Below are 110,649 nucleotides of genomic sequence, written 5' to 3' on the forward strand. Positions count from 1 at the left end.
AATGATGAGCAGTTAGCGTATGCCATCGCAGATTCATCTATTCCGGTGGTGAGTGGTGTTGGACATGAAACCGATTTCACCATTGCAGACTTTGTTGCAGATTTGCGTGCGCCAACACCAACTGGTGCTGCAGAGCTGGCGGCACCTCGAAGAGATCAAATGCTGCAAGAGCTCGATGCCATCATGCAAGCATTGCTCCAACGCATCAATCAACGTATTGAGCGCGAGGCGCAAACCCTAGATCAATTGGCGCTCAGACTGAGCCATGCTTTACCCAATCCCGATCGTATGCGTGAGCAAATAAGCGGCTGGCAGAAGCGATTAAATCAAGCCTGGTCAGTGCGTGTGGAGAATTGGAAGCGCAATCAATCTCATTACCAATCGCAGCTAGAGATGCTTAATCCGCAAAGAACGTTAGAGCGTGGATATGCGGTGATTTTAAGTAAAGAAAATGAAGCGTTGCATGCGGTCCGAAAACCATCCGAGTTGAATGTAAGTAATGACTTTCAAATACGATTGGCCGAGGGGCAAGTGGAGGTGCAATTCGCGAATGTGAGTCAAACGGAAAGTAAGTAAGACCAAGCATTGCTCGAGTCATGCATATGGCAAATATCGACTCCCACTTAAAAAATGTTGGGCTCGATTTGTAAGCTCACTCCAAACTCTGCACGCACTTTATCCTGAATGCATTTTGCGAGCCCAAGAACATCTTGAGCTGTTCCACCACCATGATTGACGAGAACAAGTGCCTGGTTTTGGTAAACACCAACGTCACCCATGCGTTGGCCTTTAAAACCGCATTGATCAACGAGCCAAGCGGCCGCCAATTTGCGTTTACCGGTTGCATCTGGATATGAGACTAGGTCAGTATGCGTTTTGAGCAAAGTTTCAAATTGCTCTTGGGGAACAATGGGGTTCTGAAAGAAGCTACCAGCATTACCAATGACGGTTGGGTCTGGCAGTTTGCGAGTGCGGATCTTACATGCCGCTAAAAAGATCTCTTCTGGACTTGGATTAGAGCCCTCGAAAAATTGCGTTGCTAAATCCGCGTAATGAATGCGGGCTTGCCAAATTTTAGGCAGTTTAAAAACGACCTGTGTCACGATAAAGCGGTGGGGGTTTTGCTTGAAGTAGCTATCGCGATAAGCAAAGTGGCAGGCTTCTTTTCTCAGAGTGACAAAGGCTTGTTCTTTTGCGTCAAATGCTTCGATGCTATCAATGTAATCTGCAACCTCAACGCCATAAGCACCAATATTTTGAATGGGTGCGGCTCCTACTGTACCGGGAATAAGCGCTAAATTTTCTAAGCCCGGTAAGTCATTCTCTAAAGTCCAGATCACGAGTTCATGCCAATTTACGCCACCACCAACCGCTAAATAAGTAGCCACCTCGTCGGAGGCAATCATTTCTTGCCCAGTGATATTCATGAGCAGAGTTGCCCCTGAAAGGCTCTCAGGAAGAATGACGTTGCTGCCACCTCCCAAAACCCGCCATGTCAGTTTTTGCTTGGCAATATCTGAAATCACCGCCGGAATTTGCTCTGGTGAAGTGATTTCGTAGGCCAGTTCGGCGCTAGCGTCAAAGCCAAAGGTATTGCGGTGCTTTAACCCGAGATTTGGGATCAATTTTGCTGGTAGGGGCCCATTTTGAGCACGGTTCATGTCACAATCTTATTCGTAAAAGAATCTAGGGCGTATTTTTTGGCGGTAAAGTCGAGCATAAGCCAGCAGGTAACCAAATAAGCAACTAAGTAAGGAGTAAAATGTCATCATTTGACGTTGTATGTGAGCCCGATATGGTTGAGCTCAAAAATGCGATTGAGCAATCCAATAAAGAAATCAGCAACCGCTTTGACTTCAAAGGGTCAGATAGTCGCGTAGAGCAAAAAGATGAAGCGCTCATTTTGTTTGGTGACGATGACTTTAAGTTAGGTCAAGTTCGCGATGTGCTGATTAATAAGATGGCCAAACGTAATGTGGATATGCGTTATCTCAAGGATGACAAAACTGAAACCATTGGTGGTGATAAGCGCAAGCAGACCATGAAGATTCAAAAAGGTATTACTTCTGAGTTGGCAAAAAAAGTCGTACGCATCATTAAAGACAGCAAGATCAAAGTGCAGGCCAGTATTCAGGGTGATGCGGTGCGTGTCACTGGCGGTAAGCGTGATGACTTGCAAGAGACAATGGCCCTCCTTAAAAAAGAAGTGACAGAGGCGCCGCTAGGCTTTAATAATTTCCGTGACTAATGTTGCGCCAGCAATAGCCACAGCAAGCCAAGAAGCCATTGAGCGCTTCTGCGATGCTTGCTGGCTGGAAGATGGCTGTGCTCAAAACAGTCTGGTCGCATACCGCAGAGACTTATTGTTATTAGCCCAGTGGCTTTATAAGGAATCTGGAGGCGATCTCTACGGAGTCACTGAAAAAGATCTGACTGCGTATATTGCCCATCGCAGGGCTGATAAGGCAACCACTGCCAATCGTCGCTTGACTGTTTTCAAGCGCTTTTACCGGCATGCACTACGTATGAACTTGGTAAAAAGTGATCCCTGTATGGGTTTGCGTGCCGCAAAGCAAGCGCTGCGTTTTCCAAAGACGCTGAGCGAAGATCAGGTAACGACATTGCTGAATGCACCCGATATTGAAACGCCTTTAGGTTTGCGCGATCGCACGATGTTGGAGTTGATGTATGCCAGTGGTTTGCGTGTATCAGAAATTGTTTCCTTGAAAACAGTCGCACTGGGTTTGAATGAAGGTGTAGTGAGAGTCATCAACGGCAAAGGCGGAAAAGAGCGCTTGGTGCCGTTTGGTGGTGAAGCGGGACAGTGGCTTAGAAAGTATTTGGCCGAAGCGCGTACCCCTTTGTTGGAAGGCAAAACATCGGATGCGGTATTTATTGGGCGGCATACCGGTACTGGTTTAACTAGGCAGGCGTTTTGGGCGCTCATAAAGCGTTATGCCACGGTAGCCAATATTCCGGTTGCGTTATCACCGCATACGCTGAGACATGCATTTGCCACCCATTTACTTAATCATGGGGCGGATTTAAGGGTGGTACAGCTGCTTTTAGGGCATGCGGATATCTCTACTACCCAAATTTATACCAACGTGGCCAGAGAAAGACTTAAATCGATCCATCAACAGCACCATCCCCGTGGCTCATAAGTGTTTAAGATAGCGATATGAAATTGACTCTCGATCTCTTGCTCATCCCGATTGCCTACATCGTAGGGTCTATCTCTTTTGCGGTAGTGGTGAGTAAGTGCATACGCTTGCCCGATCCTCACTCTTATGGTTCTGGTAATCCGGGCGCAACCAATGTGCTGCGGACTGGTAATAAGTTGGCTGCTGTGCTGACTTTGATCGGCGATGCGCTCAAGGGTTACTTTGCAGTAATGCTCGCACGCGTTATCTTGGGTGATGCATCCTTAACCTCGACATTAAATTCTTGGTTACTTTGTGGGGTGGTATTGGCTGTTTTTTTTGGACATCTCTTTCCCGTATTCCATGGCTTTAAGGGTGGCAAAGGTGTTGCTACCGCATGCGGGATTTTGTTTGGCATTAATTGGATATTGGGATTGGCGACATTGAGTACATGGATTATTGTGGCAATGTTTATGCGCTATTCATCGTTAGCCGCATTAGCTGCTGCCATCGTTGGCCCCATCTATTTTGTATTCTTATTTGGCTTTCAGCCAATGGGCATAGCACTCTTGGTGGTGTGCCTTCTTTTAATATGGCGCCATCGCAGCAATATTCAGAATTTACTCAATGGCACTGAGAGTCGTATTGGCTCTAAAAAATCGCCCAAATAAATAATGAAAATAAACAGCCAAATAAGCAACATCAATACCGAAAGTAAAAACACACGATGACTATTGCCTACGCTTGTGTACTTTTTATGGGTCTTTTGCCTTATGTGGCAGCAGGCATGGCTAAAAAAGGTTTTGAGGGTTACGACAATGCGATGCCAAGACAATGGCTGGCCAAACAAACTGGCTTTAGGGTGCGAGACAACGCGGCTCAAGCCAATCTATTCGAGTCATTACCCCTTTTCTTTTCTGCTGTAATCATTGCGCAAATTGCCAATGCCCCACAAGACAGAATTGACTGGTTTGCAATGGGGTTTGTACTTGCGCGCATTGCTTGCCTTGTTTGCTATATCGCCAATTGGCCCACCACTAGATCAATTGTTTGGTTATTTGGGATGATTTTTGCAGTAAGTTTGTTGTTTCAGATCTAAGCATCTTAAGAAGTAAGTCAACTAAAGCAAGACGATTCCTCAAACATTAGAACTATTAAAATTGAGAAAAATTATTTTTTATGGCATCTAAAAAACCAGTGGTAACAAAAAAGACGATAACAGTAAAAAAACTGCCAGCTAAGACGGCAGCTAAAAAAGTAACTGCCTTCAAAAAAGAATCCGCAAAAGATGAGTCTGGACTGCCGTTGTCGGTAGTGATTCGTCGCCGTATTGAGGCACAAAAGGCCCGCTTTCATGCAAATGACAATATTTCCGCATTTATTAAACCTGGTGAACTCGATGGCTTAGTGGATGAGGTGGCGGAAAAGATGCAGGTGGTATTAGAAAGTCTCGTCATCGATACTGAAAATGATCACAACACCAAAAATACTAGCCGTCGCGTAGCAAAGATGTATGTGCAAGAGGTCTTTAATGGGCGCTATGTAGAACAACCCACCTTAACTAAATTTCCTAATGTCAGCCGTCTAAATGAGCTCATGATTATTGGGCCAATTACTGTGCGCAGCGTCTGTTCACACCACTTGTGCCCTATCATGGGCCGCATTTGGATTGGCGTATTGCCAAGTAAAGAGTCTGCCCTGATTGGCCTATCCAAATACTCTCGCCTTACTGAGTGGGTGATGGGTCGACCACAAATTCAGGAAGAGGCTGTAGTGGAATTGGCGGACATGCTTGAGAAAAAGATTAAGCCGATTGGTGTGGCGGTAGTTATGGATGCTGATCACTTCTGTATGCAATGGCGCGGTGTAAAAGACCGAGACTCAAAGATGATTAATAGCGTTATGCGTGGAGTCTTTCTAAAAGACTCTAACTTACGTCGTGAGTTTTTGGCTTTGATTGATCGTAAGTAAGCTCAATTCAGAGTCTCAATAGAAGCAATGAAAAATCGATTTCTGTTACCCATCTTTTTGTTGATTGTTGTTAGTGTGTTTTCTTGTGCAAGCTTCCCTTCCGAAAATCAGGATCCTGCTAAAAACAATAAGGCTGCCTACAACCAAGATTTACAAGATTGTAAAGAGGACTATCCCGAAACAGGTTCGGGGGTGCATATTCGTCAGTGGATTAATTGCATGAAACTGAAGGGTTGGAAGTAGCGCTTAACAGGCTCAGGGCGACCCCAGTTTCATCCACATATTTTGCTGAGAACAATTCTCATCTATATTCCCATATAAATCATAGACTTGCGTGGTAACTAGCTGCGCCATTTCTTCTCCACTATGATCTTCTCTAGCTTTAAATGAGCATCAATTTTTTTTATGTACTTTTAAAGTATTTGCTGTTTTATTTTTTTGGAGAATTCATGAAAAATAGTCGTCGCCAATTTATGATTTTGTCTGCTGCTGGTGCTTGTACATTGGCATTGAACGGTAAAGTTCAAGCTCAAGCCATGGTTGCTGAAACCGATCCGCAAGCTGCTGCATTGGGTTACAAGGCTGATGCCTCTAAAGTAGATAAAGCGAAATACGCTAAATACGCAGCTGGTCAACAGTGCGACAACTGTTCCCTCTACCAAGGCAAGCCTGGTTCTGCCGCTGGCGGTTGCTCATTGTTTGCTGGCAAGCAAGTTGCTGGTAAAGGTTGGTGCTCTGCTTACGCTAAAAAGGCTTAATTCACAGGAGTGAGTTGCTCAATTTTAGAGTATTGCTGCACGACAAAAAAGACCGCCAAATGCATTTGGCGGTCTTTTTTGCTTGGACTCCCAGCATGACCTCTGCCTCTATTTGACCGATAATCCAAAAGATAGCAACCAAATAAATAAGACAAAGAGCGGCTGCGAAGATAAATGAAACATTCATTTAAATAGTGGATAAAGCATGATTCCTTCTATTTTGGGGGTGATCAGCCGTCGGTAGCTTGGGCCGAGCGAATTAGGTCAGTTTTTGGGGCTTTTATTGGCCTTATGAATTGCTACCGCTAAATATCTTGGTGAGCTTGGCGGCATGGATGAGTGGATAATGGCTTCCTTTGGTGCTAGCGCTTTGCTTGTTTTTGCGTTGCCTGGAAGTCCCATGGCTCAGCCTTTGGCGGTTATCGCCGGCAATACCTTATCAGCCCTAGTGGGGATTTCGGTGCTGCATCTGGTTGGTGAGCCGCTTTTGGCTTTGCCTTTGGCTGCCACCCTATCTATCTTGGGGATGTTTATATTGCGCTGCTTGCACCCACCTGCAGCCGCAGTTTCTTTAATAGTGGTGCTGAGCCATGCAATGCACTATCGGTATGCCTTTTTTCCAGTAATGATTGATTCAGTATTGCTGATTTTGGCTGGGGCAGCCTATAGCAATTTAACGGGCAAAATCTACCCCAATAGACCATCTAGATAGAAAACAAAGGATTGGCTTATTTGATCTTTCCAGAAGTAATTGAGGCTTTGCAGTCTGTAATGCTGTAGTTTTGAAATTTACCCGCATTTTCTTTGCGAACCGACTGACTACATTCGGTCAGTGAGTTACGTAAATTGATTTTAGGGATGGTGCCTGTTGCCATGTTGTCTCCTTATTTTTATGGTTTTAAAAATCCACGCTATTTTGCGCTTTTTTGATTTGAGTAAATTCTTTCACTTTTCGAAAGTCAGACCCTAAAAGCCTTAAAATGAGCCATTAATTACTTATAAAGAGCATAAAAGCTTCATTGATTATTTATGACCCTAGTGTTCCCAATTATTCTTTGCGGTGGTTCGGGTGCGCGACTTTGGCCTTTATCTCGCTCAGGCTTTCCGAAGCAATTTTTGGGGTTATCTGTGGATGGCTCATCCCAAAGTCTTTTTCAGCAGGCGGTAGGGCGCATTAACTCCGTTGCGACCCCAGATATTCAAATTGGCAACACACTAGTAGTAACGAATGAAGATCACCGATTCTTAATTCTGGATCAATTGCGAGAATTGACATCAATTCATGCAACTTTATTGCTTGAACCAGTTGGGCGCAATACAGCGCCTGCTTTAAGTATGGCGGCGCTATGTGCACAGCAATTATCAAATGGTGTAGATCCTATTTTGGTTATTACCCCTGCAGATCAAACTATTCACAATCAAAGTGCTTTTACTAAGGCGCTGCAAGACTGTATTCATTCCGTAGAAGACGCACCGAATGCAATCGCTATCTTAGGCATCACGCCAACTGCACCAGAAACTGGCTATGGATATATTCAGCGCAACGATCACAAAGATGCAAATAATGCCTACGAGGTGAAGCGTTTCGTAGAGAAGCCAGATGGGAAGATGGCGCAGACTTATTTGTCTGAAGGTTTCTATCTTTGGAATAGCGGTATGTTTGTTTTAAAAGCAAGCACTTGGTTATCCAGCCTTAAAGAATTTCGTCCAGATATTGCAGACGCTTCGGAAAAAGCATGGCAAACAAAATCAGAAGATTCTTCCGGTGGAGCAAGCTTTATTCGCCCAGGAAAAGCTGAGTTCGAAGCCATTCTAAGTGAATCAATTGACTATGCGGTCATTGAGAAGTGCCCGCAATCCCGTTTCCCAGTCAAGATGGTTGAATTGAACGCTGGTTGGAGTGATCTTGGTGCATGGGATGCGGTCTGGCAGGTTGGTAATCAAGATATCAATGGCAATGTCACTAGTGGCGATACCTTGCTTGCTAATACTAAAAATTCATTGGTGTATGCTAACAGCCGTTTAGTGAGTGCTGTTGGCGTTGAAAATTTAGTCATTGTAGAAACTGCTGACGCTGTACTTATTGCGAACCGTAACAATAGCCAAGATGTTAAAAATATCGTTAGTCAACTAGAAGCCCAGGGGCGTGAAGAGAAGAATTTACATCGCAAAGTAGCAAGACCTTGGGGGTGGTATGACAGCTTGGATGAAGGCGAGCGCTTTAAGGTCAAGCGAATTCAGGTAAAACCAGGTGCGAGCCTCTCGTTGCAAATGCATCATCACCGCGCAGAGCATTGGATTGTTGTTAAGGGTGTTGCAGAAATTACTAACGGTGATCAAGTGATTACCCTCAAAGAAAATCAAAGCACCTATATCCCTCAAGGGCAATCTCACCGTCTGGCAAATCGGGGTACAGAGCCCCTAGAAATTATTGAGGTGCAATCTGGTAGCTACTTGGGCGAAGACGATATAGTTCGTTTTGAAGATAGCTACGGCAGAAATTAAGGAAAACAGTATGAATCTAAAAACAGTTGCTCTAATCACAGGAGTTACCGGGCAAGACGGCTCTTATTTGGCGGAGTTTTTACGTGAGAAAGGCTATTCTGTTCATGGGGTCAAGCGCAGAACCTCTCTTTTTAATACAGATCGTATTGATCATTTATTTCATGACCCCCATGAGCACGGAAGAGACTTTACTTTGCACCATGGCGATATGACGAATTCGAGTGCATTAACTAGCATTATTCAACAAGTTCAGCCTGATGAAATTTACAACCTTGCAGCACAAAGTCATGTAGCTGTAAGTTTTGAGGAACCAGAATATACCGCTAATAGCGATGGTTTTTGGGCCTGGCGAATTCTCGAGGCAATTCGAATGTTAGGCCTAGAAAAGAAAACTCGTTTTTATCAGGCCTCTACATCTGAGCTCTATGGTTGAGTACAAGAAATTCCCCAAAAGGAAACCACGCCTTTTTATCCAAGCAGTCCTTATGCGGTAGCAAAGTTGTATGCATATTGGATCACCGTCAACTATCGAAAAGCATACGGCATATATGCGTGCAATGGAATTTTGTTTAATCACGAAAGCCCAAATCGGGGCGAGACTTTTGTTACACGCAAAATTACTAGGGCTTTAGCTCGAATTAAGCTCGGTATTCAAGAATGTCTTTTCTTGGGAAATCTTGATGCAAAGCGGGATTGGGGGCATGCAAAAGATTACATCGAAATGCAATGGCTAATGCTGCAACAAGACACTCCTGATGATTATGTTATTGCTACCGGTGTCCAGTATAGTGTGCGTGAATTTGTAGATGCGGCCGCAAAAGAGTTGCAAATGACCGTTCGCTGGGAGGGTTCGGGGGTTAATGAAAAAGGTTATGCCTCTCAAGGCAAGTGCGTGATTGCAGTAGAGCAGAGATACTTTAGACCCACCGAAGTTGAAACTTTATTGGGCGATGCATCAAAGGCTCATCACAGGTTAGGTTGGAAACCCCGGATTACTTTTGAACAGTTGGTTTCTGAGATGGCCGCTGCATATATGATTGAGGCAGAGTTTGACCTGCAGGTAAAAAAGCAGTCATAAAGCTTTGAGAAATCAAGGTTGATAATGAGTAATAAGCCGTTGGTCTTGCTTACTGGTGGTCGTGGAATGGTTGGCCGGAATATTCTTGAGCATCCAATGGCGCAGCATTACTCTTTTGTTTCACCGACAAGCAACGAGTTAGATCTCCGCGACTTTTTGAGTGTTAAAAGCTTTTTTGATAAAACAGCCCCTGAGTTTGTGATACATGCTGCTGGTCGTGTTGGGGGCATTCAGGCCAATGTGGCACACCCCGTGGATTTTTTTGGTTGAAAATATTGATATCGGAAGAAACGTTATTTTGGCATCTCGCGATGCTGGAGTAAAAAAAGTATTGAATCTTTCAAGTTCATGCATGTACCCACGTAATGCGGCAAACCCATTAACGGAAGATCTAATCTTGAAGGGTGAGCTTGAGCCTACCAATGAAGGGTATGCGCTAGCAAAGATATTTGCGATGCGTCTTTGTGAATATATCCAAAAAGAAGATAGCTCATTTCAATATAAAACCTTGATTTCTTGTAATTTGTTTGGCCGCTTTGATAAGTTTGATCCAAGACACTCACATTTAATCCCTGCCATTATTCATAAGATTCACTTGGCTAAGGTGAATAATGAAAATACTGTTGAAATTTGGGGGGATGGAAACGCTCGTCGAGAATTTATGTATGCGGGTGATTTGGCTGATGCTATCTTCAAGGCAATTACTTCTTTTGATATGCTCCCTAGCCTCATGAATGTGGGTTTAGGGGGTGATTATCAATCAATGACTACTATCAGGCTGTAGCGCATGTGATTGGCTGGAAGTGTGAATTTATTCATGACTTATCTAAACCGGTGGGGATGAAGCAAAAGCTAGTATCAACTGAGTTGCAAAATACTTGTGGTTGGCAATCAATGACCAGCCTTGAGAAAGGCATTCAACTAACCTACGATTTTTATTTAAAGAACATCCAATGAAGATGAAATACCCTTTAGCAACTGCAACCTGGGATTCAGCGGAGTATCAGGCTTTACAAGATGTCATTTCTGGCGGCATGTTTACCATGGGTCCTAAGGTCGCTCAATTTGAGAAAGATGTTGCAAGTTATATTGGCAGTAAATATGCGGTGATGGTTAACTCTGGATCATCGGCAAATTTGCTGATGGTGGCTGCGTTAATTTATACAAAAAATTCAAAACTGCAGCTCAAGCCGGGTGATGAGGTCATTGTGCCCGCCGTTTCCTGGAGCACCACTTACTATCCTTTGTATCAGTATGGGCTAAAGCTAAAGTTTGTTGATATCGACTTGCATACCCTCAATTACGATCTTGATCAATTAAGTGCTGCAGTGAGCTCTAATACAAAAGCAATCATGGCGGTAAATTTACTTGGTAATCCAAATGATTTCTCGAAAATTTATCAAATTATTGGCAATCGTCAAATTGTTTTAATTGAAGATAATTGCGAATCCTTGGGAGCTCAGTTTGAAGGCAAGATGGCTGGCACTTTTGGTGTGATGGGGGCATTTAGTAGTTTTTTCTCTCATCATATTTCCACCATGGAGGGTGGATTAATTGTCACGGATAATGAAGAGCTGTACCACGTACTTGTATCCCTGCGTGCACATGGTTGGACGCGTAATTTACCTAAAGAAAACCACGTCTGTGGCACCAAAAGTGATGATCCTTTTGAAGCATCATTTAGATTTGTATTGCCTGGGTATAACGTGCGCCCTCTAGAGATGTCGGGGCTCTTGGAATTGAGCAGGTTAAAAAGCGCCCTAAGTTAATTGAAGAGCGTCGCAAGAATGGTGTCTTATTGCAGAAAACGCTAAAGAACCATCCGGATCTTTTGATTCAAAACAAGATTGGCTAAAGTAGTTGGTTTGGATTTAGCTTAGTTATTAAGCCGGGATCAACATTCACTAGAAAAGAGTTGGTAAGAAAATTAACAGAGCTAGGCTTCGAATGCAGGCCGATTGTTGCTGGTAATTTTTCAAAAAATGAAGTGGTTAAAGATTGCAACTCCGAGATTCATGGAGACCTAAAAAATGCTGAACATATAGACCGAAATGGCTTATTTATTGGCAATCACCATTATTCAGTTGCTGATGCAATTGATGATCTAGCGCGGATTCAAAAACGAAGGCACTAGCAATACATTATGAGCACAACTGTACAGTCGGGCTATCGGTTAATGGAAAGATTATTTATTTGTCTGCTGAATGAAGAGAGAATCTCTCGCATTAAAAATGCAACAGGATTCCCCATTCAGGCTTTAGATTACGTTGTAAATACTTTTTTAAATGGAGATATTGAAAATGCGGACAGCATCGCATTTATCGATGGAACTGGCATGGTCGCAGCTTACCTACTAAAAAATGGCATTCAACCAAGAAGATACCTGGATTACTATTGGCTTAATAAAAAGAAAAAGTTTGTTTATTGGGTCCTTGCCTATAGCCATTCAGAATTTTAGTCGTTGAGTACAAAATACCCTTTCTAAAGTTAAGATCCATTTCGCCGTGAGTGATGCAATGGGTCTCCTGCTTGAGAAAATTCAACTTAAGCGAGCGACCGTAGAATTTCTTGACCATCACCAATGCCATGCTGCAACAGCCGCCTACTTCTCTCAATTTGAGAGTCAAAAGATTGGCTTGTCTTAATTCTTGACGGTGAGCGTGACGGTTTGTCGTCGACTGTATCGACCTATTCCAATGAAGTATTAAGCGTGCTCTCAAAAAATGATCGCACGGTTTCTTTGGGCTACTTATTTTCAGAAACTACAGCCTATCTTTGCATGAAGCCAAATGAGCATGAGTTTAAATTGATGGGGATGGCGCCGTATGCCGATTCAGATCAACTTGATAGACTGGTGAAAGAGTTGAAGTTGCTTCTTTGGATTGATGGAGGTGGACAATTTGCAAGCAGTGTAAATGCGCACAATTTACTTCCGCAATTGATGCGAATTTATGCATTTGAGCGATTTGATGTTATTTCAGGGGCAATCCAAAAAGTCGCAGAAAGCCTGATTTGCGAGTGGGCTGCCTATTGGTCAAATAAGACGGGTACATCTAGCATCGCCGTATCGGGTGGAGTATTTATGAACGTTAAGGCGGTTAAGCGACTTGCTGGAAGTTCATTTATTCATGATCTTTTTGTTGTGCCAAGCGCATCAGATGAATCTTTGCTAATTAGTGCATTCGCCATATTAAACAGAAGTCGCCAAGTAAAGCTACAGCCCATTTCCGATTTGTATTTGGGGCAAAGTTTTTCGGATGACTATGTAGAGAAAATGATTTCTAGAGAGGGCTTGGCTAAAGAATTTGAAATCATAAGATTCTCTTCGGATGATGTGGCAGAATTTGTAGGGGATTTGCTTGCGAAAAATGAAATTGTTGCTAGATGTGCTGGAGTTGAGGAGTGGGGTGCTAGAGTTCTTGGGAATCGCTCAATTTTATGCAATCCCTCTAATTTTCAAAATATTGAGCGTTTAAATAGCAAAATTAAGTGTCGAGATTTTTGGATACCATTTATCCCAAGTATTTTATCTGAGCACCTGCATCGTTATGCGGTTAATCCAAAAAAGATCAATGCTACATATAATGGCTATCACGTTTGAATCAACACCATTAGCTAGAGAGCATTTATCGGCTGCGGTTCACCCTCGAGACTTTACAATGCGGCCACAAGCGGTGCTGAAAGATTGGAATCCGGGGTGCTACAAGGTAATTGAGTCTTTTTCTAAAAAGACTGGTATTGCTGGCATTCTAAATACTTCATTTAATTTGCATGGCGAGCCAAATGTAAGTACTCCAGAAGATGCTATAAGAGAACGTTGCGGGAGTCTGGGTTGGATTGGTTGCTTGTTAATAACATTCTCTTTCATAAGGTTTGACGATGACCTCGGCTGGAATGATTGGAAGTTTGATTGCTCCGTGGATAAAAAACAATGAGATTTTCGACGCTACTAGCGTTAAAAATCGAGATAATACTTTTGGCCCATATCTTGCGCTTAAGAATGCCTTCGAGAAAAAAAGTATTACGCTTAATACTTCTGAGCTTAATCTATCCTTCAATCCGCAATTTGAGTTGCATCAAGATATTCAAAAACTTGGGAACGCGAACTTTAGTTATTTGCTGATGTTCGAAACACCAATGATAAGGGCTAAAAGTGCAAGCCGAAAATTACTGGCTCCATACCGCAGAGTATTTACTTGGGATGATGGTTTAGTGGATGGAGACCGCTATCTAAAGATTAACTTCCCTAATGTGCTTGCTATTCCTTCAGGAGATGGCTTTCAGGATAGGGATAGATTTTGCTGCCTTATGGCTGGTAATAAAGGTATTACAAAGAGCGATCCAAGAAATTTATATCCAGAGCGCATTTCCGCTATTCGTTGGTTTGAGGTTAATGCTAAGAACGACTTTGATTTGTATGGGCCCGGATGGAAATTGCCTGCCAAAAGAAGTGGGTTCTTAGGCAGAATTATCAACTTGCTTTCTAGGCTTATTTACCCTCATCTTAAATTGACCGCATTTCCAAGTTACCGTGGGATGCTTAAAAATAAAAGCGACGCATTGCTCCATACTAGATTTGCAATTTGCTATGAAAATGTCAGAGATCTACCTGGGTACATCACGGAAAAAATATTTGACGGCTTTCTGTCTGGTTGTGTGCCAGTTTATTGGTGGGGCTAGCAATATAGAGCGATATATCCCATCTGGGTGTTTTATTGATAGAAGAAAGTTTCGCAATACTGATGCAGTGTATCGATACCTAAAAAATATTAATGAAGATGAATTTAGAGGGTATCAAAAAATATTGCTTCCTTTCTTGGGGGGTGAGGCTGCCATTCAATTCGGCGCCGATTGCTTTGCTGAAACCATTGTTAATGCAGTAGTGGAAGAGCTTGCGTCATAAGTCTGATTTCTTTCTAGTGGCCTTGGAGCGACTATTGGTCGCTTTTATTATTTTGGAATCGGTTAGGGTGGCTACTACTTACCTATCCTCAGATGATGATGGGCAACTCTCTTTTCTAATCGCAATTCAAACATTTTGCGCCTTATTACTTAGAAACCCAATTGGACAATATATTAATTTGCACACCCATGAGTGGTGGCGTGATAACTCTTTTTTATTGCAGCTTAGGCTATATCCGGTTTACCTAGTTTTAGTTTCCATGGTTGGGACTGCGATCGCTGTTTTTATGGGTGAGTATTTTTTGGTAAATACCTTGTATGCAGTGTCTGCTGTGTTTTTAATGACGCTAATGGCGTCCTGGAACGCAACCTTACTTCCAATGTTAAATAGTTTAGGTTTTAGGGCTGCATCAATTTTGATGACTGTGATTTCTATTGCGATTGGTTTGGTTGTATCAATATTGATTATTTTGGTAGAGTCTCCCTCTGCTTCTGGATGGTACCTTGGGCAGGGGGTGGGTATGTTTATAGGCGTTATTTTTGCGCTGATTTTCTTTAGACGTATTGCGCCCATGCCTCCCACTTCAATTTCGCGATTAGCATTAATCAATAAGTCATCGGTTATGACTTATTGTCTTCCGCTGGGAGTTGCAACCAGCTTAATGTGGTGCCAAATGAGTGGCTATAGATTTTTGGTGGAGGGTTACTGTGGTATTGCAGCATTAGGTTTACTTGTAATTGGATTGCAGGTTCCCGCTCAAATTTCTGCGTTACTAGAATCTTTGGCAATGCAATTTTTGTACCCATATTTTTATAGTCGCATAAGCGGAGTATCCAGCAAGGAGGTAATTGAATCCTTAACCTCAGACCTTTTAAATGTGATATTACCTTTGTACATTATTTTTGTAGGCGTCGCTATTCTTGGCGCACCATACTGAATAATCTTATTGCTGGTTCCCAATTTTCAGTGTCAGTCCCGCTTCCTTGTTATTGGTGTATTTGTGGAGTTATTTAGAATGCTAGGAAATACGCTGGGGAATGCTGCCCATGCTAAGCGCGAAACCAAGTTGCTGGCTATTCCTTATGGTTTTGGTGCTGTTGTTACGATTTGCCTTTTTTGCTTAGCCGGGATCTTGGAATTGCCTATTAATGTAGCCGCCTTATCGATGGTTGCCGGCGGGGTATTTGTATTCGTCTCGATGTGGTTCGGAATCCGCAAAAGTATTAAGTTAACTATTGAGATTCGCCAGACCTTGTTTGCCTGTTGTTTTTTACTCTTATCAGTATTTCTGGGTCGCTATATGCCAGACCCAAGTGGTCTGGGTATGGCAATATGTATGCTTTTGGTTCTTGGGGTACTCGCTTTTATTGGGGTCTTTTTATTCTTGCGGAGAAACATGGCCCTTAAGCGATTACTATCGGTTCCATTAAGAGCTCAGTAACATGATCATTACGCATCTTATTGGAAGTCTTGGCAATCAAATGTTTCAATATGCCGCCGGTCGATCCATTGCGATTAAGCGGAAGTGCGAACTTAAAGTTGATATATCTGATTTTTGTGGGGTACTGGCTGCACCAGGGTTTTGAGTTGGAGAAGGTATTCAACTGCCAAATTAATTTGGCTACCAATAAAGATTTGATAAATATGCTTGGATTTCAGGGTTATCAAAATATTAGAACACTTCTATCTCGAGCATCGTTTTCCTGGCTCAGGGTTAATGAGTTTATTGTTGAGCCTCATTTTGAATATTGGCCAGAGTTAAGCTCCTCCCCTAAAAATAGTTACATCAGGGGTTACTGGCAAAGCGACAAATATTTTCTGGATGTTGCGAATGAATTGCGTGCGGATTTTGCTTTTAAGAACCCAATGACATCAGTAAATCTTGAATTGGCCAAGAAGATTGAAGGTGAAAATTCAGTGAGCCTGCATATTAGGCGCGGAGACTATGTTCAAAACCCAAAAGCAAACGCTGTGCATGGTACATGTACTTTGAACTATTACTCTGAAGCGATACGGCTGATGATGGACGAAGTGGGTAAACCACATATTTTTATATTTTCCGATGAGATTGATTTGGTAAGGAAAAATTTGAGTATTCCAACCCCCCATACTTTTGTATACCAAAATATTGGCGCTGATAGTGACCGGGATATGCAGTTGATGAGCATATGCAAACACAACATCATTGCAAATAGCTCCTTTAGTTGGTGTGGTACTTGGTTAAATGCTCATTCTAATAAAGTTGTAATATCACCAAAACAATGGTTTCACAATGGAAATGATATTAAAGATTTAATACCGTCGCAGTGGAGAAGTATCTAGTCATGCCAAATCCATCTCCACTCATTACCGTTGCCATGCCGGTTTATAACGGAGAGAAGTATTTATCAGATGCAGTGCAGTCTATTCTTAGTAAAACTATTACAGACTTTGAGTTCTTAATTATTGATGATGGATCAATAGATGGATCGCGCGAGATGCTAAGGGTGTTCGCAGCCAGGGACTCTAGCATTAAATTAATTGAAAGAAATAATCGAGGATTTTCAGATACCGTCAATGAAATTGCCACTCTCGCAATGGGCCGTTGGTTTGCAAGAATGGATCAAGATGACATAGCCTTGCTCAATCGATTTGAGCGTCAAATACATTGGCTTACCCAGGAATCTGCTGATATTTGTGGCACGTAGATTGAGTGTTTTGGCTCTGGACCAACAGAAGTGCGGAAGCATCCTATTGGCGATCAAGAAATAAAATACGGTCTTTTGTTTGGGTCCCTCCTCGCGCACCCTACTGTGATGATGAAAACGGACTTAATCAAAAGATTAAAGTACAACCCAGACTGGGATAAAGCGGAAGATTATGAGTTATGGACTCGATCTGACTTGCTCTGGGTGAAGCTTGCCAATATTCCAGAGGTGCCTCTAAAGTACAGAGTGCATCCTGCGCAAATTTCATCTGCCACTAACATTCAACAACAGAAACTTTTGAAATTAGTTAGGCGTTCCTACTGGAAATATTCAGGTCTGGTGCGGCATTTAGACAATGATTTTGCAGAAGAGCTTCTAAAACTTTATGAGCTTGCACTATCGAAAATTAATATGGACAAGGTGGACTTCTTGGTTTTCAGGATTTTGAGTGAAGCATCAAGAGAGTCGCAGCTTGTTATTTGAAGATTTATCGAGATTCTGTATTTGAAGGCTTGCCACGTTGACCGGTCGGCATCAAAAAGATGGCAGCGCATCTGTGTAACTCATAATTACCCTTATGCCCTGGGTGTACGTATGATGATGTTTGCATCTAGTAAATTTAAGATGCTTGAAAATCCCCGACTCCTAGGATGGGCTAAATCACTCATGCCTGGGTAAATAAACCAAATGTTAGATAAAAAAATTATTCCAATTGTATTGCTGCACCATGATCAAGCGGATGTTCTTTTGCGCGCAGTTAAGTTGATTCATGAGAGAACGATTTACCCGTTTTGCATATTTATTATTGATAACAACTCCCCAGATTCTGAGGATCTAAGATATACATTCCAAATTCTGGAGGCAGAATTTCAAGCACAGATTATTCGTAATTCGAAAAATACTGGATTTATGGATTTAATTTGGCCCTTGATCATCCTGCGTGGCCACAATCTCAACTTTATGCTTTCTCTGATGCAGATATTTATGTGCCCTTATCCATCCATGGTGTCTGCTGGTTAACTCATTTGGTTCAAGAGATGAACTCATACTGCGCAATCGGAAAATTGGGATTGGCTTTAGATCATGATAATTTAAAGAGCAATCCCAGCTTGGCGAGATCCCTGAGTATTGAAGAGTCTTATCTGAAGTGGCCGAAGGTGGGTTCTAATATCGTTGCGCCTGTAGATACCATCATGGCCTTATATAGAAGTGACTATTTCATCACAAAGTTTAAATTTCAGATTGGACATGCTTCGCTTGCTAAGCCTCAATATTTCACTTGCAGAACCGGCGATCAGTATAAGGCGGTGCATGTTGGCTGGGATTACTATCCAAATAATTGGGTGAAGTCCTATTCACCTATTAAGCAATGGAATCAATCACTAGCAATGGTAAGGGCTGGAGCATATGTTACTCGTGAGTTAATGGGGGAGTTCAGACCCCTTCAAAGAATTTTCTTGCTAGTCATCCAATTTGGCATCCGTTCACTGCATGCCTTTAAAGTACGTGCACTAACGTTTTGGTATTTAGTGATGCATTTCCCTAGGCGGGTAAACGAAATTCAGGCGGGTGTCCGTAAGTAAAGCTCTCATTATGAAACAAATTAGCGCCTCTCTTATTTTGTACAACACTCCAGTTGATCAGATTAAGCGGGTCTTGGATTCTCTTGGGGTATCTGAGTTAATAGAGATTTGATATGTTGTTGATAATTCGCCAGAGGATAGTTTGAGGGATTTATTCGGCGCGAACTGGATTCAATATTCCTTGACTGGCTCCAATCTAGGCTATGGTGCTGCTCACAATGTTGCAATGAGCTAGGCGATAGATCATTTTGATTACCACCTTGTTTTAAATCCAGATATATATTTTGATTCCGGAGAGTTCAGAAAAGCAATTGAGCGCACGAATCAAGGGGAGCAAGTTGGCCATCTCATGCCAAAGATACTGAGTGTGGATGGCAGCATCCAGTATCTCTGTAGGCTGCTACCAACACCTCTAGATTTAATTATTAGACGTTTCTCGTTTTGGCCCTTAGCCAGCTTTTTTATAAAACGAGAGGCTCGATATGAGCCGAGATCCTCTGGGTATGAAAATGAAATGAATGTACCAAATCTATCTGGAGGCTTCATGTTGCTCAGAACCAGTGCACTGAAGGTGGCGGGCTTATTCGATGAGCGTTTTTCATGTACGGAGAAGATGTAGCTCTTACTCGCAGGATTAATGAAAAATTCATCATTCTTTACTATCCTGGAGCTACAGTAACCCATCATCATGCGAGAGACTCTTATCAATCCCTGAAAATGCTATGGATTCATTGCGTTAATGTATCCAGATACTTTAATAAATGGGGTTGGTTTTTTGATCAACAGCGCACCCAGATAAATTATTAAACCTGCCTGAGTCTTAACGTATAAACGATTTTATTGGGACTTTCATGTGCATTTATGGGGCTCCCCATTTGCATATTCTTGCGTACATTTGTTTCACAAAACCATAAGATGGTTAAATTGATAACCGCATGGCAAATTACGGACATCACTAATGATCTGATTTCTATATTGGTAGTTTGTGGTCTTTTCATTCGTAGATTTGCGCTGATTTTTGGCGCCCTGCCTGGTGGTACTTCAAGCTATGCCGAAGAAGGCAGACTTAATTTATTGGCGCCAAAGAGGAGTGATCTGTATTCGACTAAATACTGGCCAACAAATGAGATTAATGCTACTTAGAGTTGGCGTGCTCCTCCCGCCTATATCAATGGTTTTATAATGACCCATCGGTTTTCTGCGCTCTTTTTATCGTAATGACCATCAAACATTCTTTCTCGGGTCATCCAAGCTTCCCATATAATTCTACAACTGCGACCATTTGGATAATTGACCAATGAAAGTATTAATTGGACCTTTGCAATCAAAAAATAAATCACGAACATGGGATTAATTAGACTTTTACTCGCTTTATCGGTTGTTGCTTGGCACGCCGATTCACACAATATTTTTAAAATGGTTGGTTGTGAAGTTGCCGTCGAAACTTTTTTATAATTTCAGGATTTTTCATGGCGATGTGCTATTGAACTTATAAAACTAAAGTTTTATTTTGGAAAAGTCGTTATCTTAGGCTTTACCCAACTTATGCACTTTGCTCTATATTGATGCTTTATCTTGTTCTAGGTGGTGGCTCATTCTGGCATCAGATTGCAAATGTGCCTTCGCCTCTTAATATTTTTTAAGGATGTCGCTCTATTTTGGTATAGATGGCGCACATTTTCACCTTGCTGTGTTTTTGCAATATTCACCACCAATATGGTCATTTTTACTCCTTCCGCCAGCCTGGTCGCTGGAAATGGAGTTAAGATTCTACCTGCTTGTGCGATTTCTTTTTAGTCGCTCATTGAAATTTATGGGCGTCTGTATGCTCGGCTCATTCTTGCTTAAAGCCACCTTGTATTTCAATGGATTCTCGTTAGACCATTGGTCGTATCGATTTTTCTCTTCCGAGACGGGGTACTTTCTTCTTGAAAGTCTAACTTACTTTAATAGAGAGCGCATTAAAGTAATTTATTCGGGTGCATTTGTAACGGTGGGGTTTATCGCCGTTATCCTGTTTTATTCTAATTTTTAATCTTATTGACTTTAATATTGAAGTTAAGAAAATTTTCTTCATTGTTCTTATGGTTTTCTCAATAAATGGCATTTTTGATGCAACAAAAAATAATAAATTTGATATTTTCGCTGGAAGTCTATCCTATCCAATTTACCTTTCTCATATTTTTGTGATTGCATACGTACTTCTAAAATTACCGTTTTATATAAAAAATAGTAACTTAATTTCCTCTTGTTACTTTTTTGTGATTCTAGTGTCTAATATCATCTATTACGCTATTGAAAAGGAAAAGCCAATTGATGTATACAGAAAGAGGTTTAAGAGCGCTTCTAATTAGAATCATTTGATTTTCGCTCAATAGCCATTGTCTATAGATAGTTCATTGCCTACTTAAGATGCGACAAGATTTACAAGTGCATAGAGTGAGAAAATATTTGAAAAAAAGTGTGGTTTTGTTGGCGCCGGGTTGTGGAAGGGATGATAAACGGTATTAGCGATCCCACCTATATTAAAAGTCAGAAGTTTCGCATTCCTTGTGAAAGTTTACTCGGTTGCGTTTTGCTACTTCGATATATGCTAGGCTCAGTGGAGCTCATCGGGTTCAAAGGCGTTGCATAAAGCCATAGACAATAAAAATTAGGTTTTCAATATTAATTGCACATAAAGTGCTTTTAAGAAAGGGCGCTTTTATCTTGAATGATAAAAATCACTTATCATGATTACATGGATTATTTAAATCAATTCATATCTTTATTTCAGGTGGCGAATATAAGGTGGATGGTTCTTATATTCGCACCTGCAACCTTAATGGCTATTGTTGTTGAGTGGATTTTTCTTAAAAAATCCTCGACACTCTATGCAATTTATACAAAAAACTTTTCATGGGATTTAAGAAAAGATTTTTTTATTTGGGTAATGGAAATCATAATGATTTGGCCTTTTATTGGCCGATTATTAACATTATCTGTCGGCGTATATGTTGGATCAATATTAAACGATTGGTTTTTTAAATTATCCTCAGTTAAGTTAATTTTGTTGGTGCCTTATTTTTGGCTTCAGGTTATTCTAGCCCTAGCTGCAGGAGATCTTCTGTTCTATTGGCTGCATCGATTTTTTCACATTTCTGAGAGTTTCTGGCAACTTCACAAATATCACCATTCAACCACTTCAATGACGGTTTTTAGTGGGTCTAGGGATAATCCAGTAGTTGGGTCAATCTGGGCTCTTGCGACTGGCATCCCATCGGCTATTTTTGGGTCTCCAGCAGGTATTCCTGATGCGGTTATCTTTCTATCAATCTTTCATACTCAAATTATTCATAGCAAGATTAACCATAATTGGGGATTTGTTGGTAAGTGGATAGTTGTATCACCCCATTCGCACCTTATACATCATTCAGCTCATGAATCACATCGAGATAAGAATTTTTCATTCCTTTTCCCGATTTGGGATCATCTGTTTGGAACATGGTACTCCGGAAAGAATCATGATACTTCGATGCTGGGGATACCCAATGATCCTCAAAATCACTTCCCATGTAAGCAAATTCTCATTAATTGGAAAATTTTCATCAAAATGCAAATTTGTCTTTTAATGAAATTATTTATTAGGTAATTCGAAAATATTCTAAGGGTCTATTTTTATTTAAAATGGTATCGCGTATAAATCATTGCTAAATTTTATCTAGTGTTAAAATTTTATTAAAAATATTGAGAGAATATGAAGATATTAGTCTTAGGTGCATCTGGAATGCTTGGAAATGCCATGCTACGTTTTTTGAGTTCAGATAAGAATTTGAAGGTTTTTGGAACTGTGCGGTCTGTTGGCATCGCTCTCGTTGACTCTGAAAACCATGCCTACAAAATAGTAGACGGCGTTAATGTAGAGAATCATGATGCATTAGTGAAAATTATGGCTGACATACGGCCGACCATTGTTATTAACTGTATTGGCCTGGTGAAACAGTTGCCGGATTCGGCCGATCCATTGCAGGCGATTCCGATCAACTCTATTTTGCCGCATAGGCTTGCTGCATTATGTGGCATTATTAATGCGAGGCTTATTCACTTTAGTACGGATTGTGTTTTTTCCGGTGAGGTTGGGGGGTATTTAGAGAGTGATGCACCCAATCCAACGGATTTATATGGGCGCTCAAAATTACTAGGAGAGGTTGATTACCCTAATGCAATTACTCTACGGACATCAATTATTGGTCATGAGTTAAGCGGTTCTCGAAGTTTGGTGAGCTGGTTTTTGTCTCAATCTGGTCGGGTTAATGGGTTTAGAAAAGCTATATATACTGGCCTTCCTACAGTAGAGCTTGCACGCATAGTTAGAGACTTTATTTTTCCTAGGCCAGAGCTTAGAGGTGTTTATCATATAGCCTCTCAGCCTATTAGTAAATTTGAGTTATTAAATTTAATAGCGAAAATTTATTGCAAAGAAATTCATATTGATCCATCTGACGATTTTTCAATAGACCGCTCCCTTAATGCATCCCGTTTTTATAATGCCACTGGTTATTCTGCGCCACCTTGGCCTGAGTTGATTGAGCGCATGCATCAGTTTTATTGAACCATCTTTTTTTTGGAATGCACTATGTTTACGGATCAAGTTCTTTTAATTACTGGCGGCACAGGATCTTTTGGTAATGCCGTCGTAAACCGTTTTCTAAATACGAAATTTAAAGAAATTCGTATTTTTAGTCGCGATGAAAAGAAGCAAGAGGATATGCGCTTAAGACTCAATCATCCTAAGCTCAAATTTTATATTGGAGATGTGCGCCAGTATGAAAGTATTTATGATGCAATGAAGGGCGTAACACACGTATTTCATGCTGCCGCTTTAAAGCAAGTTCCATCTTGCGAGTTCTATCCTCTTGAGGCTGTAAAAACAAATATTTTAGGCGCAGAAAATGTCATGAATGCGGCTATAGCAAGAGGGGTGAAGCGAGTAGTTTTGCTAAGTACCGATAAGGCGGTATACCCCATTAATGCTATGGGAATATCAAAGGCTATGATGGAAAAGCTAATGATGGCTAAGGCAAGAATGCAGGAAGAGGGTGAGACTGTGTTTTGTGCCACTAGGTATGGCAATGTAATGGCTTCAAGAGGTTCGGTGATCCCTTTATTTGTCGATCAAATTCTTGATGGAAATGAGATGACCATTACCGATCCAAAAATGACGCGATTTCTGATGTCCTTAGAGGACTCAGTTGACTTAGTTTTATACGCATTTCAGCATGCTAAGCAAGGGGATATTTTTGTTCAAAAAGCTCCAGCATCTACGGTTGCTGTTCTTGCAGAAGCACTACAGCAGATATTTAGTCGAGAAATTCCAATAAAATTTATTGGAACAAGGCATGGTGAAAAATTATATGAGACCTTGGTGTCCCGGGAGGAAATGGTTAAGGCTATAGATAATGATCGGTATTTCCAGATTCCTGCGGATAATCGAGATCTCAACTATTCTCAGTACTTTGTTGAGGGGGATATTAAAGTCTCTAGCATTGAAGATTTCACTTCGCACAATGCACATCTTTTGGATGTAGAGGGCGTAAAAAAACTTCTATCAAGCTTGGACTTTATAAGGAAAATCCAGGAGCCAAAGCAAAAACAAAAGGTGGATGCATGAACTCTCTACAGAATTTTATGTTTAATAATGGAGAGCGGTTAATCCCATATATATCACATGATGAAAGTGAGCTAATAAGACACCGCAGTTCTTATGCTTTTTTTCATGCAGTCATACTTGCTGATCTACAAAGAATCAGAGGGATTAATGCGGCGGATAAACCTATAACAATTGTTGATTTGGGGTTTGGCACTGGGTACGGATGTTCGTTGTTATCCAGTCTACCGTTTAGCAAAATTACTGGTGTAGATGTTGAGCATGATTGTCAAACTTTTGCGCAGCAGTACTATCGAAGAGCAAATGTAGATTATGTCATTGAAGATTTGGCAAAATTTATTCCGAAAATGAAGTTTTACGACTATGCCGTTTCGCGTGGCGTGCTCGAGCATGTTTCGGATGGCTTAAATTTGATCGGTGATATTAAATTTAATCGACGCGCGTTAATTGATGTGCCTTTTGATGAGCCTTTGGGTAATGAGCACCATGTAATTACTGGAATTAAAGCGGCCGATTTTGCACATCTCGAAAATTGCGAAATTTTTTATGAAGATATTGAGGGCAACATTTACGACTCAAGCTCTCTCCCAAGCAATGTGAATATGATTATGGTGGTTCTTAGTGCCCCATCAGAGCCAAAAATAAGCTCATTTATAAATTTCCCCATTAATGCAATAAAATCAAATGAATTAGAGTATTTGAATGCTGAGGGTTTGGTCGGTGGTTTAGTGAATTATTACCCTAATGCAGATGCATTGAATCAGGCTATCGTAAATTACATTAGGTACGTGGATGTAGTTTTGGATGTGGGTTGCGGCATTGTGCCAATGGCCTATTTTCGACCAAAAATTCATTTAATGGTTGAGCCATGGCAAGAGTACGTTGATATTCTTGTACAGAGGTATTCGAAAGATAAGAGTGTTTTCATTCTTCGACAAAATGCTCTTGAGGCTTTACGTGGGCTGGCTGATAATTCCGTTGACTCAATTTTTTTGCTTGATGTCATTGAGCATATGGAAAAGGACGAAGGTTTGTCCCTGATTGAAGAAATGGAGCGGGTAGCAAGAGAGCAAATTATTGTTTTTACTCCCCTTGGATTTATGCCGCAACACATAGAGCAAGGCGGAAAGGATGCATGGGGTCTTTCGGGTGCGAGCGTTCAGGAGCATCGCTCGGGCTGGTTTCCGAGTGATTTTCCTGTCGCCTGGAATTTTTTTGTCTGTAATGAATACCACTTAACAGATTCAGATGGACGTGCCTTTGCTGAACCTTACGGCGCATTCTTTGCAGTTCGAAACTACGAGCATAAGACATTTGTAACTGCGGTAGATATGGTGGATATTCGCAGGCCACTTCCATCAGAAATTGAATCAGAGCGGTTATCTGTGGAATTAAATGAGACTCGAGTAAGGGGTCTGCAAATTGAGGCTGAAAAAAAACATCTGATTAGCACAATTGAGGCTGAAAAAAAACATCTGATTAGCACTCTAGATGATTTGTATGCTCAGCTAAAAGTATCGAATAGTGATTTTCAGTCTCTATATGAGACTTACGAAAATATTATTAAATATAGGCTGGTTCGGGCGGCTCTAAAGGTGTCTAAATTAATACATAAAGCTTAATGGCAAATTTAAATATTTTTAACATTAATGGCTATGAATCACCAGGTAGAAGATTCAATGGGATTTCAATTACCGAGTTATTGTCAAGATATGGGATTAACGCTTCACATTTTGTTTGGGAAAAGGATACAAATGATGACATGATTCTCACATGTGAGGGTAAGTACGTAAGACGCGTAAATGAATTTATTAGAAGAGTAGAGGATAGGTTATCCCTTCAGTCGGTATTATACCCCAACGCACGAAAAATCATGAAGATGCCTGCATTTGAAAATGCTGATGTACTGCATTTGCATATAATTCATTCGGGGTATTTGAGTTTTGGCGACCTTCCGGTACTCACCAATGCAAAGCCCACTGTTTGGACTTTGCATGATCCTTGGGCGATGACTGGGCATTGTGTCTATCCAATCTCCTGCAATAGATGGCTTAACGAGTGTGGTCAATGCCCCGATCTAAACGCGCATTTTCCACTACGTTTTGATACAACTAATTTCTTATTTCACTACAAAAGAAAAGCGTATAAAAAATCTAACTTCGATCTTATTGTTGCCTCTAGTTGGATGGAGGACATGGTTTCTCGCTCACCAATGTTTGAGCATGCAAGGGTCCACAAGATTCCATTTGGGATAGATCTCGATTTCTTTTCTGATAAAGCCGCACCGGATGCAAGGGCCCGGTTTGGAATTCCGGATGATGCCTTGGTGATTTGTTTTAGAGCAGTTAATAATTCATTTAAAGGTTTGCCATTTATACTTGAGGCATTAAGAAGAATAAAATCTTCAAAACGAATATGCCTTCTAACTTTTAACACTGCGGGACTTTTAGAGGAGTTTCGCAACACATTCCAGATAGTTGAATTAGGATGGACAAACGATGAGCAGCTGACACGAGATGCATTTGTAGCATCTGATATTTTTTTAATGCCTTCTACTGCAGAGGCTTTTGGAGTAATGGCGATAGAAGCTTTGGCGTGTTCAAAACCATTGATTGTATTTGAGGGGACAGCCCTCCCAGAAGTGGTATTTTCTCCTGATGTTGGTATTGCAGTCCCAATGAGGGATGCAGTTAGTCTATTTGATTCGCTGCAAAGATTAATTGAGAATTCTGAGGAAAGAGCTTTTCGTGGGAAGCTGGGCAGGAAAGTCGCTGAAAAATATTACGGCCAAGATTTGTTTGCTGCTAGATTAAGTGAGGTATATAAGATGGTAGCTCAATCATGAAGATCCTTTTGGTGACAGATATACCCCCCTGCAAAAATTTTACCGCAGGTTTGGTGTTAGACAGGCTTGTAAGTTTCCTGCCCAAGAAAAAAATTGCAATTTGTGCAGTCATAAATTCAACTCTACATCCAGAAATTCCGATTGAATTAAATGATATTCCTAAACTCATTTTAGTAAAACCTAAGGAGAGTGGTTTTTCTGGCTTAGCATTTGGGCTTCATAGACCATTGAATATTTTGAATGAGGTTTTAAGGGGGGTTAGGGTTAGATTTCTTATTCTCCCAAAAATTATTGCATTTGCTCGAGCCCAGAAAATTGAAGCAATTTGGATCGTGCTGCAAGGGCAAACAATGGTTCGTATCGCCAATCCGCTGGCAAATAAACTTTCTTTACCTATGTTTACTCAGGTATGGGATCCACTGGGATGGTGGTTGAGAGAAAATTTTGTGACGGGCTTAATGGAGCGACATTTTCTCTCTCTCTACGCAAAGGCCATAAGGTCTAGCAGATGCTGTGCCACTGCTTCATTGGCCATGTCTGAATTATATTCATCGGAGTATCTGGTTGGAACTCAAGCAGTGATAGCGGGCCTTCCCGCGCGATATTCTCAGGGCTCACAATTTACATTAAATGGTAATGCTAAGTTTCTTATAGGTATGGCAGGCCAATTCTATTCAACTGAAGAGTGGAATAGTCTGATAGCAGCGCTAGACGCTGCGAATTGGGTAATTTCAGGGAAAGAGATATGGGTAAGGGTGCTTGGGCCTGGTTTTCAGTCTTTTACGCAATCCCCTAAAAATATTGAATATTTGGGTTGGAGATCACAGATTGAGACGGTTAAATCCCTAAGAGACTGCGATTTGCTTTATATCCCCTATTGGTTTTCGGATAAATTTAAGGAGGAGGCTAAGAATAGCTTCCCATCAAAATTAGTTACTTACCTTTGTGCAGGAAGGGCTGTTTTTTGCCATGCCCCTATTTATGCTTCGCCCTCTATTTACCTTTCGGAAAATGAGGCCGGTTACTTATGCCATTCTCTGGACCCAAAAGAAATAATAAGAAAAATTGCGGGGGTTATTGAGGATCCAGATCGTTATGCAAAAATCTCTGAGAATGGATCTACTTGTTTTCATAGAGACTTTACATTGGAGAGCATGAAAAAATCTTTCAATGATTTTTTAGGTATCAAGGAATTAAATTAAATGGGCAAATATTACCCAAGGCCACTTTGGATTGGAGGAAATTATTTTGACCTTATTTGTCAATTAATTAAAAGAGATATTGAAGCCAAATACCGAGGGAGCTTATTTGGTATTTTGTGGTCCCTCCTGAACCCATTCCTATATCTTGGGGTATATTTTTTAATATTTAAATATTTTTTACCATCGAGATCGTCAAATCAAGAAAGTAATGCCACCTTTATATTATCTCTATTTTTAGGTTTGATCATATTTAATTTTTTCTCAGACTGCATAAATCGCTCGCCTAGCTTAATAACTTCTAATCCAAATTATGTGAAAAAAGTAGTATTCCCATTGGAGTTATTGGTTTTTGTCTCTATTGGCTCGGCATTTTATAATTTGATTATTGGTTTTATTGCTTGGTTTGTAATGTATTTTTATATTTATGGCCAATTTAACTGGGTAATGGTATTGGCACCGATATTTGTATTGCCCCTCGGCCTTTTTGTACTCGGATTTTCATGGTTTTTGAGTGCGCTAGGGGTATATATACGGGATATTATTCAACTAATGCCTCCACTAACCCAATTACTCATGTTTTTATCCCCCATTTTCTACGACCTTAGTCAAGCGCCAAAATGGGCAAGACAGTTGATTCTATTCAATCCTTTGTCGTTTGTAATAGAGCAAGAAAGGTTGGTGTTAATTGGAGGCATTTCGCCAGATATTTTGGGCTTCACACTCTATATTTTTATAGGCTTAATTATTGCTTCAGTAGGGCTGTGGTTTTTTAAAGTTTCCAGGCCTGGATTTGCGGATGTTTTATGACAGAATTAGACAGCTCATTAGGCGCGCCTATGGCGGCAATTACGGTCTCAAATTTGGGAAAGGCTTACCAAATTTACGATGATTCCAAAGATAGATTAAAGCAAATATTATTGGGGTGGAGGAAATCGTATTCTCGCGAATTTTGGGCGCTGCAGAATATAACATTTGAGGTAAAAAAAGGTGGCTCGCTTGGTATTATTGGTAAGAATGGAGCAGGCAAAAGTACTTTGTTGCAGCTGCTTACGGGGACTTTGAGGCCCACATCTGGTTCAGTAATTACCGCTGGAAGGGTTGCTGCAGTTCTTGAACTTGGCGCAGGATTTAATCCTGAGTTTACTGGTAGTGAGAATATATATTTATATGCTAGTTTATTTGGACTCAAGAAGATTGAGATTGATTCCAAATTTAAAGAGATTTTAGATTTTTCAGAATTGCATGAATTTATTAACCAGCCTGTGAGAGTTTATTCAAGTGGAATGCAGGCAAGACTAGCGTTTTCAGTTATAGCTCATGTTGATGCAGACATTCTTATAGTTGACGAGGCGCTTTCTGTTGGGGATGCATTTTTTGCTCAAAAATGCATGAGATTTTTGCGAAACTTTAAGAAGGTTGGTACTGTAATATTTGTTAGTCATGATATTGCGGCTATTACATCTTATTGTGATGAGGTAATTTGGTTGGATGGTGGCAGGAAATATAAATCTGGGCCGGCTAAAGAGGTGTGTGAGGAATATTTTTCATCCTTGTATATGCAGGATGAAGATTCTTTTCGTGATGAACAAGCTCTAATTTTTTCTACTAAAGATGATGAAATAGCAGATGAAGGGCCTCGGAAGAATTTATCCCATGCTAAATTATCGGATCCTGGACTGCAGAATATTGAGTCATTTGGATTCAATTTTGATGCAATGTCTTTTGGCAGGGGTGATGCAAAAATAACTCAAGTTGACTGGGTGGGTAGCGACGAACTCCCTTTATTAACATGTGAGGGCGGAAAAGAAATTATCGTCAGAATAAATGCGACGATGATAAGAGATGTTGTATCGCCAATTATTGGCTTCACTATTAAGGATAGATTAGGGCAGCACCTTATAGGTGGAAATACCTACCATAGCTATAAAAATACCCCTCTATATTTTGAAGCCGGAGCGCTTTTGGAGGCTGAATTCCATTTTAAATTACCAATATTAGCAATAGGTGAGTATTCATTATCAGCGGCAATAGCAAGTGGAACTTTGGCTGATCATACCCAATTGGATTGGATTCACGATGCAATTATCTTTCACGTTAATGCATCTTCAATAGAGGGGGTATTGGTCGGAATGCCAATAGATAGAATTGGGCTTCGTCGAATATTATCGAGTGAAGGTGCCACTCTTTTGGAAGGCTGATTCATTAATTTTAATTTATAAAATATACTAGCATTTATTTGAATTTAAACAATTAAAAAGAATGTGACGAAAATGTCTAATAAAGATGGTGAACACAAATATAAATGTGCATTTTGTAGTAGCAAATCCCTTACAGAGGTTCTGGATCTTGGGGAGGTTGCTCTGGCGGGTGGATTTTTGAGTTTAGACCAATTTGCAGGGGAGCCAAAGTTTCCGTTGAGAGTCTATTTTTGTAATGATTGCCTAGCTGTTCAAGTCATTGATATTATCGACCCGCAATTAATGTTTGGAAATTACTTTTATTTTTCCTCTCAAATTAAGACCTTGCGAAATCATTTTGAAGATTATGCTACAGAGGTAGTTTCTCGATTTCTTGAGCCTAGGAAGTCGACTGTATTGGAATTTGGGTGCAATGATGGGGTCTTGTTACGACCACTTGCCGATCAAGGCATTCGCACTTTGATAGGGGTAGACCCCGCATCTAATATCATTTCAACTATCAATGATGAGCGCATAAATGTCGTTAATGATTATTTTACCGAGGCAACATCTAATTCGGTGATAGAGCGTTTTGGCAAGGTAGATATGGTTGTTGCTAATAATGTTTATGCACATATTCCGGATATTTGTGGCGTAACTAGAGCTGTTAAGAATGTTTTATCGGACGACGGGGTATTTATATTTGAGGTGCATTATTTAGGTAAGATCATTCAAGGGATGCAATATGACATGATTTACCATGAACATCTGTACTACTATTCCCTTATTGCCTTGGAAAATCATTTTAAAAAACATGGAATGGTAGTATTCGACATTAAAGCTGTTCCCATACATGGCGGGTCTATGCGCTACTATGTATGTAAAAAGGATGCTACCCATGCAAACAATATTTCTACGCGTGTTGATCTGTTGAGAAATGAAGAGCTCCAGCTTGGATATGACAAGCCAGAAACGTATAGAGATTTTGCAAGTAAGGTGAGAGATAGTCGAGAGAGGTTGATGAATGTTCTCGTTGCCCTGAAGGCTAAAGGGCGTACTGTAGCCGGTTACGGCGCGTCTGGAAGGGCCAATACTATCATCCAGTATTGTGGAATTGATAATAGTCATGTGGAATACATGATTGACGATGCTCCAGCGAAAACTGGCTTTTATACTCCGGGCTCTCACCTTGAGATTTACTCAAATGAAGTGTTGAAGGTAAGGCAGCCAGACTATCTTCTTATTTTTGCATGGAGCTTTATCAATGAAATTGCTGCGAAATGTGAGGGCTATATGGATAACGGTGGAAAGCTGTTAATTCCATTGCCTGAGGTCAGGATTATGATGACCCCGTATAGCGAAGATATTCTTTAGAAGCTAATTTAGCTTGAATTATTAGCGCAGAAAAATTTTGTAATTATTTGATTATTTTTTAATAAGGCATGTTATGAAAGTCGTATCAATTTTTGGCACCAGACCTGAGATGATAAAAATGTGGTCAACACTCAAAAAGTTAGACGAACTAAATTTTGAGCACATTATGGTTCATACTGGCCAAAACTATACGCCAGAGCTTAAAGATTTTTTCTTTCGTGATTTAGAGCTTCGAAAGCCTGATTATGAATTAAATATTAATACAGCTAGCTATGGAAAAGAAGTGGCCGATGTCATTATGAAATCGGATGAATTATTTGCAAAAATTAAACCTGATGCCCTTTTGATTCTTGGGGATACCTATAGTGGACTATCTATCATGCCTGCCACTCACCATGGAATCAAAACTTTTCATATGGAAGCTGGTTTAAGAGCGTGGGATAAGCGAATGCCAGAGCAGCGTAATCGAATGTTGATTGATCATATGTCCAGCATACTGCTTCCATTTAATCAATACCATAGAGAGAATTTGATGCGTGAAAATATTCATCCATCAAAAATATTTGTAACCGGAAATCCTACCTACGAAGTCATGAGGCATTTTGAGCCAAAAGTTCGCGCTTGTGATGTGCTTAAGCGTCTTGGTTTAGAAGAAAAAGGATATGTTTTGGTGACCGCCCATCGTTCCGAAAATGTGGATAGTCCAGAAGCCTTGGTTCGGATTATTGATGCACTTGGTCAAATTGTAAGGATTCAAAAACGCGAAGTTATTTATCCAATGCACCCTAGGACAAAGAGTAAATTGGCGGGAATTGAGATTCCAGGTGGGGTGCGAATTATGGATCCCTTGGGATTTTATGACTTTAATAAACTTCTAGCTAGTGCATGGTGCGTGTTGTCTGATTCAGGTACCGCTTCTGAGGAGGCTCTATTTTATAAAGTCCCATGCGTCAATTTGAGAATGACAACTGAAAGGCCCGAAACGGTCGAAGCTGGGGGCAATATTATCGCTGGATTAAATCCCAAAAATATCATTGACTCGGTTGAAACGGCTGTAACTCAAGAATGGGGTTGTCGTTATGACTTAAATGAGAACTTTACCGCCTCATCGGTAGTTGTAAACACCATTCGTAGCGACATAACAAACTTTTTCTAATCTAAATATCTTGGTGCTTTAGTGGATATACCTTTTTATTAGGTCTTCGACAAGCACAAAGATTTTTTAGAGGGGTAAAGATGCATTCTTTTTATTCAGAATGGCTGCAATGCTCTTGGACTTGAAAAAGTAAATTTAATTTATATGATTAAAAATTTAGCGCTAAATAAGTTTTTACAGGCATGTTTGGTTGCGCTACTATTAATCTGCATTACTTTTCCAGACGTTATATTTAATGGAGCTAGCTTTCGGTTAACTGATCAGGCTGTAGGTGGTTCAGTTGGGACGCTGGCGCGGAATGTTTACCCAGCGCCTTCCACTGAGGGGTGGTGGGCAAGCTATAACGATAACGGTGGTGCCTTGTTTCAGTCTGAGCCCATGATGGAATTCATGAGAAATACTATTCAGTCAGGGCAATCACCATATTGGAATCCATATTCTGGTGGTGGATCATTGGGTCCTGAGACACTGGTTGATCAAAAATTTTCATTCTTTACCCTGCTGTACTCAATTTCTTGGGGCGGAGCAGGCGCATATAACTTCATACTGCTTGGTTTATATTTTTTTGCAGTAATGTTTTTATCATTGATCATATGTGAGCATTTAAATTTATCTATTTATGCTGCAATTGCAGGCTCTACTTTTTATCTTCTGAATGGGTATTCAACGGCTAATTTTGGATCCAATGTAACCCAAAGCTATCTCTATGTTCCAATGTGCATGTATACGGCGTTAGCGTTCATAAATAGATCTAGCGCATTAAGATTTATTTCTTTTGTTCTCGCATTTTCCGTATTTTTATCTTGCACGTTTATCCCAACGACCATAACGTCAGTAATCCCAATTCTCTTCATTGTATTCGGATACATGTATGCCAAAATAGGCTGGGGAAGGTTAAGCTGGGCTGAAAGTATCAAATTAATTGGAATTATGTTGCTGGGAATGATTCTAGTTCTTATGCTTCTATCTTTTATATATATACCAGTAGTTGCAAATATTTTGAGTGTAGGTGAGATGGAAACTTATGCCAAAAGAGTTTTTTTCCCAATCAATTTCCCCCAAGCGATCGCATCATTATTTTCCCCATCGCATTTTTATCAGTCCTATAACGCAATGGAGGCAAACGCACTTTTTTGGAGCGATGGAGTTACAAAAAACGGAGTGACAGGTAATACAGTCTTTCATCTTGGGGTAGTGGCAATTATGCTTTCAGGGTGCGCCTTCAAAGTTTATTTAAATGAATATAGTCGATTTATTTGGATTAGTTTGGTATGTATTGCATTTGGGTTCATTCGTCTGTTTGACCCCTTTCCATTCGATATTATTTTTTCCAAGATTCCAGTCATTGGAAATATTGGATGTCAGTATTGGTGGCCACCTGTGATTTTTCCAACTATATTTCTAGTGGCTTTTGGTATGGATAATCTATCAAAAAAGAATGCGCAAATTATTCCAGCAATTGCACTCATGCTAATTGGTGTATTTTCGCTATTTTATGTCTATTGGATATTTGGGCTTCAGGATCCGTATTATCATTTCAAAAAGATATCTCTATCGCTATTAGCGTGTGCATTTCTTGTCATGACAGTTCTTGTTGCTAATTCACTGTCTAAGAAGAGCATATCTTCTAATAAGTTGATAGCGTTAATTTTATTTCTCTTATTTACAGAGCTTATTCTTGATAGCAAAATGATGCGCTTACCTCGCCAGGATATTTTTGGCGGACACTCTTCAGTGCTTGATTATGTTATGAATAACGTTGGACTTGGCCGCACTCTCACATTTGGGCAAGGTGGAATTTACCCAGAACTTGGATCTGCTTTAAAAATTCAAGAGGCCACATCTTTCAATTTGGGGGTTTCACCAGAGTATGTAAAGTTTTTGAATAAAACAATCTCCCTAGGAAATTCAGCTCAAACCTTCTATGGCGCAAGTTTGATGCTTATGCAGGATAAGCCGGAGTTGCACCACATCAATTGGGAGAATATTAACTTATTGGGTATTAAATTTATATTATTACCAATTGGATTTAATGCTTATCACGAAATTTTAACCAATAAGGGCTTTCATGTTTTGGAAAAATCTGGAAGTGCTGTGTTGTATGAAAATCCCCATGCTATGCCAAGAGCATTCACGGTTAATAGCCCGATTGACCAAAATGGCTTGGATGTAATTTTGCCATTGCATTATCAAACAACTTTAGAGCCGGCAAAAATTACAAAATATGAGAATACTTATATTGAAATTCAGGGTAATTCTTCTTCTAACCGATTGCTGGTATTAACTGATAATTGGAATAAAAATTGGGCCGTAGAAGTGAATGAAAAGCCTGCTGATTTGATCAAGGTGAATGGGGTATTTCGTGGAGTCATAATTCCTAGGGGCGTATATAACGTTCAGATGAAATACAAATCCAATGTTATATTTTGGTCAATTATCATTAGTTTGTTTTCGGCATTAATGCTAATTTTAGTTGCGACATTTAGGGTTGGATTTAGCAAAACTATTGATCAATTTATTTATGGAAAAAATCCCATTCTCAATCATATAAAAAATAAATGCTAAAAAATCGAGATATAGACCCATACAAGCTAGAGTACGATGCTTTTCAAAAGCTTCTCAAAGGGGAGTCATTCTCTATTTATGAGGTGGTAGTGTTGTGTTTTAAATCTTTACTCTCAATATTTGAGGGAATATTTAGACATATACCAGGAGCATTGGGCTATAAATTAAGATATTATTATTACAAACTTGTCTGTAAAAGGATTGGTCAAAACGTTTTAATAGATGTTGGTGTCATTCTTAGTGGGACTGCAAATATTAGCATTGACGACTACACTTGGATTGACGCGAATTGTATTATTAGTGCAATGCTCGGTGAGGTAAGTATAGGAAAAAGGGTGCATATGGCATCTTTTTCCATTATCGGATCAAGGGAGCCTGTAATTATTGAAGATTATGTTGCATTAGGAGCATCAAGCAAGATTTACTCTAATTCTGAGGTGGTTGTTCCTGGCAAGCGCATGAGTGGTCCTATGATTCCTGAAGAAGACAAGGCGTTTTTCAGCGCCCCTGTTTATTTAAGAAAAGATAGTTTTGTGGGGGCAAATTCTGTAATCATGCCAGGCGTAGAGTTGGGGATTGGTGCGGTTGTAGGGGCAAATTCATTAGTCACAAAGTCGGTAGCGGCATGGACAATCGTTAGCGGAGTCCCCGCAAGAAAATTAATGGCTCGTGAAAAATTTGATTTACCAGACTATTGATAAATGATAGCTATTACTTCAACAATGGCGCTTCATATAGATTGCGACAATCTATGGGCGTATGAGAATGAGTACTCAATCCCTACTTCCAAGAAGCAGACTGGAATCTATGAGGAATCTCTCACACGATTTCTGGAAATTGCAGAGGAAATTGAAGTGAAGCTTACTTTTTTTATTGTTGGGCATGACCTTCGGCTTTCTGCTTGCCGTCAGTTTTGCGAAAAAGCAATTAAAGCAGGGCATAAGATTGCAAATCATACCCTTACTCATCCAGTAAAATTTACATCAATGTCTGGAATTGAAATTGCAGACGAGATTAGGCTTTGCGATGAGAAAATTACTCAAGTATTGGGGGTGAAGGCGATTGGCTTTCGAGCTCCAGGTTATTACCTTGGTCGGGATACTTTAGATACCCTTCGGGATTTTGGATATAGATACGATAGCTCTGTGTTACCTGGTTTTTCACACTATTTAATGTACCTGTACCAGTATATTAATGGGGGTGCTCAAAGTGGAAAGGCATTTGGAAGGGCGGCTTATATTTTTGCGTCTCGTAAAGTTCGCCAGTTTTCAGGAGGTCATCCGAACTCTCCTTTGTATGAGCTGCCGGTGGCTACGTTTCCATACCTGCGCTTTCCCATTCATATGACGTTTGCATTTATTCTGGGCAATAGCTACTTAAAATATTCCTTAGAGGCTATTAAAAAAAATAAAAGTCATCATATATTTTTATTTCATGCGATAGATTTATTAAGCAAGCCCGTTAATAAGGTGGGCGAATTACCTACTTTTAAGTATTCGGTGACTGAGCGAGAGTCTATGGTTAGGGGGGTTATGAAAGCCGCAAAAGAAATCGGTAATTTGCTAACTGAAGACTATGTTTATGAATTAGATGCCCTAAAAATTCCCAAAACAATTCTATTGGATAAGTATATTTAGTTACTAATATTTAAATTATCTAAATAAAATTCGAATATAATTGGTGTATTTAGGCTGCTGGAAAAATTTATGCTCTTAATGGAGAAATGTTGGTGACTGATGCTATTTCATTTACGCAGAAATTAGGCGATGGTTCCGAGCTGGAATTTTTTACAAATAATGAGGTATTTTTCCCAACGGGAACTAGTGGCGTATTAATTAATGCGGTTCAGAATCAGATCACGTCCCCTGGTACATTACTTGATTTGGGTTGCGGGACTGGTGTAGTTGGGGTGGTGCTGAGTAAGCTAGGGTTCGCTTCAAATCCATTATTTCTATCTGATGCAAGTCCGAAGGCAGTTTTGTTGGCTGAGCAAAATGCAAAATTACATAATGTACTGTGCGATGCAAGAGCCGGCTCTTTGTATGAGCCATGGGGCAGCATGAAATTTGATTACATCATCGACGATGTATCGGGGATTGCAGAGGATATCGCAAAAATTTCACCCTGGTTTCATAATGTGCCATGCGCATCGGGATCTGATGGCGCAGATTTAGTGGTGGAGGTTTTAAATCGCGCCCCAAAACATTTAAATGTGCATGGAAAGATATTTTTCCCGGTGCTATCGCTTTCAAACGGGGAAAGAATATTAAAAGCAGCTCGTTCAAATTTTAATAATGTTGAGTTGCTTGATCGAAAAACTTGGCCATTACCAGACGAGATGAGGATGCATCTGGATGTCGTTAGGCGGTTAGCAAATACTGGCTTAATTCAAATAGAAGAAAAATTCGGCATGGTGCTCTGGCATACTGACATATATATGGCTGGCAATTAAATTAAATAACAAGGACTAATCGTGAATGAAAATAAAGTAACCGCTGAAGAGGTTTTTGAGTGTATTGAGAAGGCTTTAGAACTACAGCCAAAATCAATCAATATTAGTAGCATCAAGGCGGAGCTTCCAGAATGGGATTCCTTTGGGCATCTGGGAATTCTCGCAGCGTTAGATTTAAAATTCAATGGTAAGGTTGCCTCAATAGATGATATGGCCTCAGCCGATACAGTTGAAAAAATTATCAGTTTGCTTAAAGCGAATAAGTTAATTTAGTATCCGTGACCAAACAATCATCGCCTTTGCCAGTTCGTATTGAAGTAATTGAATACCAATTACCAGACAATATTGAAACAGGCATCTCTTTAATTGAGCAAAATCCCGAATGGTCGATCGTTGAGATTGAGAAAAAAACGGGAATTAATACTCGTTATATTAGCGACCAACATGAAACAGCTTTAGATCTTGGTCTGATGGCTGCCAATAAAATACTCGTAAATAATGAGAATTTGAGGTCTGAAATTGATGTATTAATTTTTGTGACTCAGTCACCAGATTATGTGTTGCCTGCTTCAGCCTGCATTTTGCAGGAAAAGCTTAATTTACAAACTAACTGTATGGCTTTTGATGTTAATCAAGGGTGTTCTGGGTTCATCTATGGGATGGCGCTATCTTCCTCATTAATTACTGCTGGCCTGGCAAATAAAGTTCTGCTGGTTTGTGCTGATACTTACACTAAATACATTGCTCCTGATGATAGAACTTGCAGACCAATTTTTAGTGATGGGGCTGCTGCAACCCTCATTTCTAGCTCTGTTGAGTCTCAAATTGGTCCATTTGAGCTTGGAACTGATGGCAAGGGGGCTCTTAATTTACTTGTTGAAAATGGGGGTGCGCGGCAAAGAAGTCGTGGAGCAATTCAGGATCAAAAATTATTCATGGATGGCGCTAAGGTATTTATGTTCTCCATGAGTGCTGTTCCTAAGTGCGTAGAAAATCTCTTGCATAAAACGAATAAATCAATATCTGACATTGATTTATTCGTTTTTCATCAGGCGAGTAAATTGGTTTTGGATAATATTATTAGGCATTTATCTATTCCCCCTGAGAAGGTCTATTGCAACTATGCCCAAATTGGGAATACTGTTTCCGCTTCTATACCTATTGGATTAAAAGATGCATTGGATGACGGCGCCCTAAAGCATGGCGATTTAGTCATGATGGTAGGTTTTGGGGTTGGATATTCCTGGGGTGCATGCCTGTTAAAGTGGGGTGTGAAGTGATAGTGCTAAGTGGGGCATCTGGGGGAGTCGGGAGGCAGATACTTGCTTCTTTGGTTGAGGTTGACAAGGTAATTGGTATTTATAACAACCATGCAATAGAGCACCAGATCGAATCTTTAAATTTCACTGGTGTCAAGGTCGACCTTACTTGCAGTCTCAGCATATCGGAGTTCATCAAAAATAACCAAAAAATATTACAAAATATAACGCTTGTACACTGTGCAGCGGCTAAAACAGATGGACTTTTGATCAACTACAAAGAGTCTGATTGGGTTGATTTGATGGATATAAATTTGAAGGCAAATTTCTTGCTGACAAAAGGCCTGTTGCCTATTATGGTGAAAAATGGATGGGGGAGGATTATTCATGTATCCTCTGTTGCTGGCCAGCAGGGCGCAATTGGAGCTGCACCCTATGGAGCTTCTAAAATGGCCTTGATTGGGCTCTCACGTGGAATTGCAAAAGAATATGCGAAATTTGGAATTACGTCCAATGTCATTGAATTAGGTTATTTTGAATTCGGATTATTTAATGTGCTATCAGATTTGGTAAAAGCCCAGCTTTTGGAGCAAATTCCATCGAAAAAATTAGGTAATACCAAAAATATTTTTAATTGCATTCAATTTCTTATGCAATCAGATTACGTCAATGGCTCTACTATTAATATAGATGGCGGTATTTGAAATTTATCTAGTGTGGCTTGAAGTATTCAATAAGGCTTAAAATGCATTTACCCAGTTTTTGCGTTATTTTACCTATGTACAACGAGGCTTCTAATGCGGAGGCTTGCGTTCTGGAGCTCTCTAGCTTCCTAGATGGAGTTTCTGCAAGAACAGCAATAATTGCTGTAAATGATGGCAGTAGTGATGGAACTTTGGGTAAGTTAAATTCTTTAACTTTAAAGCACCCTAAATTAATTGTGGCTAATCATCCTCAAAACAAAGGTTATGGCGCTGCAAATAAAACTGCATTCTCTCTAGCGCTAGTAAATGGATTTGATTATGCGTTGGTTATGGATGCAGATCGCACGCAACGCATACATTACATTGAGGGGTTTTTTGAGCCTATGCGTCAAAATGTAGATTTTATTAAGGCAACGCGATATGCCAAAGGGGGCGGTGTTGATGGGGTGCCATTCAAAAGATGGGCGGTCTCATGGCTTGGTAATTTATTTGCCCGCCTTGTCTTGCGAGTTCCTTTAACAGACTACACCAATGGTTTTAGGGCTATCAAAACTGGGTTATTGGCGCAGATGGATTGTCGAGAAAATGGATTTGCTCTTTTGATAGAGGAGGTTTACCAGGCCAAAAAATTAAATGCTACTTTTGACGAGGTGCCCTATAGGCTTACTGTTAGGGCCGATTTAATTTCTAATTCTAAATTTATATACTCATGGAAGGTATATAAAAGTTATTGTAGAAACCTATTTGGTGGCCAGAAATGATTTTAGAATTTAACAATTTTTATCTTATTTAATTACTTGAATAAAATAGTTATAAAAACTATCGTACTCCTAGCATTAATTGTCTTAAGTGTCTCGAGCATTGATTTAAATTTGATTGCACGACACATAAATTTAAATATATTATTGGCTATAATTATTGTTCAGCCAGTAGTTATCCTATCAATTATGGCCGCAGGGAAAAGACTTTCAATTCTTTCTGGGATCATGGGCTGCACTTTTGTCAAATTCTCCACTGGCTTTAAGGCAACCATAATTTCATATGGCGCAGGTCTTCTTCTGCCGGCAAGAATATCTGAATTTTTAAAACCTGTATATATACGAAATCAATCAAAAATATCTCTAAGTGCCGCATTGTCTGCTGTTTTTTTGGAGCGTGTTAGTGATATTGTTATATTGGGGCTCTTTGCCTGTTATGGAGCAATTTATTTTCTTGAGATCAATTTGGCGAAGATGCTTTTTTTAACTGGGCTTCTTATCGCCTCGATTTATTTTTCGCTAATCGCGGAGCAATCTCTAATTCGTTTAACTAAATTAATTCCGTCGTTAATTTGGCGAAATTTCATCATTAAAATTATTCAAATTTGTACACAAAAGTTGAGGCAGAAATCAACTTACATAGCTTTTTCATTTGGACTGATCGCCTGGGCTTTATCGTTTATTAATGTCATTATTTTCCTAAAGTTTCTCGGAATCGATTCTATCGGAATGAGGGGGTATATTGCCATCTTCCTGGGATCAACAATTGGTGGGGCAGTCCCTGCATTACCAGGGGGTTTTGGTGCTTATGAGGCTTCTGTGGTTTATATCTTAAAAAGTTATGGATTTGGATTTGATGAATCTTTAATCATTGCCCTTTCGTTGCATATAAGTCAGCTTGTATTTTCAGTTCTTGGCTTCATGTACTTAGCTACATTCGAGAAATTGGGTATATCTTCGTTAATGCGAGAGGTTGGATCTCTTAGACAAAAAAAGCATATTGAGACGCGATGAGAGCAGATCAAGCTCATCCCGAGATTACTGTGGTTTTACCAACATACAATCGGTCTGAATTTATTGGCGATGCGATTAGAAGTGTTCTAGCCCAAACTTATACTAAATTTGAGCTGATTATTGTTGATGATGGTTCTGGTGATGATACGGAATCTATAGTAAAAACATTTTCAGATCCCAGAATAATTTATTGCTATCAGCCCAATTCAGGAAGATCAATAGCGAGAAATAATGCCATCGCAATAGCGCGTGGGAAATATATTGCATTTATTGATTCTGATGATATGTATCTTCCTAGAAAGTTAGAGATACAATACCGTCTCTTGGAGCGCACCCCCAGTACTGATATGGTTTATACATCAGCTAAATGTATAAATAGAGATGGTTCTTATCTATCTCAGAATTATAGAGCGACAATATCTGGAGCTATTTATACATCTATCGCTTTTTTTCGGCCGGTGACCATAATTCTTCCAACTGTAATGTTGCGAAAGTCTATTTTCAACCAAATAGGCAATTTTGATCAAAATATGAATCGTTTTGAAGATACCGATATGTGGAGAAGGGTATCTAAAGTTTCGCATATAGTGGCCTTACCTGAATTTACATGCTTGATTCGTACTCATGAGCAAAATAGCTTGGCCACCCAAGACCCTCGATCTATTCTTGAGGCGCTACGTTACTATTCAAATAAAATTTTGAGCGAAGATAGGGATGCTGGAGCTTTGGTAATTAGGATGGGCTTGGGGCGACTTTATTGTTACTATGCCACTGCATTTTTGACTGTCAGTGGGTGGCATGGTTATAGCAAGGAAGCCTTTAATGTTGGCTTTCAATTTTGGCCGCCTATTGCAATTAAATACTATTTAACCAAGTTGAAGCATTCTTTAATCTAAAGCTAAATGTCAGACTTCAGTTTCTTTCCTCTAGTTTCGATAGTCATACCGGTATTTAATGGGGGTGATTATTTAACTGAAGCTATAGAAAGTGCATTGGCTCAAAAATACCGAAATATTGAAATTCTTGTTATCAACGATGGTTCTTCTGATGATGGATGTACCGAAAAAATAGCAAGAGGGTATAGCAGCAAGATTAAATATTTTTTTAAAGAAAATGGGGGGACTGCTTCTGCTCTTAATTACGGTATTGATAAAATGCAGGGAGATTATTTTTCCTGGCTAAGTCATGATGATATTTATGCCCCGGAAAAAATTGAGGAACAAGTGCGTTACTTGTCGGAAATTGATGAATCTAAGCGTACAAGCGTAATTGTGTATTCAGACTTTTCAGTATTTTCAAAAAGTATTGAGCAGTCAGTGCCGATAGTATCGGAAAAAGTTTCGCCTGATGATTTCCAATTTTGGCTTGCAAAAGATAGTAATTTGCACGGATGTACATTATTGATTCCTAAGCAGTTATTATTAAATTTTGGCGGTTTTGATGAGTCTTTGTCTACAACCCAAGATTACGACCTTTGGTTCCGGTTGGCTAGAGCAAATCATTTTCATCAAATACAGAAAAATTATGTATATAGTCGTATACACCACAATCAAAATAGCGTGATATTGCAAGATGTTGCTAAGAATGAATGTAAAAAACTTTATTCTGAATTTGTAGTTGAAATCGAGAGAGGTAATTCAAATAAGGCATGCAAGCAAGATTTTTTTGTTAACTATTTACTATTGACAATAAGCATGCTGAAGAGAGGTTTTTATAGAGCAGCCTACTTAAGTCTAGAGCATACATTAAGATCGTTCTCCCACTCATCTTGGTTGTCAAAGCTACTGGCCATAAAAATTATCGTTACAGAGCTAATGCTCTACCCTATCAGGACTGTTGTTCGGAGGCTTCCAAGAGTATTTCGCTCGCGGCTAAAGAATATTTTTGGCCTTAATTAGCTATTTCTATCAAATTATCTACAGATTTAAAAAATTCCATGGCGAGAATTATCTTATATGCCCCTAATGTACATATAGGCGGTGGACTTACTCTTCTGCGATCCGCCATTAAGTCTAGCCCAACAGCAATTGCTATTGCTTTCATGGATAGGCGCACGAAGAAGAAAAACCTTTTGACCGCTAACGCGAAAGTATTTTGGGTGAAAAATTCACTTTTATCGCGTTTTATTTCCGAAATAAATTTATATCTTATAAGTAAGCCAGAAGATACCGTAATATGTTTTCATGGGCTTCCCCCATTGCTAAAATTGGCTGCGCGTGTCGTAGTGGCGCCTCAAAACCGTTTGGTTTTAGACCGAGTGTCTTTGGAGGCATATCCTTGGAATGTCCGTATTAGAACATTCCTTGAGCGTCTTTGGTTTAAATATCTTGAGAGACATGCAAGTTGTTTTATAGCGCCTACTATTTCAATGAAAAAATTAATTGAACTAAAAATAACAAAGCCAACCCCTATACTTATTGGGAGAGTGCAAGACTATCTACCTGATATTGCGGCAATAAAAAATATTACACATGGTCAGGATGGCCCTGAATATGATTTTATATATGTCGCTGATGGTCAACCACATAAGAATCATAAAAATTTACTCGAGGCTTGGAGAATATTGCAGGATTGGGGATTGCATCCTTCGTTGGCTTTGACAGTAGATTGCGTTGCTTTCCAAGAGGTTTGTGCCTTGATCGAGCATTATCGGAGCCAGCATTCCATCGTTGTGAATAATCTGGGTTGCATCGAACGTGAAAATATTTTTGAGACATATAAGGGTGTAAGTGCGTTGATATATCCGTCATTTGTAGAGGCACTTGGATTGCCTTTAATGGAGGCCGCTCATTTTGGTTTGCCTATTGTTGGTTCTGAATTGGATTATCTGAGAGATGTGGTCGATCCTGTTGAGTCTTTTGATCCTAATTCGCCCGTTTCAATCGCTAGAGCTGTTGTTCGGTTTTTTGGTGAAAAAAATATCGCCATTGAAGTGGGTAGAATGGATTCTTTTTGGGATATTGCGCTGCAATGAGAGTATTAATTTGGACGCAATTTTTTTGGCCGGAAAATTTTTTTATAAATTCTGTATCCAGAGATTTAGCAAGAGAGCTAGGCGGTGTAACGGTGTTGACTGGCAAGCCAAACTATCCACAAGGTCGATTCTTTGAAGGGTACCGAGGTTTTGGATTTTCAAAAGAAAACTATTTCGGTTGCAATGTTTATAGAATACCAGTCATTGCGCGAGGAAATAAGTCTCTCACTGGGTTGTTGTTAAGTTATTTATCATTCATCTTTTCTGGGTATTTTTTTGCACCATTTTTATTAAAAAATAAGAAGTTTGATCATGTTTTTGTATTTGCTAGCTCTCCTTTGCTTCAGGCCTTACCGGCTGTTTATATTGCATGGCGCAAAAATGCTAGATTGGTAATTTGGGTTCAGGACATTTGGCCCGATGTTTTAACGTCTGTTGGGTTTGCAAGCAGAAAGTGGCTAATAAAATTGGTGGGGTTATTTGTAAACTATATCTACCATAATTCCAGTCTAATATTGATTCAATCCGAGGGTTTCAGGAAATCTATCGAGGCAAGGGTAAGAGATAGAAATAAGATTCATTATCTACCTAATTCTGTTGAAATATTGCATCCTAATTCAGCACCTAATCCGCTGCCTTTTGGATTGCTCGATGACTTATCAAGGCAATTTTCAATTGTATTTGCTGGAAATATTGGCAGAGCACAGTCATGTGAAACCATTGTTGAGGCGGCAAAGCTATTGCAATCTAATTGTGATATTAAAATTTTTCTTGTTGGCGATGGATCTCAGTCTTGTTTTATTCGCGATCAGATAGAGCGCTTCAAGCTTACCAATATTGTAATGACTGGATTTATTCATCCAGCTCTAATGCCGTCAGTTTATTCTGCGTCATCAGCATTGTTGCTAACTTTGTCCGACAATTTGGCGCTATCTAGTACTGTACCAAGCAAATTACAAAGCTATCTTCATGCAGGAAAACCAATTATTGCATCAATTAATGGTGATGCCGCAGAAATAATAATAAGCGCTAATGCAGGATTTGTGTGTCCTGCCGAAAAGCCGGTTCAGTTGGCAGCTTTAATTTGTGATCTACACAGAATGTCGCCGTCGAATCGTGCTGCATTAGGGGTTAATGCTCAAAATTATTTTGATTCTCATTTTAGTATTAGCGCTACAACAAAGAGATTAATTGAATATTTCTCAAATTTGTAAAATTTTATGCACCTGATTTTCAGGGCTTTACTCATGCTAATGCTGCCTCTTCTAATTGATGGCATCGATGAAATATCATGCTGATGTCGCAAGAAGTGTCCGTAAGTGACGAAGATACAAACCTCAAATGTGCGTTTTACAAAAAGACTTACTCTCAAATTGAGTGAGAAAAGCGAGAAGGGGATGTTTGACCCCAAACCGTTTATCTTCTGTTTACAAGATACTCCGGTATCTTATAGCGCACGATTCCCCAGTATATCCAGGCATAGCTTATTGCAAAGAGTATGGCAAACCCTTTTAGGGCTAGGTGATATCGCCAGAAAAGCACTGCAGGTATGACGCCCAATAGACAGATCAACCAAAGATAGGGTGATGTCATTGAGTTTCGATAGATCAACATACGCCGATCGTTTCCGCCATCATCCCAGCGGACAACTCGGCGATAAATAAGTTGGTGAAGATGTGATGCATCTGGCATGCCGGGATGAACCCTCTTGAGTATGACTCTGCGATAAATGGTGAAGAGCGTTTCAAATATGGGGTAGATGCAAAGTAACAATGGAAACCATTTGGACACCTCAGGGTGTCTTGCCGTTAAGAGAACTGAGAGCTCCGCAATCCAAAAGCCAATCAGATAAGATCCCCCATCACCTAGGAAGATAAGACCTCTCGGATAGTTCCAAGCTAAAAATCCTAATAGAGCACCAATCATGGCTAAGGCAGCAATCATGATTTGAGCATCACCAACTTGAAATGCAACATAAGCAAGGCCGCCCAAAATAATAATGGCGACCATGCTTGAAAGTCCATTATATCCATCAATGATGTTAAAGGCATTTGCAACGCCGGCAACTGCAAAGCAGGTAATGCCAATAGCTATAGCGGGGTAAGCAAGCATTAAATTGTCAATTCCCAGGAGCTGAACGGATGTGAGCCAGCCGCCTAAGAGATGTCCCGCAATGGCGGCTGCGATAAAGGTGGCAATGAGCCTAACCTTAACACCAACCTTTTTTGTAATATCCTCTAAAAATCCTGATAGAAAAGCTGGTAGCGAGGATGCTATAAGAATGAACCCAAACTTTCCTATAGTTTCGTTTTCAAAATGGCGCACTGCTAATGCAATAAAAAGGCCGAGCAATATTCCAAGCCCACCGATTCGAGGAACTGCATGAGTATGAAATTTTTGTATACCACTGATATCTGAGTCAGCGCTAAATTTAGAATGCAAATGACTGTTACGAATCACCCAAAGTGTGATTAATAGAGATGTCAAGAAGGAGATGGCTAAAACACTCATAGTCCCCATTTAAAAATTTACAGCCTTATTTATGCCTCTATTTTAATCTATCTTACATCTGCTTTTAGGGCACCAAACTCAAAAACAAATACTCCAAGAATATAATAATGTGACCAATCCCTTGTAATAAAGTTGTTTTACCAATCGCTAGAGTGAATGCTCCAATAAAGAAACTCAAGTACATCCGCACCATATTTGAGATCGCTGATTCCTAGGCTGAGGGGGAGATTAAAGAGGATTGCAATGGCTGCCGCGGTCGGAATGGTGAGGCCAATACTGGCCAATGCCGATCTAAGCGCTAAATTCAAACTACTTTGCAAGCGATTGGCTTTGGCTGCTCTAACGGCTGCAAAGCCTTCTGGCATCAATACCAATAGAGCGATAGCGATACCTACAATGGTTTTAGGTGCTCCAGCTGCTTTTACTCCTGCCTCAATCGCGGGGCTTAATTGCTCTGCAAGACCTACTACAGTAATCAACGACAGTATCAATAAGGCGGCGCTTGCTGTTGTTTTAAGATTGCTAGGTTTTTGAGCATGAAAATTACTATCCGTTTTTTTATCTTCAGTCTTTGGTAAGTAGTAATCGCGATGGCTAACGGTTTGGAAGCACAGAAATGCAATATAAAGCGCAAACGAAGCAATGCCAGCAAAGGCTAGTTGACTCTTGGTAAAGTCAGGGCCTGGTGTACTTACTGTCACAATGGGCATTACCAAAATAAAGGTAGCTAATGCGGTCAGTACCGCTAAAGCAGAGTTAGCGCCCTCATTGCGAAAAGTCATCTCATGACGGGTAAGGCCGCCTACAAAGATGCAAAGACCAATTACACCGTTTACCACAATCATCACCGTCGCAAAAACGGCGTCACGTGCAATAAATTGAGCGCCTTCATGACCTGTAAGTATCATTGAGATAATCAGCGATACTGCAATAATGGTGACGCTGATTGATAACACCAATGTGCCAAATGGCTCACCAGTTTTATGAGCAATGACTTCTGCATTATGAACTGCAGAAAGAATAGCTCCAATGAGTGTGATGCTCATTAGGGCAATAAACCAAGTTTGACTTAATAAGTCAGTCATAGATGCGATCTGGAAAATAAGGTTAAGCTAGCAGGTGAATTCACCTTAAACACTATTGATGAATAATTACTGATGACTGAGAGTCTATAACTATCCATGAAAGCCATTATTTTATTTGGGCACGGAGCGCGAGATAGTCGTTGGCGCGAGCCCTTTGACCGTCTGGTTGATCTCTGGCGCGCTCAGCATTCTGGCGTACTTGTGGAATTAGCATTTTTAGAAATGATGCAGCCCTCTTTGGAGGAGGCGGTTACCTCTTTAGTGGGTAAGGGTGCTACTGACATTGCTATCGTGCCAGTGTTCTTTGGTCAGGGTGGTCACTTACGTAATGATTTCCCAGTCTTGTTACAAAATTGCCGGGGTAAGTTCCAGAATATTTCTTTAAGCGCTACGCCTGCCGTTGGGGAAGACTCGGCTGTCTTGCAAGCCATTGTCGATTTCGGAGCCAGAGCCCTCTAAGCTAGTGCTATTCTCTTTTTTGTTTCTCAGAGCCTCGCCAATCATGATGAGTGCTGGCGAGCTACTATCAAACCATGGGTCCGCTTTACCTTTAGCCAATTCCGCTAAGGTGCTAACCCATAGGCGTTCACGGGCAGTGCTAACCGCTTCCAATATTTGTACAGGTGTATCGCTCTTTTGATTGGGGCTTTGCTCAATGAGTTGCTGAGCAATACAAGCGGCATCTTTACGACCCATGTAGTAGACCAGAGTATCGGCGCTCGGATTGGGGAGTGGCTGAATAACTTGTCTCGGAGCAGTATGTTCAGTGCCTTCAGTACCTTGCGCCAGCGTAACAAACGCAACGCTTCTACTCATACCCCTGAGCGTTAATGATTGCTGAATGCTGACAGCACCAGCAAGCGCGACGGTAATTCCGGGTACAACTTCCACTGCAATACCAGCAGCCTTCAGCGTCTGAATTTCTTCATCGGCACGGCCAAAGAGCATCGGGTCGCCACCTTTGAGGTGCACGATCACTCGATGTTTCTGGGCTGCATCTACTAAACGTTGATTAATAAATTGTTGCGCGGATGACAGCTTGCCACAACGCTTGCCCACTTCTATCTGAAGCGCTTGCGGGCATAGTGTCAACATTTCAGGATCGACTAATGCATCGTAGAACACGATGTCAGCTTGCCAAAGTAATTTCGCGCCACGTACAGTAATGAGGTCTACTGAGCTAGGGCCAGCGCCAACCAAATACACCTTTCCTGGTGTATTGGCTGTTGTATTGACTACGTGTGCGGTGGGCTTGATTGCCATATATTGAGTTGTTTGAGTTTTTTTGGACGGTTATTTTTTGAACCGTTATTTGTATTAATGCTTACTTATGCACCCAAGTTAGCGCGTGTAGTTCTGAGTCCGCGCCAACTGTTTTGTGTAGTAACGCTAAACAGATCAAATTGCTTGAGTGCGACATCGAGCTTCTGATCGGGGCGTAGCGCAAAGCTGTCAAAGCCTACACGCGCACCTTGTAATCACTGATCAACGAGGACATCGCCTATCGCCCGAATCTCACCAGTCCATTGAAAGCGGTCTCTCAGCAAAGCTGCAGTACTAAGGCTGCTACCATCTCTAAAAATAGGAAAGTGTGCTGCCACCAGGGGCCATACCGTTTTACCGGCTTCAATCACATCAGCGTGTTTGAGGATGTCAACATCGGTTGCAAACCAAACACCGATTTGACCATTCTTGGCTTTAGCAATCACATCAGCTTCATTGTGATGTTCGATCCACCATTTAAATGGCATGAGAATTTTGTGCTCTTTAGAGTGTCCTGGCTCGATATCTGGCAATCCACCTTCATCCTGGCTACCACTCCAAATTTGCCATTCATTTTGGGCTAACGTTGGTTTGCCGCCTTTAGGAAAATGCAAAACCTCTGGATGTGCAGGTATGAAATTGACATTAGATATTGGAGTCACGCGCATGATGCCTCTCCTGTGGCTTTTTCAGCCCCTTCTTTTTTCTTAATATTTTCGTTTTTATCTTTATAAGCCGCCTCTTTAAATGGGGCAACTCCTAAGCGACGATAGGTCTCAATAAAAGATTCATCTTCATTACGTTGTGCGACATAGGTGTTAATGACATTGGTCATCACATCGGGGATTGCATCGGCATAGAAAGAGGGGCCAATGACCTTGCCAATTGAAGTGTCATTGCCCTTCTCACCGCCTAAAGTAATTTGATACCACTCTTCACCGTCTTTATCGACACCCAGCACGCCTATATTGCCTACGTGATGATGGCCGCAAGAGTTGATACAGCCTGAAATGTTCAAACTGATATCGCCTAGATCAAACAAGTAATCCAAGTCATTAAAGCGTTCCTGAATGGTTTTTGCAATCGGCAATGATTTGGCGTTGGCTAATGAGCAGAAGTCGCCGCCTGGGCAGGCAATGATATCGGTAAGCAAGCCTACGTTTTGTATGGCTACTTTTTGCTTTTTAGCTTCTTGCCAGAGCGCATAACGCTTCGCTTGCTCTACATCGGCCGGCACCAAGTTTTGTTCATGGGTGGCGCGTAATTCACCAAAGCTATATTGATCCGCTAAATCTGCAATTGCATACATCTGTGCAGTAGTAGCGTCACCAGGGGCAACGGTACCGTGTGGCTTGAGCGACAGAATGACGCTCGCATAACCAGGTACTTGGTGTGGTTTGACATTGCGCTCTAGCCAGCGCGCGAAAGCGGCTTTATCAGCATCACCTGCATTAGAGAGGATTTGTTCTCTTGTAAGTGCAGGTAAGTTTTTGTACGCAGGCTTAGTGAAGTGTTTGGCAACCCGATCCCACTCTGCTTTAGTGAAGTGGTCATCGCTATTCTGAATAGGTAACCACTCACCTTCAACTTGACGAGCAAATTCTTCTGGGCCTAAGGCTTTGACCAAAATCTTGATACGGGCTTTATAAAGGTTGTCTCTTCTGCCAAAGCGGTTATAAACACGCAGTAGGGCGGTGAGATAACTTGGGAGCACATGCCAAGGCAAGTCTTGTTTGATTAATGAGCCCAGAATAGGTGTGCGACCCATGCCGCCGCCGGCATAGATATTCGCAGTCAGCTCGCCATTATTTATATTGGCATTTTTCTTCAGTTCAATGCCTACGTCCTGACACAGCAATACCGTGCGATCTTCTGTAGCGCCGTTTACAGCAAATTTAAATTTGCGAGGCAAATGCGCAAACTCAGGATGTAAGGTTGACCATTGGCGGAGTAATTCACATACGGGGCGAGTGTCTACATATTCATCACCAGCAACACCGGCAAACGCATCGCTCGTAATATTACGAATACAGTTACCCGAAGTTTGGATGGCATGCATTTCAACTTTGGCAAGCTCAGCCAAAATATCTGGAGTGTCTTCGAGCGTCACCTAGTTGTACTGAATATTCTGGCGTGTAGTGAAGTGACCCTAACCACGGTCATACTTTTCAGAGATGAGCGCCAGAGTGCGCAACTGCTTTGCGCTAAATAAGCCGTACGGAATAGCAACGCGCAGCATATAGGCATGGCGTTGGTGGTACAGACCATTCTGGAGTCGCAAGGGGCGGAATTCTTCCTCGGCCAAGCTGCCGTCAAGACGTCTTGCAACCTGGTCACGAAATTGGGCAACCCGTTGATCTACAATGGTTTTGTCGATGGAGTCGTATTTATACACAGCCTTGGATTGTCATGTATTTTCAATATTCTTTCCAATACTCAAAAATCCATTCTATATATAACCACATTTCGTATAAAAGGCGAAAACCCGGATTTCCAAAAAAGTCTGCTTCAATAGCCCCAGAGGGAGACAAATCCCCAATAAGCGGTATTGAAAACAATAAAAATGGAGACAGCAGAAAACATTGCAGACAACCAGCCTAATTGCTGGTTTATTGGTCAGCGCCATCCTATTTGCGGACGACACTTCAAAAGCCCCTTTACCCTTCAGCGCAACCCCAGGCCAAGGATTTAGCCAGGATGTACTCAAAAGAATTGATACCTTTTTTGCGGATCAAATTGCCGCAAATAATATGGCGGGTGCGGTGTTGGCGGTTTCTAAAAACGGCAAGCTCACTATATTTAAGCCATATGGGTATTTAGATAAAGCCAACAACAAACCTATGGCTACTGATGCTATTTTTAATTGGGCATCCATGACCAAGGTAATGGCTTCAGTAAGTGCTTTGACTTTTTATGAAGAAGGCAAGTTACCCTTAAATGCGCCGATTTCGAATTGGTTACCACAATTTAAAGAGATGAAAGTCGGCCAAATAGATGCGGACGGAAGACTCAATTTAGTGCCAGCAAAAAATCCGATCACCGTGCAAGATTTAATGCGGCATACCAATGGTTTAACTTACGGCGGTCGTGGTGCTACCCCAGTTCATAAAATGTATCCCGCAGGATCTGCGCCAGCCGCAGTGCAATACAGAGCGCAAGAATTTCTCGACAAGTTAGCAAGCAATCCAATCCATTGTTGTATGAGCCAGGTACAGCTTGGGACTACGGCTTTGGCCTGGATGTGCTTGGCATTATTGAAGAAAAAATTGCAGGCAAGCCTTTGGGTGCTGTGATGCAAGAGCGTATTTGGAATAAGGCCGGCATGCCAAATACCACTTTTGATCTTGCTGAAAAAGATCGCCCTCGTTTAGCGCCGTCACTTCCTGTAGACCCATTCACTGGTAAGCCGCAGAAAGTGGATATTCATACGCAGAAAGTGAAGTTTGATTGCGGTGGATCTTGTGCGTATTCAATGGCTGGTGACTATATTCGTTTTGGCCAGATGCTATTGAATGGCGGAAGTTTAGAAGGTAAGCGCGTACTTGGGCCACAGACGGTTGCATTCATGACATCCAATCACTTACATAAAGATATTAAAAAAATAATGTCAGCGGTACAGAGCCAGGGCGCGTTGGCTATGGATTTAGCTTGGGTGTTGCCGTACGTACAGATCGAGGGTTATCTGCAATCAATGGTAATGTTGGCGACTTTACTTGGACTCGCGCTTATGGAACGATCGTCTGGGCTGACCCTAAAGAGCAAATGGTTGTAGTCATGATGGGTGTGGCACCGGGGGAAATTCGGAGGGTGCATCGCGAGCAACTCAATGCAGTGATCTATGGAGCACTAGAGAAATAGCTGACTTCATTAGGCATCATATGAGTGAGGTTTTATCACTCTTTAAAATAAACGCAGTCACTAAGCATGACTGCGTTTTTTATTATTCAAGTTTTTTCAAATGGGATTGATATGATGCCAATTAGTCGTGGTGCTAATCATTTAAACCTTTATTTCCACGGTATTTAAAGAGGATATGGAAAATCTAGGAGCGCCACTTACGGCCACTCTTGCTGAATTTAGAGATCCCAATAAGTTAATTGCTCGTGCAGGCAATCGGGTTTTTGTAATTCTGAATCAGAACGAAGTTATCTGGTACTTTGTGCCCAAAGGCAGCGTAGACAATGTTGAATGAAGGGTTGCTTCCGAGAATCGAGTGATGACTAAGTATAAGTTAGAAAAAATAGACCATGTGATTGATTATCTGAGAGATACATCATTCTTGGGCATTAAAGCCCGTATTCCCGATAATGCCTATAGAGATTGGCTATAGATGCAAAGCCGAGCGTCACAGTCAATACAGAAAATAAGTAATCGATTGTGAGGTAGGTAAAGATGCCAAAATAGCTAAGAGCTGCCGCTCCTATGAATGCTGCTATTTATCCAAATGCAACAAGCTTAAAGTTTGGGACAAAAGCGCCTAGTGTGATGGCAATAAACACAAGGTATAGATCTGATACCAGTTGATCTGCCGTAATAAAAATGCTGTTACTGAGGTCTGGGTTGGTAAATTTACCCAACACTGCAATGATTAAGATGGCAGCTAAGATCGCAAAATTTAGCTGTGCTTTAACTAAAACGGCTTTGAATGGAGTGCTCATGCTTTTACCTCTGATTTATGAGGCACTGCCATTAAACACGAGACTCATGCCGATCCAAAAAAATGGCAAAGGCAACTAAAACAGTTAAATCACTCTTCTTGAGAAGATGCTCCAGGCTATCCATATAGGCTTCATTACCTCTGCCGAAATAATGATCAAAGTGCTTCCAGAAAAGGCGCACTACAACTAGTGGTAAGAGTATTGCAACGATACCCAGAATAACGGTCAATGTGCTGTCCATGTTAAAGCTCTCTTTGCTAACAATCTTGATAGATTGGCTGTAAAAGGCTAATGAATACCATTTTTTGTTTTTTGCTCGCTGTAGGGCTCACTTGTGGGTAGTTGATTGGCGTAATTCTGGCTCAAAGGGCGTTTATTGATACGGTAGAGGCTACTTTTCCAATTCCTTCATTCGAAAGCGCTTATATGGCCGAACTATCTAACGATCAAATCCAAGAACTCCGTGCAAAAGTATTGGGCGCTGCTGCAAAAGTTCCTGGTCTCTTAATTGGGCTTGGCATTTTATTTATCGTCTTGGGTATGGTTGGTATTGCAGGTCAAGCTTTATTTTCTTTTGTCACGGTGAATGTATTGGGTATCTTTTTATTTGCCGGCGGTTTACTGCAAGGCGCTCATGCTTTGAACTCCCATGGTTGGAAAAGTGTTGGCATGCAACTGATCTTGGCGGCGCTCTATATCGCCGCAGCCATGTTTACTTGGGCTTTCCCAATCCCCGCATTGGAAGTAATTACTTTGTGGTTGGCCGCAATCTTCTTTGTCACGGGCGCTTTGCGATTAATCGCCGCATTTCAGTATCGCCATTTCCGTGAATGGTTCTGGTTGGTGCTTTCATCAGCACTCTCGATCTTGATTGGCTACCCAGAATCCAGTCTTTGGCTTCCTGGTATGTTGATTGCAATTGAACTTTTATTGCAAGGCTGGTCCTTGTTATTTATGGGCTTGGCAGCACGCTCACTTATTAAATAGCTAACTAAGTAAGTAAATGAGTCTGCAACAGCAGAGTAAAGGGCTTGCATTATGGCAATGAAACAATAGACCTTTACAAGAATTTAGATTTGAAGACAGCGCAGGGAATGAAAAATGCCGCCAAGTCGCCAAAGCTGGGCGCGGCCGAGAAAGCACAATCGAACAAAGAACTAGAAAGCGCCAACCCCTTGCTAGCTTCTTTGATGGTCAAGGCTAAGTTTAAGTAAATATACATAAGTCTCGAAGCAAACAAATTCGTTTGTTCTGATTGATTTACTGAAGGTCTTCGCGGCCTTATTAATCATTCTCCATCATCTCTCGAGTTATGGACAAATCGCGGAAGATGCACGCCGCGTGCTGCCCGGTATAATGACTTGGTTATTTGAATATGGCCGTTATGCCGTACAAATCTTTTTGGTCATGGCGGGCTATTGGCTGCTCAGACTCTGAGTCGCTACGCCAATGCAAAATTTAATGTGCAGGGCTTGCTCAAGTTGATCCTCAATCGTTACCTGCGTTTGTGTGCGCCTTATGCTGCTGCCTTAATTTTTTACTATTGCATGCGCTTATATTGCCCGCCTCTGGATAAATGACGAATTTGTCGGTCAATCGGACACACTCTCACAATTTCTAGCACACCTCTTTTTTATCCAGAGCATTCTCGGTCTCGATTCGATTTCCGCAGGTGCTTGGTATGTGGCTATTGATTGGCAGCCGTATTCAATATTGGCAATCTTGTTTGCATCCTTTCCCAGCTATCGAGCGCTCATTTGGCTGATGAGCATTTTGGCTGTGAGCTCATTATTGTTTTTCAATCGCTTTGGCGAATATGAGGCGTATTTCATTTACTTCATTGGCTCTTATGGCTTGGGTGTTTTGGCTTACTTGGTTAGCCGCTTTCAGGACATCGGCGTCCAGCGTTTAGCTAAGGCGGCGCTTATCTTGATCGGCTTGATCATTGCTGCAGCAGCGTTTCAGCAAATTTGGTTAAGAAATTTTCTCGCTTGGTTTATCGCTCTTACCTTATTTTTTGTGGGGTGATATTCAATATCTCACAGGTCTTATGCAGAGCAGTCTCTTGAAGGGTATTGCCTGGGGAAGTCAGCGCTCTTACTGCGCTGTTCTGATTCACTTCGCTTTTATTTTGCTGGCCAATACGCTCTATATTGCCCTAGGGTGGCATTCGTATGAAAGCGGTGTATTGGCAGCGGGATTAATGCTGGGTGTAGTGGTAGCGAGTGTGATTGCCGCAAATTATGTTTATCGTTGGATTGAACTACCAGCTAATAAGCTAAAGCTTTAGCTTAAAGACCCATATCTTTCAGTACGCGAAAGATTTCTCGATAGGCCTTAGGTGGTTTATTTTGTTCTTTTTCTTTGCGCGCATTACGAATTAAAGTGCGCATATTCTGAATATCCATATCGGGATATTGCTCGATCATCTTGGTAAACGCCTCATCGTTCGCAATCAGTCTATCTCGATAGCTTTCTAAGAAGTGCAGCTTTGCCATTTCGGCTTTGCTGACACCCTGAATCGCATCTCAACGTTTTTGAATCGCATCTAATTCTTCTTCATCCAAAAAGCGCATGAGTTTGCCAAGAGATTGCTTATGGCGGCGAATCGCTTCAAAACTCTTAATGTTGTTTGTCTCTGCAATGGCGGCCTTAATCGCCTCATCAAGGGAGATAGTCTTTAAGGCGTCACTACTTAAGGCTGCCAATATCTCAACCAGCTTTTGGCGCTCTGTCATTTGGCGCTTTAGCTCAGACTTACTAGGCCCTTCATCGGCATCCACTACCTTATGGGTGCGATTCTTCTCATTAATATGCACAGGGTCATTTTAGACGGGTATTCAGGGTTTCTAGCTGAATTGCCTAATTTCTGTAAATTGGAGGATTTGGTAAATAATAGAGTTTAAAAATAGACGCAAAAAAGTAGAGACATGAGTAAAACAAGTCAAGCAAACACATACGACTACATCATTATTGGGGCGGGCAGTGCCGGCTGTATGTTGGCTAAGCGTTTAACCGAAGACCACAATAAGTCTTGTTGATCGAGGCTGGCAAGAAGGACAACTACCTCTGGATTCATATCCCAGTCGGCTATTTATATTGCATGGACAACCCGATGGCGGACTGGCGTTTTAAGACTGCTGCTGAAAAAGGGTTAAATGGTCGCTCATTGCTATATCCGCGTGGCCGTGTTTTCAGCGGCTGCTCATCTATAAACGGCATGATCTATATGCGTGGTCAGGCGGGTGACTATGAGTCTTGGGTGCAAGCAACTGGTGATGACTCTGGGTCTTGGGAAAATGCGCTTAAACGTTAAATGTCATTTGAGGATTACCACGGTGCTGCTAATCAATGGCACAGCAAAGGTGGTGAGTGGACTGTTTTCTAAGCAACGCTTACGTTGGCCCATCATGGATCGCTTTAAAGATGCTGCTGTAGAGGCGGGTATTCCTGCATCGGATGACTTTAATCGTGGCGATAACTTTGGTGTGGGTTACTTCGATGTGAGCCAACGTGCTGGTTGGCGCTTAAATACTTTTAAAGCTTTTTTAAAGGACGCCGCAAAACGTTCGAAACTCACTGTGCTCACAGAAGTGGTAGTGAACAAACTCAAAATTGATCCAGTGACTAAAAATTGTTACGGTGTTGAGTACATCAAGAATGGTCAAGCCCAAGAGGCGCTTTGTGCTACTGAGCGAGGCGGCGAAGTATTGTTAAGCGCTGGCGCGATCGGTAGCGGGCAAATATTGGAGCGCTCCGGTATTGGCGCCGCTGCACACCTCAATCAATTGGGTATTCCGGTGGTCGCCGATCTTCCAGGAGTTGGCGAGAACTTGCAAGACCATTTGCAATTGCGCATGGTTTATAAAGTCAGCGGCATTCAAACTTTAAATACCAAAGCCAATACCTTGCTTGGAAAACTTCTGATTGGTTTGGAATACGTTTTCAAGAGATCTGGTCCGATGTCGATGGCCCCATCGCAACTAGGCGCTTTTGCTTATAGCTCACCAGAGCAAAAGAGCGCTAACGTGGAGTATCACGTTCAACCACTCTCACTGTAAAAATTTGGCGAAGACTTGCATTCATTTAACGTATTTACTGCAAGTGTTTGCAATTTACGGCCTACTTCACGAGGTAGTATGCATATTCATTCCGTTGATCCAGAAGCGCCACCAGTCATTATCCCTAATTATTTATCGACTGATGAAGATCGCAAGGTGGCAGCGGAGTCTTTGCGTTTGACTCGTAAAATTGTTGAACAATCTGCATTGGCGCCTTATGCCCCTGACGAGTACAAGCCAGATGCAGTATCAATCCGATGCTGATTTAGTCAAGGCAGCAGGTGATATTGCCACTACCATCTTTCATCCAGTAGGTACCTGCAAGATGGGACGAGCTGATGATCCGATGGCCGTGCTTGATTCTGAGTTGTGCGTGAGGGGCATTCATCATTTGCGTGTAGTTGATGGTTCAGCAATGCCAACCGTTACCTCGGGCAATACCGCTGCTCCGACGATGATGATTGCAGAGCGTGTGGCGGAATTACTCACACGTGAATAAGATCCCACAAAAAAGTTATTCGTTACCGGCAAGCCATTTATTGTTGGCATTGGCGATTGTGGCAGTGTGGGGTACAAACTTTGTGGTGATTAAGTTATCACTGAGCGCTTTTCCACCATTTTTATTCGCAGCGCTTCGCTATACCTTTGCATTTTTGCCGTTGGCGCTATTTATCCATGCCCAAAGTATCTTGGGTCAATTTATGTATTTATGGAGTCGCAGTGGGAGTTGGGCAGTTCGGCGTTTTATACTTTGCAATCGATGGGCGCATCTCTCCGGGCATTGCCTCGTTGGTTACTCAGACGCAAGTGTTTTTTACGATCGGTTTCGCGATGTTCTTTGCTAAAGAGCGTTTGCGTAGATATCAAATGCTCGCAGTGATGGTTGCCATGACTGGCTTTGGAATTATTGCGCTGCACACTGATGCTAGTACCACCTTCCTTGGTTTAGCTTTAGTGGTGTTTACTGGATTTTGTTGGGGTGTGGCTAATACCGTTAGTCGTCGGGCTGGTTCAATCAACATGCTGTCCTATGTTGTTTTGGCTAGCGCTTTTGCGATTCCACCTTTATTTGCCATATCTTTAATCTTTGAGGGTGGCTGGGGGCACATGAGTGCTTCATTAACCTCTGCGCCAGTAGGGGATTTGGCTGGAGTGCTTTGGCAATCTTTGGCAAATAGCCTCTTTGGTTATGCTGCCTTGGACTGGTTACTTTCCAAGCATCCAGCGGCTGTTGTGGCGCCTGCGCCATTGTTGGTGCCTATCTTTGGAGTGGGGGCAGCCGCCTATTTCTTAGCCGAGCCTTTACCTGTATGGAAGATCTTGGCAGCAGGTTTGGTGATTGCTGGATTGGTGATTAACCTCTTTTGGCCCAATATCGAGCGCAGCCTCAAACGCCGTTTTTCCTAGGCTCTTATGACTAATGTAAAACCCTAATGCAACCCCCTTTTTTGTCTTTGTATTAACAGTAAGATGCCTGTTCGTTTGTGTTTTGCCTATAAAAAGTATTGATTCATTAGCAATTTTTAGGCATGGAGACTTTATGAACATTCGTCATCACATTTTTGCAGTAGCAGCTACTGCAATGCTTGCAACCGGGGCTTACGCTGCCGATATCAAACTTGGTGTTTCAGGGTCATTGACCGGCGGCTCCGCCTCTATGGGTGTGAGTATGCGTGATGGTGTGCACCTTGCCGCAAAAGAGATTAATGCTGCTGGCGGTATCAACGGCAACAAAATCGTTTTGGTTGAGCGCGATGATGAAGCAAAAAATGAGCGTGGCGTGCAAATTGCACAAGAGTTGATCAATAACGAAAAAGTGGTTGCAACTCTCGGTTACATCAATACTGGCGTTGCATTGGCTTCACAGCGTTTCTATCAAGATGCGAAGATTCCAGTGATGAATAACGTTGCTACTGGTTCAGTATTGACTAAGCAATTCCCTAACGCACCAGAAAACTACGTTTTCCGTAATGCTGCGCCTGACAATATCCAAGCTCCATTGATTGCTAAAGAAGCGGTTGAGAAGCGTGGTTTGACGAAGGTGGCGATTTTGGCTGACTCTACAAACTACGGTCAGTTGGGTCGTGAAGACTTGGAAAAGGTTTTGAAGGGTTATGGCGTAACACCAGTAGCAGTTGAGAAATTCAACATTGGTGATGTTGATATGACTTCACAGTTGCTCAAAGCAAAAAATGCTGGTGCTGATGTGATTTTGACTTACGCAATTGGACCGGAGTTGGCGCAAATTGCTAATGGTATGGCGAAGTTGGGTTGGAAAAAGCCAATGATTGGTAGTTGGACATTGTCTATGGCTAGCTTCATTGATACGGCTGGTAAGAATGGCAACGGCGCAACAATGCCACAAACATACATTCAAACCCCATCTACAACAGCTAAGCGTAAGGCTTTCCAAGAAGCTTATGTGAAAGAGTTAAAACCAAAGAACAACAACATTGCATCTCCAGTTTCTGCAGCGCAATGATATGACTCTGTTGACCTCTTAGCAGCCGCTATCAAGCAAGCTAATAGCACAGAAGGACCAAAGATTGTTGCGGCATTGCAAGATCTAAAGGCTCCAGTTGATGGTGTTGTGATTACTTACAACAAGCCATTCTCTGCAACTGATCACGACGCAATCAAGATGAAAGACGTAGTGATGGGTGTAGTTGAAAACGGTCGTGTTGAGTTCTTGAATGCTGAGGACGCAACTCCTAAGAAGAAGTAATTCAACATCAGTAAGCAGGCAAATTCAATCATTATCTTGCACTGCAACATTTGATAAAACCAAGCGCCGCCAAAAAAGCGGCGTTTGCTTGCAATGTCGGATTCGTTAATAAAATAGTTTTAAGTATCTTTTAGGCCAACAATAATGGACATGCTTGCACAAATCCTCGCGAGCGGTATCGCGGTGGGGATGATCTATGCGGTAATCGCTTTGGGTTTCCAGTTCACTTTTGCCACATCAGGCGTCTTGAACTTCGGTCAGGGCGAAGCATTGATGTTGGGCGCTCTGGTCGGTCTCACCTGCGTGGATACCTTTGGTATGAACTATTGGGCGATGATTCCAATTGTTTGTATTTTTGGAATGATCCAAGGTAGTTTTGTAGAGCTCATTGGCGTAAGACCTGCGATCAAGATCAAATCTGAGTTTGGCTGGATTATGTCCACGATTGCACTCGGCATTATTTTCAAAAACGTTGCTGAAAATATCTGGGGCCGTGACGCATTGCCATTCCCGGCGCCATTGCCAATGGAGCCAATGAATTTCTTTGGCGCAACTATTCTGCCAATGGAAATCTTAGTGGTGGTTGGCGCGCTGGTAATGATGTTGTTGGTGGAGTTCTTTAACCGCAAAACCATTTACGGCAAAGCGGTTTTGGCAACTGCCAATGACCGTGATGTTGCCGGCCTTATGGGCATCAACACAAGCATGCTAATTACTTTCTCTTATGCCTTGTCATCTTTGACAGCAGCATTTGCTGGCGTATTGATTGCGCCGCTAACGTTGACTGGCGCAACCATGGGTGGCTCCTTAGGGCTGCAGGCGTTCGCGGTGGCGATTATTGGTGGCTTGTCTAGCGGTATTGGAATTATTGTGCGCGGCTTAATTTTGGGGATTGTGGAAACAGCAACAGGCTTCTACTTCTCCACTGGCTATAAGGCTGTTCCAGGTTTGAGTTTGCTGTTGCTCGTATTGGCATACAAGCCATCTGGTCTCTTTGGTAAATCTGCAATTAAGAAAGTTTGATGATGAAGAAGGCTTTCATTTAATTGCAATTGCAGCGGTCTTTTGTTTGCCGCTGTTTATTCATAACCATTACTACATTCACTTAGTTGAAACGATTCTGATCTACACCATTTTGTTATTTGGTTTGGATATTGTGGTTGGTTATGTTGGACAAGTGTCTTTAGGACATGCAGCCTTATTTGGAATTGGTTCTTACAGTGCTGGCGTGTTGTATTTCCATTTTGGCTGGCCAATTTGGAGCAATATTCCAGCTTCTATTATTGTGACGGCTATTTTCGGCGGTATTTTGGCTTTGCCAGCGCTAAAGGTGATCTGACCTTATTTGGCGATGGTAACTTTGGCGTTCGGCACAATTGCGCAGATCCTCATTAATGAAATGACCTGGTTGACTGAAGGTCCGCTTGGTATCAAGATGCCAAAGCCAGAATTAATGGGCGTACCAATGACCAAAGCGCAGTACTTCTGGTTGGTCTTGTTGGTCTTGATTGTTTCGATGATCGTTGTGGCTCGTTTCGTTAAATCACAAATCGGTCGTGCCTTTGAAGCCTTGCGTGATAGCCCGATTGCTTGTGACTGTATGGGCGTTTCTGTATATCGCTTTAAAGTGATCGCTTTCGTGATCAGTGCTGGTTTTGCTGGTTTAGCTGGTTGCTTGTACGCTTATTCAGAGCAATACATTTCGCCAAATACCTATAACAATGAATTGGCCGTTCTCTTCTTGCTTGGCATCATTATGGGCGGGCGTAAGTCACGCTTAGGCGCGGTTATTGGTGCGGCGATTATTGCGATCATTGTGGTGGCTGGTGCCGCAATGGCTTTGTCCAAGAAAGTAACCACTCCACGTCGTGTAGCAGCTCCCATCTCTGGTGTAGTGGGCTTGGCAGGATTCTCATTCTGGCTCAACAGCATCTCTGATTGGCGCTTGAGTATTTTCGGCTTCATGATTTTGCTTGTGGTGTACTACTTGCAAAACGGCCTTGTTGGTTTTGCTAAGAGCTTCTATCAATCTATCGTTGGCAAAGCTAAAACCACCCGTGGTGGCGATTCTGAGGCGGTGGATGATTCTGTTAGCTTCATTAGTGCTGTCGCCAACCAAAATACTGGTGCGGAACTTCTGCAGGTGGATTCTGTGTTGATGCAGTTCGGTAGCCTCAAGGCTTTGAGCAATGTGGATTTGAGCATCAAGCGCGGCACTATTCATGGTTTGATCGGTCAGAACGGATCCGGTAAGAGCACCATGATGAACGTATTGACTGGTATTTATGTGCCTACGGCAGGTAACGCTCTGTACGCTGGAGAAAGCGTTGTTGGTAAGACTTCATCTGACATTGCATTGTCAGGTATTGCGCGTACTTTTCAAAACGTTCAGCTCTTTGGTGAGATGACCGCTATCCAAAACATTTTGGTTGGTTTGCATCACACCTTCAAGTCAAATATGGTGGAAGTCGCATTGCATCTACCGCGTTATAAGAAAGAAGAAGCTGACGCGCATGCTCGCGCAATGGCATTTCTCAAATTCGTGGGCTTGGATGACTTGGCCGATGAAGAGGCGCGCAACTTGCCCGATGGTAAGCAGCGTTTACTTGAGATCGCTCGTGCTTTGGCATTGGATCCTGAGTTGCTCTTATTAGATGAGCCAGCAGCAGGCTTAACAGCGCCTGATATTAAAGAACTCTTGCGCATTATTCGCAAGATCCGCGATAGCGGTATTGCCTGCATCCTGATTGAGCATCACATGGATGTGGTGATGTCAGTTTGCGATACCGTTTCTGTATTGGACTTCGGTCAGAAGATTGCAGAAGGTAAATCAGCTGCAGTTCAGGCAGACGAGAAGGTGATTCATGCCTACTTGGGTACTTAATCACTAGAACAATTGAATCGGCAAATACCATGTTATCTATTAAGAATCTTGAAGCAGTCTACGGCAAAGTCAAAGTCCTCCACGGCATCAATATCGATGTCCCTAAAGGACAAGTGATTACGTTGATTGGCTCTAATGACGCCGACAAAACAACCACCATGCGCGCTATTACTGGCATGATTAAGCCAACGGCTGGTGAAGTGACTTTAGGCGGCGAAAAAATTGACGGTTACGACTCTCATAAAACTGCTCGCCTAGGTTTGGCGCCTAGCCCTGAAGGTCGTCGTGTATTCGCGTCAATGTCGGTGACTGACAATTTATTGTTGGGCGCATTTCCACGGTTTACTGGCAGTCGTCCAAAAGGCGATATTAAGAACGATCTCGAGCAATCCCTCGAACTGTTCCCACGTCTTAAAGAGCGTTGCAAGCAATTGGCTGGAACACTATCGGGTGGTGAGCAACAGATGTTGGCGATGGCTCCCGCTGTGATGTTAAATCCAGAAATTATTCTCTTGGATGAGCCATCGATTGGCTTTGCGCCAATGTTGGTTGAAGAAGTATTTAAGATCATCTCAAATCTGAAATCCCAGGGTGTGACCATGTTGTTAGTTGAGCAGTTTGCTGCTGCAGCCTTTAACGTAGCTGATTATGGTTACGTACTTGAGAACGGCAAAATCGCTACTCATGGACCAGCTGCAAAACTGAAAGATGATCCTGCTGTGAAAGCCGCTTACTTGGGTTGCGCTGGTGGTCACTAAGTAGTTGCTTTATCAGTAAACAATAAAAAAGCCCTTAGCAATAATGGCTTTTTCTTCTTAGCTAGATAAAAGCTTTACAGCCTCCCGAATAAGCAAGGCGCGATATCCCATATAAATCGCCACGCCGGTAAATACAAATAGAAAAAGCTTGGGAATCAACTCTCCTTGAATCACCAATTCACTATTGAGTAAGCCAAGGGCTACAGCAAAGAAAAATAGGGCGCCAAGTCCGAGCATGATCCAGTTCTCATTACTGGCGACTCCTTGGGTTTGATTTTTGTAAGCAAGAACCTGAAAGGCATTATTTTTTGGATAGCCCGATACGGTAATTTGGTCGCCTTCAGCAATGGTCATTGGCGATGAAAATTTTGTTTCTATTGCTTTATCACCTTTTAGGGATGTAAAAATGTTTGTAATAAATCGACGAATGATCATGAGCGGGCTTTTCAGGATTAACGTACTCCAGCATCTCGTTGTTGAGGTTACTGACTGTGCCAGTGATCGCACTGATAGGGCTTGATAGGAATTGACTTGGTTTAGTGACTGACATGAGCAGGGTTCCTAATAGCCCAAAGAAAAGTAGAAAGAGAATAGAGGCGACAGGTCTTTTCATAAGCTGACAAAGCCTTTAACAGAGAGGCTAATCGCAACGCTAAACGCTAATATCGAAAAGATTTGCTGCAATCTGGGGCCGCTTAATTTCTTGCCAAACGATCTGCCAAGCAGAATACCTAGTAATGCACCCAGGGAAAAAGGCGCAGCAATGACGATATTGAGATTGCCGGAGGCGGCCGAGAAAAGAGTGCCTCCACCAGCAACAATGGCAAGCACTCCGAGGGACGTGGCCACAATGGATTGCACGGGTAGATCGGAATATCGCTTGAGTGCGGGAACAATGACCAAGCCGCCGCCTACCCCTAGGAGGCCAGACAAGAAGCCGGCTAAACCACCTGAGAGCATTAAGGCTCTAGCGCAAGGTACATTCCAGGCAAGCTTGCCTTTTGTTGGGTTGAGTAAGCAGGGTGGCGGTTTACGTGGCGCCGGCGTAATGCCATCAATATTTCTACTTGCTTGCAAGAACATCCGTATAGAAACATAAAACAGGAGAAGACTAAAAACGATCAGCAACGGGGCATTGGGGGTGTATTGAGATATCCAAAGGCCTGCGGGTGAAAGTAGCAGGCCAAATAGCGCCATAAATACAGCGGCCTTATAGCGAAGGATTTTATTTTTCAATCCCAATAAGACGCCAACTCCCGCCGCTAGCGTAATGGCCGATAAAGAAATTGGTGCTGCTTCAGCAACGCTGAGTCCTAAGGCAAAAACGAGTAATGGGACAGAGAGAATTCCGCCGCCAGCTCCGGTGAGCCCCATGAGTAGGCCCACAAAAATACCTAAGGAAGGGCTGATGAATGCTAAATAGTCCATTGCACTTAATTTTATAGTGCGAATGACTTGCTTGCCTTATTCCTTGAATGGCGGTATTTGCTGCCCCTTGCCGCGCAGGTGAACCATGCCATCCCATATACAGATGACAAAAAAGAGGAGGCCCACAATCCAGTGTGTCTCGACAGTACCATCTCGAATTTCCTCTGGCCCATAGTAGAGCAAAGCTGCGGAGACCAGTAGCACCGTTAAGAAGGTCAGTTGACTGAAGCCACTTATCCATTTGCGCTTAGATTTATAGCCTGCCTTAATGTGAAATGGCAGAACTGAGCCCAGCGCTAGGGTTGCGAGTGTGCGGCTATGCCGTGAGCAGCTAGGACGCTATGCGTACCAAGTAAGAATCTTTGAATATGGAATTCATGGCCGATCAAATACATTAGGCCAGTAATAGAGCAAGTCATCATGCCGCAGATGACAAACATTCTTTGCCAATGAGGTATTTTTCCACGATGACTCATGCGGCAAGCCTGATTGTTCTTGCTGAGAATCGATCAAAGCAGGGGTGATGCTCATTATTGGATAGCGCTAAAACCTTGGTAAGCGCATCTGCGTAAACGCACTCTTTGGCGAGAATTGAAAATGATCCCGAAACTTCTGCGTGAGCGTCAGAAAGATTTTTTGCCAGCGGATTGATGATGTGGCTATTTTGTCGATCTCTTTTTGCAAAATAAAGACTGATCGTAGCAATCGCGCCGTCCTTCAAAGAGCCTAGTTCAATTCACTCATCTGGAGACTCTGGATTGCGAATTTGAATGGGAAAGGAAGTATTCCCAAACACCCGCAGATCTCCATCAGCATTTACATAACCCGAAGAAATTCCCTCGGAGATCAAGACTCTGACAGCCATATCCACGGCAAATCCTTTCGCAATACCGCCAAAATCTAGGCAAAGAGGGCGAGAGGATTTGATCAGGTCTGGCGACCAGAACTCAATATCTTCGATGTCACCCAACCCATGATTGGAAAATGTAATGTGACGGGGCAATAAGCCTGCAGCAACTAGGCGATGGCCTATTCCGCAGTTAAATAGACCATCTGATGCAAGATACACCTCTTTCGCAATTCTGATTACTTGCGCTGTCCATGGATGAATTTCAACGGCTCTTGTATGGGCATATTGGTTAATTTGGCTCAGCTCACTTTGGGTATTGTGAAACCCCATAAGATCATGCACTCTCTGAATCGCTGCGAACGCATGATCAATTCCTGTCTCCTCGCCCAATTGATCAATGGAGATCTCAACAAAAGTTCCCAGAAGTGGTTTGCAGCGAATCATTTTGCTTTGATCGCCTGGGTTGGCACAGTTGATGAGGGGATATTGTTTAAGGCTAAGTCATATAAGACGGTAACTCGCTTTACCCCATTAGTGAGGTGTTTGCAGGATAGGGTGGCGCCGCCAATATTCTGAATGTCTTGATTAAGTTTGATGGGGTCGTTGATTGTTTTTCCGACAAACTGTTTGCGCAATTGTGGTTCTGCCACTTCATAGCCATAAGATTCAACGTATTCCAAAACCTCAATGCCAGAGATGCTGCCATTGGGGTTGATGGCGACAGTATAGGTAATCATTTCGTGCTTGCCAACCACTTCATCAATGATTAACCAGCTGCCATCGGATGATTTCCAAATTCGCTCTCCTTGAAAGGGGTGTTGAATACTTGATGCGGAACGCATCTTTTCTTGCAGATCATCGGTGATGATGGGATTCTTTGAGAGGGTTCTATTTGGCAGAAGAATTTTTTGTGCTTGCTCAGCAGATACATAAATTTTTGCATGAGCAATGATGGGTGCGATAATCATTGCTAGACCAATCATCGCTAGCGGATTCGGTTTCCAGTTCATGGTGTCAATTTAGGCAGTAAGTAATTCATTTGCTTTATTGCAGAGCGCTTGAATTTCGAGGTTGATATCTTGAAGGTTGGAGAGCGTTTCAAACATCATGAGCACTCTTTCCTGCGCGGTTCGACATTGAGTGGCCTGAAACTTGATTAAGTGAGTAAGGGCGGCAACCAATAAATTCTGAATTTCCATAAATACTTTCTTTTAATTAAGCGCGAAGCCAACTTTGACAATAAATTCGTTTACTGAGTGACTATCCCAGACGCGTGCGTTGGAGCATTCAGCAGTCCCGTCGCCCATGCACGTATTGCCCTTTAACGGATAGCGCCAGGCACCAGTCACCCACCAATCTTTGGCGGCATAGTGCATATTGAGCCCAACAAAGGTCGCTCTTTGTACTTGGTTTTGCAAGTTGTAGCTTGAGTAGTCATTATGGAAACGCGCCTCTACGCCTGCGGACCATTTAGGTGCGAAGCGATAACTGGCGTCCACCAAGAAGTCCAGCATGGACTCCGGTACATTGCCATTGCCCACGAACTTCAGTTGCTCATTGGCAACCACGACGTTTCCAGATACCACTAAACGGTCATCAATAAAGTTGGATTGCCGCAGCAGTCTTGCTTCAATTTCATTTTTATTTTTTCCAATCGTGGGCTCTAAATTAGAGACCTACTCCAACGGGTGAGGTGACGGGGTTAGTGATGCGATAAATTGCCTCTAAAGATCCGACTTCAATGCCACCCTTGCGATAAGGCGATGCGGGGTTGTGCCCCTCCGGAACGGGTTGCCCCCAGTGCAAGTCGCCGCATCTCCACAAGCTTCTGGATTGGTATAGTTTTGATTCGCATTGACGTAATACGCATTTAGATACCCTGCGATTTGCAAGTCATTAGTCAGGCCAGATTCCAATTCTGATCTTGAGAACCATGCATTGTAAGAACCACTTGCTTGCTGTTTATTCAGTTGTAAGCGCTGTTCAAACTCTAACTTCCCCTTGGGCTGTAGGTCGAGTGTGTAAATCCAGCCAAACGCTACCTCGCCAGCATGAGCAAATGAAAAATGGAGGGTGGCTACAAGAAATAAAGTAAAGGCAAGCAGTCTATTAATGGTCAATTTTAGGATCTCCTAAGGTTGATGGTTAGAAAACTAAATGAGAATGATTATCAAGTAAGAAGAATGGCCATCAGCTAAGAAGTGGTGAAATTGGTAGACCAATTGCTATTTGCCTGTAAGATTTCTCCCAATGAATGCCGAGTCCCTGGAAAAATTGGTTTTTAATGAAAATGCCCTTTGGCAAGCATGCAGGACGTGCTTTAGCTGATTTGCCAGGAAATTATCTGGATTGGTTTGCACGCGAAGGGTTTCCTAAGGGCGCGCTAGGTCAATTGCTAGAGTTAATGCACACGTTTGATCACAATGGATTGCAGGCGAAATCGAAATTACTTTGAACGAATAATGAGGGTGACGCGATTTCGTTCGTAGGTGACGGTTGCTGATTCTGGCGGGCTGCTCTGGATTAGGCTTGCTTGTAGATTGGTTTGAGATTGAAGTTGAGTAGCAATCTGTTTGGCTAGGGGCTCATTTCGGTCATACTGAATCTCAATACTTCCCACTTTACCCGCCTGAATATTGGCGATCACTCCAGAAAGTTTATTTGCTGAGTAATGGTCGAAAAACACGGGATACCATCCGCCAACTAATGGCTTTTGAGTCTTTATTTGCATGGGTTCTGAGGGTATAGCATCTACCTTATTTGCGTTTTCGCCCAGGGGTAAATGAAAATCAATGCCTGTTTTCTGAACCAATTCCGCATAGGAAATGGGAGGGCTCATGCTGGCTTCATTGGTGTTTTCAATCCAATAAGCCCAGGCTGCATTTCTATTTGGGTCGTAAATCAGTTTGTATAAATAACTTGGAATGGTGACTCTACCTCTACCAATGCTGCCACTATTTCCCGCTGAGCCAGTAAAGACGTACACATCACCAGTCGCTCTTTTGACATAGGCTCTAGTTGGCTCCTCAATATTCTTAGCCCAGATACCCTGATTGTTTTGCCTTGCCTGAGGCATCATGTTTGCCAAGGAAAAGGATTGGGCCATCGCACGCTCATTGCTCATATCTCCAGCGGGAGCGTTGTGGCCGCGGTCATAGTCACTGCCGCGGTAATCCGATAGGAGGACTCTTTCCGCAAAGGGGAGTCTGGCTTCTTCATAAAACTGATTGCTTCTGCGAGGATGCGTGGCAGAGAGTTGCTCTTTATTCAGTTTCTCAACAGTATAGATAGGCTTCTTATCTTGAGGAGAGTAGTAAATAGCGAAGCTGTCAAAGCAGAGATCCCTTCCTGCCTGAGTAGTAGCTGGGATTTGCTGCTGAGGAAAGAGGTCTTTGCAGTCCTCAAACGCCGCAAGCGCACCTAAGGATGAAGAAAGTAGGAGTAGAGCGAAAAGGCCGCGAAGAAATTTCATGGGATCTAAGTGTATGACCTTTCCCGTGGAGAAGGCCATGCTTTTTTGCTTGCGCTAGCTCTATAGCCAATAAAAATCAGAAGACTAAAAACACTAGATGTACGATTTGTAGGTTTTATTTTTTTTTGAGCAAATTTGTAAAAAAAGTCCGGTTTTGAGCATTGTTTTATAGAGTGGAATTAGTGCCCCATAACTTTTATAAGTGATTGATGTTATTGATTTATATAAAGAAATTGAGTTCTATATACGGGATATCCCCAATTTCTAGATCTATTAGTTATTGATTTGCACTTAATTATTCTTGAATTGATATAATAAACTGATTAGGATGACCCATGTTTTTAAATATTGCAATGCAGCATAAAACGGCAGTCCAGTTTTTTTGAGGTTTTGCAAACCATGAATGAGTAAATGTTTACCGAATAATTTGAGCGATATGCAGGGTGCGCAGCCAGCCGTGTTGGCTGCTAAAGAACTGCTGGCACACGCCATGGCCCCGATCTATCGCGTCCTCTTAATGGCTTGCTCATTGTTACTGTATTTATGGTTGTAGGCCTTTGGCTCTGTGGCAATGGAACTAATGCGGGCGCTTTTCGCTTGGCTCGAGTACTGGTTCCTGATGAGGCTCGCAACATGGTTTGGAGTAATGGTTTTGGCATGCTCAACCAAGACAAAGAATCGCATGAAGAAACGTCAGCCGATCAAGTTGCCGATACTGAGATCGCCGCGGTGATTTACAACAAATCCAAGGTGCCTGCCGTAACTGGATTGGTAAATACCAAGCAGCAAACAGTAGCCTTGCTAATGCCTTCCGTAGCGCAAATGCAAGTCAAGTCTATTTCTCATGTATCCGATCGCATTCCTACTTCGAAGATTGATCCTCAAGCTTTGGATAGTAATTTAATGGGGTCTTTGCAGAATCAACGTGCGGTAGCGGACTTCTTTCAAAAGAAATACAGCCTTGATCCCGCCAAGAGTGAAGAGTATGTCTCCAACACCATCTTGATTGCGAAAGAAGTCAATATTGACCCGGTGTTATTGCTGGCAGTGATTTCAGTAGAGTCGAACTTCAATCCAAACACCAAGAGTCATGCTGGTGCTGAGGGCTTGATGCAGGTAATGACATCAGTGCATAAAGATAAGCATGCAATTTTTGGCGGAACTTCCACGGCTGCCAAGCCTGAGGTGAAGATTCGCGTTGGCGCTGCGAATGCTGAGGATGATGGTGGTTATGCTGACAAGGTAATGGCTGAAAGAAATCGTCTGATTACTTGTGTCAAAACCGTTCGTCTAACCGACTCACTTTAAATGGCAAGGACTTGCGTTCTTAAGCTTCTTTTGTCTGGGTTAGTCACAAAATAGAAAGCCACCCTAGGGTGGCTTTTGTTTTCTCGCTGAGAGCGTTTAGTTAACGCCGTGTAATTCCACATCAAATACCAAAGTCGCATTCGGAGGAATCGCGCCACCCGCACCGCGTGGACCATAGCCCATTTCAGATGGAATGATGAGTGTGCGTTTGCCACCAATTTTCATGGCAGTCACGCCTTCGCCACAACCCTTAATCACATGTCCAGTACCCAAAGGGAAACTGAACAATTGCCAGCGATCTAAGGAGCTATCAAACTTCTGGCCTTTGTGGTCGGTATCGTTTTCGTCGTACAACCAGCCGGTGTAATGCACATCTACATGATTGCCAGCGCTAGCTTCTTTTCCATCGCCAACAACGGTATCGATTTTTTTTTTGAGTTCACTCATGATGTTTTCCTATTTTACGCGAATTGATTGGCTAGTATATTCTGAGCTCTGTAATTTCTGATGCAAGTTAACTTTGTTTAAAACGTATGACAAATTATTGGGTTAATTCCGCCTATAACACCTTGGAAATCAGTTCCGATCACCAGTTATTGGTAACGGATGACCTTTTACACACATACATGGCAAGGCCTGGGCTCGCGCTGGTTCCTGAATCGTGTGCCGCTGAGCGCTCACTGCATCTGCGTGTGACTGATAACCCTCGCGCTGAAGTGCTTGATAGTGAAATCGCCGCAATGGCCGATGAGAATATCCGAGAGAACTATCGGGTTTGGTTGCGTTATCGCAAGCGCTTATTGGCGGCAAGCTCTCTGGAGAGCTTTGATATGAGTCTGTTTAAGGGTGAGGGAGTGGATGTTCCTCCTTTATTTATTGCCCAGCTGGCGCAAATTTTCATAAGACATATTCTGGGTGATGAAGCGCATCCATTGGAAGTGAGAATGGGCAAACTCGTCTTTAGAGTCCAGAAAACTACCGTGATTGACGACGGTATCGTGATGGGCGCGGATGATGAAGTAGTGATTCGAAACGCCCAAGCTAGCGAGACAGGCAACATCATGGACTTGCTAAAAGGGAAGTCGATGAGCATGCGTTCCGCTGACCTAGATGTAAGTCATGAAAATAATGCTGATGCCTATTGGGCAAGAAATGAAGAATTGGATTTGGCAGCGCAATTGAATTTTGGGCATGAGCCTATCAATTATTTCTGCCGAGTATTGGAGAAATGGATCAATCATTTTTTAGGGGTTGGCGGGCGTATTACGCCTATGCAACAAATTACCGACCCTCAATGGTCTTGGCACGTTGGCTTGGATGATGCCGCAACTGAAATACTCAATAACTTATACAACAAGGAGTTGGTTGAGGTCGATGAGTTGCAGAAAGTCATTTGCTTATTCCGCTTAGACTTTGTTGATGAGGCCGCGGTAGCCAAGGCTCAAGCGGGTAAGCCGGTCTATATGGTTATCGCCATGAATGATCAGCAACCGTTGCAGCTGAAGCCGCAAAATCTCCTATTCAACTTGCCGCTTGCAAATGTTTCTTAAGAAGTCGTTTGAGATTCTTTGCGCTGCTGAGCAAACCAAAAAATGGCTAGACCAGTAACGATCACGGGAGTAAGTGACCCCAAGTTCAGAATGCTCCAGCCGTGTGAGGTAACTAAAGCGCCTGATCCAAAAGAAGTGAATGCCATCGTGCCAAAGACAAAAAAGTTAATGGCCGTTTTTGGTTTATCTCGTTCATTCGGTTGATAGGCGGTCATCGCCAAAGAGGTTGCGCCTGTAAATAAAAAGTTCCAACCCACCCCAAGCAAAAACAAAGCGATAAAAAATTGATGTAAATCGGTCCCGGTTAGAGCAATTGCAATGCAAGTAAAGTTCAGCAGCACACCAACGCCCATTATCTTTAGCACCCAAAATCTCTGAATGAGTGAGCCAGTAAAAAATCCAGGAGAAAACATATCAAGCACATGCCACTCGAGTACGAATGCGGTATCTGAAAAAAGAAGCCCGCAGATTTGCATTGCTAACGGTGTGGCCGCCATCAATAGATTCATGACTCCATCACCCAATGCCGCGCCAATAATGGAAACCATAAAGACGGGCTGTTGAAGAATGACTTTCAATGGACGCCCATCGGCAAGTGAATGTTGCGTCTTCAATTCTGGGGGAAAGTAAATGAACTGCATCACAACAATTCCAATCAATCCGGCTATCGATAGGGTGAGGTAGGCCACCAGAAATTCGGTATCAAAGAGATTGCGAGTCCAGGAGGCCTGGTTGAGGCCAATGACTGCGCCAAGAATACCGCCGGCTAGCACCCAGGACACCGCTTTGTCGCGCTGACTCAGGTCTGTTAGTTCTGCTGCGGCAAAGCGATACAGCTGACCGTTGGCGCTGTAGTAACCAGCGATAAAAGTGCCCGTCACCAACGGCCAAAAGTTTTGGCTTATTGCTGCATAAGCGCATAAAAGGGCTGACAGCATCGCCACAAGTAAGCCAAGCTGACAGGAGATCTTGCGCCCAAAATAATTCTGGGATTTAGCCACAATAGAAGTGGAAAAGGCGCCTCCTACAACGTAGCCCATGACGGGTAGGGTGGCCATCCAGCTAGCGGGCGCTAGGCTGAGGCCCACCAGCCCATTAATGGCGATAAGGCGATTTTTAGGTGCAAAACCTCCATTTTTGCTAAGTCCGATGATTTAAAATGGAGGACTCGCCTCATTTGCCAAGGAAGCGCTAAAAGCGACTTGCGACATGTGGATTTGAGGGCGATAGGGTAAAAAAACCTGACTCTGTAATTTTTTCAATATTGAGGAAACATTCATGGCTGCAGAGAAATCAAAGATTATTTACACGCTGACAGATGAAGCGCCACTTTTGGCGACTTGCGCATTTCTGCCGATTATTCGTACTTTTACGGCACCTGCTGGCGTAGAGATTGTGAAGAGCGACATTTCTGTTGCTGCTCGTATCTTGGCTGAGTTTTCTGATTGTCTTACTCCCGCGCAACAAGTTCCAGATAACTTGGGCGCGCTTGGCAAAATGACTTTATTGCCTGACACCAACATTATTAAATTGCCTAACATCAGCGCCTCTGTTCCTCAGTTGCTCGCGGCAATTAAAGAGTTGCAATCTAAGGGCTACAAGATTCCAAATTTTCCAGAAGATCCAAAAACAGACGAAGAGAAGGCTATTCGCGCGCGTTATTCCAAGTGCTTGGGTAGCTCAGTAAATCCGGTGTTGCGGGAAGGTAACTCTGATCGCCGCGCGCTACCCGCTGTAAAGCGTTATGCGCGTAACAATCCACACTCCATGGGTGAGTGGAGCCAAGCTTCCCGTACGCACGTATCCCACATGCATGGCGGCGATTTCTACTCTAGCGAGAAGTCAATGACGATGACTAAGGCTTGCGATGTGAAGATGGACCTGGTGACGAAGAGTGGCAAGACCATTGTTCTTAAGCCAAAGGTTTCCTTATTGGCTGGCGAAATTATCGACAGCATGTACATGAGCAAAAAAGCGCTCTGCGAGTTCTACGAGAAAGAGATCGAAGACGCATACAAGACCGGCATGATGTTGTCCTTGCACGTGAAGGCAACCATGATGAAAGTTTCACATCCAATCGTGTTCGGCCACGCAGTGAAGATTTTCTACAAAGACGCTTTTGAGAAGCACGCTAAGTTGTTTGAAGAGTTGGGTGTTAATGCGAATAACGGCATGAGCAGCCTGTATGAAAAGATCAAAACATTGCCAAAGTCCAAGCACGAAGAAATTATTCACGATTTGCACGCTTGTCATGAGCATCGTCCAGCTTTGGCGATGGTTGACTCCGCTAACGGCATCACCAACCTCCATTCTCCAARCGACGTGATTGTGGACGCTTCTATGCCCGCAATGATTCGTGTTGGCGGCAAGATGTGGGGTGCGGATGGTCGTTTGCATGACACCAAGGCCGTTATTCCAGAAAGTACTTTTGCCCGCATTTATCAAGAAATGATTAATTTCTGTAAGACACACGGCAACTTTGATCCTAAAACCATGGGTACGGTGCCTAACGTGGGTTTGATGGCGCAACAAGCTGAAGAGTACGGTTCACACGATAAAACTTTTGAGATTCCTGAGGCTGGTGTAGCCCGTATTGTTGCCGACGATGGCACTGTATTGCTTGAGCAAAATGTGGAAGAAGGCGATATCTGGCGTATGTGCCAGGTTAAGGATGCGCCAATTCGTGACTGGGTCAAGTTGGCCGTCAATCGTGCACGCCTCTCCAATACTCCAGCCGTATTCTGGTTGGATGAGTACCGCCCACACGAAGCTGAATTGATTAAGAAGGTTAACACCTACCTGAAAGACTACGACCTCACTGGTATGGACATTCAGATCATGTCCCAAACTCGCGCAATGCGTTACACCTTAGAGCGTGTAATTCGTGGCAAGGACACCATTTCTGTAACCGGCAACATTTTGCGTGACTACCTCACAGACTTGTTCCCAATCATGGAATTAGGTACTAGCGCAAAGATGTTATCTATCGTGCCATTGATGGCCGGTGGCGGTGTATTTGAGACTGGCGCTGGTGGTTCCGCTCCAAAACACGTTCAACAATTGGTCGAAGAGAATCACTTGCGCTGGGATTCACTTGGTGAGTTCTTGGCCTTCGCGGTTTCACTTGAAGATATTGGTGATAAGACTGGCAACCAAAAAGTGAAGATTTTGGCGCGCACTTTGGATGAGGCGACAGGTAAGTTATTGGATAACAATAAGTTACCTTCACCGCGCACGGGTGAGTTAGATAATCGTGGTAGCCAGTTCTACTTGGCGATGTACTGGGCCGAAGCATTGGCTGCGCAAACGGAAGATAAAGAATTACAGGCTTACTTTGCGCCATTGGCTAAGACCTTGATAGGGAATGAGCAAAAGATTGCTGATGAGTTGAAGGCGGTTCAAGGTAAGCCCGCTGACATTGGTGGTTACTTTGTCGTTGACCCAGAAAAGTGCAAAGCGGTAATGCGCCCTAGCGCTACTTTTAATGCGGCTTTGAAAGCGGCCAGAGCTTAATAGGTAGGGGCGATAAGTATCTAATCGAGCAGATTAGATTTAACATGAAAAGGCAAGCCATCGGGCTTGTTTTTTCCTTCTTGCTTGAGAATTCGACCCTTGCTGAAATGGTTGGTGGTATCGATAAACATAGCCTTGCTTTAATGAATAAGATGCGCGCGAGTCAAACTTAAGCAAGAAATTATTATCGGTAGCAAAATAGAAGCATTGAATTCCTAAGGGGTGAGATATGTACTTTATCGATAAGACTATTCTGCCAAGTGACATTACTCCAAAAACCGTATTTGAAAACCGCAGACATATTATTAAGACTGCGGCAGCAGGAGGTTTTGGAATGGCTCTTGCCCCCTGGTTTTATAGGGAGGCGCTTGCTGCTACAGAGGGGTGGGCAGCTACACTGAATCCCGCATTTGCGGATAAGGTTGGGCTTACCCAACTGAAGTACGTCACGAGCTATAACAACTTTTATGAATGTGGAACGGATAAGAGGGATCCAGCAGCCTATGCAGAAACCTTGCAAACTCATCCATGGAGTATTTCGATTGAGGGTTTGGTCAAAAAGCCAATGACTCTTGATATCGATGCGCTTCTTAAGTTAGCTCCAATGCAAGAGCGCATATATCGGATGCGCTGCCTTGAGGGTTAGTCTATGGTGATCCCTTGGGATGGCTATTCAGTCTCTAAATGAATTAATAAAGTAGGGCCGCTTGGATCCGAAAAGTATGTGGAGTTTGTCTCCTTGGCTGATCGTAAGCAAATGTCGGGAGTGAAGAGCAATATTATTGAGTGGCCCTATCGTGAAGGTTTACGAATGGATGAGGCTATGCATCCATTAACCCTGTTTACCTTTGGCTTATATGGTGAAGTCTTACCCAAGCAAAATGGCGCTCCGGTTCGCATTGTGGTGCCTTGGAAGTATGGCTTTTATTTCAATGTAAATCCACAGGTAGACCATCCGCGCTGGAGTCAGGCTGCTGAGCGTCGCATCGGCGACTCTAAGGGAGTGTTCGCTCCAAAGATAAAAACCCAAATATTTAATGGTTATGGCGAGCAGGTGGCCAGCATGTATGCGGGCATGGATTTAAAGAAGTACTATTAATAATGAACAAAATGTACCAAGTATTTTTTAGTACCTGCATTTTTATCGTCAGTTATTCAGCTTGCGCCCAGGGAATTGAAAATGCAGTAACGACCATTCCCGCTTTAGAGGTGCAGCGTTATATGGGTACTTGGTATGAAATTGCTAAATATCCAAATTGGTTTCAGAAGAAATGCGTGAGCAATACCAAGGCGGTCTATTCAGCCGGGGCCGATGGCACACTAAAGGTTCTCAATAGCTGCAAAACCGCTGATGGCGAAATTTCAGAGGCGGAAGGCACGGCGCGGCAGATCGGCGCCAAAGATTCCCCCAAATTAGAGGTACGCTTCGCGCCGGCCTGGCTATCATTTATACCCATGGTCTGGGGTGATTACTGGGTAATTGACCTTGACTCTCAATATCAGGTGGCAGTGGTAAGTGACCCTCACCGTGAATATCTGTGGATTTTGTCCAGAACCCCTCAAGCAGATAAACAAGTCTATGAAGAAGCGCTGCAGCGTATACAGGTTCAACAATTTGATGTGCGCAAGCTTGAAGTAACTAGTCAAACCGCTTCCTTGAAAAATTAATACCACTTGCCATTATTGAATAGCTAAAGCATGACTGCGCATTTGTTACCGCCCGGTATTGAAGTTTTTGAAAGAGGCTGGCTTTCGGCTAATAATATTTTTCACTTTGGCAATGAAGATGTTTCTTTGGTGGACTCTGGATATTGCCCACACCAAAATCTGACATTGGATTTAGTCCGTAATGCTATGCAAAAGCATGAGCTGCTCAAATTAAATAAACTGGTAAATACCCATCTTCACTCAGATCACTGCGGCGGTAATGCTGCTTTAGTGGAGGCATTCAATTGCGAGGTGCTGATTCCAGCCGCAGAAGAGTTGGCGGTAAAAAACTGGGATAACACTTTATTGAGCTATGACAACTTGGGGCAAGAGTGTCCGCGGTTTAGTCATCATGGCTTGCTGATTCCGGGCGAAGAGATTTTGCTAGGTAGATCTTTTTGGAAGATACTGGCTGCCCCAGGTCATGATCCTCATTCCCTTATGTTGTATCAGGCGGATCATCGTATTTTGATTTCGACGGACGCATTATGGGAGGAAGGCTTCGGAGTAATTGTTCCTGAGCTCTGGGGGGAGGCGGGTTTTGAAGAGGTAGCGCAAACCTTGGATTTGCTTGAAGCTCTGCCAGTTGATTTGGTGATTCCAGGGCATGGCGCCCCATTTACAGATGTTACAAAGTCGCTTGCTACCGCACACTCAAGATTGGATTACCTAGCATCCGATCCGGATCGAAATGCGCGTCACGGCGCTAAAGTATCGTTGCAATACCGCTTATTAGAGTGGCGCAGTCGTGACATCCAGCAGGTGAACGAGTGGATTGTCAACACTCCTACGCTCCTCAATGCAGCTAAATTGCTTAATATGACCATGACAGCATTTGTGCTGTGGTTGCCCAAGGCGTTAGTTAAATCCGGGGCAGCAAAACTAGATGGTGAAGTCTTAGTTGCTCTTGCTTGATTGCTGGTCTTAAAAAGTCAGCGCTATTTTTCCGTACATAGACCAGTTATAGAGTTGGTAGGTTTGAGCCACCCGTTTCACTCCACCAATTGCAATCAAAAGATTTTTTATTCATCCTTTGAGTGACTATAGCATCAATCGGTATACACCAACCTCCACCAGCTGCGTTATAGGCGGCACTGTTCTAATCCCAAAAAACGAATCTGCGTGCTGGGGCTCAGGTTTAAGCCTATTGTTTGGTAAAGTTCGAGGTGACTTGCTAGAGGCGGGGGGTTTATGCCGGCAGGCGCTTTTGGGCTAAAGCCGAACATGTATCGTGCCAGCGGGGATATATCGACGAGTAGAGTTTGTTTGTTATCCGCGGGTCTAAAAGAGGTGATGACTTGAGGTCCGGCAAGCCATTGGCCTGCATTTCCGAGTGGAGCAGAAACCCTGGCCCCGAGATGGCCAAACCAACTAGATTGACCACCCCAGATTGTCAGCATTGCATAACTGGGTGAAAAGGTGCCGGTCGATTGCGCTGCTAGTTGAGGACCATATACAGCGGTATAGGCGGTATCGAGTCTTACGGTGCCGTGCCAATCACCAAGATTTAAGGGGTTGTAGTAGCGAAGTTTGAGTGTATCGGCATAACTTCCTGATCCTTGAGAGTCATGATAGCCCCAGAATTCCAGTGTGTGATCTTGATAGCGCTCTTGAGAAGCATTGATAAGTCCTAGAGTGGGTTCGGTTGAGTGCTGCTCTGCGGCGTTTGCAGAGGCAGTGGCAATGTACAGTAGTAAAAAGCTTAGCGCGCGCAGAAATATCATATAGGCATTAATATTAAATTGGAAACCACCATTTATTACCGGATTGAAGAGGAAGTATGGAACATACTGTATTAGTTACTGGGGCTACTGTTGGCTTTGGCGAGGCAACTGCTCGTCGTTTTTTGGCTAATGGCCACAAAGTTGTTGCCGTTGGCAGAAGGGCTGAGCGTCTAGAAGCATTAAAAAATTCTTTGCCAGTGGAGCAGCAAAAAAGTTGCTTACTATGGTGGTGGATGTTTGCGATAGTAATCAGGTCGATGCTCTCGCAAGCGCATTGCCATCGGCATTTTCTAAAGTAACGGTATTGGTAAAGAACGCAGGGCTTGCCTTGGGTTTGGAGTCGGCGCATAAAGCGTTTTTAAGTGATTGGGATCAAATGATTGATACCAATATCAAAGGGCTTGTACACATGAGTCGCGTAATCTTCCCGGAGATGGTCGAGCGCAAATGTGGTCATGTCATTAATTTAGGATCAGTTGCCTCAAATTATCCCTATCCCGGTGGAAATGTCTGCGGCGGCACCAAAGCATTTGTTAAGCAATTTAGTTTAAATTTGCGCGCTGATCTAATTGGTACGCCAGTGCGAGTCACTTGTATTGAGCCTGGTATGTGCGCTGGAACGGAGTTTTCAAATATTCGCTTTAAAGGCGACGATGAAAAGGCAGAAAAAGTGTATACCGGTGTGCAAGCATTGAGCGCCGACGATGTGGCTGAAACTATTTATTGGTCAGCCACTTTGCCAAGTCATATGAATATTAATGTCTTGGAGGCGATGCCAGTGCAGCAAGCCTTTAACGCATGTAACGTGCACCGCGGCGAATTCTAAGTTTTTGGTTTATTCCAGCGATAAAACTTGGGATAGACACGCATGACTACAGGACCATCAAAGTCCCAGGATTTGCAAGTTCCCAAGTAAAGCGGGGGGTTCTCACCGTTGGGGTCAAAGAATGCTCCAGGAATAGATTGGAAGGCGGCAGTTGCAAGGTTAACCAGAAGTTCACGCAGATGAGTGCAACCTTTAATGCCGCCCAGGTGGGTGTCAATGGTTTTACGCCAGCCTTTGCCAAGACGCGCGCCAATGAGCGCATCCATCGGCGGTATGGCTGCCGTGCATTCGGCATGGGGCTGACCATCCATGACCGCCTCAATCGCTTGAATCACAAAGTCTTTGTTAACCGTAACGCGTACCCACATGTTGTGAAAAGCTTCGCCAGGCTGCCAGACTTTAGCGCTGGTTTGGAATGGATTCGTTTTGAAATCTTTTAAATGGCCCTCGATATCCCATAAGCCATCTTCTCTCGCATAGCCCTGGAATGTAATTTCTCGAGTATGAAGAAGAGAGCGTGGTTTTGGGGTTGATAGCATGGCGATCGCTTTAGGGGATGGCGTGAATATCTCATAATAATGAATTGCAAAGAATGAGTTGGTAACTCGGCCCAAGCCCGCTCTGTAGTATGCTCTGCAGCACATATGGCAAAACCAATTTCTCTTGAAAAAATTCTTTTTAGCCAAGGCTTTGGTACGCGTCGCTACTGTAGCGACTTGGTCTACGCCGAGCTAGTAAAGGTAAACGGCGTTCTGGCTGAGGATCCGGAGGCAAGAATTGCCACTGAGAATCTGATGCTCAATGTGGAAGGTAAATATTGGGAGTATCACGAAAAGGCATATTTGGCGTTTAATAAACCCGCTAATTACGAGTGCTCGCACAAAACGACGCATCACCCCAGTGTATATAGTTTGTTGCCAAGCCCATGTGTTGAGAGAGGCTTGCAGTGTGTGGGTCGCCTAGACTTTGACACTACAGGATTGTTGTTGATCTCCGACGATCGACAATTTATTCACAAGATGACGACCCCCAAGAAAAATATTGGGAAGGTTTATCAAATCACCACGCCAGAGCCAATTACTCAAAAGCAAATTGATCATATGCTCAATGGCGTTGTTTTGGACGATGATCCCAAGCCTTGCTTTGCGACTGCTTGTCAGCAACTTTCGAATCATGTGTTGTCAATGACTATCGTTGAGGGTCGCTATCACCAGGTAAAGCGCATGATGGCGGCGGTTGGCAATCATGTTGCTCAGCTGCATCGCACTCAAATAGGCGCCTATCAAATTTCTGCCGATTTGGCTGAAGGTGAGTGGCGTTGGCTTTATCCGGAAGACTTAAAGCAGTTGTCCCAAAGCATTGCCTCCTAAAGAGGAATTGACCTTGATAGTTGATGGCATTGACTTGAAAAAAGAGATCCCTCTCTGGATTTTGGATGCCGATGGAAAAGCGATCGGACAAGATTTCGCTTTTACAAATTTCAAGCAGGCTTTTGAATTTATGACGCTATGCGCGGAATATTCTGAAAAGATAGATCATCATCCTGATTGGTCGAATTCTTGGAATAAGGTATCAGTTTCACTCACAACTCACTCGGCTGGAGCTTTAACTAAATTAGATATTGAGTTGGCAAAAGCAATGGATGCTTTTGCCTCCCAGGTGAAGTCCAGCTAATTAGTGCTCGTCGCATTCGTGCTCTTCCTCATTCATGCTCATGAGGATGGTGGCCAATAAGCCATAAACAACTTCGGTTGAGATCATGCCATCTTCATCCAGCTCATCAATTAAGTCATTCAGACGATCCTCTGTAGGTTCGTTGAGCAAGGTCATCGCACACTCGCACCCATAGTCAAAATCTTCGTCATTCTGGGTTTGGTTTTCTTCGGTCATATTTATCCTTAATTGAGCCTTCAGGATAGCAAATTACAGCCCAATTCGATAGGGTAAGCGCTTGGTTTGAGGCCGGTTTATGTGCAAGCGCAAAAAGTCTGGAATGATTTATTGTCATTGAAAAAGAAAATCATAGGAGACGGCATGCAATTGGATATTATAATGGCTAGGTTCAGAGTATCGATGTGGATCCTAATATGCCCTTGTTATGGGCTATTCGTGAAGTTGTGTGCCTTACCGGCACCAAGTATGGATGTGGCGTAGCCCAATGTGGCGCTTGTACTGTTTACCTTAATGGCGAGCCAGTTCGCGCATGCTCGATTCCAGTTTCCGCAGTCGGCAAAGCCAAAATCACCACTATTGAAGCGCTTTCGAAAAATAATACACATCCGGTTCAGCAGGCTTGGATCGCATTAGATGTTCCGCAGTGTGGATATTGCCAGTCTGGTCAAGTGATGGCCGCCGCCCTCTTAAAACGAAATCCCAAACCTCCGGATGCTGATATTGATAATGCGATGGGCAATCTTTGTCGTTGTGGAACGTATCAAAAGATTCGCGATGGCGTTCATGTTGCCTCTGGCCAAAAGAAATTGGCGGATGTTTTAGCGCAATACGGCGCTACTCCTGCGACTCGCGGTTAAGGAGAAAAACATGACAAGCAAAAATTCAATTTCAAATTTAGAAAATACTTCACGTCGTGATTTCATCATTAAGGGAACAGTACTTGGTGGCGGTCTCATGCTGGGCATCGGTGCACTGCCTGAGTTCGCATTTGCACAAGGAGTTAAGTACGACCCAAATACCCCCAACGCAAGCTGGTGAAGCCGAAGTGAATGCGTTGGGCAGCATTAAACCCGATGACACTGTCTATATCAGGATTGCCCGCTCTGAGATGGGGCAAGGTACGCTAACAGGTCTCGCTCAGTTAGTAACAGAAGAGTTGGAGTGCAACTGGAAGAAAGTGAAAACCCAGTCGGCAACTCCTGAACAAATTGTGAAGTATATAAATTAGATTCTGGTTTCGGCTTGGGTCGTCGTGGATCTACACAGGATTTCACGACCTTTGCCGCTAAAGTGGCGCAAAAGTTTCCTGGGGTACCTGTTAAGGCAATTTGGAGTCGTGAAGAAGACATCACTCACGATTAATACCATCCCATCGCCATGGTAAAAATGACGGCTGGTATAGATGGCTCGGGAAATGTGACGGGTATGCATATTAAGGTTGCCGGCCAATCGATTAACGCCACATTAGCACCGCAAGCGATTAAAAATGGCAAAGATGAGCGCCACCTCCAGGGCTGTTATGAAAAAGGCCCTGATGCGCAGCTCGGCTACACCTTCCCAACACTCTTAACCGAGTATGTCATGAAGAATACCCACGTGCCTGTGGGCCCATGGCGGGGGGGGGTGAACACGAACCAGAATGGCATTTTCATGGAGTGCTTTATGGATGAGTGCGCTAAAGCGGCGGGCAAAGATCCGGTGCCATTTAGACGCGCGCTGATGCAAAGTCATCCAAAGCATCTCGGTGTTTTGGATGCCGCCGATAAAAAAGCGGAGTGGGATAAACCATTGCCATCGGGAACATTCCGCGGCGTCGCTCAATTTATGGGTTACGCCAGTTACTCTGCCTGTGTGGCTGAGGTAACCGTGAAAAATAATGTGGTGAAAGTGACTCGTTTGGTGTTCGCCTTAAATTCTGGGCATGTTGTGAATCCGTACTTAACTCGAGAGCAAATCGAAGGTTCAGTGGCGATGGCCTTGGGGGCAATTTTCTTACCAGAGATCTCTGTTGAAAATGGCCGCATTAAACAACAAAACCTCGATACCTATCCACTGCTCAAGTTGTCCGCTACCCCCAGAATCGAAAGAGTATTAGTGCCTAGTTTTGATTTTTGGGGTGGGGTGGGCGAGCCAACCATCTGCGTGGTAGGACCGGCGGTGGCTAATGCGGTTTCTGCCGCCATTTGAAGATCGGTTCGAAACTTCCCTTTGAGTAAGGAAGGCTTGAGTTTGGCTTAGATGCTTGCAGCACAATAAAAAAGCCGCAATTGAGCGGCTTTTTTATCGGCATGGGGGATTAGTCGTAATTAATTATTTTTAATTTCTTTTAAAAACTTGCTACAGAAGATATATAACTCCAAACGGCTGCGTAAACCTAGTTTTTCATAAATGGAGGCCAAGTGATTGCGAAGGGTGTGTTCGCTGATATGTAGCTTATCGGCGATTTCCTTTAAGGTAATTTCGCTATTGCTGGCAACTGTCTTTACGACGCTAAATTCTTTCTCGGTAAGGGCGTCCAAAGTCGTTTTTTTGATCGCTGATGTCACGTTGCAGACAGAGCCAGTGGGTAATGTCGCCGCCCCTATCTTTAATTGGGGACATATTGAGATCAACCCAAAACTCGGATTTATCGGCGCTGTAATTCACCATCTCTACGCGCACTGGTTTTTTGTTGATTAAGCCTTGATTGACTTTATCGATAGCTGATTCTTGAGTGTTAGGCCCATAGAGAATATCCAGTGTTTTGCCTTCGGCAAATTCTTTTGCATACCCAGTCTTAGCGGTAAAAATGTCATTCACATAGACTATGCGTTGGCCGCCATCCGCCTTTGATCGGACATCGGTAATCATGACCACATCATCCGCTTGAGATACGCAGGCCTCTAAGAGGCGTACTTGCTGTTCAGCTTCTTGACGGTTGACTAGAGTATCCACCATTTGTTGAACTTCAATATTGTCAAAAGGTTTTTTCAAAATGAGGAAACGATCGCGTCTTGAAAGTTGCGCGCGAATTTCATCCCAAGAGTAATCAGAGTAAGCTGTGCACAGTACGATTTGAAGTTGAGAATCAGCGATCCAGAGATTTTTAATCGTCTCTAAGCCACCCCAACCGTTAGGCATGAGCATATCAACAAAGGTGATGATATGGGGCCATCCCTCTTGAATTGCATCTTTAACTTTTTGAACGCCGTCCTGTCCTCGAAGGGCAAAACCAATTTGGTAATTGCCATGCTCTGTATGTTTTGCTTCCACAAAATTGAATTGGTGAGCTCCAAGAGTTTTTGGACCGGCGCGGTTGTGGGGCAAAGTACCTTGCAAAAATCCTCGTAAATCGCAGGATTGTCGTCAATAACCAGAATGCGGGTTTGCTGTTGATAAGACTTAGACATTGACTGGATTGATGCTCGCAGGCTGTTTTGGTAGTGTAAGCATAAAAGTAGCACCCTTATCTTTTCCGGAACTAAATGCCTGGAGGGTGCCCCCCATCTCATTGGCCGCAATCGCACTCGCGTGCAAGCCTAAACCATGCCCCAAGGGCTTGGTGGTCAAACCATACCTAAAGAGTTTATTCAGGACCTCTGGCTCAATACCGGTGCCGTTATCGGCAACCTCGATCTGGATGCCATCATTCTTATTGTTAAAGCTAGTGATCTTTAGAGTTTTCGGTTCATTGGCGCTGGCAATGAGCGACTCTTCGGAGTTCATGATGAGATTAAGCAGGATTTGGGTAATTTTGCTGCGATCACCATCACTCTACTCAGCCTGTCATCGCCTTCTAGGCGATAGTCAGATCCGGAATGGAGTTGAGTTGCAGCAATACCTCCGCCTCTTCTGGGGTGGCATTAAGCCATGCCTTAAACAGTTTGGGGCGCAGTGGTATTACCGTACGTTTTTCATCTGCAGGCTTGTTCATCCGCTTTATTACAGGATGGATGTCAGCATTCATGGTGAGTATGGAAAATGAAACAATCAGTTTGCCGGTGTCTGGCTCGGTCCAGGTATCCCAAATTGAGGCAATTGCCATTGGATCGTTATTTGCTTGTTTAATAGCGGTGCGCACTGCTTTATCGGATTCATAGCAGGGCGCATAAAAGGCGTCAGCTAAAGCTAGCGCGTAATGTCGCTTAATCCATGCGTTTTTATAAGAAGGTTTTTCAGCTACCGTCTCTACTCTGGCGTTATAGGTCTTTCTGCCAAAAGTCTCTTCTTTTGCCCAGGACGGCAATAAGCCGAAGCGCGCCAAGCCAATCGCAGTGCGACCAGTGTGATGGCTTTTCAGAAAAATAGTACCTGGATAGGTTGGAAATACATCGTGGGTATTGGATGCTGGCAAATCTAGCTCAAAGTGGGGTTTTCACCCAATCTATATTGGCGGTGGTCAGATATTGAACACACATGGAATGATTTTACTGTGGCTTATTTCGATTTAATCGATAGCGGCTGGTAATATTGAGGTTAAATTTTAGAAAGATATCTTCCTGATGAAAAACTTTACTTCCATGTTTAATCCAGTGATGCTACGTTTTATTGCCGCCGGTGTATTTGCTGGCATGTCCGTGGGCGGAGCCTATGCTCAATAAAGTGGTTGACCTATTAATAATGCTGCGGCATCTGTTAACGGAACCATCGTTACTAATGACATGGTCGAGCAAGGAATAAAAGCCGTCGTTTCTCAGGGGCAAAAAGATTCACCAGAATTGCGTAAAGTAGTCATCGAAAAGTACATCGAAGTATTGTTGCTTTCACAGCAAGCTGAAAAAGATGGTTTGGCTAATTCTGAAAGAGCGAATACACAGTTAGCGATGATTCGCCAAAATTATTTAGCGGATCCAGAATTATCGACTTATATGTCGAAGAACCCAATTACCGATGCGGATGTTCAGGCTGAATACAACAAAGAGATCGCCTCTTTGGGTCCTCAAGGCATGATTGTGGAATATAAGGTGAGTGATATTGCTGTAGCTACTGAAGCAGATGCTCAAGCAGCATTGGCCCGTATTAAAAAAGGTGAGTCATTTGATAAGGTTGCCAAGAGTGTTTTATTGGCTCCAAATAAAGTACAGGGCGATGCCGTGGGATGGGTTCAGGCTGGGCAGGTAGGTCTGCAAATAGCTCCCGTACTGACTACGCTTGCGAAGAGGCAAGTATCGCCAGCACCCATTCAGATGCAACAAGGCTGATCTGATTAAGAAGATAAAAGATCAAGCAAGCCGCCATCATTTGAACAAGCAAAGCAGGCTATTCGCGCTGGTTTGACGCAAAGAAAGCAGTTTGAGTTTTTAGGGCAAATCGCAAAAGATGCGAAGATTGTTGTTCAGTAAGCTTCAGCAAGCCTAAAGAGACAAGGACCCTACTGGGCCCTTTTTATTTGCGATCTAGGGTAACAAAGCTAAAATTAATGTCGCCTTCGGAACCTGGGGTTCGCCCTACTTCTTTCCAGGCAAATTCATTGGGTACTTCGAAGAAGGTATCGCCACCTTCAATATCTAAATCAATTTCAGTGATGTAAAGACGGCCTGCTTTATCAAAGGCTTGTTTAAAGAGTTGCTCGCCGCCAATCACAAAGGCGCGTTCAAATTCATTCAAACTCCTTAGGGCTTCATCAAGAGATCCCACTAATTCAGCGCCCGTTAATAGGTAGCTCGCGTTACGGCTGACAACAATATTACGGCGTCCGGGAAGCGGGCGTCCAATGGATTCCCAAGTCTTTCTTCCCATGATCACGGGGTGACCCATGGTGACGCGCTTAAAAAACTGTAAGTCAGCCGATATTTTCCAGGGAATTTGATTGTCGCGGCCGATGACGTGATTACGAGAACGCGCAACAATCATGGAGATAGCGGGATAGGTTATAATCACAATTCTTAGATAGCTACTGGAGCTTTAATGTGGGGATGGGATTCATATCCCACGATTGCGAAATCTTCAAACTCGTAATCAAAAATGGAGTCAGGCTTACGCAAAATATTGAGCTTCGGTAGTGGGAAGAAATCGCGAGATAGCTGTAGCTCAACTTGCTCCAAATGATTGCTATAAAGATGGCAATCACCGCCGGTCCAAATAAAGTCTCCGACTTCTAGATTGCATTGTTGCGCCATCATGTGTGTGAGCAAGGCATAGCTAGCAATATTAAATGGAACGCCTAAGAAGATATCGGCGCTACGTTGATAAAGCTGGCATGACAACTTGCCATCAGCCACATAAAACTGAAAGAAAGCGTGACATGGCGCTAAAGCCATCCGAGGAATGTCGGCTACGTTCCAGGCAGAAACAATAATGCGTCGTGAGTCTGGATTCTTTTTGATGGTCTCAACGACTTCGGAGATTTGATCGATATGCTGACCGTTGGGCGCAGGCCATGATCGCCACTGATAACCATAGATCGGTCCCAAATCACCATCTGGTGCCGCCCACTCATTCCAAATAGAAACACCCCGTTCTTTAAGCCAATGATTGTTTGTGCTGCCTTTGAGAAGCCAGAGCAATTCATAAATAATCGACTTGAGGTGCAATTTTTTAGTAGTCACCATCGGAAAGCCATCGGCCAAATTAAAGCGCATCTGATATCCAAATACGGATACTGTGCCAGTTCCAGTTCTGTCGGATTTTTGAACCCCCTTGGCGAGGACTTCCTTCATGAGATCGTGATATTGACGCATATGTATTGGCTAAAAGTGGTTATGTATTAACGAATTATCGTGTTTGCGGATTAGGACGTAAAGCTTGTTGATTGACCACGGCAGGAGATAACCAAGCACAGCGCCCAAAACGGCATCTCCGGGAGTTACAGGTAAATAGCCAATAGCCGAACCAAATAATCCCAGCCATAACATCGAAAAAGTTAAATGATCTGGCAGTAAAAATGTTTCCAAATCAATGAAAAAGAGGCTAATAGCAAGCGTGAAGAACAGCGCGTACAACAAGGCAATCAATGTCAAATCAAATTGCCAAGCGCTCCATGCAAAAGCTGCTCCCGTTAGAAGCTCTACCAAAATATAGCGGGGTGATATGCCATGCCCACAATGAGCGCACTTGCCACGCAAAAAAAGCCATGAGAGAACTGGAATGTTTTCTTTCCAGCTTAATCTTGACCCACAGCATGGCGCTGTTGAAGCTGGCCACAACAAGCAGTTAAGCGACGCATGGATCTTTCATCACCGCTTTTGGCAGACGATGAATCACCACATTCAGCAAACTGCCGATGATGAGACCCCAGATAGTTGCGACAAATATTTCCATATCGCCCCCCTAAAATCTGCTTGTGACGTTGTTTGGATTAATGAAAAACTTTGCAGTTCCTGACTCTGCAAAACGTTCAATTTAAAATTGCTGCACCACTTCCCTTGCTACATGGAGATAGTGTTGAACGCTGGAGGTTTTTAAAGAATGGTACTTATTTTGTTGTAAAGAAACCATATCCTTTACTTGGTCAGGAGTCTTATTCGGGATGACAGTCATATCCTCAAATACTGGAATTGGTGACCTCACTTTTGCAACCGCCATTTGGCCGTATGCCGATAGAGAGCAAAAGAAATATTTTGGTGTAGCTGCGTATCTGGCAGTCCCCACTGGAAGCTACAACAGCCAACAAGCTTTTAATACGGGAGAGAGCCGATATCGATCCGACAGTCAAATGGGTTACCAACAACCCATTATTGAAAATTTAAATAGAATGATTGCTGTTGATACTATGTGGTTTGGAGGTAATAGCCAATGTGCCGCAGCATGTTTTTCCGCAAACAATACCTCCTTAAATAAAAAACCACTCACAACCACGCAACTTGGCCCCCTCTATAAGCTCAATGAAAACTACACTTTTGGTGCCTCTTACTTTTATGTGGCTGGTGGCGCCACTACGATTGGCAACACGTATCAAAACAATGTCGTGAACACTCAGCGTTTTCTATTGAGTGCATTAGCCTATTACCATGTTGGCAGAATTAGCCTGCAGTACGGGCGCGATATGGAAATCAAGAATAGCTTGATAGAAACACGACGCCTTGCTGTTCGCTTCACCACTGAGTTTTAAAGCCTCTCAGCCTCTCTACCGCTGAAGCAATCTCTTTATCGGAGGCAGTCGGTACATCAGCAATAGAAAAAGCACTGCGCCATAGATTGCGACCGTCCCGTCCCTAAGTCGTTTTTCCCCGCTTTATGCCACCAGTAGTGCAGTATCGCCGTGCAAGCAATTAAATAGACAAGCTGATGCAATAAGGTCCAACGCCTTCCCAGCTTTCGTATGGCCCATTGGTTTGATGTCACTGCCAAGGGTATCAGTAGCACTAAAGTCAGAAAGCCCATGATTATGAAGGGGCGCTTAATCACATCACCCCACATCAAGTAGACATCTAAATTTTGGTCCAACCAGAACCAAACCGAAAAATGAATGCAGGCATAGAAGAAGCAAAGTAGACCTAACATGCGACGCAACTTAATCCAGACACTCATACCTGTTATTAGGCGCAAGGGTGTCATAGCAAGCATAAGACATAAAAAGACGAGTGCCTAAGTACCAGTTAACGAGTAATAAACTCAATTGGATTTGCGCCTAACCAATCATCCATACCGAGCCAAACCAGGCTGGCCAGAGGTAATAGAGAAAGGGAAAAGATAGATGCCTTCAGAAAAGTCATAAGACATCTTAGAGGATTTTTCCAAGCTGATCCATGCTTCAGTAAGTTGGCGACAAACAGCTTTTAATAATTACTGATTACTGGCAAATCGATACTTAGCTTGCCAAACATTGAGCACTAGCGATGAATATGTATCCGTTCCCAGGCTACCATTATACCTAACAAGACCTCTTCCGACATCATTTTTCTCTACATCAAGATAGTGGCGCAAAATAATGCACCCATATCTTAGGTTGGTTTGCACATCAAATAGAGAGTCTTTCTCAGAGCCAATCAAATCCTTCCAAAATGGCATTACCTGCATTAAGCCTGATGCCACACAGCAATACCAGGATATCTCTTTGACTAATCGCCAAGAGTTGCGTCAAAAATTTAACGGCGGCACATCGATCAATTCGTTTAAAGATGTTACTCATGCCATTGGTTGGATTAGCCAGCCATCTTATTTGCTACGCAACAAAATTCCAGATGATCGTAAGCGTCGAGAGTTGTTAAGAATGATTCATTATGAGGCGACGCGATATCAGTTAGACCCAGATTGAGTATTGGCGTTAATTGAGGTGGAGAGCGGTTTTAATCGTTTTGCGCTATCGCACGTGGGGGCAGCCAACCCCAGTCAAGGGAATAGCCATACAGGGATGATTAAAGTAAAGGCTTTCATGATCCGTATGTGCCGGTAACAACCTGCCCCATCTTAAAGATAGGTAAATACATAGCGACCAAGATAAAATCAATGACGCCGCCCAAAAAGCAAATCATGAGGGGCTCCATCATTTGTGAAAGCTTTTCAACTGTGGAATCAAATTCTTCTTCAAAGTAGCTGCTAATCGTTTCCAGCATCTTAGTCATGTTACCGGTTTGCTCCCCTACGGAAATGAGTTGCGAAAATGTTGGTGGAAAGATAGCAATCTCACTTAATAGCTTAGAGAGGGGTTCGCCAGAAAAAAACACCTCTCTTAGCGGACTGAATTGCATCTTTAATCACTTCATTCTTGGAAGATTCAGCCGTAATGTCTAACGCTTCGATTACTGGCACACCGGCTCCAGAGAGGTTTCCATACACCATGGCTATTTGAGCGAGAGTGGAATTGAGAATCATCTCTCCAATCAAAGGCAGCTTTAACAGATAAGCATGCCACTTGTGTCGAAAGGCTAAATTCTTTTGCACAGCCTGCCGCAATAGGTAGACCGCCAGAATAATGAGTACTAGCCATCATAGGGGTCGCGCAAGAAATTACTAATACTCATAATAAAGAGTGCATGTGCAGGCAGCTCAGAACCAACGCTGCCAAACATTTCCGCAAAGACAGGCACCACAAATATCATCATGATGCCAACCACTACCGTAGCAACCATCAACAAGATTGCCGGATATAACATCGCGGATTGAATGCTTTTGCGAATCTTAATCGTCTTCCGACTACTGAGAACTAGCTTATCCAGAAAAATATCCAAGAGGCCACTAGACTCGCCAGCCTTCACCATATTGACATAGATAGCATTAAAAATATCTGGATGCTTTACGAAGGATTGGGACAGGCTTGATCCCGACTCCACATCAACATAGATCTGATTCACAGTCTCTTGAAGCGCGGAATTTTCGACTTGATCTATCACCATGGCTAGAGAAGGCAAGATGGAAAGTCCCGAACGGAGCATAGTCGCCATCTTTTTGGTCGAGATCATGATTTGGATCAGCTTGACCTTCTTCTTTAACTTGAAAAGCTCTTTCCAATTTCTGCGCTCTTTGACTTCTTTTTCAGCCTCGCGCAACTTTTTAATCAGTTGCGTAATGATGATGCCGTCAATCTTTAATTTATGAGCAGCTTCATCTCGAGTCAGCGCATTGACTGTGCCAGAGACATACTGCGTATTGCGCATACCCTTCCAATCAAAATCAGGCATAGCTATCCTCAGTTAAATACCAGATTGTTCTAGTACTCCTCTATAGTCAAAATACCGTCGAGCACCATTTGCCTGCCGATTGACTGCATCGGACGAAATTCATCTTCTTCCGCGATCTTCTTGAGACTTCTTCTATCCTCAGAAACAATCGCTGCACGCATTGCTTCTGAAATTTTCAGTACTTCATAGATGTCTTGTCGACCTTTGTATCCCGTGTGATTGCATTTTTCACAACCAGCACCGTGATAAGGCTTGGCTGATTTAGCGTCTTCAGCACTAAAGCCCAAGTGCAGCAAAATGGCTTCGTGATTGCCCGCATGCTCCTGCTTACAAGCCGGACAAATGCGCCTTGCCAACCTCTGTGCAATCACCAATGTCAAAGCTGCGCCAATTAAGTAGCCTGGAATGCCCATATTGATTAAGCGTACTACCGTACTCACAGAATCATGCGCATGGAGTGTAGACAGCACAAGGTGGCCCGTTAGCGCGGCTTTAATGGAAATATCCGCCGTCTCTTTATCGCGAATCTCACCAACCAAAATAATTTCTGGATCTTGGCGCAAGAATGAACGTAATGCCGAAGCAAAAGTGAGGCCAATGTCATCCCGAATCTGAACCTGCCATACTCCATCAATCGTACATTCCACCGGGTCTTCCGCAGTCAAAATATTGACGCCCGGCTTATTTAGGCGCTTTAATGCGCCGTATAAGGTGATCGATTTACCAGATCCAGTAGGGCCGGTAACCAACACCATGATCGGCACTTTTTGTAAACGCTCAATAAAACTGCCGATAACTTGATCGTTAGAAGCATCACCTTTGATCATCAAACTATTTGGGCTACTAAATTCAATATTAGTAAACCAAACGCCACCAGGAACTACCTGATTTACAGCGCTGAGCAGTTGATAGTTTGATGCCTGATTTGATTTAAATTTTTTGCTGGCATCTAGCATTTGCGAATATTTAGACTTTTGTGCCTTTAGTGCGGCCAATGAAGCTTCTTTCAGCTGCACTTGCTTTTCAATTTGTACGGCTTTTTGGTATTGATTGGATAAAGTATTGTTAAAGAAATGCTGATATAAAAAAGTGCCGACGATAAAGACGGCCACAACCAATGCGCTGGCAATCATGCCGACTTTGGATAAGATTTTTTTTACGCTCAATCTGCTTGACTACATCACGATTAGGTAACAAGTTGACGTTATTGACGCCAGTAACGTACTTGTAATATCCAAAAATATCAACCTTACGTACCGCCAGGCCCACTGCCGAGGTAAAGCAGAGACATTTGGCTCCGAGTCAATCACCTCATTGAGGTTGCTTGGAATCTGGAGATCTGCCAGTGGATAAAAGAGATCGATGTGGTAGCCATCAAGCACTTTACGCATTTGTTGAAGCAGCTCTGATTTATCCCGAATAGGCGAAACCAATAAAACTTGATCGATCAGTTTTGTTACCCAGTTTGATTTCATATGCTCTGAAGGCCTGCAAAACTTGACCGGCAAAACGATCATACAAACGATCACCCTGCGCGCCCTCTAATTCACCAGACTCAATTAATAGCCTGTCAGCCTCAGAGATATAGATGTCATAGATAAAGGGGGTGTCATCCGCAACGATCAACACATAGTTTTCATTTGGGCCAAACTCAATTAAGGCTGTCGTGCTCTGGTTTTTATCTTTTTGAGCCTTTAACGCATTGCGGATTGCAAAGCAACGCACGTCTACTACTACTGGATTTAAGCCAGCTCTTGTGGCAATTTGGACGTATTGATTGATTTCTGAAAGCTTGGAAGCCACAAAAAGCAGCTCCATCGTATTTTCAGCAGTATTGCGACGAATTACCTGCCAGAATATAGAGTACTCTTCGAGCTTTTCCTCTCACTGAAGAATATTGTTCCAAAGTGAATCATATTGAATCGCGCTTTCAATTTCCTCATCACTCATGAGCGCTCCTAAAAGCATTTATTGATGCCTTAAGCAAATACTACATCAAGCAAGAGGATGTGGTGTGGGTAGACATTAATCCCAATTTCATCCGAGTTGCGCAATTGAGCGAGAACTCGGATGGTTGGTTATTGGAGAAGATGGGTTATCAGCAGGTATCTGATAACGCATCATTTGATGACATTCGCGACTCTCAAGATGACTATGTTCAGAAACTTAGAGGGTTAATTCTGAGTGCGAATTTGGAAACTGCAAACGCCGCTATTTCTATTCCGATTACCAGCGCCATTGTTCGTACGGTCACGATGCCGCTTGAAATGAATTTTTCATAATCTAATTGGCGCGTTTAATAAACCCGCTTCTCTCTCCAAGATTTGTACTGCACTTTGCCAGCTGGAGTCGCCTTACTGGAGGTCAGCTTGATAATGCTCTCGCGTCCACTAGGCGCCCCTGTTATGTTGGGGACGTTTCTCAGCCCAACATAAATATTGCCCTTGCCATCAACCACAGGAGTTGTAGCTAAGCCTGGTCCGATAGCACCGCCAGCGCCACCACTCTCACAGATATCGGTAACTTCAATTAATTGGCTGGATCCATATATATAGGGCAATCCTTTGCTTCTGGCTGATAGGCCGAGAAATAGACATACTTGCTATAGACAGTAGCTCTGCCAACAATTTTTTGATAATCCGCGCCAACAATATTGGTTCTATCAAAGACGTTGGCATACCACGATGTGTTCGCCGGGCACTTTAAGTGTTTACCAATATTGGTAAACATGACAGGGCTTGAGACCGTCTGATTGGAGATACTCAAATTCGCACCTGGAAATGCAGTGTCAGATACTCCATAAATTCGATTGTTGATTGTGTGGGATCGACGTTGAATTCGAATTAAATCCCCAGTACCAAAATAATTGAATAGTGGATATTTTTTATTTGTGCTATCGGTAGCATCCTCAACAATAGTCGTGCCCAACTGATTGAATCCCATACGATCATTGGCTAGTGTGGCCTCACTACGGAATGATTGATAGAGTGTAAATAAATTAGGCTTTCTGGAAGACAATAGATCAGGTTGACTCAAATTAAACTTCCACAACTTGTCTTGCAAGTCAGTGAAATAAGCTAAACCTCCGTAATAATTCGCAAATGAAGTTCCATCCCCATTGACTACAGTTAAATGCGCTGTTACTCCGTTGGGAATATTGGAGTTTGGATCGTCTGTTAATGGAGCCTTAACAATGACATGACCGCCAGTAGAACCAATAACTCCATTACCAGTAGCGCCGCAATTAGCGGTTGTTATTGCTAAATTCGCCTCTAAGTCAATGACATAAACATAGCCGCCAAATGAACTGCTAGAGCCAGTGCCGGTAACTGATGCCCCACCAGAATAGCCACCACAAAAGCAGCCACCCAACGCTGCTCAGTTCCATATGGCATCAACATAATTACCGGCCTAGACCAAGCACCACCTAATTTAGAGCAATCAAAATCATTGCAAGAAGCAATATAAGTAAAAGTAGACTTTTCACCTGCCGCATTCCAGTAGTTAATCACTTTATTGGCCACATCATTGTTTACAGTAAACAAATGTGTCGGCGTATCGGGATTGGTGACATCAAGTGCGTAGTAGCTGTTACCACCCCATACAAGACCGCCCATCAAAACCGTTTTCCAGATGCCTCCTGTAAATATGTCTTTCACAGTAATAGGGCCATCAACAGAAAAGATGCTGTTACTTGTGCCACCGCCAGGACCAACCCCATTTGTGCCAATCATATTTCTCAGGATTGGCATTACAGACGGAGGAATAAAAGCCCATCGTTCATTTAAATCAGTATCGAATGCACGTAACATGCCATCATTTGCGCCTACATAAATTTGAGATCTGCGATCTTTGTTTTCGGTAATAAACGCGTCGTAACTGTTATTAAAACGATAGTAAGCCTCAGATTTGGAAAAATGATCTTTATCGTTGATAGATAAGGCATTTGGAGCACCAACCATCACCATCTCAGAATGGTAGGTAGGCCGGGTCATAACCCATTGAATAGGTTGTGGCACCGACACTGGCCATATCTTTAGCCAGCTTTGTCTGGGCATTAGCCTCACCCATCGGACCGCTTGCGCCATAGTAAATGTAAAACGTTGCGGATTCATTACAAGCAAGATCGCCAAATTGGAAGTCAAAAGATGAGCCTGTTTGTCCATGCAATCCGGTGTAGTCAGTATTTAAAGATGCTGAATCATGAGGGACGCAAGCAAGAAATGGATTGGCGTGTTTATTATCTTCGCCGCCATTATCACAATAGCTCCAAATCTTTGGATAGTAACTACAGAGATAGGAAGACTGAACACCAACGGAATTAACATAGGCATCCGTCATATTCTCAATGACATCCCAATCCATAGTCCGACAATAGCGAACTCTCAATGACATCCCAATCCATAGTCCGACAATAGCGAACATCCCTGAGAGTTCCAACGGAAATATTCGTCATTGTCACCAAGACCTGAAATAAAGTTTTGTTGGTTGCCCCCGTGGTGGGTCCGTATATATGACTCACCTGTAGCATGGGAATACCAGAGCGGTCATTAATAGTAGCAACAGACTGAACACTCGTGGTGTCAACGGTGAAACTTTTTACCGTCATAGTTGTTTTAGATGTAGCGGTGCCGCTACCTATTTGTTGACTGACCGATGCCAAGGCTTCAAGGCCGGTGTTATCTAGTGCGCCGGCCGACCAAGACTCCCATTGACCACCCTGGCTAGTTGAGTCATACCATCCCTGAGGGTAGATTCCAATAACTACACCCTTAGAATCTTTTTTAGGGGCACCCTCCAAGTCATAGGAAATACCAACAGAACCAGCATTCACGCCACTAATTTTTGTGCGCTTATCTGCCATGAGCGTCTGATTCTGGGAATTGGTTGCAGCAGTACCGCAGCCATCACCAGTATTGAGATTGCCCGCACGATTGATACCCAGCATAATGGTCTGCTCGGACTGAACGAGGGAATTGTGAATAATTCCGAAGCTGCCCGGAGCGCATTGAGCGTTTGCAATGGATGGCAAGGCCAGCAGCAATATGAGATAAGCCAAGATTCTCATAAGATGTGCCTACGGAGTGAACCGCAAGACCACCTCCAAAGCTGATTTGCTTGATGCCGCAACACCATTGGCAACACTACCTGTGGTTGAAATCAAAACATCGTAGGTAAATGTTCTTGTGCTGTATCCATTCACGGTACCGATTTCGCCACCAATATTGTCTATTGGTCGCGCATTCACAAGACTCACCGCGCAATCTAAATAGGATGCGCGCTTGACCCATTAAACTGTTTTGCCTAATAGAGCACCTCCTGGTAACTTCAATAGGTTTTCTGGTTTATTTAATATGGCAATATTCAGCCAGCTACGCCCTTCGGATGAGGAACGCCAATCAATCGCATCATCAACACAAGCCTCACCCGCCTCAATGGACAAAGATTTATCAGATACCGCCGAAACCAAATCGCTTTGAACCGACGCAATGTATGCAATCAATCCCATTGCAGTAATCACCAGCAAGAGAATGAGTGTAGTTACCATCGCAATGCCCGATTGCGCGGGAAAGTGAACGATTGGCTGATTGCAGACGAGAGATGAGTTAGGGTGCCAAGGAGACATTTCTGGCCCTCTCTAAAAACGTCAACGACTTCTTAACCTGATAATTTGATCCTTCAATTTTTTTAGTAGAAATCAGAGACAGTTTCACCTGAATCGCCTGAGGTTGATCTTTAAAGATTCCTGCAGTTTTCAGGCTTTTTTCTCTACCAAAAAAGCATCCACACCGCCCAGCAATGGCTCACCAGTATCGACACAAGTCTGAGTTTGTACACAATTTAGTAGGTCAGAACCGCAACTCTGCTTTGCTCTCAACAAACGATTGCTAACACCGTATGCCTTAAGGCAATAACGCACAGACTGCCTATCCCAATTTCTAGCCGTATCCAGTTCGTCATAAATCAAAGTTACTTGATCCGCATTGCTACCGGTTATTTGAATTGGAGAATTTGGATGGATTCTGTCGACCACGATTTTTTTGACGGGATCCCAATAAGCGGTAAATCCAGCCATGCGCATATCAGATCGCATTAAATCAATTGCTCTTAAGGCATTACGATCAAGATTCGTCTTGGATAAAAGGGCTTGCTGTTGAGCGGAAAAAATGTGTAGGCGGCATAGGTGCCGTTCAATACGATTGAAGTAACTGCAATAGCCACTAGCATCTCAACTAAGATGTATCCCTGAGAGTTGAGGCTCATATCGCCCTCATCTTTCTACTACAGAAGGTGTTTACCGACCCATTCCCAGTATTTAAGGTGACTTCAATGGTGAGATTTCCAAGAACATCCTTACGTACATCGACTTGACATTTATCCAGCGTACTTTTTAAATCAAATGGCCCAATATTTTGGACAAGGTCATTGCACCAGTCATATCGGAAATCAACGTATGGAGGTGTATTAGAAAATTGACTGCAAGTAATCAAACTACCGCTATATTTATCGGAAGAGGTAAAATGGATTTAAGTGATCAGATAGAGCTCGCTGTGATTCCGAGGCAATTGTCTGCAGAATGCGATCCCCCATCAGGTTGAGATACATTCTCTGCTCAGTGCGCGAAATGGCAATCTGAGCATAGTTGTATAAAAAATATAGGCTGCTAAAGCCAATCGAAAAGATCGCCATAGCAACAAGGGACTCCACCAAAGTAAAGCCAGCCGTAGAATTCAAACCCTGATTTGGAGAAACAGTGATCGGTAGCATTAATCCAGCTCCTTGCACTGACTACGATCGCCGCCAATACACTTATATTTCTCTATAAATCCCGTAGTGGGATTGACCAAGATTTGATAAGAGCCTAATTTTTGTTTGTTACTAATAGGCTCAATGAGTAGCTCTATCCGACCTGCGACACCTTTAAGGGAAGATTGTCCAGATGATAGGAATACCCCCTCATTACCAGTACACAGAGGGGAGTTAATCTTTGTGCGTCCCGATCAAATATTAAAAGCCGGGTCTGCTTGCTTTGGATCTTCAACAACCGCTGCACTTGGGGTGGATGGAAGGCTGAAGTCGCTCTGAGATTTATTAAATATCTGATAAGACAACGCATTTCCATTGCCAATGGTTTGGCAACTTAAAACTGCGGTGCCATTTAAGACTCGTGCCCGAATCTTTAAATATTCAACCTTAGATAAGGCAGCATAAAAATCAGCCTCAAGAGCCTGGCGTTGACGCCAATCGCCAAGGCTAGGCGACACCAAGGAAGTCACAATCATCAAAATTTCTATGACTACGATGACTTCGAGAAAGGTTACGCCGTGTTGATTCATAATGGGTCAATCTGCCCCGCTTGCTCTAATTGCTGCAGTGACGCTTCCATGGTGATCCTTCCCTCGCCGCGAGCCATTTGCATCACGCTTGGTATTTGAAATACTTTGTTCTCACGTATCAGATTGCGCACCGCTGGATTGCAGGTCATCACTTCGAATGCGCCGATACGACCTACCCCACCTTTTTTGCTAAGCAAGCGCTGGGTCATCACCAGACGAAGTGATTGTGATAACTGCGCCCTCACCTGGTCTTGTTGTTGAAATGGAAAAACGTCGATGATTCGGTTAATCGTGTTTGGATCGCCACCGGTATTCAGGGTTTCGAATACTAAGTGTCCAGTTTCAGCAGCGGTTAGGGCAAGCCGAATAGTTTCTAGATCGCGTAACTCACCCACCAGAATGACATCGGGATCTTCCCGTAAGGAAGCTCTTAGCGCAGATGAAAAAGAGAGGGTATCGCGTGCAACCTCTCTTTGTGAAATTACACTCTTTTGACTGCGATGTACGAACTCAATTGGGTCCTCGATCGTCATAATGTGACCAGGACGCTGCCGATTAATACGATCAATCATTGCCGCCAGCGTCGTTGACTTGCCTGAACCTGTCGGGCATGTAACTAATATCAAACCATTTTCAAGCTCAATCACATCGCGAGCAACAGCCGGTAATCCCAAAGAATCAAAGCTCGGAATTTGCGTTTCAATCTTTCGCATCACCGCCGCCAAACCGCGGGCCGTTTTAAATAAGTTCACACGGAAGCGATACTCACCCGACTCCACCGCCAAGTCAGCATCAAAGCATTCCATAAACTTCAGACGCTGCTCTTGTGTCAGCCAATTCTTAATGAATGAATCAAAATCGACTTGGGTAACGATGTCAGCCGCGAACGTATGAATATCACCATCAACCCGTATCGCCACAGGCTCATTGACGTGCAAATGCAGGTCCGAAATCTTGTAATCTGTAACGTAGTGCAGGGCTTTATCGATGATTTCCATAGCAGTATCTGGAGTAAATGGTTATAAGTGGCTGACAACAAAGCCGAGCCCTGATAAAAGCAAGAATGGTCCAAACGGAAATGCTTGATTGAGAGTGAGACCTTCGCGTTTCACAATTGATGCCAGACCAATCACCAACGAGCCGATAATGCTGGCATCACATAGGATAGGCACAATATTGATCCACTCAGTCCATACGCCCAATGCAGCCAATAACTTGAAATCTCCCCCGCCAAATCCATCGATAGCTTACTCGAATGTGGGGGATTGCACCCCCAGGGCTTTGTGGAGTTTGGTTGAGGTGGTGGTGTATTGGAGTGGAATTTGCTTTTCTGGGTTCAGGTATTCGGCTGCGGCAAAGGCGGCTAGGGCTGCCTCATGAAAGCCAGACAGAATCAATTTTTTCTTGCCTGGATAGACAGTGATATCGCCAACCGCATAAATTCCAGGGGTGCTGGTTTGGAATTTTTCGGTATCCACGCAAATTTGTTTGCGATCGATATCTAGACCCCATGCAGCAATGGGGCTCAATTTAGGTGAAAGTCCAAAAAAGACTAAAAGATCATCCAACGCAATCTTTTTGGTGTCGCCATCAATATTGGTCAAAGCGACTTCCGCAAGTCGGCCTTCATGTTCTTCATATCCAGTCAATTGACCAATCAGTAGCTCCATTTTTTGATTGGTGCAAAGTTCGCGCATCCGTACAATGGATTTTGGTGCTGCCTTGAAATCATCGCGACGATGAATCAAGGTAACGCTAGCAGCGATTTCAGATAAATGGATTGCCCAATCTAGGGCGGCATCACCACCTCCACAAATCACAATTTTTTTACCTGCAAATTGCTCAGGATATTTAACGTGATAGAAAAGCTGTTTGCCAATGAAGCGATCAATGCCCTCAAGATTCAGAGTGCGCGGTTGAAAGGCGCCAACGCCTGCGGCAATAAAGACGGTCTTACTGAGGAAGTGTTTGTCTTGCGAGGTGCTCATTAGAAAGAGGCCATCTGCTTGACGTTCTAGCTTGGTGACCTCTTGGCCAAGATGAAATTGCGGGGCGAAGGGCTCAATTTGCTTGAGTAAATTATTGGTCAGTTCGCGGCCAGTGCAAACAGGAATAGCGGGGATATCGTAAATCGGTTTGTCTGGATAAAGCTCAATACATTGACCACCCACCTCTGGCAGAGAGTCAATGACATGAGCTTTAATTTCTAGAAGGCCTAATTCAAAGACCTGAAATAGCCCAACAGGACCGGCGCCAATGATGATCGCATCGGTTTGTGTGGGTAAGTGCGACACGAATTCTTTGGCTAGAAAATTACTTTACTAGCTGATCAAGTTTGTTTTTAACGTCTTTCCATTCTTCCGCATCTGGAAGAGCTACCTTAGACTTGGTAATAGATGTCCAAGCAGGGGAGAGGTCGGCATTGAGCTTGATGAACGCCTGTTGATCAGCGGGAACATCATCCTCGGCGTAAATGGCATTTACTGGGCACTCCGGAACGCAAACCGCACAGTCAATGCATTCATCCGGATCGATCACTAAGAAGTTAGGACCTTCGCGAAAGCAATCAACTGGGCAAACATCAACGCAGTCAGTGTATTTGCAGCGGATACAGGCTTCGGTAACAACGTAAGTCATGGTGATTGTGTTTCAAGAGCCCCAAAAGCTGGGTGCTAAGTTATAAAAGCTCAATTTTAGCCGAAATAGCCTATTTTTCAGGCAAAAGTAGCAATTTACTTGTTGTAAAGTTCCCCTTATGAATACATCGCCCAATACTTCAGCAAATCAGCAAAAACCCAAAATTTTGGTGGCAAGAGCCATTTTCCCGGAGGCTTTAGCCAAGTTGGAAGAGTCTTTTGAAGTCCGATCAAACCAAGAAGACCGCATTTTTAGTTCTGACGAGTTGCAAAAAGAACTCTCAGAAGTTGTGGGGGCATTAGTTGCTGGCAGCGAAAGAATTGATGCCAACGCATTGGCTAAAGCGAAAGATTTGAAAATCGTTGCCAATATTTCTGTCGGTTATAACAATTTTGATGTTCCAGCAATTACCGCCGCTGGAGTGATGGCGACCAATACGCCAGATGTACTTACAGACACGACTACAGACTTTGGTTTTGCGTTGCTCATGGCAACCGCTAGACGTATTACAGAATCAGAGCATTGGGTACGTCCGGGTCATTGGGATAAATGGTCGATTGTGAATACTCCCCTAGGCCTGGATTGGCATCACAGTACCGTAGGCATTATTGGTATGGGTCGAATTGGTCAAGGTATTGCTAAACGCGCTTTGGGTTTTGGAATGAATGTGATTTATCACAATCGCAGTCATCTATCTGATGCTGATGAAAAAGCCTGCGGTGCCAAGTATGTTTCTAAAGAAGAATTACTACGCACTGCCGACCATGTGGTCCTGGTATTGCCCTATAGCGCCGAGAGCCATCATACGATTGGTGCTAAAGAAATCGCGCTCATGAAACCGACGGCAACCCTGATCAATATTGCCCGTGGCGGTATTATTGATGATGCAGCCCTGGCCCAAGCTCTTAAGGAGAAGAAGATCTTTGCTGCTGGCTTGGATGTATTTGAGGGTGAGCCAAAAGTGCATCCCGACTTATTAAAGTTGAGCAATGTTGTGCTGGCTCCTCACATTGCTAGTGCCACAGAAAAAACACGTAGGGCGATGGTAGATCTCGCCATTGAAAACTTACGCGCAGCTTTAGATAATAAAAAGCCACGTAGCCTCATTAAGGCAGAAGTCTATAAAGCTTAGTAAAGTGGTTAAAAATAAAGCCGAGTAATGACTCGGCTTGATTGATTGAAGTGAATCTTCGAAGATTTACTTTTTATTCGGCGTCAATTTCTTCTGGAAGTTCGCGCAACGCTAATTCAATCCCGCCGAACTTGCCTGCAACCCAGTTATAAACTTTGCACGCAATCCACAATAAACCAAAGCCTAATAAAGCATTGAGAATGAGTGCGGACAGCACGGTAAATCCGGGGATGGCGCCGTCACGAATGAACGCTACAAATAAGGCCAACAAGACAATCGGCACTGAGAAGCAGAGGTAAACCAAAACCAAGGTTTTGGCGGTATGCATTGGGTCGAGAAAGACGAGTTCTTTTTTGCTAAGTTTCATAATGACGCAATCTTAAAGCAGTCCATCAAAAAGCGCTATATCTACCCAGTCTCCGGCGGCAATATTTCCTTGTTCGCGACCTAGGATGACAAAGCAATTTGCCTCGCTCATAGAGCGCAAAATTCCAGTACCTTGACTGCCAGTGAGCTTGACTGTGGGCTTGCCGTCGGCGTCTCGCCCCAAGATGACCCGCTGAACCTCGGTGCGACCTGGTTTTTTCTGAATGGGTGCCTCAGCAATGGCTTGAGTTAGTCGCGGCTCAGTTTGATTGGCGCCGTTGAGCTGGAAAATGGCGGGGCGGACGAATTGATAGAAAGTCACCATAACCGCGACAGGATTTCCTGGTAGACCAAAGAAAAGTGTTGTGCGAGCGGGGGATTTTCCAGATACAGGCTTGAGGACGCCAAAGGCCATGGGGCGCCCGGAACGCATGGCGATTTTCCAGAAGCCCATGTCGCCCAGCTCTTGCATGATCTGTTTGGTGAAATCAGTCTCACCAACAGAAACTCCTCCAGAGGAGATCAAGACATCCGCTTTACTCGCTGCTTCAATAAATGCGTTCTTTAAGGAGGCGGGATCATCGCGCACAATGCCGCAATCCAAAACTTCTAGGTTAATTCGATTGAGTAATCCTGTGAGGCTATAGCGATTGCTATCGTAAATGCTGCCAGCGTCTAAAGATTGGTCTAGTGAACGTAATTCATCACCAGAAGAAAAAATGGCCACCTTGAGCTTTCTTTTTTTACCTGAACTGATGCGATGCCAAGAGATGCTGCTAGACCTAAGTCAGAGGGGCGAAGTAGTCGTCCAGCAGCGATGGCGGGTTTGTCTTGTTGAAGATCTTCACCGCGCAACCGCCTGTTCTCGCCAGGCTTTACTTGATCCCGATTAAATTCAATGGTGAGCTCATCTTTTGCGCTCGTGAACTCCTGTGGAATGACAGTATCTCAACCTGCTGGCATCACTGCGCCCGTCATAAGCTTGAGGCATTCGCCAGAGCCAACTCTACACCTTCATAAGGTTTGCCAGCACAAGCTGTACCAATAATGCTTAGTGAAATGCTCGCGTTATTGGTGTTGAGGTATTTGCCATCAAAGGCAAAACTATCCATGGCTGAGTTATCGGCTGCCTGGACATTAATTGGTGCAAGCAGGTCTACGGCTAAGATTCGATTAATTGCTTGATCCAGAGAAATCGTTTCGATATCAGCGGGGTCATTAATTTCTCTAGATTCTTGAATCAGATCTTTTACCAAAGCTGCTATTGCTTTGCGTGCGTCATCCACGTGCAGTGAAGAAGTGAGCAGAATAGGTTGATTTGGCGAGTGACTCATACAGATTCTGCTTCTAGTGTTTTGAGTTCTTCAGGAGTATTTACATTGGCAAATGCTTGGTGATCGTCAAAAACCACTGTACTGCTTCGCAATTCTTTAAACCAGCGATCAATTTTGAGATCTCCTTTTTGGAGAAATTGATTTAACGAGTTCTGCAGATTACTGCGCATCAAGCGGAAAACAGGTTGTGCCCAGACTTTGCCATCCGCCTCTTTGCTGTAGGCGTAAATCAATTCAAAGTCATCGCGCTCCATTTCAGCAAGTAAATCATCTGCCAGGGCATTGGGAAGCAAGGGCGAGTCGCAAGGTGTGGTGAGTAGGTAAGGAGTCTTGCAAGCCTTTAAGCCAACCGAAAATCCCGCCAACGGCCCAGAAAAGTCGGGCGTCTCATCCATGACGACAGGGTAACCGTAGCCCGCATACTTTGTAATATTGCGATTGGCATTAATCACGATGGTTTGCACTTGTGGTTTCAGTTTTGCAATAGCCGACTCGATTAGCGGTTTGCCATGCAAAGAAATTAATCCTTTATCAATCCCACTCATGCGTTGCGCGCGTCCGCCAGCCAGTATCAGTCCGGTAATATCTTTGTTAGAAATCATTAGCCACCAATATAGGACATTTCAACCTTGCGGTTGGCAGATGATGTGTGCGCAGTATTAGAGTCTCTAATTTCAGAGTAGTGATCTTCACGGGTTGTCCAAGTATTCATCACGGCGTTAGCGATTTCTAAATCTGTTTTATCAGAGCGCAAGAGTGTTTTGAACTCAAAACCCTTGTTAGCAAAGAGGCCGAGATACATTTGGCCATCAGTGGAGATGCGGGCCCTAGTGCATTCGTGACAGAAGGTTTGGGTAACGCTGGAGATGACGCCAATTTCACCGGACCCATCTACGTAACACCAACGCTGCGCGACTTCACCGGCGTAGTTTGCTTCAATGGGCTCCAGGGGGAATTCTTTGTTAATTCTGGCAATCACTTCTTTTGATGGAAGAACTTGTTCCATATTCCAGCCATTAGAACTGCCAACATCCATGAATTCGATAAAGCGCAGAATGATGCCGCTGCCCTTAAAGTGTTTTGCCATCGCAACGATATCATGATCATTGGTGTCTTTTTTAACAACCATATTTACTTTGATATTTTCAAAGCCAACTTCTTGAGCTGCTTTGATTCCGTCCAGAACATCACTTACCGGAAAATCGACATCATTCATTTTCTTGAAGATGGCGTCATCCAAGCCATCAAGACTGACAGTCAATCTTTGTAAGCCAGCTGCTTTTAGTGCGGCTGCTTTCTTGCGCAAAATGCTGCCATTGGTAGTGAGAGTGAGGTCTAGCGGCTTGCTATTGGATGTCTGAATCTTTGCCAGCATCTCTATGAGCACCTCTAAATGCTTACGCAATAAAGGTTCGCCACCGGTGAGTCTAACTTTTTCGACGCCTAAGGTAGCGAAGATCGTAGTAAGTCGAGTGATTTCTTCAACACTCAGTGTAATTCGTTATGTGCAAGATACGGATAGTTTTGGTCGCAAACTTCTTTTGGCATGCAATACGTGCAGCGGAAGTTGCAGCGGTCTGTTACGGAGATGCGTAAGTCGCGCAGGGTTCTGCCGAGAGTATCTTTGGTGTGGCCATGAGGTGTGACTATCTGCGTGCCAATAGTTGGCATCAGGCCTCTGCCTTCATCGATTCAGATGGGGATTACTTTTTCAATCATGTTCTCAATTATGGCTGTGACACGGGGTTTCTGCTAAACCGCCAAATATCCTTGTGGGATAAATGGCAGTCTGGAGAAAAAGCTTTAGATGGCTTAAACCGTTTTTTCTTGGCCGCCGGTTTCAATTAAAACCATTGGGCCTTCAGGAAGACTGGCTGCAGGCTTAGGCGCTCCGCCTAAGTTATGTGCAACAGGCTCAGCCTGAATTTGGCTTTGCGCTTCCGCATGTTTAGAGGAGTCAGTTGCAACCCAGATCATGCCTGCTGATTGCAAAACGCTGTGCAACGGAGTTTCTTCAAGCGCTTGGAAAGCTACTGTAGGAAGTTCTGGTGCCGGCTTGCTAATCACTTCAACGGTTGCAGCTACCACTGCAGATACAGGTTCTGAAGTTTGATTGGCTGGTGCTGATGCGGGAGCAGTGTTTTGCGCAGGGCGATTGGATTGACGTGGAGCACGTGGTGCGCGTTCTTGTCTTTCTTGGTTTTCAGTCACAGGCTTAGCATTTCCAAAGCTATTTACAATGTTCTGAATTGGCATGCTTTCAGATGCGCCACCCATTCCTACAGGAGGGCCTGCAAAAGGACTTGCCGAGGGAGTCGCTACAACAGTTGCATTACTGGTTTCACCATTGTTTTCAGTACGCTCACCACGTTGACCACGACCACGACCACGACGCTCTTCGCCATCTGCGCCACTAGTAGTTGCTTCGTTGCCAGGGGCCGCTTCAGTAGCTGGAGTTACAGCTGCTGCGTTAGCTTGGTTGCGATTGCCTTCTTGACGCTCAGGTTTAGGACCGTTCTGATTGCGATTGCCGTTGCGGTTATTGCGATTGCCGTTGCGATTGTTATTGCCACCTTCTGTAGCTATGCCTTCCGCTGTATTTGCTGCTGGACGCTCGGCACGATCTCCGTTGCGTTCACCGCGACGATTACGACCGCGATTGCGATCGCCACCCTTGCCGTTACGACCTTGGTTGCGACCACGGTTATTGCTTGGCGCTGGCTTCTCTTCGACCGCTGGAGATGAGGAGAAGAGTTTTTTGATAAATCCGAAAAAGCCGCCTGAGGTTTCTGCTTTCACTTTATCTGTGCGAGCAGGACGTGGTTGGCTAATAGGCGCAGGTTGTGTTGGGGTGATCCCCTTCACGGCAGCTTCAGGGCGCACGTTAACTTCAGCATCCTTTTTGCTTACTGTGGTGTCTGTCTCGAGTTCACGTGCAGCTTCTTCTGCCATCACGTAGCTAGCTTTTTGGTCGTCAAGACGGGGATCGTCATGACGCAAACGCTCTAATTTGTAATGTGGAGTTTCTAGATGCTTGTTTGGAACCATCAAGACGTTGACTTTGAAGCGCGTCTCAATTTTGATTACTTCAGCGCGTTTTTCATTCAGGAGGAACGCAGCGACTTCAACTGGTACCTGAGTATGAATCGCAGCTGTATTTTCCTTCATTGCCTCTTCTTGGATGATGCGTAGAACTTGCAATGCGGAAGATTCAGTATCGCGAATATGGCCAGTACCATTACAGCGTGGGCAGGTTACATGGCTGCCTTCAGATAGCGCGGGACGCAAGCGTTGGCGTGACATTTCCATCAAACCAAACTTGGAAATCTTGCCCATTTGTACGCGCGCACGGTCGTGACGCAGAGCATCGCGTAAGCGATTCTCAACATCCTTCTGTGCCTTACTGGACTCCATATCAATGAAGTCAATCACAATCAAACCACCTAAGTCACGTAAACGTGCTTGACGGGCGATTTCATCGGCAGCTTCTAAGTTGGTGCGAGTAGCAGTTTCTTCAATATCAGAGCCACGGGTTGCGCGTGCGGAGTTCACGTCCACAGAAACCAAAGCTTCGGTGTGATCGATCACGATAGCGCCACCAGATGGCAGTGGCACGGTACGTGAGTACGCAGTTTCAATTTGATGCTCAATCTGAAAGCGTGAGAACAAGGGTACGTCATCCTGGTAGCGCTTCACGCGTGGCAAGTTGTCTGGCATAACGACAGACATAAATGCGGCAGCTTGTTCGTAGATGTCATCGGTATCGATGAGGATCTCACCAATATCCGGCTGGAAGTAATCACGAATCGCGCGAATGACCAAGCTAGATTCAAGGTAAATCAATAGTGGTGCAGAGTTTCCTTTTGCGGCTTCATCAATTGCTTTCCACAATTGCATCAGGTAGCTTAAGTCCCATTGCAACTCAGTGGCATCGCGACCAATACCAGCAGTGCGAGCAATGATGCTCATACCATCAGGCACTTCTAACTGAGACATCGCTTCACGGAGTTCTTGACGGTCTTCGCCATCAATGCGACGAGAAACGCCGCCTCCACGTGGGTTATTTGGCATTAATACCAAATAACGACCTGCCAAGGAGACAAAGGAGGTAAGGGCGGCGCCTTTTTGGCCGCGCTCTTCCTTTTCTACTTGAACAATGATTTCTTGACCTTCGCGCAGAACATCTTTAATGGAGGCATTGCGGACGTCGATACCCTCTTTAAAGTAACTGCGGGCAACTTCCTTGCATGGCAAGAAGCCATGACGCTCTTCGCCGTAATTGACAAAGCAGGCCTCAAGGGAAGGTTCAATGCGTGTAATGACACCTTTGTAAATGTTGCCTTTGCGTTGTTCACGGCCGGCAGCTTCGATATCGATATCTATGAGTTTTTGACCATCAACGATGGCAACTCGCAACTCTTCTTGTTGGGTTGCATTAAACAACATGCGTTTCATAACACTCTCCTATGGGGGAGGGCGGAGTAAGCGCGCTGCGTTAGGGGACAAGTTCAATACCGCTTAGGACGAGTCCTAAGGTGGTTTGTGAGTGTGGA

Annotated in this window: 130 protein-coding genes and 13 pseudogenes (1 of these 143 running past the window's edge); 82 read left to right on the top strand and 61 right to left on the bottom strand. The window is 43.2% G+C overall.

Annotated features, from left to right (window positions below; genetic code table 11):
- Positions 1–576 carry the end of an exodeoxyribonuclease VII large subunit gene (xseA, locus tag DXE35_RS01280; RefSeq protein WP_114689288.1) on the top strand. The gene continues 654 nt to the left of window position 1, outside the view, so only the last 576 of its 1,230 coding nucleotides appear in the window; the start codon falls outside the window, past its left edge; the stop codon is at positions 574–576.
- Between the two features lie 47 nt (positions 577–623).
- Here the strand turns inward: xseA and murB are convergent, their stop codons facing one another.
- Positions 624–1,661, bottom strand: coding sequence for a UDP-N-acetylmuramate dehydrogenase (gene murB / locus DXE35_RS01285; RefSeq protein WP_114689289.1), 1,038 nt, complete (start codon positions 1,659–1,661; stop codon positions 624–626).
- Between the two features lie 101 nt (positions 1,662–1,762).
- Here murB and DXE35_RS01290 point away from each other — a divergent pair, with 101 nt between their 5' ends.
- The 7 genes from DXE35_RS01290 to DXE35_RS01330 all read left to right on the top strand — a co-directional run bounded on the left by DXE35_RS01290 (position 1,763) and on the right by DXE35_RS01330 (position 6,584).
- On the top strand, positions 1,763–2,248 hold the full coding sequence (locus DXE35_RS01290) for a YajQ family cyclic di-GMP-binding protein (RefSeq protein WP_114689290.1): 486 nt from the start codon (positions 1,763–1,765) through the stop codon (positions 2,246–2,248).
- Complete coding sequence (xerD, locus tag DXE35_RS01295; protein WP_415070260.1) at positions 2,235–3,164, top strand: site-specific tyrosine recombinase XerD; 930 nt, start codon at positions 2,235–2,237, stop codon at positions 3,162–3,164. Before DXE35_RS01290 ends, xerD begins: the two co-directional genes overlap by 14 nt.
- A gap of 17 nt (positions 3,165–3,181) precedes the next feature.
- Positions 3,182–3,814 carry a glycerol-3-phosphate 1-O-acyltransferase PlsY gene (plsY, locus tag DXE35_RS01300; RefSeq protein ID WP_114689292.1) on the top strand — a complete coding sequence of 211 codons (633 nt, stop codon included), beginning with the start codon at positions 3,182–3,184 and terminating at the stop codon, positions 3,812–3,814.
- A 56-nt stretch (positions 3,815–3,870) separates the two neighbouring features.
- Positions 3,871–4,242: an MAPEG family protein gene (locus DXE35_RS01305; RefSeq protein WP_114689293.1), complete on the top strand. Its 372-nt coding sequence runs from the start codon at positions 3,871–3,873 to the stop codon at positions 4,240–4,242.
- An 80-nt stretch (positions 4,243–4,322) separates the two neighbouring features.
- Entirely contained in the window at positions 4,323–5,114 is a 792-nt protein-coding gene (gene folE, locus DXE35_RS01310) for a GTP cyclohydrolase I (protein WP_114689294.1), read from the top strand.
- Between the two features lie 449 nt (positions 5,115–5,563).
- Positions 5,564–5,872, top strand: coding sequence for a high-potential iron-sulfur protein (locus DXE35_RS01320; protein WP_114690337.1), 309 nt, complete (start codon positions 5,564–5,566; stop codon positions 5,870–5,872).
- Positions 5,873–6,218: 346 nt separating this feature from the next.
- Positions 6,219–6,584 carry an HPP family protein gene (locus DXE35_RS01330; RefSeq protein WP_197713917.1) on the top strand — a complete coding sequence of 122 codons (366 nt, stop codon included), beginning with the start codon at positions 6,219–6,221 and terminating at the stop codon, positions 6,582–6,584.
- A 16-nt stretch (positions 6,585–6,600) separates the two neighbouring features.
- On the opposite strand, the gene DXE35_RS09165 is transcribed toward DXE35_RS01330, so the two are convergent.
- Entirely contained in the window at positions 6,601–6,747 is a 147-nt protein-coding gene (locus DXE35_RS09165; protein ID WP_162784920.1) for a hypothetical protein, read from the bottom strand.
- Positions 6,748–6,901: 154 nt separating this feature from the next.
- Between DXE35_RS09165 and DXE35_RS01335 the strand changes: the two genes are divergently transcribed.
- From DXE35_RS01335 to DXE35_RS01545, 40 genes and pseudogenes are all read left to right on the top strand, one after another.
- Positions 6,902–8,377, top strand: coding sequence for a mannose-1-phosphate guanylyltransferase/mannose-6-phosphate isomerase (locus DXE35_RS01335; protein ID WP_114689297.1), 1,476 nt, complete (start codon positions 6,902–6,904; stop codon positions 8,375–8,377).
- Between the two features lie 10 nt (positions 8,378–8,387).
- A pseudogene (gmd, locus tag DXE35_RS01340) lies at positions 8,388–9,455 on the top strand (GDP-mannose 4,6-dehydratase).
- Positions 9,456–9,479: 24 nt separating this feature from the next.
- A complete protein-coding gene (locus tag DXE35_RS09430; protein WP_197713918.1) occupies positions 9,480–9,725 on the top strand; it encodes an NAD-dependent epimerase/dehydratase family protein in 246 nt (81 codons plus the stop codon).
- On the top strand, positions 9,694–10,239 hold the full coding sequence (locus tag DXE35_RS09435; RefSeq protein ID WP_197713919.1) for an NAD-dependent epimerase/dehydratase family protein: 546 nt from the start codon (positions 9,694–9,696) through the stop codon (positions 10,237–10,239). Before DXE35_RS09430 ends, DXE35_RS09435 begins: the two co-directional genes overlap by 32 nt.
- Positions 10,240–10,408: 169 nt before the next feature.
- Positions 10,409–11,224, top strand: a complete 816-nt coding sequence (locus DXE35_RS01350) for a DegT/DnrJ/EryC1/StrS family aminotransferase (RefSeq protein WP_231969912.1) — start codon at positions 10,409–10,411, stop codon at positions 11,222–11,224.
- Between the two features lie 407 nt (positions 11,225–11,631).
- Complete coding sequence (locus tag DXE35_RS01355) at positions 11,632–11,913, top strand: hypothetical protein (RefSeq protein WP_114689298.1); 282 nt, start codon at positions 11,632–11,634, stop codon at positions 11,911–11,913.
- Positions 11,914–12,165: 252 nt separating this feature from the next.
- A complete protein-coding gene (locus DXE35_RS01360; RefSeq protein ID WP_331851919.1) occupies positions 12,166–13,056 on the top strand; it encodes a carbamoyltransferase C-terminal domain-containing protein in 891 nt (296 codons plus the stop codon).
- On the top strand, positions 13,040–13,390 hold the full coding sequence (locus DXE35_RS10860; RefSeq protein WP_162784921.1) for a carbamoyltransferase C-terminal domain-containing protein: 351 nt from the start codon (positions 13,040–13,042) through the stop codon (positions 13,388–13,390). The genes DXE35_RS01360 and DXE35_RS10860 overlap by 17 nt, the downstream gene beginning before the upstream one ends.
- Positions 13,335–14,135 carry a hypothetical protein gene (locus DXE35_RS01370; protein WP_162784922.1) on the top strand — a complete coding sequence of 267 codons (801 nt, stop codon included), beginning with the start codon at positions 13,335–13,337 and terminating at the stop codon, positions 14,133–14,135. The genes DXE35_RS10860 and DXE35_RS01370 overlap by 56 nt, the downstream gene beginning before the upstream one ends.
- A 67-nt stretch (positions 14,136–14,202) precedes the next feature.
- Entirely contained in the window at positions 14,203–14,358 is a 156-nt protein-coding gene (locus tag DXE35_RS09170; protein ID WP_162784923.1) for a hypothetical protein, read from the top strand.
- 34 nt (positions 14,359–14,392) lie between these two features.
- On the top strand, positions 14,393–15,295 hold the full coding sequence (locus tag DXE35_RS01375; RefSeq protein ID WP_162784924.1) for a hypothetical protein: 903 nt from the start codon (positions 14,393–14,395) through the stop codon (positions 15,293–15,295).
- A gap of 9 nt (positions 15,296–15,304) precedes the next feature.
- A complete protein-coding gene (locus tag DXE35_RS01380; protein ID WP_162784925.1) occupies positions 15,305–15,799 on the top strand; it encodes a hypothetical protein in 495 nt (164 codons plus the stop codon).
- Between the two features lie 50 nt (positions 15,800–15,849).
- Positions 15,850–16,680, top strand: coding sequence for an alpha-1,2-fucosyltransferase (locus DXE35_RS01385; RefSeq protein WP_231969913.1), 831 nt, complete (start codon positions 15,850–15,852; stop codon positions 16,678–16,680).
- Positions 16,681–16,682: 2 nt separating this feature from the next.
- On the top strand, positions 16,683–17,045 hold the full coding sequence (locus tag DXE35_RS01390) for a glycosyltransferase family 2 protein (protein ID WP_114689304.1): 363 nt from the start codon (positions 16,683–16,685) through the stop codon (positions 17,043–17,045).
- A gap of 30 nt (positions 17,046–17,075) precedes the next feature.
- Entirely contained in the window at positions 17,076–17,528 is a 453-nt protein-coding gene (locus tag DXE35_RS01395) for a glycosyltransferase family protein (protein ID WP_114689305.1), read from the top strand.
- Positions 17,529–17,732: 204 nt separating this feature from the next.
- A complete protein-coding gene (locus DXE35_RS01400; protein WP_114689306.1) occupies positions 17,733–18,065 on the top strand; it encodes a glycosyltransferase family protein in 333 nt (110 codons plus the stop codon).
- A 17-nt stretch (positions 18,066–18,082) separates the two neighbouring features.
- On the top strand, positions 18,083–18,628 hold the full coding sequence (locus DXE35_RS01405) for a hypothetical protein (protein ID WP_114689307.1): 546 nt from the start codon (positions 18,083–18,085) through the stop codon (positions 18,626–18,628).
- A gap of 2,824 nt (positions 18,629–21,452) precedes the next feature.
- Complete coding sequence (locus tag DXE35_RS01435) at positions 21,453–22,259, top strand: sterol desaturase family protein (protein WP_162784926.1); 807 nt, start codon at positions 21,453–21,455, stop codon at positions 22,257–22,259.
- 105 nt (positions 22,260–22,364) lie between these two features.
- On the top strand, positions 22,365–23,219 hold the full coding sequence (locus tag DXE35_RS01440; RefSeq protein ID WP_114689314.1) for a dTDP-4-dehydrorhamnose reductase family protein: 855 nt from the start codon (positions 22,365–22,367) through the stop codon (positions 23,217–23,219).
- Between the two features lie 24 nt (positions 23,220–23,243).
- The gene (locus DXE35_RS01445) at positions 23,244–24,278 is read left to right on the top strand and encodes a polysaccharide biosynthesis protein (protein ID WP_114689315.1); all 1,035 of its coding nucleotides are present in this window, start codon (positions 23,244–23,246) and stop codon (positions 24,276–24,278) included.
- The gene (locus DXE35_RS01450; protein WP_114689316.1) at positions 24,275–25,897 is read left to right on the top strand and encodes a class I SAM-dependent methyltransferase; all 1,623 of its coding nucleotides are present in this window, start codon (positions 24,275–24,277) and stop codon (positions 25,895–25,897) included. The genes DXE35_RS01445 and DXE35_RS01450 overlap by 4 nt, the downstream gene beginning before the upstream one ends.
- Complete coding sequence (locus DXE35_RS01455; protein WP_114689317.1) at positions 25,897–27,120, top strand: glycosyltransferase; 1,224 nt, start codon at positions 25,897–25,899, stop codon at positions 27,118–27,120. The genes DXE35_RS01450 and DXE35_RS01455 overlap by 1 nt, the downstream gene beginning before the upstream one ends.
- Positions 27,117–28,322, top strand: a complete 1,206-nt coding sequence (locus DXE35_RS01460) for a glycosyltransferase (protein WP_114689318.1) — start codon at positions 27,117–27,119, stop codon at positions 28,320–28,322. The genes DXE35_RS01455 and DXE35_RS01460 overlap by 4 nt, the downstream gene beginning before the upstream one ends.
- Positions 28,323–29,129 carry an ABC transporter permease gene (locus DXE35_RS01465; protein WP_114689319.1) on the top strand — a complete coding sequence of 269 codons (807 nt, stop codon included), beginning with the start codon at positions 28,323–28,325 and terminating at the stop codon, positions 29,127–29,129. It begins immediately after the preceding gene.
- Positions 29,126–30,520: an ABC transporter ATP-binding protein gene (locus DXE35_RS01470; RefSeq protein ID WP_231969914.1), complete on the top strand. Its 1,395-nt coding sequence runs from the start codon at positions 29,126–29,128 to the stop codon at positions 30,518–30,520. The genes DXE35_RS01465 and DXE35_RS01470 overlap by 4 nt, the downstream gene beginning before the upstream one ends.
- 72 nt (positions 30,521–30,592) lie before the next feature.
- On the top strand, positions 30,593–31,873 hold the full coding sequence (locus DXE35_RS01475; protein WP_114689320.1) for a class I SAM-dependent methyltransferase: 1,281 nt from the start codon (positions 30,593–30,595) through the stop codon (positions 31,871–31,873).
- Between the two features lie 73 nt (positions 31,874–31,946).
- Entirely contained in the window at positions 31,947–33,029 is a 1,083-nt protein-coding gene (gene wecB, locus DXE35_RS01480; RefSeq protein ID WP_114689321.1) for a non-hydrolyzing UDP-N-acetylglucosamine 2-epimerase, read from the top strand.
- 144 nt (positions 33,030–33,173) lie between these two features.
- Complete coding sequence (locus DXE35_RS01485) at positions 33,174–35,594, top strand: YfhO family protein (RefSeq protein WP_114689322.1); 2,421 nt, start codon at positions 33,174–33,176, stop codon at positions 35,592–35,594.
- Positions 35,588–36,292, top strand: a complete 705-nt coding sequence (locus tag DXE35_RS10865) for an acyltransferase (RefSeq protein WP_114689323.1) — start codon at positions 35,588–35,590, stop codon at positions 36,290–36,292. Before DXE35_RS01485 ends, DXE35_RS10865 begins: the two co-directional genes overlap by 7 nt.
- Positions 36,293–36,295: 3 nt before the next feature.
- The gene (locus tag DXE35_RS01495; RefSeq protein WP_114689324.1) at positions 36,296–37,231 is read left to right on the top strand and encodes a polysaccharide deacetylase family protein; all 936 of its coding nucleotides are present in this window, start codon (positions 36,296–36,298) and stop codon (positions 37,229–37,231) included.
- A 92-nt stretch (positions 37,232–37,323) separates the two neighbouring features.
- The gene (locus DXE35_RS01500; RefSeq protein WP_162784927.1) at positions 37,324–38,046 is read left to right on the top strand and encodes a methyltransferase; all 723 of its coding nucleotides are present in this window, start codon (positions 37,324–37,326) and stop codon (positions 38,044–38,046) included.
- 21 nt (positions 38,047–38,067) lie between these two features.
- The gene (locus DXE35_RS01505; RefSeq protein WP_114689326.1) at positions 38,068–38,319 is read left to right on the top strand and encodes a hypothetical protein; all 252 of its coding nucleotides are present in this window, start codon (positions 38,068–38,070) and stop codon (positions 38,317–38,319) included.
- Positions 38,320–38,345: 26 nt separating this feature from the next.
- Positions 38,346–39,326, top strand: coding sequence for a 3-oxoacyl-ACP synthase III family protein (locus DXE35_RS01510; protein ID WP_114690339.1), 981 nt, complete (start codon positions 38,346–38,348; stop codon positions 39,324–39,326).
- A complete protein-coding gene (locus tag DXE35_RS01515) occupies positions 39,299–40,009 on the top strand; it encodes an SDR family NAD(P)-dependent oxidoreductase (protein ID WP_114689327.1) in 711 nt (236 codons plus the stop codon). Before DXE35_RS01510 ends, DXE35_RS01515 begins: the two co-directional genes overlap by 28 nt.
- 41 nt (positions 40,010–40,050) lie before the next feature.
- Complete coding sequence (locus DXE35_RS01520; protein WP_114689328.1) at positions 40,051–40,770, top strand: glycosyltransferase; 720 nt, start codon at positions 40,051–40,053, stop codon at positions 40,768–40,770.
- A 36-nt stretch (positions 40,771–40,806) separates the two neighbouring features.
- Positions 40,807–41,781, top strand: coding sequence for a lysylphosphatidylglycerol synthase transmembrane domain-containing protein (locus DXE35_RS01525; RefSeq protein WP_162784928.1), 975 nt, complete (start codon positions 40,807–40,809; stop codon positions 41,779–41,781).
- Positions 41,778–42,677, top strand: a complete 900-nt coding sequence (locus DXE35_RS01530; RefSeq protein ID WP_114689330.1) for a glycosyltransferase family 2 protein — start codon at positions 41,778–41,780, stop codon at positions 42,675–42,677. The genes DXE35_RS01525 and DXE35_RS01530 overlap by 4 nt, the downstream gene beginning before the upstream one ends.
- Positions 42,678–42,683: 6 nt before the next feature.
- The gene (locus tag DXE35_RS01535) at positions 42,684–43,679 is read left to right on the top strand and encodes a glycosyltransferase (protein WP_114689331.1); all 996 of its coding nucleotides are present in this window, start codon (positions 42,684–42,686) and stop codon (positions 43,677–43,679) included.
- 38 nt (positions 43,680–43,717) lie between these two features.
- A complete protein-coding gene (locus DXE35_RS01540) occupies positions 43,718–44,755 on the top strand; it encodes a glycosyltransferase (RefSeq protein WP_114689332.1) in 1,038 nt (345 codons plus the stop codon).
- On the top strand, positions 44,752–45,969 hold the full coding sequence (locus DXE35_RS01545; RefSeq protein WP_114689333.1) for a glycosyltransferase family 4 protein: 1,218 nt from the start codon (positions 44,752–44,754) through the stop codon (positions 45,967–45,969). The genes DXE35_RS01540 and DXE35_RS01545 overlap by 4 nt, the downstream gene beginning before the upstream one ends.
- Positions 45,970–46,171: 202 nt before the next feature.
- Here DXE35_RS01545 and DXE35_RS01550 read toward each other — a convergent pair whose 3' ends face one another.
- The gene (locus DXE35_RS01550) at positions 46,172–47,266 is read right to left on the bottom strand and encodes an MraY family glycosyltransferase (RefSeq protein ID WP_114690340.1); all 1,095 of its coding nucleotides are present in this window, start codon (positions 47,264–47,266) and stop codon (positions 46,172–46,174) included.
- A gap of 137 nt (positions 47,267–47,403) precedes the next feature.
- On the bottom strand, positions 47,404–48,351 hold the full coding sequence (locus DXE35_RS01555; RefSeq protein ID WP_197713922.1) for a calcium:cation antiporter: 948 nt from the start codon (positions 48,349–48,351) through the stop codon (positions 47,404–47,406).
- Positions 48,352–48,447: 96 nt separating this feature from the next.
- On the opposite strand from DXE35_RS01555, the gene DXE35_RS01560 reads away from it, so the two are divergent.
- A complete protein-coding gene (locus DXE35_RS01560) occupies positions 48,448–48,810 on the top strand; it encodes a sirohydrochlorin chelatase (protein ID WP_114689334.1) in 363 nt (120 codons plus the stop codon).
- Here DXE35_RS01560 and cobA read toward each other — a convergent pair.
- From cobA to DXE35_RS01575, 3 genes and pseudogenes are all read right to left on the bottom strand, one after another.
- Complete coding sequence (gene cobA / locus DXE35_RS01565; RefSeq protein ID WP_114689335.1) at positions 48,733–49,614, bottom strand: uroporphyrinogen-III C-methyltransferase; 882 nt, start codon at positions 49,612–49,614, stop codon at positions 48,733–48,735. The genes DXE35_RS01560 and cobA overlap by 78 nt on opposite strands.
- A 215-nt stretch (positions 49,615–49,829) precedes the next feature.
- Positions 49,830–50,282 (bottom strand): DUF934 domain-containing protein, encoded by a 453-nt coding sequence (locus tag DXE35_RS11130; protein ID WP_197713923.1) that lies wholly within the window; start codon positions 50,280–50,282, stop codon positions 49,830–49,832.
- Positions 50,273–52,009, bottom strand: a pseudogene (locus tag DXE35_RS01575) (nitrite/sulfite reductase). The gene DXE35_RS11130 and the pseudogene DXE35_RS01575 overlap by 10 nt, the downstream one beginning before the upstream one ends.
- A 187-nt stretch (positions 52,010–52,196) precedes the next feature.
- On the opposite strand from DXE35_RS01575, the gene DXE35_RS10870 reads away from it, so the two are divergent.
- From DXE35_RS10870 to DXE35_RS09175, 3 genes are all read left to right on the top strand, one after another.
- Entirely contained in the window at positions 52,197–52,907 is a 711-nt protein-coding gene (locus DXE35_RS10870) for a serine hydrolase domain-containing protein (protein ID WP_114689336.1), read from the top strand.
- Complete coding sequence (locus DXE35_RS10875; protein WP_269459845.1) at positions 52,856–53,386, top strand: serine hydrolase domain-containing protein; 531 nt, start codon at positions 52,856–52,858, stop codon at positions 53,384–53,386. Before DXE35_RS10870 ends, DXE35_RS10875 begins: the two co-directional genes overlap by 52 nt.
- A gap of 261 nt (positions 53,387–53,647) precedes the next feature.
- The gene (locus tag DXE35_RS09175; protein WP_162784929.1) at positions 53,648–53,806 is read left to right on the top strand and encodes a hypothetical protein; all 159 of its coding nucleotides are present in this window, start codon (positions 53,648–53,650) and stop codon (positions 53,804–53,806) included.
- Between the two features lie 244 nt (positions 53,807–54,050).
- Here the strand turns inward: DXE35_RS09175 and DXE35_RS09445 are convergent, their stop codons facing one another.
- Positions 54,051–54,272: a hypothetical protein gene (locus tag DXE35_RS09445; RefSeq protein WP_197713924.1), complete on the bottom strand. Its 222-nt coding sequence runs from the start codon at positions 54,270–54,272 to the stop codon at positions 54,051–54,053.
- A gap of 31 nt (positions 54,273–54,303) precedes the next feature.
- Complete coding sequence (locus DXE35_RS01595) at positions 54,304–54,513, bottom strand: hypothetical protein (RefSeq protein WP_114689338.1); 210 nt, start codon at positions 54,511–54,513, stop codon at positions 54,304–54,306.
- 101 nt (positions 54,514–54,614) lie between these two features.
- Here DXE35_RS01595 and DXE35_RS01600 point away from each other — a divergent pair, with 101 nt between their 5' ends.
- The 3 genes from DXE35_RS01600 to DXE35_RS09455 all read left to right on the top strand — a co-directional run bounded on the left by DXE35_RS01600 (position 54,615) and on the right by DXE35_RS09455 (position 56,562).
- Positions 54,615–55,259, top strand: a complete 645-nt coding sequence (locus DXE35_RS01600; RefSeq protein WP_231969915.1) for an HdeD family acid-resistance protein — start codon at positions 54,615–54,617, stop codon at positions 55,257–55,259.
- Positions 55,260–56,036: 777 nt separating this feature from the next.
- Positions 56,037–56,300, top strand: a complete 264-nt coding sequence (locus DXE35_RS09450) for a hypothetical protein (RefSeq protein ID WP_197713925.1) — start codon at positions 56,037–56,039, stop codon at positions 56,298–56,300.
- Positions 56,301–56,322: 22 nt separating this feature from the next.
- The gene (locus tag DXE35_RS09455) at positions 56,323–56,562 is read left to right on the top strand and encodes a hypothetical protein (RefSeq protein ID WP_197713926.1); all 240 of its coding nucleotides are present in this window, start codon (positions 56,323–56,325) and stop codon (positions 56,560–56,562) included.
- 1 nt (position 56,563) lies between these two features.
- Here the strand turns inward: DXE35_RS09455 and yjgA are convergent.
- A pseudogene (gene yjgA, locus DXE35_RS10005) lies at positions 56,564–57,091 on the bottom strand (ribosome biogenesis factor YjgA).
- Positions 57,092–57,202: 111 nt separating this feature from the next.
- Between yjgA and DXE35_RS11135 the strand changes: the two are divergent.
- From DXE35_RS11135 to DXE35_RS01640, 7 genes and pseudogenes are all read left to right on the top strand, one after another.
- Positions 57,203–58,832, top strand: a pseudogene (locus DXE35_RS11135) (GMC family oxidoreductase).
- An 85-nt stretch (positions 58,833–58,917) separates the two neighbouring features.
- Positions 58,918–59,182 (top strand): annotated as a pseudogene (locus DXE35_RS10015) (EamA family transporter); the annotation flags it as partial.
- 39 nt (positions 59,183–59,221) lie between these two features.
- Positions 59,222–59,740 carry an EamA family transporter gene (locus DXE35_RS10020; protein WP_231970129.1) on the top strand — a complete coding sequence of 173 codons (519 nt, stop codon included), beginning with the start codon at positions 59,222–59,224 and terminating at the stop codon, positions 59,738–59,740.
- A 133-nt stretch (positions 59,741–59,873) separates the two neighbouring features.
- Positions 59,874–61,058, top strand: a pseudogene (locus DXE35_RS01625) (ABC transporter substrate-binding protein).
- 144 nt (positions 61,059–61,202) lie between these two features.
- On the top strand, positions 61,203–62,081 hold the full coding sequence (locus DXE35_RS01630; RefSeq protein ID WP_114689339.1) for a branched-chain amino acid ABC transporter permease: 879 nt from the start codon (positions 61,203–61,205) through the stop codon (positions 62,079–62,081).
- A 22-nt stretch (positions 62,082–62,103) separates the two neighbouring features.
- Positions 62,104–63,942 (top strand): annotated as a pseudogene (locus DXE35_RS01635) (branched-chain amino acid ABC transporter ATP-binding protein/permease).
- A gap of 29 nt (positions 63,943–63,971) precedes the next feature.
- Positions 63,972–64,700: an ABC transporter ATP-binding protein gene (locus tag DXE35_RS01640; protein WP_114689340.1), complete on the top strand. Its 729-nt coding sequence runs from the start codon at positions 63,972–63,974 to the stop codon at positions 64,698–64,700.
- 57 nt (positions 64,701–64,757) lie between these two features.
- On the opposite strand, the gene DXE35_RS01645 is transcribed toward DXE35_RS01640, so the two are convergent.
- The 8 genes from DXE35_RS01645 to DXE35_RS10030 all read right to left on the bottom strand — a co-directional run bounded on the left by DXE35_RS01645 (position 64,758) and on the right by DXE35_RS10030 (position 69,098).
- Positions 64,758–65,135, bottom strand: coding sequence for a hypothetical protein (locus DXE35_RS01645; protein ID WP_231969916.1), 378 nt, complete (start codon positions 65,133–65,135; stop codon positions 64,758–64,760).
- A gap of 174 nt (positions 65,136–65,309) precedes the next feature.
- Positions 65,310–66,128: a sulfite exporter TauE/SafE family protein gene (locus DXE35_RS01650; RefSeq protein WP_114689341.1), complete on the bottom strand. Its 819-nt coding sequence runs from the start codon at positions 66,126–66,128 to the stop codon at positions 65,310–65,312.
- Between the two features lie 375 nt (positions 66,129–66,503).
- Complete coding sequence (locus DXE35_RS09180; protein WP_162784907.1) at positions 66,504–66,659, bottom strand: hypothetical protein; 156 nt, start codon at positions 66,657–66,659, stop codon at positions 66,504–66,506.
- 205 nt (positions 66,660–66,864) lie between these two features.
- Positions 66,865–67,422, bottom strand: a complete 558-nt coding sequence (locus tag DXE35_RS01660; protein WP_197713929.1) for an FAD:protein FMN transferase — start codon at positions 67,420–67,422, stop codon at positions 66,865–66,867.
- On the bottom strand, positions 67,419–67,988 hold the full coding sequence (locus DXE35_RS01665) for an FMN-binding protein (protein ID WP_114689342.1): 570 nt from the start codon (positions 67,986–67,988) through the stop codon (positions 67,419–67,421). The genes DXE35_RS01660 and DXE35_RS01665 overlap by 4 nt, the downstream gene beginning before the upstream one ends.
- Positions 67,989–67,997: 9 nt before the next feature.
- Positions 67,998–68,177 carry a hypothetical protein gene (locus DXE35_RS01670; RefSeq protein ID WP_114689343.1) on the bottom strand — a complete coding sequence of 60 codons (180 nt, stop codon included), beginning with the start codon at positions 68,175–68,177 and terminating at the stop codon, positions 67,998–68,000.
- Positions 68,178–68,189: 12 nt separating this feature from the next.
- A complete protein-coding gene (locus DXE35_RS10025) occupies positions 68,190–68,564 on the bottom strand; it encodes a DUF6662 family protein (RefSeq protein ID WP_231969917.1) in 375 nt (124 codons plus the stop codon).
- A 138-nt stretch (positions 68,565–68,702) separates the two neighbouring features.
- Positions 68,703–69,098, bottom strand: coding sequence for a hypothetical protein (locus DXE35_RS10030; protein ID WP_231969918.1), 396 nt, complete (start codon positions 69,096–69,098; stop codon positions 68,703–68,705).
- A 130-nt stretch (positions 69,099–69,228) separates the two neighbouring features.
- On the opposite strand from DXE35_RS10030, the pseudogene DXE35_RS01680 reads away from it, so the two are divergent.
- Positions 69,229–69,433 (top strand): annotated as a pseudogene (locus tag DXE35_RS01680) (DUF3820 family protein).
- Here the strand turns inward: DXE35_RS01680 and DXE35_RS01685 are convergent.
- Complete coding sequence (locus DXE35_RS01685; RefSeq protein ID WP_114690342.1) at positions 69,425–70,450, bottom strand: DNA/RNA non-specific endonuclease; 1,026 nt, start codon at positions 70,448–70,450, stop codon at positions 69,425–69,427. The pseudogene DXE35_RS01680 and the gene DXE35_RS01685 sit on opposite strands and share 9 nt — an antisense overlap.
- A 403-nt stretch (positions 70,451–70,853) precedes the next feature.
- On the opposite strand from DXE35_RS01685, the gene DXE35_RS10035 reads away from it, so the two are divergent.
- Together DXE35_RS10035 and DXE35_RS01690 are read left to right on the top strand one after the other, a co-directional pair.
- Positions 70,854–71,003 carry a hypothetical protein gene (locus DXE35_RS10035; RefSeq protein ID WP_231969919.1) on the top strand — a complete coding sequence of 50 codons (150 nt, stop codon included), beginning with the start codon at positions 70,854–70,856 and terminating at the stop codon, positions 71,001–71,003.
- Positions 70,994–71,758, top strand: a complete 765-nt coding sequence (locus DXE35_RS01690; RefSeq protein ID WP_231969920.1) for a transglycosylase SLT domain-containing protein — start codon at positions 70,994–70,996, stop codon at positions 71,756–71,758. Before DXE35_RS10035 ends, DXE35_RS01690 begins: the two co-directional genes overlap by 10 nt.
- Before the next feature lie 96 nt (positions 71,759–71,854).
- On the opposite strand, the gene DXE35_RS01695 is transcribed toward DXE35_RS01690, so the two are convergent.
- Positions 71,855–72,205 (bottom strand): FKBP-type peptidyl-prolyl cis-trans isomerase, encoded by a 351-nt coding sequence (locus tag DXE35_RS01695; RefSeq protein WP_114689344.1) that lies wholly within the window; start codon positions 72,203–72,205, stop codon positions 71,855–71,857.
- Between the two features lie 86 nt (positions 72,206–72,291).
- Between DXE35_RS01695 and DXE35_RS01700 the strand changes: the two genes are divergently transcribed.
- Positions 72,292–73,308 carry a DUF6352 family protein gene (locus tag DXE35_RS01700; protein ID WP_114689345.1) on the top strand — a complete coding sequence of 339 codons (1,017 nt, stop codon included), beginning with the start codon at positions 72,292–72,294 and terminating at the stop codon, positions 73,306–73,308.
- On the opposite strand, the gene DXE35_RS01705 is transcribed toward DXE35_RS01700, so the two are convergent.
- A complete protein-coding gene (locus DXE35_RS01705) occupies positions 73,305–74,396 on the bottom strand; it encodes an MFS transporter (protein ID WP_331851920.1) in 1,092 nt (363 codons plus the stop codon). The two genes, DXE35_RS01700 and DXE35_RS01705, sit on opposite strands and share 4 nt — an antisense overlap.
- Positions 74,397–74,586: 190 nt before the next feature.
- On the opposite strand from DXE35_RS01705, the gene DXE35_RS01710 reads away from it, so the two are divergent.
- From DXE35_RS01710 to DXE35_RS01730, 4 genes and pseudogenes are all read left to right on the top strand, one after another.
- Positions 74,587–76,821, top strand: a complete 2,235-nt coding sequence (locus DXE35_RS01710; RefSeq protein WP_114689346.1) for an NADP-dependent isocitrate dehydrogenase — start codon at positions 74,587–74,589, stop codon at positions 76,819–76,821.
- Between the two features lie 229 nt (positions 76,822–77,050).
- Positions 77,051–77,920 (top strand): annotated as a pseudogene (msrP, locus tag DXE35_RS01720) (protein-methionine-sulfoxide reductase catalytic subunit MsrP).
- Positions 77,921–77,922: 2 nt separating this feature from the next.
- Positions 77,923–78,489, top strand: a complete 567-nt coding sequence (locus tag DXE35_RS01725) for a lipocalin family protein (protein ID WP_231969921.1) — start codon at positions 77,923–77,925, stop codon at positions 78,487–78,489.
- Positions 78,490–78,519: 30 nt separating this feature from the next.
- Positions 78,520–79,443 (top strand): MBL fold metallo-hydrolase, encoded by a 924-nt coding sequence (locus tag DXE35_RS01730; protein ID WP_114689347.1) that lies wholly within the window; start codon positions 78,520–78,522, stop codon positions 79,441–79,443.
- A 167-nt stretch (positions 79,444–79,610) separates the two neighbouring features.
- Here DXE35_RS01730 and DXE35_RS01735 read toward each other — a convergent pair whose 3' ends face one another.
- A complete protein-coding gene (locus DXE35_RS01735; RefSeq protein WP_114689348.1) occupies positions 79,611–80,252 on the bottom strand; it encodes a hypothetical protein in 642 nt (213 codons plus the stop codon).
- Between the two features lie 56 nt (positions 80,253–80,308).
- Between DXE35_RS01735 and DXE35_RS01740 the strand changes: the two are divergent.
- A pseudogene (locus DXE35_RS01740) lies at positions 80,309–81,078 on the top strand (SDR family NAD(P)-dependent oxidoreductase).
- Here DXE35_RS01740 and DXE35_RS01745 read toward each other — a convergent pair.
- Positions 81,075–81,617 carry a DUF2889 domain-containing protein gene (locus tag DXE35_RS01745; RefSeq protein ID WP_114690345.1) on the bottom strand — a complete coding sequence of 181 codons (543 nt, stop codon included), beginning with the start codon at positions 81,615–81,617 and terminating at the stop codon, positions 81,075–81,077. The pseudogene DXE35_RS01740 and the gene DXE35_RS01745 overlap by 4 nt on opposite strands.
- 105 nt (positions 81,618–81,722) lie before the next feature.
- On the opposite strand from DXE35_RS01745, the gene DXE35_RS01750 reads away from it, so the two are divergent.
- A complete protein-coding gene (locus DXE35_RS01750) occupies positions 81,723–82,448 on the top strand; it encodes a pseudouridine synthase (protein WP_114689349.1) in 726 nt (241 codons plus the stop codon).
- A gap of 34 nt (positions 82,449–82,482) precedes the next feature.
- Complete coding sequence (locus DXE35_RS01755) at positions 82,483–82,752, top strand: 4a-hydroxytetrahydrobiopterin dehydratase (RefSeq protein WP_231969922.1); 270 nt, start codon at positions 82,483–82,485, stop codon at positions 82,750–82,752.
- Here the strand turns inward: DXE35_RS01755 and DXE35_RS01760 are convergent, their stop codons facing one another.
- The gene (locus DXE35_RS01760; RefSeq protein ID WP_114689350.1) at positions 82,753–82,968 is read right to left on the bottom strand and encodes a hypothetical protein; all 216 of its coding nucleotides are present in this window, start codon (positions 82,966–82,968) and stop codon (positions 82,753–82,755) included.
- A 179-nt stretch (positions 82,969–83,147) separates the two neighbouring features.
- On the opposite strand from DXE35_RS01760, the gene DXE35_RS01765 reads away from it, so the two are divergent.
- The 4 genes from DXE35_RS01765 to DXE35_RS01775 all read left to right on the top strand — a co-directional run bounded on the left by DXE35_RS01765 (position 83,148) and on the right by DXE35_RS01775 (position 84,939).
- Positions 83,148–83,609, top strand: a complete 462-nt coding sequence (locus DXE35_RS01765; RefSeq protein WP_269459891.1) for a (2Fe-2S)-binding protein — start codon at positions 83,148–83,150, stop codon at positions 83,607–83,609.
- Between the two features lie 10 nt (positions 83,610–83,619).
- Positions 83,620–83,790 (top strand): hypothetical protein, encoded by a 171-nt coding sequence (locus DXE35_RS09185; protein WP_162784930.1) that lies wholly within the window; start codon positions 83,620–83,622, stop codon positions 83,788–83,790.
- A 7-nt stretch (positions 83,791–83,797) separates the two neighbouring features.
- On the top strand, positions 83,798–83,980 hold the full coding sequence (locus tag DXE35_RS11290; RefSeq protein ID WP_415070262.1) for a molybdopterin cofactor-binding domain-containing protein: 183 nt from the start codon (positions 83,798–83,800) through the stop codon (positions 83,978–83,980).
- A gap of 158 nt (positions 83,981–84,138) precedes the next feature.
- On the top strand, positions 84,139–84,939 hold the full coding sequence (locus tag DXE35_RS01775) for a molybdopterin cofactor-binding domain-containing protein (protein WP_162784932.1): 801 nt from the start codon (positions 84,139–84,141) through the stop codon (positions 84,937–84,939).
- A 119-nt stretch (positions 84,940–85,058) separates the two neighbouring features.
- Here the strand turns inward: DXE35_RS01775 and DXE35_RS10040 are convergent, their stop codons facing one another.
- The 4 genes and pseudogenes from DXE35_RS10040 to DXE35_RS01795 form a co-directional block, all read right to left on the bottom strand.
- The gene (locus DXE35_RS10040) at positions 85,059–85,271 is read right to left on the bottom strand and encodes a response regulator transcription factor (RefSeq protein WP_231969923.1); all 213 of its coding nucleotides are present in this window, start codon (positions 85,269–85,271) and stop codon (positions 85,059–85,061) included.
- Positions 85,243–86,058, bottom strand: a complete 816-nt coding sequence (locus DXE35_RS10045; RefSeq protein WP_162784933.1) for a PAS domain-containing protein — start codon at positions 86,056–86,058, stop codon at positions 85,243–85,245. The genes DXE35_RS10040 and DXE35_RS10045 overlap by 29 nt, the downstream gene beginning before the upstream one ends.
- Positions 86,059–86,133: 75 nt before the next feature.
- Positions 86,134–86,487 (bottom strand): annotated as a pseudogene (locus DXE35_RS01790) (ATP-binding protein); the annotation flags it as partial.
- A gap of 40 nt (positions 86,488–86,527) precedes the next feature.
- Positions 86,528–87,085 (bottom strand): SOS response-associated peptidase, encoded by a 558-nt coding sequence (locus DXE35_RS01795; RefSeq protein WP_114689356.1) that lies wholly within the window; start codon positions 87,083–87,085, stop codon positions 86,528–86,530.
- A gap of 307 nt (positions 87,086–87,392) precedes the next feature.
- Between DXE35_RS01795 and DXE35_RS01800 the strand changes: the two genes are divergently transcribed.
- A complete protein-coding gene (locus tag DXE35_RS01800) occupies positions 87,393–87,932 on the top strand; it encodes a peptidylprolyl isomerase (RefSeq protein WP_231969924.1) in 540 nt (179 codons plus the stop codon).
- Positions 87,933–88,116: 184 nt separating this feature from the next.
- Here DXE35_RS01800 and DXE35_RS01805 read toward each other — a convergent pair whose 3' ends face one another.
- The 4 genes from DXE35_RS01805 to DXE35_RS10050 are packed head-to-tail and all read right to left on the bottom strand — an operon-like array spanning position 88,117 to position 89,991.
- Entirely contained in the window at positions 88,117–88,605 is a 489-nt protein-coding gene (locus tag DXE35_RS01805) for a dihydrofolate reductase (RefSeq protein ID WP_231970131.1), read from the bottom strand.
- 11 nt (positions 88,606–88,616) lie between these two features.
- On the bottom strand, positions 88,617–89,411 hold the full coding sequence (locus DXE35_RS01810) for a thymidylate synthase (protein ID WP_114689358.1): 795 nt from the start codon (positions 89,409–89,411) through the stop codon (positions 88,617–88,619).
- 9 nt (positions 89,412–89,420) lie between these two features.
- On the bottom strand, positions 89,421–89,879 hold the full coding sequence (locus DXE35_RS01815; RefSeq protein ID WP_114689359.1) for a prepilin peptidase: 459 nt from the start codon (positions 89,877–89,879) through the stop codon (positions 89,421–89,423).
- 4 nt (positions 89,880–89,883) lie between these two features.
- Positions 89,884–89,991 carry a prepilin peptidase gene (locus DXE35_RS10050; RefSeq protein ID WP_162784934.1) on the bottom strand — a complete coding sequence of 36 codons (108 nt, stop codon included), beginning with the start codon at positions 89,989–89,991 and terminating at the stop codon, positions 89,884–89,886.
- Between the two features lie 208 nt (positions 89,992–90,199).
- Here DXE35_RS10050 and DXE35_RS01820 point away from each other — a divergent pair, with 208 nt between their 5' ends.
- Complete coding sequence (locus tag DXE35_RS01820; protein ID WP_114689360.1) at positions 90,200–90,781, top strand: transporter; 582 nt, start codon at positions 90,200–90,202, stop codon at positions 90,779–90,781.
- Between the two features lie 56 nt (positions 90,782–90,837).
- On the opposite strand, the gene DXE35_RS10055 is transcribed toward DXE35_RS01820, so the two are convergent.
- Both DXE35_RS10055 and DXE35_RS01830 read right to left on the bottom strand, forming a co-directional pair.
- Positions 90,838–91,236: a protein-methionine-sulfoxide reductase heme-binding subunit MsrQ gene (locus DXE35_RS10055; protein ID WP_331851921.1), complete on the bottom strand. Its 399-nt coding sequence runs from the start codon at positions 91,234–91,236 to the stop codon at positions 90,838–90,840.
- 219 nt (positions 91,237–91,455) lie between these two features.
- Positions 91,456–91,689, bottom strand: coding sequence for a lytic transglycosylase domain-containing protein (locus DXE35_RS01830; RefSeq protein WP_114689361.1), 234 nt, complete (start codon positions 91,687–91,689; stop codon positions 91,456–91,458).
- 37 nt (positions 91,690–91,726) lie between these two features.
- Between DXE35_RS01830 and DXE35_RS01835 the strand changes: the two genes are divergently transcribed.
- Positions 91,727–91,927 (top strand): hypothetical protein, encoded by a 201-nt coding sequence (locus tag DXE35_RS01835; protein ID WP_114689362.1) that lies wholly within the window; start codon positions 91,727–91,729, stop codon positions 91,925–91,927.
- A 115-nt stretch (positions 91,928–92,042) separates the two neighbouring features.
- On the opposite strand, the gene DXE35_RS01840 is transcribed toward DXE35_RS01835, so the two are convergent.
- The 5 genes and pseudogenes from DXE35_RS01840 to pilM form a co-directional block, all read right to left on the bottom strand.
- Entirely contained in the window at positions 92,043–92,336 is a 294-nt protein-coding gene (locus tag DXE35_RS01840; RefSeq protein WP_162784935.1) for a type II secretion system F family protein, read from the bottom strand.
- Entirely contained in the window at positions 92,308–92,553 is a 246-nt protein-coding gene (locus DXE35_RS09195; protein ID WP_162784936.1) for a hypothetical protein, read from the bottom strand. Before DXE35_RS09195 ends, DXE35_RS01840 begins: the two co-directional genes overlap by 29 nt.
- 38 nt (positions 92,554–92,591) lie before the next feature.
- A complete protein-coding gene (locus DXE35_RS01845; protein ID WP_114689364.1) occupies positions 92,592–93,290 on the bottom strand; it encodes a type II secretion system F family protein in 699 nt (232 codons plus the stop codon).
- Positions 93,291–93,319: 29 nt separating this feature from the next.
- Positions 93,320–94,456 carry an ATPase, T2SS/T4P/T4SS family gene (locus DXE35_RS01850; protein WP_162784937.1) on the bottom strand — a complete coding sequence of 379 codons (1,137 nt, stop codon included), beginning with the start codon at positions 94,454–94,456 and terminating at the stop codon, positions 93,320–93,322.
- A gap of 244 nt (positions 94,457–94,700) precedes the next feature.
- Positions 94,701–95,153 (bottom strand): annotated as a pseudogene (pilM, locus tag DXE35_RS01855) (pilus assembly protein PilM); the annotation flags it as partial.
- 146 nt (positions 95,154–95,299) lie between these two features.
- On the opposite strand from pilM, the gene DXE35_RS01860 reads away from it, so the two are divergent.
- Complete coding sequence (locus DXE35_RS01860) at positions 95,300–95,572, top strand: type IV pilus biogenesis protein PilM (RefSeq protein ID WP_114689367.1); 273 nt, start codon at positions 95,300–95,302, stop codon at positions 95,570–95,572.
- A 14-nt stretch (positions 95,573–95,586) separates the two neighbouring features.
- Here DXE35_RS01860 and DXE35_RS01865 read toward each other — a convergent pair whose 3' ends face one another.
- The 15 genes from DXE35_RS01865 to fdxA all read right to left on the bottom strand — a co-directional run bounded on the left by DXE35_RS01865 (position 95,587) and on the right by fdxA (position 103,264).
- Positions 95,587–95,850: a hypothetical protein gene (locus DXE35_RS01865; RefSeq protein ID WP_114689368.1), complete on the bottom strand. Its 264-nt coding sequence runs from the start codon at positions 95,848–95,850 to the stop codon at positions 95,587–95,589.
- Positions 95,820–96,662, bottom strand: a complete 843-nt coding sequence (locus tag DXE35_RS01870) for a pilus assembly protein (RefSeq protein ID WP_114689369.1) — start codon at positions 96,660–96,662, stop codon at positions 95,820–95,822. The genes DXE35_RS01865 and DXE35_RS01870 overlap by 31 nt, the downstream gene beginning before the upstream one ends.
- On the bottom strand, positions 96,563–97,285 hold the full coding sequence (locus tag DXE35_RS01875; protein ID WP_162784938.1) for a PilC/PilY family type IV pilus protein: 723 nt from the start codon (positions 97,283–97,285) through the stop codon (positions 96,563–96,565). The genes DXE35_RS01870 and DXE35_RS01875 overlap by 100 nt, the downstream gene beginning before the upstream one ends.
- Positions 97,260–97,631, bottom strand: coding sequence for a hypothetical protein (locus DXE35_RS09200; RefSeq protein ID WP_162784939.1), 372 nt, complete (start codon positions 97,629–97,631; stop codon positions 97,260–97,262). Before DXE35_RS09200 ends, DXE35_RS01875 begins: the two co-directional genes overlap by 26 nt.
- A gap of 4 nt (positions 97,632–97,635) precedes the next feature.
- Positions 97,636–98,358 carry a hypothetical protein gene (locus DXE35_RS01880; protein ID WP_114689371.1) on the bottom strand — a complete coding sequence of 241 codons (723 nt, stop codon included), beginning with the start codon at positions 98,356–98,358 and terminating at the stop codon, positions 97,636–97,638.
- A gap of 9 nt (positions 98,359–98,367) precedes the next feature.
- On the bottom strand, positions 98,368–98,547 hold the full coding sequence (locus DXE35_RS09205) for a hypothetical protein (RefSeq protein WP_162784940.1): 180 nt from the start codon (positions 98,545–98,547) through the stop codon (positions 98,368–98,370).
- Positions 98,548–98,580: 33 nt separating this feature from the next.
- Entirely contained in the window at positions 98,581–98,916 is a 336-nt protein-coding gene (locus tag DXE35_RS01885) for a hypothetical protein (protein ID WP_114689372.1), read from the bottom strand.
- A 129-nt stretch (positions 98,917–99,045) separates the two neighbouring features.
- Positions 99,046–99,384 carry a hypothetical protein gene (locus tag DXE35_RS01890; RefSeq protein WP_114689373.1) on the bottom strand — a complete coding sequence of 113 codons (339 nt, stop codon included), beginning with the start codon at positions 99,382–99,384 and terminating at the stop codon, positions 99,046–99,048.
- Between the two features lie 14 nt (positions 99,385–99,398).
- Positions 99,399–99,554: a prepilin-type N-terminal cleavage/methylation domain-containing protein gene (locus DXE35_RS01895; RefSeq protein ID WP_114689374.1), complete on the bottom strand. Its 156-nt coding sequence runs from the start codon at positions 99,552–99,554 to the stop codon at positions 99,399–99,401.
- Between the two features lie 240 nt (positions 99,555–99,794).
- Positions 99,795–100,058, bottom strand: coding sequence for a PulJ/GspJ family protein (locus DXE35_RS11295; RefSeq protein ID WP_114689375.1), 264 nt, complete (start codon positions 100,056–100,058; stop codon positions 99,795–99,797).
- Between the two features lie 233 nt (positions 100,059–100,291).
- Positions 100,292–100,627: a pilus assembly FimT family protein gene (locus DXE35_RS01905; RefSeq protein ID WP_114689376.1), complete on the bottom strand. Its 336-nt coding sequence runs from the start codon at positions 100,625–100,627 to the stop codon at positions 100,292–100,294.
- Entirely contained in the window at positions 100,624–101,625 is a 1,002-nt protein-coding gene (locus DXE35_RS01910; RefSeq protein ID WP_114689377.1) for a type IV pilus twitching motility protein PilT, read from the bottom strand. Before DXE35_RS01910 ends, DXE35_RS01905 begins: the two co-directional genes overlap by 4 nt.
- A gap of 21 nt (positions 101,626–101,646) precedes the next feature.
- Entirely contained in the window at positions 101,647–101,871 is a 225-nt protein-coding gene (locus tag DXE35_RS01915) for a prepilin peptidase (protein ID WP_114689378.1), read from the bottom strand.
- A gap of 3 nt (positions 101,872–101,874) precedes the next feature.
- Positions 101,875–102,921 (bottom strand): NAD(P)/FAD-dependent oxidoreductase, encoded by a 1,047-nt coding sequence (locus DXE35_RS01920; RefSeq protein ID WP_114689379.1) that lies wholly within the window; start codon positions 102,919–102,921, stop codon positions 101,875–101,877.
- A gap of 19 nt (positions 102,922–102,940) precedes the next feature.
- Positions 102,941–103,264 carry a ferredoxin FdxA gene (gene fdxA, locus DXE35_RS01925; protein WP_114689380.1) on the bottom strand — a complete coding sequence of 108 codons (324 nt, stop codon included), beginning with the start codon at positions 103,262–103,264 and terminating at the stop codon, positions 102,941–102,943.
- A gap of 118 nt (positions 103,265–103,382) precedes the next feature.
- Between fdxA and DXE35_RS01930 the strand changes: the two genes are divergently transcribed.
- Positions 103,383–104,396: a 2-hydroxyacid dehydrogenase gene (locus DXE35_RS01930; protein ID WP_114689381.1), complete on the top strand. Its 1,014-nt coding sequence runs from the start codon at positions 103,383–103,385 to the stop codon at positions 104,394–104,396.
- Between the two features lie 73 nt (positions 104,397–104,469).
- On the opposite strand, the gene DXE35_RS01935 is transcribed toward DXE35_RS01930, so the two are convergent.
- The 7 genes and pseudogenes from DXE35_RS01935 to DXE35_RS01955 all read right to left on the bottom strand — a co-directional run bounded on the left by DXE35_RS01935 (position 104,470) and on the right by DXE35_RS01955 (position 110,551).
- Positions 104,470–104,763: a hypothetical protein gene (locus tag DXE35_RS01935; RefSeq protein ID WP_072583151.1), complete on the bottom strand. Its 294-nt coding sequence runs from the start codon at positions 104,761–104,763 to the stop codon at positions 104,470–104,472.
- 12 nt (positions 104,764–104,775) lie between these two features.
- Positions 104,776–105,489: a molybdopterin molybdotransferase MoeA gene (locus DXE35_RS10060; RefSeq protein WP_231969927.1), complete on the bottom strand. Its 714-nt coding sequence runs from the start codon at positions 105,487–105,489 to the stop codon at positions 104,776–104,778.
- Positions 105,450–105,701, bottom strand: a complete 252-nt coding sequence (locus DXE35_RS10885; protein ID WP_331851950.1) for a hypothetical protein — start codon at positions 105,699–105,701, stop codon at positions 105,450–105,452. The genes DXE35_RS10060 and DXE35_RS10885 overlap by 40 nt, the downstream gene beginning before the upstream one ends.
- A 35-nt stretch (positions 105,702–105,736) precedes the next feature.
- A complete protein-coding gene (locus DXE35_RS10890; protein ID WP_269459847.1) occupies positions 105,737–106,096 on the bottom strand; it encodes a hypothetical protein in 360 nt (119 codons plus the stop codon).
- Complete coding sequence (gene mobA, locus DXE35_RS01945) at positions 106,093–106,698, bottom strand: molybdenum cofactor guanylyltransferase MobA (protein WP_114689382.1); 606 nt, start codon at positions 106,696–106,698, stop codon at positions 106,093–106,095. The genes DXE35_RS10890 and mobA overlap by 4 nt, the downstream gene beginning before the upstream one ends.
- Positions 106,698–107,767 (bottom strand): annotated as a pseudogene (moaA, locus tag DXE35_RS01950) (GTP 3',8-cyclase MoaA). The gene mobA and the pseudogene moaA overlap by 1 nt, the downstream one beginning before the upstream one ends.
- Before the next feature lie 141 nt (positions 107,768–107,908).
- Complete coding sequence (locus DXE35_RS01955; protein WP_114689383.1) at positions 107,909–110,551, bottom strand: ribonuclease E/G; 2,643 nt, start codon at positions 110,549–110,551, stop codon at positions 107,909–107,911.
- Positions 110,552–110,649: the final 98 nt, after the last annotated feature.

It is taken from the genome of Polynucleobacter necessarius (genome assembly GCF_900095215.1).
Classification (GTDB): Bacteria; Pseudomonadota; Gammaproteobacteria; order Burkholderiales; family Burkholderiaceae; genus Polynucleobacter; species Polynucleobacter necessarius_H.

Excerpts from the sequence above, each read along its gene's own strand:
- murB (WP_114689289.1), bottom strand. The coding sequence starts at position 1,661 with ATGAACCGTGCTCAAAATGGGCCCCTACCAGCAAAATTGATCCCAAAT.
- DXE35_RS01290 (WP_114689290.1), top strand. The coding sequence starts at position 1,763 with ATGTCATCATTTGACGTTGTATGTGAGCCCGATATGGTTGAGCTCAAA.
- plsY (WP_114689292.1), top strand. The coding sequence starts at position 3,182 with ATGAAATTGACTCTCGATCTCTTGCTCATCCCGATTGCCTACATCGTA.
- DXE35_RS01305 (WP_114689293.1), top strand. The coding sequence starts at position 3,871 with ATGACTATTGCCTACGCTTGTGTACTTTTTATGGGTCTTTTGCCTTAT.
- folE (WP_114689294.1), top strand. The coding sequence starts at position 4,323 with ATGGCATCTAAAAAACCAGTGGTAACAAAAAAGACGATAACAGTAAAA.
- DXE35_RS01320 (WP_114690337.1), top strand. The coding sequence starts at position 5,564 with ATGAAAAATAGTCGTCGCCAATTTATGATTTTGTCTGCTGCTGGTGCT.
- DXE35_RS01330 (WP_197713917.1), top strand. The coding sequence starts at position 6,219 with ATGGCTTCCTTTGGTGCTAGCGCTTTGCTTGTTTTTGCGTTGCCTGGA.
- DXE35_RS09165 (WP_162784920.1), bottom strand. The coding sequence starts at position 6,747 with ATGGCAACAGGCACCATCCCTAAAATCAATTTACGTAACTCACTGACC.
- DXE35_RS01335 (WP_114689297.1), top strand. The coding sequence starts at position 6,902 with ATGACCCTAGTGTTCCCAATTATTCTTTGCGGTGGTTCGGGTGCGCGA.
- DXE35_RS09430 (WP_197713918.1), top strand. The coding sequence starts at position 9,480 with ATGAGTAATAAGCCGTTGGTCTTGCTTACTGGTGGTCGTGGAATGGTT.
- DXE35_RS09435 (WP_197713919.1), top strand. The coding sequence starts at position 9,694 with ATGTGGCACACCCCGTGGATTTTTTTGGTTGAAAATATTGATATCGGA.
- DXE35_RS01350 (WP_231969912.1), top strand. The coding sequence starts at position 10,409 with ATGAAGATGAAATACCCTTTAGCAACTGCAACCTGGGATTCAGCGGAG.
- DXE35_RS01355 (WP_114689298.1), top strand. The coding sequence starts at position 11,632 with ATGGAAAGATTATTTATTTGTCTGCTGAATGAAGAGAGAATCTCTCGC.
- DXE35_RS10860 (WP_162784921.1), top strand. The coding sequence starts at position 13,040 with ATGGCTATCACGTTTGAATCAACACCATTAGCTAGAGAGCATTTATCG.
- DXE35_RS01370 (WP_162784922.1), top strand. The coding sequence starts at position 13,335 with ATGACCTCGGCTGGAATGATTGGAAGTTTGATTGCTCCGTGGATAAAA.
- DXE35_RS01385 (WP_231969913.1), top strand. The coding sequence starts at position 15,850 with ATGCCGCCGGTCGATCCATTGCGATTAAGCGGAAGTGCGAACTTAAAG.
- DXE35_RS01390 (WP_114689304.1), top strand. The coding sequence starts at position 16,683 with ATGCCAAATCCATCTCCACTCATTACCGTTGCCATGCCGGTTTATAAC.
- DXE35_RS01400 (WP_114689306.1), top strand. The coding sequence starts at position 17,733 with ATGTTAGATAAAAAAATTATTCCAATTGTATTGCTGCACCATGATCAA.
- DXE35_RS01405 (WP_114689307.1), top strand. The coding sequence starts at position 18,083 with ATGAACTCATACTGCGCAATCGGAAAATTGGGATTGGCTTTAGATCAT.
- DXE35_RS01435 (WP_162784926.1), top strand. The coding sequence starts at position 21,453 with ATGGCTATTGTTGTTGAGTGGATTTTTCTTAAAAAATCCTCGACACTC.
- DXE35_RS01440 (WP_114689314.1), top strand. The coding sequence starts at position 22,365 with ATGAAGATATTAGTCTTAGGTGCATCTGGAATGCTTGGAAATGCCATG.
- DXE35_RS01445 (WP_114689315.1), top strand. The coding sequence starts at position 23,244 with ATGTTTACGGATCAAGTTCTTTTAATTACTGGCGGCACAGGATCTTTT.
- DXE35_RS01450 (WP_114689316.1), top strand. The coding sequence starts at position 24,275 with ATGAACTCTCTACAGAATTTTATGTTTAATAATGGAGAGCGGTTAATC.
- DXE35_RS01455 (WP_114689317.1), top strand. The coding sequence starts at position 25,897 with ATGGCAAATTTAAATATTTTTAACATTAATGGCTATGAATCACCAGGT.
- DXE35_RS01460 (WP_114689318.1), top strand. The coding sequence starts at position 27,117 with ATGAAGATCCTTTTGGTGACAGATATACCCCCCTGCAAAAATTTTACC.
- DXE35_RS01465 (WP_114689319.1), top strand. The coding sequence starts at position 28,323 with ATGGGCAAATATTACCCAAGGCCACTTTGGATTGGAGGAAATTATTTT.
- DXE35_RS01470 (WP_231969914.1), top strand. The coding sequence starts at position 29,126 with ATGACAGAATTAGACAGCTCATTAGGCGCGCCTATGGCGGCAATTACG.
- DXE35_RS01475 (WP_114689320.1), top strand. The coding sequence starts at position 30,593 with ATGTCTAATAAAGATGGTGAACACAAATATAAATGTGCATTTTGTAGT.
- wecB (WP_114689321.1), top strand. The coding sequence starts at position 31,947 with ATGAAAGTCGTATCAATTTTTGGCACCAGACCTGAGATGATAAAAATG.
- DXE35_RS01485 (WP_114689322.1), top strand. The coding sequence starts at position 33,174 with ATGATTAAAAATTTAGCGCTAAATAAGTTTTTACAGGCATGTTTGGTT.
- DXE35_RS10865 (WP_114689323.1), top strand. The coding sequence starts at position 35,588 with ATGCTAAAAAATCGAGATATAGACCCATACAAGCTAGAGTACGATGCT.
- DXE35_RS01495 (WP_114689324.1), top strand. The coding sequence starts at position 36,296 with ATGATAGCTATTACTTCAACAATGGCGCTTCATATAGATTGCGACAAT.
- DXE35_RS01515 (WP_114689327.1), top strand. The coding sequence starts at position 39,299 with ATGCCTGTTAAAGTGGGGTGTGAAGTGATAGTGCTAAGTGGGGCATCT.
- DXE35_RS01520 (WP_114689328.1), top strand. The coding sequence starts at position 40,051 with ATGCATTTACCCAGTTTTTGCGTTATTTTACCTATGTACAACGAGGCT.
- DXE35_RS01530 (WP_114689330.1), top strand. The coding sequence starts at position 41,778 with ATGAGAGCAGATCAAGCTCATCCCGAGATTACTGTGGTTTTACCAACA.
- DXE35_RS01535 (WP_114689331.1), top strand. The coding sequence starts at position 42,684 with ATGTCAGACTTCAGTTTCTTTCCTCTAGTTTCGATAGTCATACCGGTA.
- DXE35_RS01540 (WP_114689332.1), top strand. The coding sequence starts at position 43,718 with ATGGCGAGAATTATCTTATATGCCCCTAATGTACATATAGGCGGTGGA.
- DXE35_RS01545 (WP_114689333.1), top strand. The coding sequence starts at position 44,752 with ATGAGAGTATTAATTTGGACGCAATTTTTTTGGCCGGAAAATTTTTTT.
- DXE35_RS01550 (WP_114690340.1), bottom strand. The coding sequence starts at position 47,266 with ATGAGTGTTTTAGCCATCTCCTTCTTGACATCTCTATTAATCACACTT.
- DXE35_RS01555 (WP_197713922.1), bottom strand. The coding sequence starts at position 48,351 with ATGACTGACTTATTAAGTCAAACTTGGTTTATTGCCCTAATGAGCATC.
- DXE35_RS01560 (WP_114689334.1), top strand. The coding sequence starts at position 48,448 with ATGAAAGCCATTATTTTATTTGGGCACGGAGCGCGAGATAGTCGTTGG.
- cobA (WP_114689335.1), bottom strand. The coding sequence starts at position 49,614 with ATGGCAATCAAGCCCACCGCACACGTAGTCAATACAACAGCCAATACA.
- DXE35_RS11130 (WP_197713923.1), bottom strand. The coding sequence starts at position 50,282 with ATGCGCGTGACTCCAATATCTAATGTCAATTTCATACCTGCACATCCA.
- DXE35_RS09175 (WP_162784929.1), top strand. The coding sequence starts at position 53,648 with ATGGAAAATCTAGGAGCGCCACTTACGGCCACTCTTGCTGAATTTAGA.
- DXE35_RS09445 (WP_197713924.1), bottom strand. The coding sequence starts at position 54,272 with ATGAGCACTCCATTCAAAGCCGTTTTAGTTAAAGCACAGCTAAATTTT.
- DXE35_RS01595 (WP_114689338.1), bottom strand. The coding sequence starts at position 54,513 with ATGGACAGCACATTGACCGTTATTCTGGGTATCGTTGCAATACTCTTA.
- DXE35_RS09450 (WP_197713925.1), top strand. The coding sequence starts at position 56,037 with ATGAGCATTTTGGCTGTGAGCTCATTATTGTTTTTCAATCGCTTTGGC.
- DXE35_RS09455 (WP_197713926.1), top strand. The coding sequence starts at position 56,323 with ATGCAGAGCAGTCTCTTGAAGGGTATTGCCTGGGGAAGTCAGCGCTCT.
- DXE35_RS10020 (WP_231970129.1), top strand. The coding sequence starts at position 59,222 with ATGACTGGCTTTGGAATTATTGCGCTGCACACTGATGCTAGTACCACC.
- DXE35_RS01630 (WP_114689339.1), top strand. The coding sequence starts at position 61,203 with ATGGACATGCTTGCACAAATCCTCGCGAGCGGTATCGCGGTGGGGATG.
- DXE35_RS01640 (WP_114689340.1), top strand. The coding sequence starts at position 63,972 with ATGTTATCTATTAAGAATCTTGAAGCAGTCTACGGCAAAGTCAAAGTC.
- DXE35_RS01645 (WP_231969916.1), bottom strand. The coding sequence starts at position 65,135 with ATGATCATTCGTCGATTTATTACAAACATTTTTACATCCCTAAAAGGT.
- DXE35_RS01650 (WP_114689341.1), bottom strand. The coding sequence starts at position 66,128 with ATGGACTATTTAGCATTCATCAGCCCTTCCTTAGGTATTTTTGTGGGC.
- DXE35_RS09180 (WP_162784907.1), bottom strand. The coding sequence starts at position 66,659 with ATGAGCATCACCCCTGCTTTGATCGATTCTCAGCAAGAACAATCAGGC.
- DXE35_RS01660 (WP_197713929.1), bottom strand. The coding sequence starts at position 67,422 with ATGATTCGCTGCAAACCACTTCTGGGAACTTTTGTTGAGATCTCCATT.
- DXE35_RS01665 (WP_114689342.1), bottom strand. The coding sequence starts at position 67,988 with ATGAACTGGAAACCGAATCCGCTAGCGATGATTGGTCTAGCAATGATT.
- DXE35_RS01670 (WP_114689343.1), bottom strand. The coding sequence starts at position 68,177 with ATGGAAATTCAGAATTTATTGGTTGCCGCCCTTACTCACTTAATCAAG.
- DXE35_RS01685 (WP_114690342.1), bottom strand. The coding sequence starts at position 70,450 with ATGAAATTTCTTCGCGGCCTTTTCGCTCTACTCCTACTTTCTTCATCC.
- DXE35_RS10035 (WP_231969919.1), top strand. The coding sequence starts at position 70,854 with ATGAGTAAATGTTTACCGAATAATTTGAGCGATATGCAGGGTGCGCAG.
- DXE35_RS01690 (WP_231969920.1), top strand. The coding sequence starts at position 70,994 with ATGGTTGTAGGCCTTTGGCTCTGTGGCAATGGAACTAATGCGGGCGCT.
- DXE35_RS01695 (WP_114689344.1), bottom strand. The coding sequence starts at position 72,205 with ATGAGTGAACTCAAAAAAAAAATCGATACCGTTGTTGGCGATGGAAAA.
- DXE35_RS01700 (WP_114689345.1), top strand. The coding sequence starts at position 72,292 with ATGACAAATTATTGGGTTAATTCCGCCTATAACACCTTGGAAATCAGT.
- DXE35_RS01725 (WP_231969921.1), top strand. The coding sequence starts at position 77,923 with ATGAACAAAATGTACCAAGTATTTTTTAGTACCTGCATTTTTATCGTC.
- DXE35_RS01730 (WP_114689347.1), top strand. The coding sequence starts at position 78,520 with ATGACTGCGCATTTGTTACCGCCCGGTATTGAAGTTTTTGAAAGAGGC.
- DXE35_RS01735 (WP_114689348.1), bottom strand. The coding sequence starts at position 80,252 with ATGATATTTCTGCGCGCGCTAAGCTTTTTACTACTGTACATTGCCACT.
- DXE35_RS01745 (WP_114690345.1), bottom strand. The coding sequence starts at position 81,617 with ATGCTATCAACCCCAAAACCACGCTCTCTTCTTCATACTCGAGAAATT.
- DXE35_RS01750 (WP_114689349.1), top strand. The coding sequence starts at position 81,723 with ATGGCAAAACCAATTTCTCTTGAAAAAATTCTTTTTAGCCAAGGCTTT.
- DXE35_RS01760 (WP_114689350.1), bottom strand. The coding sequence starts at position 82,968 with ATGACCGAAGAAAACCAAACCCAGAATGACGAAGATTTTGACTATGGG.
- DXE35_RS09185 (WP_162784930.1), top strand. The coding sequence starts at position 83,620 with ATGACAAGCAAAAATTCAATTTCAAATTTAGAAAATACTTCACGTCGT.
- DXE35_RS01775 (WP_162784932.1), top strand. The coding sequence starts at position 84,139 with ATGACGGCTGGTATAGATGGCTCGGGAAATGTGACGGGTATGCATATT.
- DXE35_RS01800 (WP_231969924.1), top strand. The coding sequence starts at position 87,393 with ATGGTCGAGCAAGGAATAAAAGCCGTCGTTTCTCAGGGGCAAAAAGAT.
- DXE35_RS01810 (WP_114689358.1), bottom strand. The coding sequence starts at position 89,411 with ATGCGTCAATATCACGATCTCATGAAGGAAGTCCTCGCCAAGGGGGTT.
- DXE35_RS10050 (WP_162784934.1), bottom strand. The coding sequence starts at position 89,991 with ATGGAAATATTTGTCGCAACTATCTGGGGTCTCATCATCGGCAGTTTG.
- DXE35_RS01820 (WP_114689360.1), top strand. The coding sequence starts at position 90,200 with ATGACAGTCATATCCTCAAATACTGGAATTGGTGACCTCACTTTTGCA.
- DXE35_RS10055 (WP_331851921.1), bottom strand. The coding sequence starts at position 91,236 with ATGCTTGCTATGACACCCTTGCGCCTAATAACAGGTATGAGTGTCTGG.
- DXE35_RS01830 (WP_114689361.1), bottom strand. The coding sequence starts at position 91,689 with ATGCAGGTAATGCCATTTTGGAAGGATTTGATTGGCTCTGAGAAAGAC.
- DXE35_RS01845 (WP_114689364.1), bottom strand. The coding sequence starts at position 93,290 with ATGCCTGATTTTGATTGGAAGGGTATGCGCAATACGCAGTATGTCTCT.
- DXE35_RS01875 (WP_162784938.1), bottom strand. The coding sequence starts at position 97,285 with ATGACCCGGCCTACCTACCATTCTGAGATGGTGATGGTTGGTGCTCCA.
- DXE35_RS09200 (WP_162784939.1), bottom strand. The coding sequence starts at position 97,631 with ATGACGGATGCCTATGTTAATTCCGTTGGTGTTCAGTCTTCCTATCTC.
- DXE35_RS01880 (WP_114689371.1), bottom strand. The coding sequence starts at position 98,358 with ATGAGAATCTTGGCTTATCTCATATTGCTGCTGGCCTTGCCATCCATT.
- DXE35_RS01885 (WP_114689372.1), bottom strand. The coding sequence starts at position 98,916 with ATGTCTCCTTGGCACCCTAACTCATCTCTCGTCTGCAATCAGCCAATC.
- DXE35_RS01890 (WP_114689373.1), bottom strand. The coding sequence starts at position 99,384 with ATGCGATCTGATATGCGCATGGCTGGATTTACCGCTTATTGGGATCCC.
- DXE35_RS01895 (WP_114689374.1), bottom strand. The coding sequence starts at position 99,554 with ATGAGCCTCAACTCTCAGGGATACATCTTAGTTGAGATGCTAGTGGCT.
- DXE35_RS11295 (WP_114689375.1), bottom strand. The coding sequence starts at position 100,058 with ATGCTACCGATCACTGTTTCTCCAAATCAGGGTTTGAATTCTACGGCT.
- DXE35_RS01905 (WP_114689376.1), bottom strand. The coding sequence starts at position 100,627 with ATGAATCAACACGGCGTAACCTTTCTCGAAGTCATCGTAGTCATAGAA.
- DXE35_RS01910 (WP_114689377.1), bottom strand. The coding sequence starts at position 101,625 with ATGGAAATCATCGATAAAGCCCTGCACTACGTTACAGATTACAAGATT.
- fdxA (WP_114689380.1), bottom strand. The coding sequence starts at position 103,264 with ATGACTTACGTTGTTACCGAAGCCTGTATCCGCTGCAAATACACTGAC.
- DXE35_RS01930 (WP_114689381.1), top strand. The coding sequence starts at position 103,383 with ATGAATACATCGCCCAATACTTCAGCAAATCAGCAAAAACCCAAAATT.
- DXE35_RS01935 (WP_072583151.1), bottom strand. The coding sequence starts at position 104,763 with ATGAAACTTAGCAAAAAAGAACTCGTCTTTCTCGACCCAATGCATACC.
- DXE35_RS10890 (WP_269459847.1), bottom strand. The coding sequence starts at position 106,096 with ATGAGTCACTCGCCAAATCAACCTATTCTGCTCACTTCTTCACTGCAC.
- mobA (WP_114689382.1), bottom strand. The coding sequence starts at position 106,698 with ATGATTTCTAACAAAGATATTACCGGACTGATACTGGCTGGCGGACGC.
- DXE35_RS01955 (WP_114689383.1), bottom strand. The coding sequence starts at position 110,551 with ATGAAACGCATGTTGTTTAATGCAACCCAACAAGAAGAGTTGCGAGTT.